The organism is Nonomuraea mangrovi (assembly GCF_042681425.1).
Lineage (GTDB): Bacteria > Actinomycetota > Actinomycetes > Streptosporangiales > Streptosporangiaceae > Nonomuraea > Nonomuraea mangrovi.
This window is the reverse complement of sequence record NZ_JBHUFV010000003.1, coordinates 305,773-417,326: the sequence shown is the minus strand read 5'-3', so window position 1 is coordinate 417,326 and position 111,554 is coordinate 305,773. Positions and strand designations below refer to the sequence as shown.

The following is a 111,554-nucleotide window of genomic DNA, read 5'->3' as shown; positions in this document are numbered from 1 at the left end:
CCGGTGGGCGGCCATCGAGCGAGGCGAGGGCCAGCGCGGCACTGGCCAGCGCGCGTCCCGCATCGCAGATCATCAGGACGGTGCCCCGGTCGAAGCGGTCCACGATCGGACCGGCCGGCACACATGCGAGGCCGAGCGACGCCGCCCAGACGGCCTCGACCGCGCCGACCCACAGCGTCGAGCCGGTCGAGTGCAGGACTGTCAGCGGCAGCACCATGCCCGCCGCAGCCGTGCCCACCTGCGACAGGCCGTTCCCGCTCGACATGATCAGGAAGTCGCGGTTGCCGGACAGCCGCCCGTCCGCGCCACCTGCCGGGCGCCTCGACGTCAGCCGCCGGGTCAACGGCCGGGTCAACGGGCCGGGCTCGCCGTCAGAGGGGCCGTACCGGCCCAGGCCGGCGGGACGCCGCCCAGTCCGAGCGCGCCGTGGACGGCAAGGAGCACACCCGCCGTCCCGGTGCCCAGGTCCATGGACAGCCGGGTGAGATCGCCCGATGGGAAGGCGAGGTGCCGGTGGAAGCGGACCGCGTGCCAGCCGAGGTGACGAAGGTGCGTGTCGACCGCGGGATCGACGTCGGCGCCGGACAGATGCGCCAGGACGGCCAGGACTCCCGAACGCCCCTCGAGAAGCCCGGCAGACAGCATCAGATCCGTCCCCAGCCCGGCGCGGACGGCGTCGAGGACGTGGCGGTAGTGATCGTCATCCGCCCGGTAGGCGAGGTACTCCCGTAGCGCGACCGCGATGCCGGCGCTTCCCCTCGCGAGGCTCAGATGCCACTCGGTCCCCTCTCGTACGTGGAGGCATCCGTCGGCCGGGACGCCGCAGTGGGCGATGTCCCTGGCCAACGCGGTCGAGGCGGCGTCGAGATAGCGCACCTGCCCGGTCACCCCGTACAGGCGGGTGAGCAGCAGCGCGACGCCCGACCAGCCGTGCATGAGGCCGGGGCGGGTGATGGTGGCGACGTCGCTCACGTCTCCGTCGATCATGCGAGTCAGCCGGTCTGCGATCCGGGCCGCCTCCTCGTCCGGGCCGTCGCCGGCGAACTGGTCGCGGAGGTGCAGGAGGCCGAGGCCGATTCCGGCGAGACCGCCGAACAGGCCGGCCGCGCTCCCGCGAAGGTCGATGCCACGCAGACGGCTCAGCGTGTCGAGGGCTTCCTCGTGCCGGCCCAGCTCGGCGAGGACGTAGGCGACTCCGGTCAGCCCGTCGCAGAGCCCCGCACGCGGCGTCTTGATGCGCCTGTTCGCGCGGATCAGCCAGTCGACGTGCTCCTCGAAACCGGGGTAGCCGGTACGTGCCGTGGCGTGCAGCGCGTAGAGGACACCCGCGGCGCCGAAGGCGAGGGTGGCTCCCTGCCCCTCGAACTGGCGGGGATCTCCGGGGAAGAGCCGGTCCTCGCGCCCTGGTGTCGCGCTGCAGACGATCGCGTCGCGCATCGCGTCCAGTATCGCCGGCCACGCCGGGGCGTCCCGGGTGGCCGGCCAGGACGGGGCGGGGAGATGCGAACGGCGGGCGCAGCCACCATGCCGGGACGCGGGCCGCACGCGCGCCGTGAACTCCGGAGGCGGGGCGAGACGTTCCCGCAGTCGGCGTCCGAAGCCTTCAGGCACGGGAAACAGCTCCTCGGCGGCGTCCACCAGGATGCCGATCTTGGCTGGATCCAACCGGATGAGCTGGGTGACGGGCAGGAACAGGGCCAGGCGCAGGCATTGCAGAGCGTAGTCGTCGGGATCGAATCCTGACCGTGCCCACGAGGCGGCGAAGCCCGCGGTGGCCAGGCCCGACGCGGGGTCGTCCGAGAGCTCGTGCGCCGTCTCGAAGTCGACCAGGCACACCCGGCCGTCGGGACGGACGATCACGTTGCCGGGCTGGAGGTCGCCGAAGACGATCCCCCTTTCGTGCAGGTCGGCCAGGGCCGACTCGACGCGCTCCAGGATGGTCAGCGCCCAGCACGCGTACTCGGCCCGGCTCGCCGCGGTGTGACCTGGGCGGCGCAGCGGGTGCCGCCGGGCGACGGCCTCCAGCAGGCTCTCGCCCTCGACGAACTCCTCCACGAGGAAGTGGTGTTCCCAGTGCACGCGGTGAGCGAGGACCTTGGGGACCACATCGACGTCGGGCAGCCGTTGCAGGACGGCCCGCGCGCGCAGCAGGCGGGTGACCGCGTCGTCGCCCGCGTCGTCCAGCCCGGCGTGCGGCCGAGCCTCACGGAGCACCACGGTACGGCCGGATTCCGGCTGTGTCGCGCGGTAGACGCCGCCGGCGTTCGACAGGCGCAGGGCCTTCTCGACCCGGTAGGGGAACGGCTCCGAAGCGTCCCCGCGCCTCGCCTCGATCCTTGTCTCGATGAAACGGGGAACCGGTGCCCAGGACGGCAGCCGGAACGTGGGGCCGCGAAGGTCGGGCGTCAGGCGTCCGGCCGGGTCCCGGATGGCGGGCACGTGCTCGCCCTCGGCGGAAAGGCAGGTCTGGGGTTTGAACGCGCCATAGCGGACGTACAGCGGTCCGGCATCCCACCGCAGGTCGCTCAGCACGTACGGCCCCTCGGTGCCGGCGAGCAGCTCGGAAAGGTCGTTCAGGGCCCGTTCGAGGAGGTGTTCGGGCGGGTAGACGGTGATCAGCTTCCCGCTGGACCCGCGCGCGGCCACCTTGCTGTTGACGATCTGCATGATCTGCCTGCTGCGCAGGAACTTCAGACTCAATTCGTGCTCGAAGCAGTAGTCGCAGACCGCGTCGATCACGTGCGCCGCGTCGGTCGCGGTGGCCGAGACGTGGATCTTCCATCCCTGGTCCGGCAGGGTCGTACCCCGCTTGGCCAGTTGCACCCAGCCGCCGCTTTCCACGCGTGTCCATCCGGCTCGTATGAGTGGCTGGAACCTGGTTCCGTCATCGTCGACGTTCTCCACGGTGTCGGCGAACAACGGGTCCGCCGCCAGAAACAGTTCGGCAAGCATTTCCCCTCCGAAGGCGATGGGCCGGTGCCGGCCGGCCGCGGTGAAAGGACCGGCCGGCACCGGAGACGCTTCCGACGTCAGGCGTCAGAAGGCGGTGTTGCTCGACGTCCAGCTCACGCAGTTGGACGGCACGGAGACGGTGTCCTCCTCCATCTCCTGCAGGGCAAGGATCTGCTCCACGGTTCTCACCTCCCTCCCTCCGTGGTGTCGGTTGTGGCCGTCCGCGAATCGAGGTGGGGGAGGAACCCCGTACGCTCCCCGAACGCGGCGTTGAGGGCGAGCAGAACGCCCGCGGATCCGGTTGCCAGATCCATGGCCAACCGGCGCATGCGGAAGCCGGGGAAGACCAGGTGTCCGCGGTGCAGCCGGGCGTGCCAGGCGAGCCGGCGGGCCTGGTCGGCGATGGCCGGGCCGTCCTCGGCGAAGCCGAGCTCGGCCAGCGTCGCGATCATGCCGGCGCGGCCGCGGAACAGTCCCGCGTTGTGGACGCAGGCCGGCTGGCACGCGCGCCTGATGCCCTCGAGCGCCGCTCGCAGATCGGGGGCCGGGCGGTGCCGGAGTTGGTTGCGCAGGACGAAGGCCAGACCGTTGCTCCCGCCGTGCAGGTATGTCAGGTAGCGGATGCCGTCGAACAGGTGCACCGTGCCGTCGGGACGGGTCACGCACCGGTCGAGGTCGTGCCGTAGGGCCAGGTCGGCCAGGTCCAGGTAGCGGGGCTCGCCGGTCTGTGCGTGCAGGTGCTGGAAGAGCAGGGCCGGCCCGGTCGGGCCGTGCAGCAGGCCGAACGGCTCCGGCCCGCCGGGGGTCGCAGGGAACCCGTCCCGCAGGCGTTCGGCGAGGTCGTCGCCCAGGCGTATGGCGCGGGCCCGCATCTCCTCGTCGCCGGTCACCCTGGCGAAATGCAGGAGGTTCAGCGCGATGCCCGCCAGGCCGCTGTTGAGGTTCGCCGAGCGCGCCGCCTCGTCCAGCGGCCGGGAACGGTCGATCACGGTGAGTGCCGTCTCGCGGTGACCGAGGTGGTCAAGGACGAACGCCACCCCGTGTAGCCCGTCGTAGAGGCCCGGCAGGGGAGCGGGATCGTCGAGGGCCGCCTTCGCCAGCCACTCGACGTACTCCTGCGGAATCTCGGCACCCGCCTGGCCAAGGGCGTAGAGCACCCCCGCCGCCCCGTACCCGAGCGGGTAGCCGCCGATCGTCGTGGGAGTCGTGGGCGTCCCAGGAAAGAGCCGGTCCCGCCGATGCGGGCTCGCGACCGCATGGATGCCGCGGACGAGAGAGTCGCGGATCCTCGGCCAGTTCGCCTCTGGCCGGTCCAGCGCATGCCCGGCGGAGTCGGGGTCGGAGCACCCCAGTACGTGCACCAGGTTCGCGCCGAAATCGGGCGGCACCGGGTAGTGCCGGGTGACGGCCTCGGCCAGCGTCCGCACCTTGGCCCGCTCGTGATACGGCAGTGGGAGGAACAGCCACAGCCGCATCCTGCTGATCAGATGGTCGTGCGCCGCTGCTCCGCGGACGCCTGCGGGGACGCAGAACTGCGGGTCGTCGGCCGCCGGAGGACGGTCATCGCCGAGCGATGTCGCCGACTCGAGATCAACCAGTGCTATGCGCCCGTCCGGGCGGATCACGACGTTCTCGGGGTCGACTTCGCCCAGCCGAATCCCGCGACCGAGCAGTCCGTCCACCGCGTCGCGCAGCTTGTCCAGGATCTCCGTCGCCCATTTCGTGTACGTGGCGACGGCCCCGGACTCGCGTACGGCCTCCTGGTGAGTGAGCAACGGCAGGGTGGCGAGCACCGAAAGGTTCAGCCGCACGCCTTCGACGAATTCCTCGATCAGGAACCGGTGTTCGCCGAAGGTGCGGTAGTCGAGCAGTTCCGGCACGCATTCCAGGCCCGCGGCCTGCTCCAGCGCCGCGCGATGCCGGTCGAGCCGGGTCACCGCGTCCTCGCCGTGCTCGTCGAGACCCGCGTGCGGCCGGGCCTCCCGCAGGACGACCTGTGCGCCGGTCAGGCGATCCGCGCCCACATACGTGCCGCCGGCGTTGGTGATCGCCAGGACGCGCTCGATGCGGTACGGGAGAGCGCCTCGGACGGTTTCGCGCATCGCTCGCAGATCCGCCTCCAGCACCTCCGGGACGGAGATCCACTCAGGTGGACGGAACACCGGAGCGCTGTCCTCCACGACCGACCGGCCGTCCGGGCGGCGAAGTCCGCTCACCGGTTCGCCGTGCTCGTCGGTCTCGACGGCCGGGACGAATGAGCCGTACCGGCAATAGAGCGGGCCGGAGCCGTGCCGCAGCGCGCCCAGCACATAGGGGCCCGGCTGTCCTTTCACCAGGGCGTCCAGGTCGAGCAGCGCGGTCGTGAACCGCGCTTCGTCCACGGGGAACAGCGTGATCAGCCGGCCGCTTCGCCTGCGGTCGGCGCGCTTGGCGTTCAGCGCGCGGGCGGCCAGGCGGCTGCGGATGCCCTCGAATCCGATCGAGTGATGCAGGCAGTACCCGCCCACAATCTCGAGCGTGCGCTCGACGAGATGCTCGGCGACCGAGACATGGATCATCCACCCCTGTTCGGGCTCTGCCTCGGCGGACGGATTCAGGCGAACCCACCACCCGTTCTCTTCACGCCGCCAGCCCGCGGGCACATCCGCCGAGAAGAAGGAGAGACGGCTGTCCCCGTCGGGAATCCTGTCCGGAGCCTCGAAGAAATCCGGATCGGCGACATAGAACCGGTCGTAGTCGTTGACGTGCTTCACAGCAATCTCCCGCCCTCGCCGCGGTGCCTCTCGGCCGCTCCCTGAGAATGGCGAAGACGGCAGGCGCCGAGGTATCCCCAAGCTTCGGGGTTGACATCGTCCGGCGCGGGCGCGCCACCGTCCCGGCACGGCGCTCGCCGGGACCCGGGCGCGGCGGCTTCCGGTCGCCGGAGGGCGGCGCCGAGTAGCGCGACCAGCGGGGACACCCTGAACGTGCCGACCGAGGGGAAGGCCGCTGGAGGCCGGGGCCGGCACGGGAGCTCCCGCACGGAGTTCGTCGTCGCCGCCCCGGCCACGGGGAGCCGGGAGCCCGGGCCCCGCTTTGTCAACGGCTTGCGACATGATGGCGGGCCCGCGACCGTGACTTCGCGCCCCTTGCCGTCACCCTGGTGGGTAGGAGTTCGCTCGCTGAGCTTCTGAGCGTGGACTTCACTCGCCGAGTGCGCTCGGTGCCGTTGAGGGGATTCTCCATGGAACGCGTCATCGTCGGATTCGATGGCTCTCGCGGGGCGGCCCTGGCCTTGGCATGGGCGGCACACGAGGCCGAGTTGCATGGCGCGGAACTCCTCGCGTGGACTGTCCTGCCGCAACGACCGGTGGTCGAGGAGGCCGTCCTGAAGGCGATACGGCGCGCCGTACATGAGACCGGTGACATCCGCCGTGTCACCTGCCGGCTGGGATACGGCGCGGTCGCGGCCGAGCTGACGGGAGCGTGCACCGGCGACGACCTGCTGGTCGTCGGGTGTCGTGGTCGCAGCCAGTTCACCGGCATGCTGCTGGGATCGGTCAGCAGGGCGTGCCTGCATCACGCCCCCTGCTCGGTCACCGTCGTCCCCGACCGCCCGAAGGCGCAGCGCGCTCACGGTCGCGTCATCGCCGCCGTCGACGGATCGCTCCACGCCCGATTCGGGCTGCGCCAGGCGGGCCGAGAGGCCGCTCTGCGCGGCGCCGTCCTCCTCGTGGTCCACGCCGTGTACTGGGACCCTCTGGGCGTCGAGCTGATGACCCCTGGCGGCGAGCAGCTTCACGCGTGGGGTGAGAAGCTCGTGGCGGACGAGCTGAGCTCCGCCGGCCTGAGCGCGGAGGCCGTCGTCGTCGACGGTCACCCTGCCGAGGTCCTGACGCGCCTGAGCGCCGACGCCGACCTGCTCGTCCTCGGCTCACGGGGGCACAACCCGCTGTCCGGTTCGCTTCTGGGTTCCACCAGCGACTACTGCGCCCAGCACGCCGCCTGCCCTGTCATGATCGCCCGGCCGCCACGGACGGATACGTGACCGGCCCGGCAGCGGCAGCGCCGACCGCCTGCCGCCCGAGGGCGGCCGTGGCGTGAGTGGTCGACATCAGCCGGCGGCGGTGGCCGCGTGGCCGCGAAGCCAGATGGCGGTCTGCATGAGCCGATCGGCTCCGCGCCCGGTGTGACCTTCGCCCTTGCCCTCAGGGCCTTTCGCCCCTGTCCTAGCAGCTCGCCGGACGGATGGATGGGAGGTGAGGCATCCGTCGTGAAGAGTCGACGCCTGTGCAAGGAAGGTCGTCATGGAAGCCAAGCAGTGGACCGTACAGATCTACATCGATGAGGACGGAGACGACACCTCGGCCAAGGCCGTACTCATCACGAGGGACGGCATGAGCCTGTCAGGAACCGGGCGGGCACATCGCAACCCGGCTGATCAGGCGATCGCGGAGATAGGCGACGAGCTGGCCGCCTCACGCGCACTCGCCGATCTCGCCGACAAGCTCGCCGTCGTCACGCAGCACGACATCGACCGCTTCGTCGAGGCCCCGACGCCCAAGTGGTCTTGGTGAGCGGAGGCGTTCCGCGCCCGAAGGGGCGGCGTCATGGCCCGGCCGGAGCGCTGCTTCCCCTGCTCTCGGCAGGCGACCGGCTCGGGCCCATCGACGCCCGATCCGGGACCAAAGCCTCCTGCGCCGGGTGATCCCGGCTCCGATGCTGGAGCCATGACAGTGACGGATCGCGGGACGTTCCCGCTCACGATGGGGGTGGAGGAGGAGTTCATCCTTCTCGACTCGGACACCGGTGCGCTCGCGCCCGTGGCGTCGCAGCTGCCGGCCGACCTTGAGGGTCACGCCGGCATCAAACCCGAGGCGATGCGCTACCAGCTCGAGACCGTCACCGGCGTCTGCGCGTCGCTGGAGCAGGTGGCGCGTGAGGTCGCCCAGCGCCGGGAGATCGCGGCGGAGGCCGCGGAGCGGCTCGGCTGCCACCTGGTGGCCTCAGGGGTCGCACCCGGATGTCTTCCGGGACTGGCGCCGCTCACCGACCATCCGCGCTATCGGGAGCTGGCAAGGCGTTTTCCGAGGCTGGTGGCCACGACCGGCACCTGCGGATGCCACGTCCACATCGGCATCCCCTCGAGAGAGATGGGCCTGCAGGTGATCGGACGGCTGCGACCATGGCTGGCGACCTTGCTCGCCATCAGCGCCAACTCTCCCATCGCCGACCACCGGGACACCTCCTGGGCCAGCTGGCGATATCGCCGCTGGTCGCGGTGGCCGTCGGCGACTGCGCCCCGGGCCTGGCCCAGTGTCGAGGACTACGACGCGGAGGTGCGCGCGCTGATCAGGTCAGGCAAGATCCTGGACGAACGCTCGGTCTACTTCTACGCCCGGCTGTCGCCGCGCTACCCGACCGTCGAGGTACGCGTCATGGACACCTGCCTCAGCGCCGATGACACCGTTCTCGTCGCCGCGCTGGTGCGAGCGATGGTGGCCACCGCCATGGAGGACGTCCGGGCCGGCACGCCTGTCACGCCGCTTCCTGACCACCCGTCGCGGCTGCTCTGCGCGCCGCCGCGCGGTATGGACCGGGTGGGCTGACCGTGGCGCCTCCGGACCGCATCGCCCTGGCCGAGCCGGTCTCCACACGTCTGGCCGAGTTCGTCCAGCGCGGCACCGGCGCCGAGCGGCAGCGGGTGCTGTGGAACCGCTCCAGCAGCCTGCAGGAGTTCGCGAAGCTCATGGCCGACGCCACTCTCGGCTCGGCCGTTCCCGCCCCGTCCAGAAGCGAATACGTGGTCTGAGACGGGTCACGATCCGTCGACGCCGTTGACCCGATCCCCTGCGGGCCGGCAGGAGGTGTGTCATGAAAGCCGCGATCGCCTGGATCATGTGTCGTGTCCGCCGGTACCGGCCGGACGACAACGCGCTGAGGCGGCCTTCCGACCGGCTGGAGGCGGCCGCCCTGGCCGTGACGGCCATCCTGCTCGTCCTGAGCGTCTGGCCTGCCGTCCTCGTGGCCGAGCACGTCTCCGAACAGGAGCGCAAGGACGCGGCCGAACGGCACCATGTCTTGGCGACGCTGCTGGAGGACGCGCTCGCCATACCGCTGTCGCTCGGGCGCGGAGCCTCGCCAGGCAAGCGGGTCGCCGTGCGATGGGTGACGCCCGAGGGGGAGCAGCGCACCGGAACGGTTGCGCTCCAGAAGGCCGCCGGCAAGGGTTCCACGGTGAGGGTGTGGATCGACGGCGCCGGTGAACTGACCACGCCCCCGCCCACACCCGGCACGATCGGCTTCACATCCATCAGCACGGCCGTCCTCGTCGTGATGGGCGCGGCATGGGTGCTGTACGGGTGCCTTCTGGGGTTCAGGCGGGCGCTGGACCGGCGACGGTACGCCGACTGGGACCGCGCCTGGGCGCAGGCGAACGCCCGCTGGCGCCGTCCACATCAGTCATAGGCTGGACGATCTCCGTGAGGGCACGGGTCGCTCGGGCCGAAGGTCCTTCGAATTCGGGACCTCCGACTCGTACCACCCTGTGGCCAGATCGAGAAGCTGGAGGAAGGAGAAGAGGAGGCTGCCATGCCTGACCTGAGTTCGATCGTCGTGGGGACAGACGGATCCGAGCCGGCGACGAAGGCGGTCGAATGGGCCGCGGCCGATGCCGCCCGTAGGGGGCTGGCACTGAGAATCGTCCACGTATGCGAGCGCTGGGGCGTTCCGGAGGAGAGGGGGTACTGCGAGGGAGCGCTGGCGGCGGCCGCCGACCATGCCCGCCTCTCCGGTCCCGGTGTGGAGATGACGACAGAGCTGCTGCCCGGGCACGTCGTCGAGACGCTCGTGCGGGAGTCCGCCACCGCCGACTCCGTCGTGCTGGGCAGTCGAGGGCTCGGTGGGTTCGGCGCTCTGCTGCTGGGCTCGGTCGGGCTGGCGGTCGCCGGGCACGCGGAGGCGCCGGTCGTCATCGTGCGCGAGCCGGAGAGGCCGGAGCGCGGGGAGGTCGTGGCGGGCTTCGACGGGTCGGAGCACTCCGAGGCGGCTCTGGACTACGCGCTTGAGCAGGCGTTGGCGCGAGGTGTTCGGCTGCACACCGTCTATGCGTGGCAGATGCCGGTGGCCGGGCCGCATGCGGCCGGCTCCGGCGAGATCATGGCTCGGGCGGCCGACGACGCGTCGGGCATCGCGCGTGAGCGGCTGGCCCGGTGGCGTGACGAGCACGGTCACATCGAGGTCAAGGAGTCGTTCGTGTGCGAGCACCCGGTCGCCGCGTTGGTCGACGCCTCCAAGACCGCCGCCCTGCTCGTGGTCGGATCCCGGGGAATGGGCGGGTTCGCCTCCGCCGTGCTCGGCTCCGTCAGCCACGGGGTGCTGCACCACGCCCACTGTCCCGTCGCGGTGGTCCGCCCGCGCAAGGAGGCGTCATGACCGTCGGGATGTCGCGGGGACGATGGACGCGTCAGGCGCCGCCCCAGATCGGCAGGTCGGCTGCGACGTCGTTGCGCCTCCACGTCAGCTGATCGTTGACGGCGACGACGCCGTCAACGCTCTCGGCGGCGCGCACGGTTCAGGCGTGGTGACGACCGCGGGCGAGGTCATCAGTTCGCGTGCGGTCTCCTCACCTGTCGCCTTTCGCGGGCTGCCCGTTCGATGCCGCAGTGACCCGGACGATGCCGGGGACTGTTCTGGTGATCACGTCGGCGACGTCATCGGCGGGTCCGGTCAGCTCGGCGATCCCGTCGTGGACGGTCACCTCGAGGCCGGGGTACTGCTCGCGCAACGCCGCGAGCACGTCGTCGCGCAGGCTGGAGTCGGGACGGGCGAGCATCGCCGTCAGGTCGCGCCTGCTGACGATTCCGACCAGCGCGTCCCCTCGGATCACCGGCAGGCTCTTGACCCGCAGGCCGACCATGAGCTCGATGGCGGTGGTGACGTCGGTGGTCTCCGTCAAGGTGATCACCTTGCCGCTCATCACCTCGCCGACGGTCGGCGGCGGCGGCTCGTCCAGCCCGTTCACCGGACGCAGTCGTGCGCGGGGGTCGGGCTCGAACTCGCCGCGCAGCAGGTCCAGCTCGCTCACGATGCCGATCACCCGGCCGGTGTCGTCGACCACGGGAGCCGCGGTGACGTCGTGGTGGTGGAGCAGGCGGACGGCCTGCCGTACCGGGTCGGTCCTGCGGACCGTGACCACGGGGCTGGTCATCACTTCTCGGACGAGCATGACTAGCGCCCGTCCCAGACGGGTGTGTCGTCCTCGTCCCAGGTCAGGTTGTCGACCACGTCGACGACGCCGTTGACACGCTGGGTCATCCTGGCCGCGATCGCGGCCGAGCTGCGCCGGTCCATGTGCCCGTTCAGCGTGACGATCCCGTGGTCGACGGTGACCGTGACCTGTGAAGGATCGTTCCACAGGGCGCGTTCGAAGACGTCCTCCCGTACGTCCTTGGCGATCTCCTCATCATCCCTGACGAAGGTTCTCAGCAGGTCGCGTCTGCTGACGATGCCGACCAGGCAGCCGTCGTCGTCACGGACGACCAGCCGCTTCAGGTCGTGCTCATCCATCAGCCGTGCGGCCGCGACGACCGTGGCCTCTCTGGAGATCGACACGGCGGGCGCGCTCATCAGCTCGTAGGCGGTGTCTCCCGTCGCCTTGCGCTCGGCGTCGCGATGGCGCCGTCTGACCCGCAGCGGGGGACGGTAGCCCTCGCGGTAGAACAGCTCGCGGAACTCCTCCTTGCGGAGCAGGTCCGCCTCGGAGATCACCCCGGCGACCCGGCCGTCGGCGTCCACGACGGGCACGGCGCTGATGCCGTGCTGGATGAGGGTCTCGGCGACGTCCTTGAACGGGGTGTCGAAGTCGACGGAGATGACCTGGCGGGTCATGACATCTTCCACTCTGGTGCGCATGATGTGTGTCCTCCTTCGGTTCTCGCAGGTAGGCCGAGCGCTCGGAGCACCTGTCGACCAGCTCGTGCAGCGCCTGCCGGTCGGTGGGCGCGAGAGGCCGCACATGGGCGATGTCGCCGTCACGCAGCAGCACGTCACAGCCGTCAGTCATGCTGAACCTCTCCTGTCGCGGGGCGCGGCACACGGGGCCGTCCGAGCGGAGCGAACATGGCACACCTCCCGCTTCCCACGCTCCCCAGAACGGAGGTGGATGGGGAGTGCCGTAGGACCCCCGAGCAGAGGGCGAAGGTCCCTATCCCTCGGGCTGGGCGGCAGCGAGCCTGGCAGGTATGACGCGGGTGTCCACGACCAGGCCGGGGCTCAGCGCCGGCGAGGCCGCCGAGAGGTTGGCCGTCGAGGGGCCGAACGTCCTGCCCAAGGCCTCGCACACATCGGCAGCGGTCCTGCTGTCGCGCCTGCTGGCCACGGCCTCCGGCACGGCCTTCGCCGCCGTGGTGCTCGGCCAGTTCGCCAACGCGTGGGCCTGCCGCAGCGAGTCCCGCCGGATCGGCCGGATAGGCCTGCTCGGCAACCCGCTGCTGATCGCCGCTGTCGCCTTCGAGGTCGGTGTGCTCCTGCTGTTCGTCGGCCTGGCCCCGCTCGCCGGGCTGCTCGGCGGCTCCTTCCCCACCCCGGCCGGCTGGGCGCTGGCGAGCCTCGCCATACCCGCCGTGATCCTCGCGGACACCACTCACAAGACCTGGAGGCACCGCCATGAACGTCATCGTGGGATATGACGGCTCCGACTATTCGATGCAGGCTCTGGACTGGGCCATGGACGAGGCTGAGCTTCGCAAGCTGCCACTCACCGTCGTGCACGCCTGGCAGTGGCCGTACGGAGAGGCCGACGAGGAAGCCAAGTCTCACCTGCGCAAGGCCGCTGACCACGTGCTGTGGCACGGTGCCGAATGTGCCCGGCACGCCGGCTCGGTCGGCAAGGTCGAGACCGACCTGTACGAGGGTTCGGCCGTCGAGCGGCTCGTGACCTTGTCAGAGCAGGCCGAGCTGGTCGTCGTCGGCTCGCGCGGCATGGGTGGGCTTCCGCTCGCCGTGCTCGGCTCGGTGGCGACGCAGGTCGCGACGCTCGCGAGCTGCCCCGTCGTCGTCGTCCGCGGAGCGGGACCGCTGCCCTCACCGGCACATCCCGGCCCTGTCGTCGTGACCGAGATGGAGGAGGCCGTGCTGGAGTTCGCCTTCAAGGAGGCGTCTCAGCAGCGGCTGCCCCTTCTCACGCTCGCGCCGCTTCCCGAGAACTGGAGTGGCCGATACCCGGACGTCCCGGCGAAGGCCGGAACCGAGGTACCGCAGAATGCCAGCCTGCTGGTGGCGGGCCGTCCCCGGCACGGCCACCTCGGTCGCCTCGCCGACGCGCTGCTGCGCGAGGCCCGCTGCCCCGTCGCCGTCGTCCCGCTGTCACGGGAGGTCACGCCATGAGCCGCGGATCCACGCTCAAGGACCGCGAATCGCTCCCGGCCACCGACGACGCCGGCACCAGGTGTGTCGTGGTCGGCGTGGACGGCTCCGCTGCGGCACGGGATGCGCTGACCTGGGCCGCGGAGGAGGCCGCGCGGCGGCAGGCGGCCTTGGTGATCGTGCACGCATGGGAGAGCCCGTCGCCGTATCGGGCGCCCTACGCGCCCGCGTCCGTGTGGGTCGGGCCGGAGTGGGCGCGAGACGAAGGGAGAGCTCTTCTCGACCGGATGGCGGCCATCGCGTCCCGCGTGTGCCCGTGGTCGGCAGTGGAGAGGCGTCTGGTCGAAGGCCGCCCTGCGGAGGCGCTGCTGGCGGCTGCCGAGGGCGCGGACCTGCTGGTCCTGGGGGCTCGGGCGCAGATGGCGGGCGACGGCAGGCTCGGCGCGACGGTGCTCGCCTGCCTGCGATGGCCGCCATGTCCGGTGGTCATGGTGCCCGTCGTGCCGCTGGAGACGGCAGCACGCTCCGAGCCCGCTGCTTCGAGGCTCCACGGCACGTGCCTGTGATACGGCGACGGTCCAACGCCTCCGGCAGGAAGGGTCTTGTGGCTCTGCCGTCCACGCGACGGGGCTTGGAACGCTTGTCGTGGACAAGGAGGTGGGCAGGATGAGACTGACCTGGAAGGACGCCGTGGCCACGACGCTGGTGTGCGCGATCGTGGTGGTCTACGCCCTGTTCGTCGCCGGAGCCGACCTGCCTGTCATCCACCATGTGGGCGGAACCACCAGCGTGATCGTGATGCTCGGGACGGTCGCGGGGTGCGAGATGAGCAGAGGAGACCTCTACACGAGGCCACGCTCGCCCGCCACGCTCCTCTACATCGTCCTGGCGTGCACGTTGGGAATCGCGGCTCTGCTGTCCAGCGTGATCGCACTCGTCACGGCCAGCGAAACCGCGCTGCTGGTGCTCTTCGCCGCCACGGTCGCGCTGTGGCTGATCTCAACGGTGCGGCATGCGGTGACTCGTGTTCCTGCTGTTGATCGGCCCGTCCGCCGCTTGGCCAGGTAGGCGGGCACTCGGCTCGGCCTACCTGGGCCGAAACCCGACGCGTCACAGTGGACCGCTGACCAGGGGCGGGTGAAACCTGAGGGTATGAGGCAGTTGAGCGCCCTGGACGCGCAGTTCCTCAACTTCGAGACCGACACCAACGTCGCCAACATCGGAGGGCTGGCGATCCTCGAGACGAGCCTGTCCAGAGAGGCGATCCTGGCCCGGCTGAAGGACCGCCTGGCCGGGACGCCGCAGTTGAGGCAGCGGCTGGCACCCGTCCCGCTCGGCCTGGATCACCCTTACTGGGCCGACGACGCCGCACTCGACCTCGACTACCACGTGCGTGAGCTCGCCCTCCCGTCACCCGGCGACGACAGGCGGCTGGGTGAACAGGTGGCGCGGCTGCACGAGCGGCGGCTGGACCGCGGGCGCCCGTTGTGGGAGATGTACCTGATCCACGGGCTGGCCCAGGGCCGCTCCGCGATCTACACCAAGCTGCACCACGCCGCCGCCGACGGGCTGACCGGCGCCCGGGTCCTGGCCGCTGTCATGGACCCCGCACCTGCCCCCGTCACCTACGATCCCGAGACCGCGCCGGATCTCCTGCACATGCTCGCCAGGAGTGCGCGACACGCCGCCGCCAATCCCGTGCACCTGCTGAAGTTCCTGGCCGAGGTGGCGCCTGCGCTCGACCAGCTCCCCATCGTCTCCCGGCTTCCTGCCGCCGGATGGCTGGCCAGGCTGGTCCGTCCCGGATCGCTGCCTGACCTGCCGGACTTCGCGGCTCCGCACACACCGCTGAACGGCGCGGTGTCGGCCCATCGGAGCTACGCCTTCGTCGAGCTGCCGCTGGAGGAGATCAAGCGGATCAAGGACGCTCGGGGGGTGAAGGTGAACGATGTCGTGCTCGCGCTGTCGGCTTCAGCGCTGCGGCGCTGGCTGCTCGCGCATGAGGCGCTTCCAGACGTGCCGTTGGTCGCCGGCGTGCCGTTCTCCCTCCGGGGGAGGGACGGCGAGCGGCTCGCCAACCAGGTGACGCTCATGATGATCCGGTTGCCGACGCATGTGGCCGACGCTACTGAGAGGTTGAGACTGGTCGCCGAGGCGATGCGGCAGATCAAGGATCGGTTCGACCTGGTGTCGGCGAGCTGGTTGAGGGAGTTGAGCGAAAGCGTGCCCGCCCCCCTCAACGCACTGGCGGACCGAGCGGCGTTCGAGGTGGTCGGCAGGACGATCCCGCCTGTCAATGTGATCGTTTCCAACGTCCCAGGGCCGCAGTTTCCGCTGTACATCGCGGGGGTCAGGCTGCTGGCACACCATCCGGTGTCGGTGGTCACGGATGTGAGCGGAGCCGTGAACATCACGGTCTTCTCCTACGACGGTCGCCTCGGCATAGGGGTCACCGCCTGCGGGAGGCTGGTGCCCGACGTGTGGGCCTATGCCGACTACCTGCGCGAAGCGTTGGACGAGCTCACGATCTGTCAGGGCAGGGGCACGGCGCCGGAAGCCCACTCGCCATGACCGCCTCCTGCCTGCGCGGCGCGATTACGTCCCAGGTAATCGTGATGATTCCCTTTTGCCGCTAGCGTTCGCTGCATGGGAGCGCTTGCCGTACATGACGAGACATTTGGTGACCTGCTGCGGTCCTGGCGCCAGCGGCGTCGGGTCAGCCAGCTCGACCTGGGCATCGAGGCCGAGGTGTCGGCCCGGCACATCAGCTTTCTGGAGACGGGCAGGGCCAAGCCCAGCAGGGACATGGTGATGAGGCTGGCGGAGGAGCTGGACGTGCCGCTGCGCCACCGCAACAGGCTGCTCGTGGCGGCCGGGTTCGCCCCCGTCTTCCCCGAGCGGGAGGTGCGGGCGCCGGAGATGCAGGTGGTACGGCAGGCGCTGGACAAGATCCTGGCCGGGCACGAGCCGTACCCCGCGCTGGTCGTGGACGCGGCGTGGGACCTGGTGGCGGCCAACGCGGCGGCGGCGATGTTCATGGAGGGCGCACCGGCCGAACTGCTGAAGGAGCCGATCAACGTGATGCGGCTGTCGCTGCACCCGGAGGCGATGGGCGGGCGGCTGGTCAACCTCGCCGAGGTGCGGGCCCACCTGCTGCACCGGCTGAGGCGGCAGGCCGAGGCCTCGGGTGACGGGCGGCTGGCCGAGCTGCACGACGAGGTGGCGGCCTACACCTATCCGGGCGTGGACCTGAACGTGGCGCACGCCCCAGGGATCGCCGACATCATGGTGCCGTTGCGGATCAGGCACGGTGACAGGATCCTGTCGATGTTCACGACCATCGCGACCTTCGGGACGCCGGTGGACGTGACGGTGTCGGAGCTGGCGATCGAGACGTTCTGGCCGAACGACGAGGAGACGGCCGCCGTCTTCCGCTGACGCCCGCGACCCACCGGTCGTCCGGGACGACGCCCGGGGTCAGTGCTCGCCCTGGGCGATGTCGCGGTGGATGCGGGTCGCCGGGACGCCGGCCGTCTGCAGTCTGAGCACCGTCTCGTGCACCATCGCGGGGGGCCCGCACACGTACACCTCGTGCTCGGCCCACGAGTGGAAGCGCTGCATCACCTCGGGCAGGTGCCCGCGCATCCCGTCGTAGGACGGCTGGTCCGACACCACCGGCAGCACCCGCAGCCAGGGGAAGCCCGACTCCATGCGGATCAGGTCGGGCAGGTCGTACAGCTCGGCGGCGGTCCGAGCGCCGTACAGCAGGTGGATGTTGGGCCGCCTGCCCGAGGTGATGATGTGGTCGATGATCGCCTTGATCGGTGCGAGCCCGGTCCCGCCGGCCACGCACAGCACGTCCCTTCCGCCCGCCTCGTGCGGGATCATCGTGCCGATCGGCGGCCCGAGCATGATGGTGTCACCGATCCGCGTGTGCCGTACCAGCGTGGTCGAGACCCAGCCGCCCGCCACCCCGCGCACGTGCAGCCTGATCGTGTTGTCCTCGCGCGGCGCGTTGGCGATGGAGAAGGTGCGCCAGACCCGCGGCCAGCGCGCGGTCTGCACATTGATGTACTGGCCCGCGACGTACGGCAGGCGCTGCGTGGGCTTGAGCGTGAGGACCGCGATGTCTTCCGTGCGCTGCTCGTGGTCGATGACGTCGGCCAGCCACCAGGCGGGCGAGACGCCCGAGTCGGCGTCGGCGGAGTCGATCATGAGGTTGGCCGCGGCCGTGTACGCGGCCACCCAGGCGGCCTCGATCTCGGCGGTCCAGATGTCGGCGGCGAAGCGTCTGACGGTGGCCAGCAGGGCGTTGCCCACCGCGGTGTAGTGTTCGGCGATCACGCCGTACTTGCGGTGGTCGCGGCCGAGCTGGCCCAGATAGGAGGCGAGGCTGTCCGGACTGTCCAGGCTCCACACGATCCGGGTCAGCGCGCTGAAGAGCCGGTCGCGCTGGACGTCCATGGCTGGCGGGAACATCCCTCGCAGGTGCGGGTTCTCCGCGAACAGCCGGCCGTAGAAATAGGCCGCCGCCTTGTCGGCGACGGGTTCGATGACGGAGAAACTCTCCTTGACGAGGCGCGGATTCAACGACATGCCTTTTGACCCACCCTTTGACCAGAATGCTATTCCAGTCTGTCGTTCCACCTCCCTGACGGCTCCGGGTTGCGAGCGTCTGGACAGCCCCGGCTCCTCCATACGCTCATTTCGGAGTGTTACACCGGCTCCCTGGAGTCACAACCGTTTCACCTCAATACGGTGCGAATCTGAACTATCCGTAACGGTACCGTTATTTTCTGCAACCAGGAGTCGATACATTGGGGGCGAGAAAAGTGAATGCGTATCGCATTCACGCTTCGTGAAAAGTCGGCGCGTTCGCGGAGTCGTCTTTCCGCGCCGCCGGGCCTCCCGCCCCGGCCAGGCGGTAGCGGACGCTCGTGCCTGGCGAACCGGCTGGGCGGACCGGGCGCCGTGATCGGGTGCGCCGGAAGTGACAGCACTGATACCCGGGATAGGTGACATAACCGAAATCGCGTGCGCCATGATGGACCAGGAACCTGGTCGCCATCTTCGACGTGGGTCGCCCGTCCTCCTGCTTGCCCTCTGGAGCGCGCATGTCTCGACCGCTGATCGGCATCACCGCCTACTTCGAGGCCGCCCGCTGGGGCGACTGGGTGAGGGAGGCCGTCCTCGGGCCGCCCTCCTACGCGAAGGCGGTCGAAAGGGCGGGAGGCGCGCCCGTCCTGCTGCCCCCGCTCAACCTGCACGCCATCGACGCCTACGTGAGGGGCCTGAACGGCATCGTCCTGGCCGGAGGCGCCGAAGTGGCCGGCTCCGTCTACGGGGCCGACCAGGACGACAGGGTGGCCGAGCCGCAGCCGCACCGCGACAGGTTCGAGCTGGCGCTGGCCCGCGCAGCCGTCCAGGCCGACGTGCCGATCCTCGCGGTGGCGCGCGGCATGCACGTGCTGAACGTCGCCCAGGGCGGCACGCTGATCCCCTGGCTGCCCGACGTCCTCGACCACGAACGGCACGCCGCGCACGGCCGGCCGCACGTCATCCAGGTGAGCGTCTCCAGCAAACTGGGCAAGGCGCTCGGCGACCGGATCGAGGTGACCGCGCCGCACCACCAGTCGGTCAAGCGGCTCGGCAACGGCCTGCTGGCGGTCGCGTGGGCCGACGACCAGATCGTCGAGGGCATCGAGTTGCAGGGGCACAGGTTCGGCGTCGGCGTCCAGTGGCACCCCGAGCGGGGCGAGGATATGCGACTGTTCGAGGCACTCGTGGAGGCCGCCCGATACTGATGAGAAATGGGGTGGCTCATGAGTAAGCTCGGATCATGAGCTTGCATCCCCAGGCCAGGGCTTATCTGGAGCTCTACCCCTCCGACCTCGGCCTCGACCCTGCGAGCCTGGGCCAGGCGGAGATCGAGCGGATGCGCGCCGCCGACGGCCTGGCCGACAGGCGCGGCCCGCTGACGCGCCTGCCGTTCGTGCGTGACGCGCTGGCCGACGACGTGCCGATCAGGGTCTACCGGGCCGATCCTGGCGACCACACCCTGCCTGTCATCGTCTACTTCCACGGCGGCGGCTGGGTGTTCGGCAGCGTCAGGCGCAACGACGCGCTCGGCAGGGACCTTGCCGTCAGGACCGGCGCGGTGGTGGTCTCGGTCGACTACCGGCTCGCGCCCGAGCACGCCTTTCCCGCCGCCGCCGACGACGCGTGGACCGTGGTGCGCGACATCTTCGCCCGCCCCGCCTTCTACCAGAGCAACGGCCGCGTCGCCGTGATCGGCGACAGCGCGGGCGGCAACCTGGCCGCGGTGGCCGCGTGGCAGGCGCGCGACGCCGGGCTCACCCTGGCCCACCAGGTGCTCGTCTACCCGATCACCGACGTGGCCATGGACACCGCCAGCTACCGCGACCACGCCAAGGGCTACGGGCTCGACGCCGAGGAGATGGCCTGGTTCGTGGAGCGGTACGCCGCCGCGGCCGACCCTCTCGACCCGCGGCTGTCCCCGCTGCGCCTGCAATCCTGCGCGGGCCTGGCGCCGGCGACCGTGGTGACCGCCGAGCACGACGTGCTGCGCGACGAGAGCGAGGCGTACGGCGCGCGCATGGCGGCCGAGGGCGTGAGCGTCGAGGTGCGCCGCTATCCCGGCATGGTGCACGGCTTCTTCGGCCTGCCCGGCTGGTTCGACCAGGCGGAGGAGGCCCGCGCGTTCGTCGCGGACAGGCTCAGGGCGGCGCTGGCGTCGTGAGCGGATTCGACGGCTACGACAAGCTCAAGGTCGACTGGGCGGCCGACGGCGTCCTGCGGATCACGATCAGCGAGCCGAGCAGGCTGAACGCGGTCGACATGACCGGCCACCGCGAGCTGGCCGAGATCTGGCGCGACCTCGACCGTGACGAGGGGGTGCGCGCCGTCCTGGTCAGGGGCGAGGGCGCGGCCTTCTCCGCCGGAGGGGACCTGTCGATGATCGAGGAGATGACCCGCGACCACGCCACCAGGCTGCGCGTGTTCACCGAGGCCCGCGACATCGTCTACAACGTGCTCAACTGCTCCAAGCCGGTGGTCAGCGCCATCCAGGGCCCGGCGGTGGGCGCGGGCCTGGCCGTCGCGCTGCTGGCCGACATCTCCGTCGCCGGCCGTACTGCCCGCATCATCGACGGGCACACCAGGCTCGGCGTCGCGGCGGGCGACCACGCGGCGATCATCTGGCCGCTGCTGTGCGGCATGGCCAAGGCCAAGTACCACCTGCTGCTGTGCGAGCCCGTCACCGGCGAGCAGGCCGAGCGGATGGGCCTGGTGAGCGTCTGCGTCGACGACGCCGAGGTCCACGACAAGGCCATGGAGATCGCCGTACGGCTGGCCGAGGGCTCGCAAGAGGCCATCAGGCTGACCAAGTACTCGCTCAACAACTGGCTGCGCATGGCGGGGCCGACGTTCGACGCCTCCCTCGCCATGGAGTTCCTCGGCTTCTCCGGGCCCGACGTGCAGGAGGGCGTCAGGGCGCTCCGCGAGAAGCGCCCCCCTTCCTTCTCCTGACCCGCACGGGTCAGAAGCTTCTGGGCAGCCCCAGCACCTGCGTGGCCAGGTAGTTCAGCAGCAGTTCCTCCGTCACCGGCGCCACCTTGCCGATCCGCGCGTCCGTCAGCAGCCGCGCCACCGGGTACTCCAGCGAGTAGGCCATCCCCCCGTGCGTCTGGAACGCCGCGTCGGCCGCCTCCCATGCCGCCTGCGACGCGGTCAGCTTGGCGATGTTGGCCTCGGTGCCGCACGGCAGCTGCCGGTCGAAGGACCACGCCGCCTTGTACAGCATCAGCCTGGCCAGCTCGATCTTCGCCTTCACCTGGGCGAGAGGGAAGGCGATCGCCTGGTTCGAGCCGATCGGCCGCCCGAACACCTCCCGCTCCTTGGCGTAGCTCACCGCCACCCGCAACGCCACCTCCGCACCGCCCAGCGCGGAGGCCGCCAGCAGGATCCGCTCGGGGTTGAGGATGTCCCACAGCACGATGGCGCCCTGGTCGATCTGGCCGACCGCGCTGGAGGCCGGGACCCGCAGGTCGTCGAAGAAGACCATGTTCGACGGCGTGGTGTTGGCGCCCATCTTGGGGATCGGCCGGAACGACAGCTGCCCGGCGGCCACCGCCTCCGGCACGTTCACCAGGAACACCGTCATGCCGTTGGTGCGCGGCCTGGCCTCGGCCGCCGGGATCGTCCTGGTGACCAGCATCATCCAGGTGGCCCGCTGGACGCCGGTGATCCAGATCTTCTGCCCGTTGATCACGTAGTCGCCGCCGTCGCGCCTGGCCGAGGTCGTGATCGCCAGCGAGTTGGAGCCCGCGTCGGGCTCGGTCAGCGCGAAACACGTCTCGATCTCGCCCGTGGCCAGCTTGGGCAGCAGTTCGGCGCGCTGCTGCTCGTTGCCGTGCCTGGCCAGGGTCAGCGCCCCGAAGCCGGGCGTGAGCACGTAGGTGAAGGCCGATCCGCCCGCCGCTCCGGAGGCCGCCAGCGTCTCGGTCGCGACCGCCAGCTCCAGCAGCCCCTGCCCGCCGCCCCCGAACTCCTCGGGTACGGCCAGGCCGAGCCACCCGCCTTTGGCCAGCTCCGCCCACACCTCCTCGGGCCACCGTTTGTCGGCCTCGCAGCGCTGCCAGTAGTCCATGTCGTAGCGTGCGCAGATGTCCCCGACGCCCTTCTGGACGGCAAGCGCGCTCTCGGGAAGCGTGAAGTCCACGTGATCACTCCATTCTCGTTGCGTGCGCAATCGTAGAACGAAGTTCTGTACCTTCGACAGAGCGAAACGGCCGAGATCACTGACGTGACGGCGACCGGCCGGAGTCCCGCTGGAGCACGCGTGATGGACGGGCGGTCACCGGTGACCACGGTGGCCTCGGCCGTGCGAAGCCGTAGGAAGAGAGAACGCCGTACGGCGGAGAGAGCCGTACGGCGGAGAAAAAGGACGGTCAGCGCGGCCGGCGCGCGTGCAGCACAAACGCCGGCGGGGTGTTGCGCCAGACCGTGCGACCCAGGACGACCTCCTCGAACCGCTCGCCGAGCAGCGTCCGGAAGCGGCGCGCCGAGGCCAGCGGCATCGCGTGCACGTAGGAGAACGTCGTGAAAGCCCCGGAGGGGCACAAGATGGAAGTGACCGCGCCGAGCAGCTGCCGCTGCAGCTCCTCGGGGAAGGCCGCCCACGGCAACCCGCTGACCACCACGTCGGCCCTGACCAGATTGCGCTCGCGCAGCAGGTCGGGCAGGCGCGCCGCGTCGTCCTGCGCCACGTCCACCCGGGGGAAACGGTCGGCGAGCAAGGTGGCGAGCTTCGGGTTCAGCTCGACCGCCAGATGGTGGCCGCGCCCGTTCAACCTGCGCTGGATCTCCGCCGTGAAAGGGCCGGTGCCAGGACCCAACTCGACCACGGTCGGCTCGCCGCGCTCGGGCACGGGCGTGCAGACGGTCTCGGCCAGCCGCCGGGAGCTCGGCGCCAGGGCGCCGATCGTGCCGGGCGAGCGCATGAACTGGCCGAGGAACAACGTGGTGTCGTTGGGCATGTGACAACGTTACGGTGCGGGGTCAAGACTCATCCTCCATCTTACGGGCGGATGTCCGGCCACTTGGAGGATGCGAACTCCTCCGTCGGGAGGATCGAGCAGGTCGCGCCCGTCGATACGGTTGTGCCATGCGATGGCGTGGTCTGGCACCGGACGTGCTGCTCGCCGTCTCCGGAATCGCCCTCGACCTGCTGATGTCGGGCAAGGCAGGCGGTCCGCAGTCCGAGTGGCGCGTCCCCCTGTTCGCGGTGCTGGTCGGCGCCCCCATGGGGCTGGTACGCCACCGGCCCGTCCACGTCAGCCTCTACCTGGTCGGCTTCCTCGTCTTCACCGACCAGATCGGCTCCTTCACCTCCAACACCGCGCAGATCCTGCTGTGCGTGGCGATCGGCGCCACCGGCTACCACCGCGGCTGGCTCGCCACCCTGGGGGTCGTGGCCGCGGGCGCGCTGGCCACCGGGCTCAACATCGCCGACCCCGGCATCGCCTTCACCCGCAACGCCTGGTTCTACTCCGTCGGCATCGCCCTGCTGCCCGCCCTCGTCGGCCGCTACCTGCGCGGCCCCGCAGGACGGCTCGAAGCACCCGAGATCACCCCGGACGTGCTGCTGGCGGGCGCGGGGGTGGCGGTGGCCGTCCTCGGGACCTGGCCCTCCTGGCACACCGGCAGCCAGCCCGCATGGGTGATCGGCTCCTTCGTCGTGGCGGCGGGCCTCGCGCTGGGGGTGGCCAGGCGGCTGCCGGCCGCCGTGTTCGCGGTGGAAGGGGCGCTGCTGCTGAGCGCGCACCAGTTCATCCCCGCGACCACCGGCACCATCCAGGTCGCGATGCTGACCGCGGTCGGCGTGTTCGCGATGCGGGTCGCCTCCTGGTTCTGGAACCTCGTGGTCTACGTCACCGCCAGCTCGCTGGCCGCGATGGTGGTGGTCAACGGCGAGGGCAACGTCACCGCGCTCAGGGTGGTCCTGCTGCTGGTGGTCGTCGCCACTCCCATCGCGATCGGCAGGTACGCCGGGGCCAGGCAGTCGGCCGCCGAGGCCGAGCGGCTGCGGGTGCGCGAGTCCGAACGGCTGGCCATCGCGCAGCTGCGCGCCGACCAGCTGGCCGAGCGCGAGCGCCTCGCCCGCGAGGTGCACGACATCGTCGCCCACCACGTCGGCGCCATGGTGCTGCGGGCCTCCGCCGCCCGCTACGCCGCGCCCGACGGCCCCGTCGCCGACGCGCTCGCCGACATCAAGGAGACGGGTCACCAGGTGCTCGAGGACCTGCGCGGCCTGCTCGACGTGCTGCGCGACCCGGCCGGCGACGCCGTACTGCTGGCCGACCCCGCCGACGTGGTCGCCGAGTCGGCCGAGCGGATGAGCGCCGCCGGGCTGATCGTCGACCTCGACCTCGACCCCGCGCTCGGTGAGGCGCCGCTGGTGGCGAGGGCCTCGGCCGCGCGCATCGTCCAGGAGGGCCTGACCAACGTGCTCAAGCACGCGGGCCCCGGCACCGCCGTCAGGGTCGGGCTGGCCGCAGGCGACGGCGAGCTGGTCGTCGAGGTCGCCAACGGCCGTCCACCCACCATCCGCGAGCCGCTGCCGTCCTCGGGCCAGGGTCTGGCCGGCATGCGCGAACGGGCCAAGGCCCTGGGCGGCACGCTGACCGCGGGTCCCGACGGCGGCGGCTGGCGCCTGGCCGTGACCCTTCCCTACCCCCAGGCCACGATGGCGACGACCAAGGTGACGACGTGATTCGAGTGGTGGTGGCCGACGACCAGGCCCTGGTGAGGGCGGGCGTCCGCATGTTGCTGCAGGCGACGGGCGACATGGAGGTCGTCGGTGAGGCCGACGACGGCGCGGAGGCGGTCCGTCTGGCCGAGCACCACAGGCCCGACGTCGTGCTCATGGATCTGCGCATGCCACGGGTCGACGGGCTCGAGGCGATCAAACGGATCCTGGCCGCCCAACCGGCCGCGAAGATCGTCGTGCTGACCACCTTCGCCGACGACTCCAACGTCTACGCCGCGCTGCGCGTCGGCGCGCTCGGGTTCCTGGTCAAGGACGACGAACCCGAACGCATGGTCGACGCCGTGCGCAGGGCCGCCTCAGGCGAGCAACTGCTCGCGCCCTCCGTCCTGCGCAGGGTCGTCGAGCGGGCGCTGGCCGCCGAGCAGCAGACCACGCCCACCCCCGCCGGGCTCACCGAGCGCGAGCTCGAGGTGCTCGCCCTGGTCGGCACCGGCCTGTCGAACGCCGAGATCGCCGACCGCCTCCACGTCGGCGTCACCACGGTCAAGACTCATGTCGGCTCGGCCATGGAGAAGCTCGGCCTGCGCAACCGCATCCAGGCCGCGGTCGTCGCCCACCGCATCGGCCTGGTCGACGCCGCCTTCCGCCCGGTGCGCCATCCGCCCAGGGGCTGATCGGGGGGTCACCCGGCAGGCTGACGACCCCGCCGGGCCCGCCCGGCCACGATGTGGTCCTCACCTCAGAAGGAAGGACCACCCTCATGCACGACGTGACCTCAGCCACGTCCGTCCCCGTCTCGTCCGGGCTGCTCTACACCCTGCGCGTGCTGGTGCTCGCCCACGCCGTCTCGCTGCTGGTGGCGGCCTCGTTCGCCGGGCAGGCGCTGGTCTACGGCGACACCTCGCTCGTGGCCGACCTCGCGACGGCCGAGACCCATGTCATGATCGGCATGGTCGCTCACCTGGTCGGCCTGCTCCAGGTGATCGCCGCCGTCCTCTACTGGCGTCCCGGCAGGGGCGCGGGCTGGCCCGCCCTCGCGAGCCTCGCCCTGTTCCTGCTCGGCATCGCCCAGCACTTCCTGCTGATCTTCGTCGGCCTCGGCGCGCACGTTCCCAACGGCGTGCTCATGTTCGGCCTGCTGGCCCTCACCACGGTGTGGGCGTGGTCGCCCTCGGCCGCGCGGCGCCGATAGGCTTTGGCCATGTTCGTGAAGATCTGCGGGTTGAGCGAGCCCGAGCACGTCGAGGCGGCCGTCGAGGCCGGCGCCGACGCGATCGGGTTCGTGATGACCCGGAGCCCGCGCAGGGTGAGTCCCGCGCGGGCCGCCGAGCTGGCCGCGCAGGTCCCGGCCCACGTGCTGACCGTCGGCGTCTTCATGGGCGAGCCCGTCGAAGAGGTACGGCAGGCCGCCACGGCCGCAGGGGTGCGGGCCGTCCAGCTGCACGGCCGTCACCCGCACGCGGACTTCACCGCGCTGAAGGACCTCGGTCTCACGCTCGTGCGCGCCGTCCCGGCCGACGCCGACCTGCGGACAGGGGCGTTCGACGAGGACCTGCTGATCGTGGACGCGCCCAGGGCCGGCGCCGGCGAGCCCTGGGACTGGGCGGCCGTCCGCGGCGGCCCCTCGGGCCACTGGCTGCTGGCCGGCGGCCTCGATCCCGGCAACGTACGGCAGGCGATCGCCGCGGCGCAGCCGTGGGGCGTCGACGTCTCCAGCGGCGTGGAGGTCTCCAGGGGCGTGAAGGACTCCGCCCTCATCCGCGCCTTCCTCCAGGCCGCCCGCGCCTGAGACTTCGGTCGCCTCCCCTCCTTTCAGGGGATGAGCGGAGAAGTCCTCCTTCCCGCCGAGGTTTCCATGATCACTGGCATGCCATAGTGAGCCCGTCCGGAAACTTCGCGAGAAGGGCGACAGGATGGCGTGGAAGAGGATGGCCGCACTGGGCCTCGGGGCGCTGCTCGTCTTGGCCGGCGTCGCTCCGGCCGCGCACGCCGCAGGACCGGGGCTCGACAGGAAGGAGCTGCGGCGCACGCTCGAGGAGGTGCCCAAGGGCGGCGTCGCCGGGGCCTACTCCGCCGTCCGGGACGGATGGCGGCACTGGCGCGGCGCGGCGGGCCTGGCCGACCTGGAGGCAGGGCGTCCCACGCGGCCCGCCATGTACCACCGGATCGGCAGCATCACCAAGACCTTCGTCGCCACCGCCGTCCTGCAGCAGGTCGAGCAGGGCAAGGTACGGCTGGACGCCCCCGTCGAGGAGTACCTGCCCGGGCTGCTGCCCGACCGGCGCGTCACCGTCAGGATGCTGCTCAACCACACCAGCCACCTCGGCGACTACGACACCGCGCTGATCACCGGCCCCGACAGCCTCGAAGAGATGCGCGTGCGGCAGTTCAGCGACGAGGAGCTCATCCGCCTCGGCCTCGGCGTCGGCCCGTCGGGGGAGCCGGGCGACTCGCCGGGCAGCTACTCCAACACCAACTACATCGTGCTCGGCCTGCTGCTCGACAAGGTCACGGGGATGTCCGCCGAGCGCTACATCACCCGCCACGTGATCCAGCGGGCGGGACTGTCGCACACGTTCTTCCCGAACACGCCGGAGCTGCCCCGCCCGCACGCGAAGGCGTACACGTCCTTCTTCGGCTCCTTCCCGCTCAGGGACTTCAGCACGTTCAACATGTCGTGGGGCGGCACGGCGGGCGCGATGGTCTCGACGATGGAGGATCTCAACCGCTTCTTCCGCGCGCTGCTCACCGGCGGGTTGATCGGCCAGGACCAGCTCGCGGAGATGCGGAGGACGGGTCCGATCACGCCGGGGCCGGGGGTCCCCGTCACCTTCGACTACGGCCTCGGCCTCATCGCCTACGACACGCCCTGCGGGAAGCTGTGGGGGCATGACGGCGGCGTCATCGGCATGGCGACGCTGTCGCTCAGCACCGAGGAGGGCGGCAGGCAGGCCTCGTCCGGCATCAACACGACCTGGCACCCGGGGACCGAGGCGGGCACGCAGGCCTGGGCCGCGCACACCGTGGGCGCCGTGTGCGGGACCACCGGCAGGTTCACGGCCACCGACGCCAAGAATCTGCTGCTCGACGCGAGCGCGCCCGTGAAGCGCTGACCTCAGGCGTACCCCGGTCTCGCGGTCCCGGTCTCGCGGTCCCGGCCTCCCGGTCCCGGGACCGCGACGACGGCCGGCCCGCGCCGCCCGGCCCCTGCGGCAGGCGGCGCGGGCGTTCCGCGGCAGGTCGGGCCTCAGCGCCGCTCGGGAAGCGGCAGGTAGATCTCGCCGCCGCCGCGCACGAACTCCTCCGCCTTCTCCCGCATCCCCGCCTGCGCCCGCAGGTCGTGGGAGATCCGCATCGAGCAGAACTTCGGCCCGCACATCGAGCAGAAGTGCGCCGTCTTGGCCGGGGTCGCGGGCAGCGTCTCGTCGTGGAAGGCCCGTGCGGTGTCAGGGTCCAGTGAAAGGTCGAACTGGTCCTCCCACCGGAACTCGAACCGCGCATCCGACAGCGCGTCGTCCCACGCCTGCGCCCCCGGGTGCCCCTTGGCCAGGTCCGCGGCGTGCGCGGCGATCTTGTAGGTGATGACGCCGGTCTTGACGTCGTCCTTGTCGGGCAGGCCGAGGTGCTCCTTCGGGGTGACATAGCAGAGCATCGCCGTGCCGTACCAGCCGATCATGGCCGCGCCGATGCCCGAGGTGATGTGGTCGTAGCCGGGCGCGATGTCGGTGACCAGGGGACCGAGGGTGTAGAAGGGGGCGTCGTCGCAGAGCTCGCGCTGCAGCTCCACGTTCTCCTTGATCTTGTGCATCGGCACGTGGCCCGGACCCTCGATCATGACCTGCACGTCGTGCGCGTGAGCGATCGTGGTGAGCTCGCCCAGCGTGCGCAGCTCGGCGAACTGCGCCTCGTCGTTGGCGTCGGCGATCGAGCCCGGCCGCAGCCCGTCGCCCAGCGAGAAGGCGACGTCGTAGGAGGCGAGGATGTCGCACATCTCCTCGAAGTGCTCGTACAGGAAGCTCTCGCGGTGGTGTGCCAGGCACCATGCCGCCATGATCGAGCCGCCGCGGGAGACGATGCCCGTCTTGCGGCCGACGGTGAGCGGCACGTACGCCAGCCGCACCCCCGCGTGGACGGTGACGTAGTCGACGCCCTGCTCGCACTGCTCGATGAGCGTGTCGCGGTAGACCTCCCACGACAGGTGCGCGGCGACCCCGTTGACCTTCTCCAGGGCCTGGTAGAGGGGGACGGTGCCGATCGGGACGGGCGAGTTGCGGATGATCCACTCGCGGGTGGTGTGGATGTCGCGGCCCGTCGACAGGTCCATGACGGTGTCGGCGCCCCAGCGGATGGCCCAGGTCATCTTCTCCACCTCCTCCTCGACGGAGGAGGTGATGGCGGAGTTGCCGATGTTGGCATTGATCTTGACGAGGAAGTTCCTGCCGATGATCATCGGCTCGGTCTCGGGGTGGTTGACGTTGGCGGGGATGATCGCCCTGCCCGCGGCCACCTCCGCGCGGACGAATTCGGGGTCCACGCCCTCCCTGACGGCGACGAACTCCATCTCCCTGGTCACCACGCCCCTGCGGGCGTAGGCGAGCTGGGTGACGGGCGCGCCCGCGGCCCTGAGGGGGTCGCGGCGCTCGCCGGCGAACAGGTTCGCGCCCGCCCGCTTCCAGGCCGCCTGGTCGCGGTAGCCGTCGTCGATGGGCTTGACGTGGCGGCCGCCGTACCTGGCGACGTCGCCGCGGTCGAGGATCCACTGTTCGCGAAGGGGGCGCAGGCCGCGGGTGACGTCGGTCTCCACGCTGGGGTCGGTGTAGGGGCCGGAGGTGTCGTAGACGGTGAAGGATCCGCCGTCGCTCAGCTCGATCCGGCGTGCCGGGACCCTGAGATCGCCCTGGTAGATCTTGGAAAAGCGCGCGCCACTCATCGCGCAAACTCCCTTCGCCGGCATTACCCGGAGCAGGTTCTGGCGGTCGGCGGCTGTAGCCGTCCTCTCAGCCCGGTCACACCGGGCTCCCGCGTTGGTCGGCGCAACCGTAACCCGATCACCGGGGGGCCGCGCAACCCCCGGCTTCTTCGGATGCCCGAAATGCCGCGGCGGTCCGCGAGCGGATCCATCGGGCCACGGCGCGGCAGCGTGCGCTGGTCGGCGACGCAGTAGGGTCGCAAGCGTGAGCGAAACTTCCGCCCCTTCGTCAGCGGAGGACCGGATCTGGACGGTTCCTAACCTGCTGAGCTTCCTGCGTCTCCTCGGTGTGCCCGTGTTCCTTTGGCTGGTTCTCGGACCCAAGGCGGACGGCTGGGCGATCGGGCTGCTCATGGTGGCGGGGTTCACCGACTGGCTCGACGGCAAGATCGCCCGCGCCTGGAACCAGACCAGCAGGCTGGGCCGCCTCATCGACCCGGCCGCCGACAAGCTCTATGTCTTCGCCACCCTCCTCGGCCTGGTGCTCAGGGAGGTGATCCCGTGGTGGCTGGTCGCGATCATCCTGGCACGGGAAATCTTCGTCGGATGTTTCTTCCCCGTGCTCCGCAAATACGGCTACAAGGCACTGCCTGTGCATTTTCTTGGCAAAGCGGCCATGGCCAATCTGATGTACGCCTTCCCGCTGCTCTTCCTGGCCTCGCACACCGGCTCCTGGTATGCCGATATTGCGAGGATTATCGGATGGGCGTTCGCCATTTGGGGAACGGGTCTGTACTGGTGGGCAGGCGTGTTGTATGTGGTACAGGTGCGCCAGCTCGTCACCGCTGCCAAGGGGGAGCTGCGCGAACCCGGGCAAACTGCGACGAAGGAGTGATCGGGTGAAGGCGGTCGTCATGGCAGGCGGGGAGGGCACGAGGTTGCGGCCGATGACCGCGAACCAGCCCAAACCCCTGCTTCCTGTGGTCAACCGCCCGATCATGGAACACGTGCTCCGGTTGCTGCGGAAACACGGCCTGACCGAGACCGTGGTCACGGTCCAGTTCCTTGCCGCGCTGGTGCGCAGCTACTTCGGCGACGGCGACGAACTGGGCATGCGCCTGCACTACGCCACGGAAGACCTTCCCCTCGGTACGGCGGGCAGCGTCAAGAACGCCGCCGACAAACTCCGCGACGACCGCTTCCTCGTCATTTCTGGCGACGCTCTGACCGATATCGATTTATCGGACATGATCCGGTTTCATCGGGAGAATTCGGCCCTCGTCACTATCGGTCTGACGCGCGTCCCCAACCCGCTCGAGTTCGGGATCATCATCGTCGACGATCAGGGCAGGGTGCAGCGTTTCCTCGAAAAGCCCACCTGGGGCCAGGTCTTCTCCGACACGGTGAACACCGGCATCTACGTCATGGAGCCCGAAGTCCTCGACGACGTCCCCGCGGGAGAGGCCGTCGACTGGTCCTCTGACGTCTTTCCCCGCCTGCTCGAACGCGGCGCGCCCATCTACGGCTACGTCTCCGACTGCTACTGGGAGGACGTCGGCACCCACGAGAGCTACCTGAAGGCCCAGGCGGACGCGCTGTCAGGGCGGGTCAAGCTCGACGTCGGCGGCTTCGAGATGTCGCCGGGCGTCTGGGTGGGCGAGGGCGCCGAGGTGGACCCCGAGGCCGTGCTCAAGGGCCCGCTGCTCATCGGCGACTACGTCAAGATCGAGGCGGGCGCCGAGCTGCGCGAGTACACCGTGCTCGGCAGCAACGCCGTCGTGCGCGAGGGCGCCTTCCTGCACCGCGCCGTGGTCCACGACAACGTCTACATCGGTCCGGGCGCCCACCTGCGCGGCTGCGTCATCGGCAAGAACACCGACCTGATGACCGGCGCCCGTATCGAGGAGAACGCCGTCGTCGGTGACGAGTGCGTCATCGAGGCCGAGGCGTACGTCTCCAGCGGCGTCAAGGTCTACCCCTTCAAGACCGTCGAGGCGGGCGCGGTCGTCAACACCAGCGTCATCTGGGAGTCGCGCGGCCAGCGCAGCCTGTTCGGCCCCCGCGGCGTCAGCGGCCTGGTCAACGTCGAGATCACCCCCGAGCTCTGCGTACGGCTGGCCAGCGCCTACGCCACCACCCTGAAGAAGGGCGACCAGGTCATCACCTCGCGCGACTCCTCCCGCGCGGCGAGGGCGCTCAAACGCGCCGTGATCAGCGCGCTGACCGCGGGCGCCATCGACGTGCTCGACCTGGAGGCCATGCCGCTGCCCGTGGCCCGCTTCCACACCTCCCGCAGGCCCGCCAGCGGCGGCATCGCGCTGCGCACCACCTCCGGCGACCCGCAGAGCGTCGACATCGTCTTCATGGACTCCCACGGCGCCGATCTCAGCCCCACCGCACAGCGCAAGCTGGAACGCGTCTTCTCCCGCCAGGAGTTCCGCAGAGCCTTCCCCGGCGAGATCGCCGAGCTGAGCTTCCCCGCCAGAGCGGTCGAGGACTACGCGCAGGAGCTGCTGCGCTGCGTCGACATGACGGGCGTCAACGACATGAAGGTCGTCGTGGACTGCGCGGGCGGCACCGCCTCGGTGGTGCTGCCCACCCTGCTCGGCCGTCTCGGCGTCGAGGTGCTGACCGTCAACGCCAGACTCGACTCCGCCTCGCCCACCGAGACGCTCGCCGAGCGCCGCCGCGACCTGCAGCGCCTTTCCGAACTCGTCGGCTCCTCACGCGCCTCCTTCGGCGTCCGCTTCGACCCCGTCGGCGAGCGCATCGCCCTGGTCGACGAGATGGGCCAGCTCATCAGCGAGGAGCGGGCGCTGCTGGTGGTGCTCGACCTGGTCGCCGCCGAACGCCGCCGCGGCAGGGTGGCGCTACCGGTGACCACGACCAGGGTGGCCGAGCAGGTGTGCCGCTTCCACGGCGTCCAGGTCGAGTGGACCTCCACCTCGCTCGACGCGCTCACCTCCGCGGCCGCCAAGCCGTACATGATCTTCGCGGGTGACGGCAGGGGCGGCTTCATCGTGCCGGAGTTCGGGCCCACGGTGGACGGCCTGGCCGCCTTCCTGCGCCTGCTCGGCCTCGTGGCCCGCACCCGTCTGACGCTCAGCCAGATCGACGCGCGGATCCCGGAGGCCAAGCTGCTCAAGCGGACGGTCCCGACGCCGTGGGCCACCAAGGGGGCGGTGATGCGCTCGGTGATCGAGGCCGCCGAGGGCTTCCGCGTCGACACCACCGACGGCGTGCGGGTCGTCGGGGACGACGGGCGCTGGGCTCTCATCCTGCCCGCCGCCTCAGAACCCGCCACCGACCTGTGGGCCGAAGCGCACGATTTCGACACAGCAGAGGCATTCCTTGACAGATGGGCGCGCGTCGTGGAGCAGGCCGCAGGAACGTGACAACACAAGTGGCGCGGCGGCATGGACCTTGGGGGCGGCTCGGCGGTAACTTTGTCACCGTCCGAACCGCCGTGCGGCGTCCCGCCTTGACCTTTGCCAGTGATCAGCGTAAGTTGCGGCATTCGCAATCGTGAACGAGCGAGAGGCGTGGGGCGTCCTGATCAACCGTCGCCGCGTTCTCGCGGTAGGAGGCCGAGCCGATAGATGCCGTACGTCTACTGTACGCAGTGCGGTCATGCCAACCCCGAGGATGCCCGTTTCTGCTCCCGGTGTGGGTCGCCGCTGACCAGACATGAGGTCTCGGGAGACACCACCTCGACGATCTCCGTCGCGGGAATCGAGGCGTATGAGGCGGAGACGGCCGACGCCCTCCTTGCCGAGCGGGCCGCCGTCGAGCAACTCCCGCCCGGCGCGGCGCTGCTCGTCGTGACACGCGGCCCCAACGCGGGCAGCCGCTTCCGCCTCGACCGTGACCTGACGACGACGGGCAGGCACCCCGAGAGCGACATCTTCCTCGACGACATCACGGTCTCGCGGCGGCACGTGGAGTTCTACCGGCATCCCGGTGGCGCCTTCACCGTCCGCGACGTCGGCAGCCTCAACGGCACCTACGTCAACAGGGAGCGCATCGAGGAGGTTCCCCTCCACAGCGGCGACGAGGTGCAGATCGGCAAGTTCCGCCTCGTCTTCCTCACGCGGGGCGCATGAGCTCCCAGGCGGCGCGGTCGCACATGAGCATCGGGGAGGTGCTCGCCCTGCTGCAGGGCGACTTCCCCGATGTCACCATCTCCAAGATCCGTTTCCTCGAGAGCGAGGGGCTGATCGAGCCAGAGCGCAGCCCCTCCGGGTTTCGCAAGTTCACCTACATGCACGTGGAGCAGCTGCGCTTCATCCTCACCGAGCAGCGCGACCACTACCTGCCGCTGCGCGTCATCAAGGACAAGATGGCCGAGGAGCTCGGCCGCCCGCGCGCCCTGCCCGAGGCCAAGGAGGTCAGGTTCAGCCGCGCCGAGCTGCTGGAGGCCAGCGGGCTCGACGACGAGACGCTCACCGAGCTCGAGGACTACGGCCTGCTCGCGCCGGTCGCCAGGCGCTATGACGAGGACGCGCTGAACGTGGCCCGCAGCGTCGGCTCCCTGGCCAAGTACGGCCTGCACGCCAGGCACCTGCGCGCGGTCAAGGCCGCGGCCGAGCGCGAGGCCGGTCTGGTCGAGCAGACCGTCGCCCCCATTCTCAAACGGCGCGCCCCCGGCGCCATCGGCGAGGCCGGCGAGACGGCCAGACAGCTGTCGGGGCAGCTCCTCGACCTGCACGCCGCCCTTCTGCGGGCCGCCGTCCGCTCTGTTCTCGGCGGCTGAGTCCCGGCCGCCATACCCGTTCGGGACACGTCCGGCGCGCTCCCGCGCGGCCGCTGCGAGAGTTTCGAACGCCCGCTCCGCCGACGCCGTAGGGGGTGGAGGCGGTGAGCGAAGGGATCACGGAGGCGGGTAGGTTGGCTGGGAGCCTCAGGGGCAGGGATATTACTTACCCAGTGGGTGTTACGTTGAAGTGCGGAAGATTGCGGCCCATGGATCGTGAATTCGGAGCAGCCCGTGTTGCAGATGGAGGTAGTGGGCGTTCGCGTTGAAATGCCCACAAATCAGCCGATCGTTCTGCTCAAGGAGGCGCAGGGTGAGAGGTTTCTCCCGATCTGGATAGGAATGACCGAAGCCACGGCCATCGCCCTTGCCCAAGCGGAGGAGCCGCCGCCCAGGCCATTGACCCACGACCTGTTCAGGGATGTGCTGAGCGCGCTGGGCGTCGGCCTGCGCGCGGTCAACATCGTCGCTCTGCGTGACGGGATCTTCTTCGCCGATCTGGTGTTCTCCAACGGCGTCGAGGTCAGCGCGCGCCCGTCCGACTCCATCGCCCTGGCACTGCGCACCGGTGCGCGGATCTTCGCCAGCGAGGAGGTCGTGCAGGAGGCCGGGGTGATCATCCCTGATGACCAGGAGGATGAGGTGGAGAAGTTCAGGGAGTTCCTTGACACCATCACGCCCGAGGACTTCGGACGCGCTGGGTAGGACTCCCTTCGTGAAGGCTCGTACCCTTGGCCGACACCTGGGGTACGCATTTCACTGCATTTACGCTTCACGACGCGCCGAGCCGGATCGTTGACTGCGGATGGTCACGGTCCTACGGTGCAAGTGAAACCTGTGGTTGTCCTTTGCGAACCCCCAGATCAGACCACGGGATGAGAGAAAGCCGGAGGTCCGCGTGGCGGTCAGCAGCGGCGAGGGAAAGACGGCCGGCCAGGAAGACCCGGTGCGGCGCGAGAGTGCGCGCCAGCGTGCGGGTGAGCAGGGCCTGCTCTTCGACGAGCAGCCTACGACTCTGCCTGGCGACATCGGCTATCGCGGCCCCACGGCCTGCGCGGCGGCCGGCATCACCTACAGGCAACTGGACTACTGGGCGCGCACGGGCCTGGTCGAACCCACGATAAGAGCCGCTCAGGGCTCGGGTTCCCAGCGCCTCTACAGCTTCCGCGACATCCTGGTGCTCAAGGTCGTCAAGCGGCTGCTCGACACCGGCGTGTCGCTCCAGCAGATCCGCACCGCCGTCCAGCACCTGAGAGACAGGGGCGTCGGCGACCTCAGCAGGATCACGCTCATGAGCGACGGAGTGAGCGTCTACGAGTGCACCTCGGCCGACGAGGTCATCGACCTGCTGCAAGGCGGTCAGGGAGTGTTCGGTATCGCGCTGGGCAGGGTCTGGCGCGAAGTTGAGGGATCGCTCGCGGAGCTGCCGGGGGAACGGGCGGCGGTCGAGGACACCGTCCCGGCCGACCATCCCGCTGACGAACTGGCCCAGCGCCGCAAGGCTCGCCGACTGGGCTGATCCCCGAACGCTGGTAGCCTAGGCCTGTAGCTGACGACCCCGTGCGGGAGAGTCCCCGGGCATCCGGGGCGCCGAAGGAGCAACCCTCCCCGGAATCTCTCAGGCATCCAGTACCGCTCGGGTGAGGCAACTCTGGAAAGCAGGCACGCCAGCCAGGCGCGTCTCACCGACGGTGCAAGCCCGCGGAATCGCGGGCGAACCTCTCAGGTTGATGACAGAGGGGGAGACCCGGCATAAGCCCGTGCGCTCTCCATCAGCCTTGGGAGGCAGATCCATGACCGAGCCCCTCAGCGACCTCGCTGCCCCGCCTTTCGCGACCCGTCATATCGGTCCCTCGGACGCCGAGCAGGCCAAGATGCTGGAGGCGGTCGGTTTCGAGTCGGTCGCCGACCTCGTGGCTGTCGCCGTGCCCGAGGCCATCAGGGCCAAGGACCAGTTGAGGCTGCCCGCCGCGGCCGGCGAGACCGAAGTGATCGCCGAGCTGCGGGCGCTGGCCGACCGCAACAAGGTGCTCACCTCGATGATCGGCCTGGGTTACTACGACACGATCACCCCGGCCGTGATCAGGCGTAACCTGCTGGAGAACCCCGGCTGGTACACCGCCTACACGCCCTACCAGCCCGAGATCTCCCAGGGCAGGCTCGAGGCGCTGCTCAACTTCCAGACCGTCGTCTCCGACCTGACCGGCCTCGACGTGGCGGGCGCCTCCCTGCTGGACGAGGCCACGGCCGCCGCCGAGGCGATGACGCTGGCGCGCAGGGCCGGCAAGTCCAAGAGCAACGTCTTCGTCGTTGACGCGGACGCGCTGCCCCAGACCAAGGCCGTCCTGGCCACCAGGGCCGAGCCGCTGGGCATCGAGCTGGTCGTCGACTCCCTCGACGGCGAGCTGCCCGAGTGTTTCGGCGTGCTCGTGCAGTACCCGGGCGCCTCCGGCCGCCTGCGTGACTTCCGCGCCCTGGCCGAGGCGGCCCACGCGCACAACGCGCTGGTGGTGGCCGCCGCCGACCTGCTGTCGCTGACGCTGGTCGCCGCCCCCGGCGACCTGGGCGCCGACATCGCGATCGGCTCCTCGCAGCGCTTCGGCGTGCCGTTCGGCTTCGGCGGGCCGCACGCCGCCTACATGTCGGTCCGCGAGGGCCTGCAGCGGCAGATGCCGGGACGGCTCGTCGGCGTGTCGGTGGACGTCGACGGCGACCCCGCCTACCGCCTGGCCCTGCAGACCCGCGAGCAGCACATCCGCAGGGAGAAGGCCACCAGCAACATCTGCACCGCCCAGGTGCTGCTGGCCGTCATCGCCGGCATGTACGCCGTCTACCACGGCCCCGAGGGGCTGCGCCGCATCGCCCAGCGCACCCACCGCATGGCCGTCACGCTCGCCGCCGCCCTGCGCGGGGGACGGGTCGAGGTCGTCCACGACGTCTTCTTCGACACCGTGCTGGCCCGCGTGCCCGGCAGGGCCCCCCAGGTCGTCGCCTCCGCCGCCGAGCGCGGGATCAACGTGTGGGCGGCCGACGCCGACCACGTCTCGATCGCCTGCGACGAGAAGACGACCCTGGCCCACCTGGAGCAGGTCGCCGCCGCGTTCGGCGTGAGCGTCTCGCTGACCGACCTGGCCGGTGAGGACGCGCTGCCCGGGGAACTGGTCAGGGAAGGCGACTACCTCACCCACCCGGTCTTCCACAGCCACCACTCCGAGACCTCGATGCTGCGCTACCTGCGCAGGCTCCAGGACAAGGACATCGCGCTCGACAGGTCGATGATCCCGCTCGGCTCCTGCACGATGAAGCTCAACGCCACCACCGAGATGGAGCCCATCACCTGGCCCGAGTTCGCGGGCATCCACCCCTACGCGCCCGTCGAGCAGGCCGGCGGCTACGTCGAGCTGGTCGAGACGCTGGAGGGCTGGCTGGCCGAGGTGACCGGCTACGACGCCGTCTCCATCCAGCCGAACGCGGGCTCGCAGGGCGAGTTCGCCGGGCTGCTGGCCATCCGCGCCTACCACCGCGCCAACGGCGACACCCACCGCGACGTCTGCCTCATCCCCTCCTCCGCGCACGGCACCAACGCCGCCAGCGCCGTCATGGCGGGCATGCGCGTCGTGGTCGTGGCCTGCGACGACGACGGCAACGTCGACCTGGCCGACCTCGACGCCAAGATCGCCAAGCACGCGGACACGCTGGCCGCGATCATGGTGACGTACCCGTCCACGCACGGCGTCTACGAGGAGACGATCACCGAGGTCTGCGCCAAGGTCCACGAGGCGGGCGGCCAGGTCTACGTCGACGGGGCCAACCTCAACGCCCTGGTCGGTCTCGCCAAGCCGGGCGAGTTCGGCGCCGACGTCTCCCACCTCAACCTGCACAAGACCTTCTGCATCCCGCACGGCGGTGGCGGGCCCGGCGTGGGTCCCGTGGCCGTCCGCGGTCACCTGGCCGCCTACCTGCCGGGACACCCGCTGCACAACGGCTCGCCCGTCGGCCCCGTCTCGGCCGCGCCGTACGGCTCGGCCGGGATCCTGCCGATCTCGTGGGCCTACGTCAGGATGATGGGCGGTGAGGGCCTCAAGGCCGCCACCGAGCAGGCCATCCTGTCGGCCAACTACCTCGCCAGGCGCCTGGCCCCGCACTACCCCGTGCTCTACACCGGGCGTGGCGGCCTGGTCGCCCACGAGTGCATCATCGACCTGCGCCAGATCACCAAGGAGACCGGCGTCACGGTCGACGACGTGGCCAAGCGCCTGATCGACTACGGCTTCCACGCGCCGACCATGTCCTTCCCCGTCGCGGGCACGCTCATGATCGAGCCGACCGAGAGCGAGGACCTGGCCGAGATCGACAGGTTCGTCGAGGCGATGGTCGCCATCCGCGGCGAGATCGCCAAGGTGGCCGACGGCTCCTACGACAAGACCGACAACCCGCTGCGCAACGCCCCGCACACCGCGGAGTCGCTGGTGGCCGACGAGTGGACGCACCCGTACACGCGGACCGAGGCCGCCTACCCCGTCCAGGGGTTGCGCGACGGGAAGTACTTCTCGCCCGTGCGCAGGATCGACCAGGCCTACGGCGACCGCAACCTGGTCTGCGCCTGCCCGCCCCTGTCGGCGTACGAGGACTGACCGATCGAGCGACCGAGGACGGGCGGCCTTCCCACGGAAGGCCGCCCGTCCGGCTTCGTCGGGCCGGAGCCAACACCGGTGCACAGGATGGTCATGTCGGGCGACGCGGCGGCCCGAAATCGTTAGGCTCGACGTTGATCGCCATCGGTTGGTCGCCGTCGAAGGAGCCTTGTTGACGTCCCCCGAGCTCGACACCCCGCTGACCACCGGCCCGCTCGAGCGGGCCCGCCGTCTCGCAGAGAGCGGCGATCTGGAAGGCGCGGCCGCGATCTTCGCGGAGCTGTCCGCCGACCCCGAGGGTCACGACAGGGCGCAGGCCGCCGTCGGGCTCGCCGTGGTGCTGGAGGAGCGGGGCGACCTGGCGGGCGCCAGGACCGCCGCCCGGGCCGCGCTGGCCACGGGACACCCCGAGTACGCCGCGCAGGCCGCCTGCCACCTCGCGCGCGGCTTCGAGCGGGAGGGCAACGCCGAGCAGGCCAGGGGCGCGTGGCAGGCCGTCATCGGCGTCGGGACGGCCGCCTATCTTCCCCTGGCGCATCTCGCGCTGGCTCACCTGGCCACCGGAGAGGAGGAGGCCGAGCGCGAGCTGCGGGCGGCGATCGCGGTCGGCGACCCCGACCTGAGCTCCCGCGCCGCCCAGGAGCTGGCCGAGCTGCTGCTGGACGGCGGCGAGCCTGGAGAGGCGGCCGCGGTGCTCGTCGAGGCGCTGCCACTGGCTGAAGGCGCGCACGAGGGGCGGCTGCGGGTCCTGCTCGGCATCGCCCACCTCGAACTGGCGTGCGCCGAGTTCGCCGGCGCGGTGGAGTTCAGCCAGGAGGCGGAGACCAGCGCGTTGGCCATCGAGCTGCTCGCTCGCACGCTGCCGCTACGGGGGCGCGCCGACGACGCCGAGCGCGTCTGGGACTACGGCCTCACCCACCCCGACGAGGAACTGGCCGCGCAGGTGCGCCTGCGACTCCACCGCGACCTCGACGGGGAGTCCCTCAGTCCCGGCGCATGAGGGCGCCGGCGGCGGCCACGTTGATGATGACGATGCAGATCCACACCAGGGCCAGGCCGGCGAAGCCCGCCTGACCCCCGGCGATGGCCGACAGGGGGATGGCCATGCCCATGGAGCCGAGCGCGATGGGCGCGATCGGGGCGGCGCCCTTGTCGCCCTTCTTCTTCTTGGACGGGCGCTGGGCGCTCACCTCCGCCCTGACCCGCTCGGCGATGGTGGCGTCGAGCTTGGCGACGAAGGACTCGACGAGGGCGGCCTCATAGTCGGGACCCAGGTCCTTGCGGGTCTCAAGGGTGGCTCGCAGCTCGTCACGGATCTCAGACATGCGGCCAATGTCCCACGGCGTCCGACGCGCTGCCATCCTTCCCCGGAAGGATCCCTCCCGCCCCGCCATGAGGGTCGACCCTGACTCCCGCGCCGCGCCCGGGACTCCCGGGCGCCCCTGCCGAGGACGCCGACGTCCAAGCCCGAGGGTGTGGGTCGGTGCGGAGCGGGAAAGGCCCGGGCGGCTACCGTGGGAGGGTGGAGATCATGACGCCGCGGGGGGCGGCACTGGTCGACGTCGACGAGGTCGAGCGGCCCAGGTTCCTGCTGGTCCTCACTCACGGCTCGGCCGGCGGCGTGGACGCGCCCGACCTGCTGGCCGTACGAGAAGCGGCCACGGCCATGGGGGCCACGGTGGCCAGGGTGACCCAGCCGTTCAGGCGGGCCGGGGCCAGGGCGCCGGGCTCGCCCGTGCGCCAGGACGAGGCGTGGCTGGCCGTCATCAAGGAGCTGACCGGGCGCTGGCCGGGGATCCCGCTCGTCCAGGGCGGCAGGAGCAACGGGGCCAGGGTCGCGTGCCGTACGGCCGAGGCGGCGGGCGCGGACGCGGTCGTGGCGCTGGCCTTCCCCCTGCACCCACCGGGAAAGCCGGAAAAGTCGCGAGCGGACGAGCTGCGGGGCGCTGGGGTGGACGTGTTGGTCGTGAACGGGGACAGGGATCCCTTCGGGGTGCCCGACGCCGCCGACGCGGCACGCCTGGTTGTGCTGCGAGGGGAGGGGCACGACCTCAAGAAGGACCCCGCGAAGGTCGGTGAGGTGGTCGCCGACTGGCTCGCGGGGCGGTACTGACGGTCAGGCGGCGCCGACCAGCGGCAACGGCCTGTGGGGGGCGATGACGTCGCCGCTGGGCAGCAGCTCCCCGGTGTCCTCGAACAGGACCACACCGTTGCACAGCAGGCTCCATCCCTGCTCGGGGTGCGACGCGAGCGTGCGTGCGGCCTCGCGGTCGGGCGCCTCAGCAGACGGACAGGCCGGGTCGTGCGGGCACATCGGCGTGCCTCCGATATCTCTTGGGTGGCTCCCTCGCTGGAAGCGGCGGGGGAGCGGCTCTGGGCTGTTTCGTATTCTGCGCCAAGTGTGCGGCGTGCGTCACAGTTTCCGACATAGCCCGTTCGGACGATTCAAGGAGGATCCCCGGGGGTGGTTCAGACCATGTGACCCACGACACAGGGTGCCTTACACAAGATAACGGACCAACGTCGACACGCCGACGGGCTGGTAAACCCTGGGTTATGAGGCCAGTCCTCGCAGCATCGCCTCCAGGCCGCGCTCGAAGTCGGCGTCGGCGCGCTCGTCGCGGCGGGTCCATGTGTCGCGCTCCGGGTCGGCCCAGCCCGACTGCTGGACCTCCACCGCGACGCTGCCGAAGACGAACGCGCGCATCGTGCGCACGGCTTCGGCGGCCTCGGTCAGCCCCGCGTCCGTCAACTGCTCGACCTGCTCCATGATGGCGATCGCCGTAGCCCCTTTGGGGGGTTTGGTCAGGGCCAGCGCGAGCACTCCCGGGTGCTCCCTGAGAGCCTCTCTCTGCGCTCTGCACCACTGTCTGGCCGTCTCCTGCCAGCTCGTGGCGGGATCGACCTGGATGGCGGTCACGTGCTCGGCCAGCGCGTCCATCAGCGCCTCCTTGCCGCGGGGCAGATGGTGGTAGATGGCCATGGCCTCCACCTGGAGCGCGTCGCCGAGCCTGCGCATGGTCAGCCTGCGCAGGCCCTGGCCGTCGGCGATGTGGAGGGCGGCGTCGATGATGCGCTCGCGGGACAGCGGGACGGGCGGTCGCTTGGCCAGCATGGAGATCACCATGCCATACTTTGTAAAGGCGGTCACCTGTTTCCCCATGGGCGTGTCGAAGCCATGGGATGCCGTACGGCCCGGGTGTGGTCACCCGAGTGGGTGTTCGGGCGCCGGACCGCGTACGCTACCGGTCGTAACGAGTGAAAGGGAGCTGTCCGATGGCGTTTTTCCGTCCGCGTGTGAGCCGTGAGGCCGAGGTGCGCTTCCACGCCGACCAGGAGATCTCCAAGAGCTTCCCCGAACTGATCGAGAAGGCCAGGCAGGCCGAGTCCGTGGTGCACGACCTGCGCGAGGCCGACGCTCCGGAGTTCGAGCTGCGCGCGGCGGGCCTGCTGTTCGACAAGGCGCTCACCGACGCCCTGAGGGCGGCCGAGGCGGGTCAGCGCTCCACGTTCGGCGTGAAGGCCTACGACGACCGCATCGCCCGCCGCAAGGCCAAGGCCACGCCCGACGGCGCGCGCTGGACCGCCGAGGTCGACAAGCTGCGCACGCTCCGCGAGGAGAACAGGCTCACCGGCATCCCGACCCTGCCCCGCCTGGTGCCCTCCGCCCGCTGACCGGGCGCTCCTGGCACGTCTGGTTCCGCTGCCGGAACCGGGCGCACCCGGTTCCGCCGCCGTACGAGTGCGCACGCTGTCCCCGCGGCGGCGTGCGCTTCGCGTGTCAGGACGTGATGAGGTCGATCGTGCGGGCGATCGGCAGCGCGGGGGAGCGGTGCCCGTTCCTGCCGGTCATCTCCTCCGCCCCGGTGAGGGCGTTGAGCACGGACTCCTCCACCGCCTCCACCACGGCGGCGAAGAAGGGGTCCAGCCGTCCCCACGGCACGAACCGCAGGCTCTGGTAGTCCTCCTCGGTGACGAAGCCGCTCGTCAGCGCGCCCGCGTTGGCCGTGGACAAGGCCAGGAAGATGTCCCCGGAGAAGTGGCTGCCCGTCGTGCCGGTCCTGGCCAGGCCCAGAGGCACCCTGCGGGCCAGCGCCTTGCACTGCCCGGGGAGCAGCGGCGCGTCGGTCGCGATCACCGCGATCACCGAGCCGGCGCCCGAGGGGGCGTACCAGTTCGTGGTGCCCATCGGGTCGTCGTCGAGCAGCAGGGGCCCGACCCTGTGCCCCGCGATGGTCAGCTCGTGGCGGCTGCCGAAGTTCGCCTGCACGAACACGCCCACCGTGTAGGTGTCGGAGCCGTGCTCGACCAGCCGCGAGGCCGTACCGGAACCGCCCTTGAACGAGTAGCAGTTCATTCCGGTGCCGCCGCCGACGTTGCCCTCGGCGGCAGGGCCCGACGCGGCGGCCTCGATGGCCTGGGCGGCGTGCTCCGGCCGGACGTGCGGGGCGTTGATCTCGTTGAGGTAGCCGTCCCACGTCTCGGTGACCACCGGCAGCAGCCACTCGGCGGCCAGGCGCGGGTGCGCGCCCGCCACCCAGTCGATCACTCCCCGGTGGACGGTGCCGACCGCGTGGGTGTTGGTGATCGTGACGGGGAGGGTCAGCGCGCCGATCTCCTCGATCCACGCGGTGCCGGTCATCTCGCCGTTGCCGTTGAGGGAGTGGGTGGCCGCCGCGCACGGCACGCCGACGCCGTCCCTGCCCCTCGGCAGGATCGCGGTCACGCCCGTGCGGGCCCCTCCCTCGGTCAGGGTGACGTAGCCGACCTCGACGCCGGGCACGTCGGTGATCGCGTTCCAGCGGCCTGGGCGACCGTCAAGGGTGATCGGCAGGTCGCGGGCTCTCATAGGGCTCTCCTCGGTCTCCGGGATGGCCGCCGTCGTCATCCTCGTGGTGGAGAAGCGGTCGCCCCGGGGCAGCTCGTCGAGGCCGGCCGGGCCACATCCGCATTCTTCGGCACGCCTGCCGATCACGGCAAGGCCCCTGCCTCGCCTCGGCCCGTACCCGCTGCCCGGCGCGTCCCCCTGTGGCCGGCGCCGAGGACGCCCGTGGCGGGCGCGTGGGCCTGCCGCGCGCACGAAGAACGCCCGGCACCTCACGGGTGGTGCCGGGCGTTCGGTTCGGTGGCTAGCTCGCCCAGTCGAGCAGGGGGCGAGTGTTGCTCGGATGGCGCAGCTTGGACAGGGATTCCTTCTCCAGCTGGCGGATCCGTTCGCGGGTCAGGCCCAGGTGCTTGCCGATCTCGTCCAGGGTGTGCGGCTTGCCGTCCACCAGGCCGAACCGCAGCGCCATGATGCGCGCCTCGCGGGGCGACAGGTTGTCCAGGACGCCGCGCAGCTGGTCACCCAGGAGCTGGCGGTCGACGATCTCCGACGCTTCGGGGGAGTCGACGTCCTCGATCAGGTCGCCGATCGTCGTCTCGCCGTCCTCGCCGATCGTGGCGTTGAGCGAGATGGGCTGGCGGCTGGTGCGCAGCAGCTCCTCGATCTGGTCGGGCGTCTTGTCCAGCTCGACGGCCAGCTCCTCCGGCGTGGGTTCGCGGCCGAGACGCTGGTGCATGTCGCGCTCCACACGCGACAGCTTCGACAGCATCTCCAGGACGTGGACGGGCAGCCTGATGGTGCGGGCCGAGTCGGCGAAGCCGCGCTGGATCGCCTGCCTGATCCACCACATCGCATACGTCGAGAACTTGAAGCCCTTGGTGTAGTCGAACTTCTCCACCGCGCGGATCAGGCCGAGGTTGCCCTCCTGCACGACGTCCAGCAGGGCCATGCCGCGGTCGGTGTACTTCTTGGCCACCGACACGACCAGACGGAGGTTGGCCTCCAGCATGTGGTCCTTGGCGCGCTTGCCGTCCTCGATCACCATCTCCAGGTCGTCGCGGTAGGCGGGGGAGATGCTCGGGTCGCTGTCAAGCTTGTACTCGGCGTACAGGCCGGCCTCGATCCGCCTGGCCAGGTCGACCTCCTGGGCCGCGGTCAGCAGCGTGCGGCGGCCGATCGACTTGAGGTAGGTGTGGACGGAGTCGCCCATCACCGACTGGTTGTCGTCGAGGTCGAGCGTCTCCTGCTCGATGTCCGCGTCCTCCGCGGCCATCTCCAGGTCCTCGGGCGCCTCGACATCCTCCGCGGGCCGGTCGGCCTGCTCGGGTACGGTGTCGGCGGCCACCGTCTTCGCCTGCTTCGGCGCCTTGGCGGTGGTCGTCTTGGTGGTCGTGCTCTTCTTGCGCGTGGTGGTCGCCTTCTTCGCGCTGGTGGCCTTCCCGAGCGCGGGCTCGTTCTCGGCGGCCAGGCTCACCCCGGCCTCCGTGAGCTCACGCAGGATGGAACGGCCCTCGGTCGGGCTGATCCCCGCTACGGCAAATGCTTCCCGCAGCTCCGCCAGGGAAAGGTGACCCTGAGCTCGCCCTCGGTCAAGGAGCTGGTCGAGGGTCGCGGGCGAGGTCGCCACGGCGGTTCGGGGCATGAGGACACCTCCTCCATACGGAGTCGCAGTCAGTAGAAAGTTTGTGGTGGGGCGGCTCTGGCCGCTCGTCGCACCAGTATCAATAACGCCGTCCGCGGCCATTTGTTCCCGGGCACGATGAAAAAACGGGCGCCCGCCGAAGCCGGCGGCCGCCCGTCGGACGTGAAACGCCTAGTCGTCCACGTCGTTCAGCTTGCCTGTGGCCTCCGGCATGGGCATCGGCTCCGCGCCTTCCATGCGTGCGTCGGTCCAGTAGTCGACGGCCGCCTGCGGGTCCTGGTTGACCTCGTGGGAGACCACCGTGTCGTCGTCGGTAGTGGTGTTCGTCTCAGCGGGCTGGTCGGACGGCGCGGGTGTGTTCACCACGGCCCTCGTCTCCTGACTCACCTTCTCGAGCCTGCCCGCCGAGGCGGCCGCCGCGACATAGACGCCACCGACGACGATCACGCCGACGGCCGCCGCGGACACCCACGTCCTGCGGGTTGGGTTCATGAAGGTCTCCTCCTTCTTCCAGCTGCTCCTATAAGACGCATCCGGCGGCCGTCAGGTTCCGGTCCGAAGTGCCGCGAGATCGGTTTTACCATTGGGCAGCAGGGGAAGTGCGGACAGAAGCCGCAGCTCACGCGGGGCGGCATAGGCCGGGAGCCGATCACGGGAGTAGGCGCGCAACTGGTCCAGAGTGGGCGGGCTGGCGGGGTCGGCGGGCACGACGACGGCCAGGACCGCCTCGCCCCATTCCGGGTGCGGACGACCGACCACCGCCACGTCCGCGACCAAGGGATGCAGGGCAAGGACACCCGCGACCGCGGCGGCGACGACCTTCTCGCCACCGGTGTTGATCACGTCGTCGGCGCGGCCGAGGACGCGCAGCCTGCCGTTCTCGATGGCGCCGAGGTCGGAGGTGGCGAACCAGCTGCCCTCCCACGGGCCGTCGCCGTCCCGGAAGCCGTCGCCGCCTCGGAAACCGTCGCCGTCGCGGTCCTGGGAGCCGTCGCCGGAGCCCTGGCCGTCGCGGGAGCCGCCGCCGCCGGGGGAGCCGTGTTCGGCGGGTGGGCCATCGGCGCGCCGGTAGCCGGAGAAGAGGACGGGCCCCGCGATGAGGATCCTGCCGTCCTGCCTGATCCTCAGGTCCACACCCTCAAGGGGCCGGCCGTCGTAGACGCAGCCGCCGCTGGTCTCGCTGCTGCCGTAGGTCGTCACGACCCTGGCGCCCGACGCGCGCACGGCCTCCACCAGGCCCGGTCTCGGTGCGGCGCCGCCCAGCAGGATGGTCGCGAAGGCGCGCAGGTCGGCGCCCCGCTCCACCAGGCGGTGGAGCTGCGTGGGCACCAGCGAGACGTGCTCGGCCCCGCACGCGGCGACGGCCTCGGGGTCGAAGCGGTCGTGGATGATCGGCTCGGTGCCGCCGAGCAACGACCTGACGAGCACCTGCAGGCCGGAGACGTGGGAGGGCGGCAGGCAGCATAGCCATCGCTGGCCCGGCGAGGCCTCCAGACGGCGCAGGGAGGCGGTGGCGGAGGCCGTGAGCGCGGCGGCGGTCAGCATGACGCCCTTGGGGGCGCCGGTGCTGCCCGAGGTGGCGATGACGACAGCCACGTCCGCAGGCACGCCGGGGCCCGCGGCCTGCCGTACCCCGTCGACCGTCTCGATCTCCGTCGGGCGCAGCGAGCGCAGGGCCGCGCCCGCGTGGTCGGGGGACAGGGGGAGGACGGCGGGACCCTCGCCGGCCAGCGCCGCGGCGACCGCCTCGAACAGCCGGGGGCCCGGCGGGAGAACGAGCGCCCGCAGGGGCCGGTCCGGATGCGACGGGTTCCTCCACATGCTCGTAAGGTTAGTGGCGACAGACGAGGTGTCAGCTGGGAAGGTGCGTTGATGGGTTCTGGGCCGCGGGTCTTCCGGATCCCGATGCGCACCCGTTTCCGCGGCCAGACGGCGCGCGAGGGCGTGCTGATCGAGGGGCCCGCGGGGTGGGGGGAGTTCTCGCCCTTCCCGGAGTACGGCCCGCGCGAGTGCGCGCGCTGGCTGGCGTGCGCCCGTGAGGCCGCCTTCGAGGGCTGGCCCGCCCCGGTACGCTCGCGGATCCCGGTCAACGCGACGGTCCCCGCGGTCTCGGCCGAGCGGGCCCACGAGCTGGTACGGCAGGCGGGCTGCGGCACCGCGAAGGTCAAGGTGGCCGAGCAGGGGCAGACCTTCGCCGACGACCTGGCGAGGGTCGAGGCGGTCCGTGACGCTCTGGGGCCTTCGGGCAAGGTGCGGGTCGACGCCAACGGCGCCTGGGACGTGCCGACCGCCATACGCCACCTGAAGGCGTTGGACGCCTTCGACCTGGAGTACGCCGAGCAGCCCTGCGCCACGCTGGACGAGCTGGCCGCGGTGCGACGGGCGGTCGACGTGCCGATCGCGGCGGACGAGTCGATCAGGCGGGCCGAGGATCCGCTGAAGGTACGGGCCGCGGAGGCCGCCGACATCGCGGTGGTGAAGGTGCAGCCGCTGGGCGGGGTCCGCGCGGCGTTGCGGGTGGTGGAGGCGTGCGGGCTGCCCGCGGTGGTGTCGAGCGCGGTGGAGACCTCGGTGGGGCTGGCCGCGGGGGTCGCGCTGGCGGCGGCGCTGCCCAGCCTGCCGTACGCGTGCGGCCTCGGCACCATGTCGCTGCTGTCGGGCGACGTGGTGGGCGACTCGCTGGCGCCTGTCGACGGATTCTTGCCGGTGTCCCGTCCAGCAGTGGATTATTCGCTTTTGTCGGAGTTTGAGATCGAGTCGCCGTCGTGGCTGCGGCGGATGCAGGAGGCGGACCTGTGAACCCGGCTACCGCGCTCGCCACCGTGCTGGTGGACGAGCTCGTGCGTTGCGGCCTCACCGACGTCGTGATGGCTCCCGGGTCCCGCTCGGCTCCGCTCGCGCTGGCCCTCCACTCCGAGTCCCGGGTGCGGCTGCACGTGCGGATCGACGAGCGCTCGGCCTCCTACCTGGCAGTGGGACTGGCCCGCAGATCCGAGCGGCCCGTGGCGCTGATCTGCTCCTCCGGCACGGCGGTCGCCAACTTCCACCCCGCGGTGATCGAGGCGAGCGAGTCGGGGGTGCCGCTGCTGGTGCTGACCGCCGACCGGCCGCCCGAGCTGCGCGGCACCGGCGCCAACCAGACCATCGACCAGCTGAAGATCTTCGGTAACGCCACCAGATGGTTCGCCGAGGTCGGAGCGCCCGAGGAACGGCCCGGCCAGGTGGCCTACTGGCGGTCGCTGGCGGCCCGCGCCTACCAGCGCGCGCTCGGGCCCTCCGACCCCGGCCCGGTCCACCTGAACCTGGCCTTCAGGGAGCCTCTGATCCCCGACGGCGACACCTCGTGGGTCGAGTCCCTCGACGGCGACACGGCCGGATCGTGGGTGCGGGCCCGCGTCGCGCCGCCGCCCGTGGCGCTGCACCTGCCGCCGACCAGGCGCGGCGTGCTCGTCGTCGGCGACGGCGCGGCGAACGTGCGCCGCTACATCGCCGCGGCCGGCATGGCGGGCTGGCCCGTGCTGTCGGAGCCCAACGGCGGCGGCCGGTACGGCGACCACGCCATCTCCACCTACCACTTCCTGCTGGGGACGCAGTCCTTCGCCGACGCCCACCAGCCCGACGTGGTCGTCACGCTCGGACGCCCAGGACTGTCCAGGCCGCTGCTGTCATGGCTGCGGCGAGCCGAAGAGCACATCGTGGTGGCCACCGACCTGGCCCGCTGGCCCGACCCGACACGGTCGGCGACCCAGGTGGCGCAGGCGGTCGAGATCCCCGTCGCCGCCGGCGACGACGCCTGGCTGCACTCCTGGCGGCGGGCCGACGCCGCGGCCAGGACGGCCGTCGACTCCCTCCTGGACTCGTCGGGGATGACCGAGCCGCGCATCGCCAGGGACCTGGCCGACTCGCTGCCGAACGGGGCGCTGCTGTTCTGCGGATCGTCCATGCCGATCAGAGACCTCGACCAGGCGATGCGGCCCCGGCGCGGGCTGCGGCTGCTGGCCAACCGGGGCGTCTCGGGGATCGACGGGCTCGTGTCGACGGCCATCGGAGCGGCGCTGGCGCACAACGGGCCGTCATACGCGCTGCTGGGGGACCTGACCTTCCTGCACGACCAGAACGGGTTGATCCTGGGTCCCAGGGAACCGCGTCCCGACCTGTGCCTGGTCGTGGTGAACAACGACGGGGGCGGGATCTTCTCGTTGCTGCCGCAGGCGGGAGTCAGAGATCCGTTCGAGCGGGTGTTCGGCACGCCGCACGGGGTGGACCTGGGGTACGTGGCGGCCGCCACCGGGACGCCGTACCAACTGGTGGAGGAGATCTCCGACCTGCCCAAGGCGATTCGCGGCGAGGGACTGCGCCTGGTGGAGGTCCGCACCGACCGGGAGTCGAACGCGGTCCTGCACGCGCACTTGAGAGAGGTCGCACAGGCGGCGGTCCGCGACGTCTTCGGCTGACGGCCGGCCGGCCGCTGGAGCGAGCCCACGGGTCCCCTGGCGAACCTGGTGCCGCGGCTGTCGCCGAAGTCCGGGGGCCGGCAGGTTCGGGTGGGCGGCGGATGGTCGGGCGATCGGGCTGCTGGTCAGCGTTTGGCGAGGCCTGCGTGGATGAGGTCCCAGACGGCGTCGAACGCGCGCTCGATGCCCGGCTTGCCCCAGTCCGGCGCGAAGACGGGATCATGGAAGCGCACTGTCGAGTCGAACACGGCACGCGCCGTCGCACGCACGTCCACCGGTGTGAACTCACCTCTGGCCACGCCGTCCCCGATGATCCGTTCCAGCTGGCCGACCAGGTCCGCCAGGTGCCGCTCGATGACCTCACTCGACTCCGCGACCAGGACCATGTAGGTCGCGAACAGCTCGGGATCGTCGAGGGCCTTCTTCCTCTTGGCGGCGAACAGGACGGCCAGCCAGTTGTGCAGCCGGGCGCCCGCGGGCCCTGGAGTCCTGACCGCCGCCATCAGCGGGGCGTGCGACTCGTCGAGCCAGCGCTGGGTGACGGCCTCCCGTAGCGCGGCCTTGCTGGGGAAGTGCCGGTAGACACTCCCGTGACTGACCCCGAGCGCCCGCGCCACGTCGACCACCGTCGTCTTGGCAGGCCCGTACCTGCGCAGGACGTCCTGGGCGGCGGTGATGATCTGCTCGGCGGTCAGGGTGCCATCTGTCATGTGACCAAGTCTGTCAGTTGTCGACGACAGGCTGCTCGCTGTCGAGGTGGGCCAGTTGCGCGGCGGCGTAGCGGCCTCCGGCGGCCGAGCCTGCCGGGATGATCGACTGGATGCGGTCGAGGTCGTCGCGGGTCAGGCTTACGTCGAGGGCGCCGAGCGCCTCCGCGAGCCGGTCACGGCGGCGGGCGCCGACCAGCGGGACGATGTCCTCGCCCTGGGCGAGGACCCAGGCGATCGCGAGCTGTGCGACGGTCGCGTCCTTGGCGGCGGCGAGGTCGCGCAGGCCCTCGACCAGGGCCAGGTTGTGCGCGAGGTTGTCACCGCCGAACCTGGGGCTGACCGAGCGGAAGTCGCCCGCGGCGAGCCGGCGGTCCTTCGACCAGTGGCCGCTGAGCAGACCGCGCGACAGCACACCGTACGCGGTGACGCCGATGCCGAGCTCCCTGCAGGTCGGCAGGATGGCGGCCTCGATGTCCCGGGACAGCAGGGAGTACTCGATCTGGAGGTCCGCGATCGGGTGGACGGCGTGCGCGCGCCTGATGGTGTCGGCGCCGACCTCTGACAGGCCGATGTGCCGGACGTGGCCCTTCTCGACCTCCTCGGCGATGGCGCCCACGGTCTCCTCGATGGGTACGGCGGGGTCGACGCGGGAGAGCCGGTAGATGTCGACGTGATCGGTGCGCAGGCGGCGAAGGGTGTAGGCGAGTGACGTCTTGACCGCGGCGGGGCGGCCGTCGAAGCCGAGCCAGTTGCCGTCGTAGTCGCGCTGGGCGCCGAACTTCACGCTGATCTGCACGCCATCGCGGTCGCGATCCTTGAGCGCGTCATGGATGAGCAGCTCGTTGTGGCCCATGCCGTAGAAGTCGCCGGTGTCGAGAAGGGTGATGCCGGCGTCGAGGGCGGCGTGGATGGTGGCGATGGACTCGGCCCCGTCGGCGGGGCCGTACAGGTCGGACATGCCCATGGTGCCCAGGCCGAGGTCGGAGACGCGGGGGCCGGTGGTTCCGAGAGTTCTCATGGTGACGACTATGGCATATGGGCTGACAGATTTCAAAATCTGTCAGCCCATGATTGTGCAACGTTCGGCCAAAGTGCTCGGCAAGTCGGCGAGCAGAGGCCGACGCGGGTGAGCGATCGAGCCGCACGGCGCAGCGAGCGGGGCGAGAGCGGTGGGGATGGGCGAGGTGCCAGCGGGTGGGGAGGTGGCCGGGACCGGTGGAGCGCTGGCGGGTGGCGGGGCGGCTGGGATTGCTGGCGGGTGGAGAGGGTGGCGGGGCTGGTGGGGTACCGCTGGATGGAGAGGGTGGCCGGGGGTGTGGCGGTTTCGGGCTCGTCAGGTGTGGAGGGCCCGGTCACTGGTCCGGGACGGCGACGCGGCAGGCCAGGTGGAGGGCCAGGCGGGTGTCGGCATCGGTGAGATCGACACCGAGCAGCCGCTCGATCTTGGCGATCCTGCGGGCCACCGTGTTCCGGTGGACGCCGAGCACGGCCGCCGTCTCGATCAGGGACGACTCCGTGTCCAGGTACACGGTGAGCGTCCTGGTGAGGTCACCGGGGTCGGCCGCCAGCGCGGCGAGCAGCGACCTGGCCGCGGGGACGAAGGTGTCCGTCCTGGTCCAGGCCAGCAGCAGCTGGGCGAGCCCGAGCCGGTCGACGTGGACGAACCTGCCGGTCTCCGCGCGGGCGGCGGCCAGCCGGGCGGCGTCACGGGCCTCCGACAGGCTGCGCGCGATGCCGCCGGGGCCGTGGTGCGGGCGGGCCATGCCGACGAGCGGGTCCAGGTCGGCCATGCGGCGCTGGGCCTGCCGTACCAGGAGGGCGAGCCGGTTCACCGCGTCGGCGCCCGGCTCGATGTCGGTGGTCACCCAGGCGACCCAGCCGCCGTCCTCGGCGACGACGACCGCGTCGACGGACTCCGCCGACAGGGTGGCGATGATGTCGCCGGTCAGGGTCACCACGTCGACGGGACGGCTCACGTCGATGCGGATGCCCGTGTGCCAGCCGTCCAGCCGCCAGCCCGCCTCCGCCGCCCGCCTGCGCAGGGAGGGTCCGGGGTCATCGCCTGCCTGCAGCAGCTCGCCGAGCAGGGCCGAGCTGCGCCTGGCGTCGCGTTCCAGCTCCAGCCTGCGCAGCGCCAGCGACCGCTGAGCCGCGGCCGCGGCGACCGCGAGCACCTCCTCGCCACCGGCGGTACCGGCCACGACGAGCCACAACTCCGCGCTGCGGCCTTCGAGCGCGAGCACCGGTACGGCGACGCCGCCGCCCGCCAGCCGCTGGCGGACCGGCAGCGACACCTTGACCCGCTCGTCGATCGGCGGGCCGAGCAACAGGGCGCCGTCCCTGGCCAGCACCGTGACCTCCGCCCGCACCACCGCGCTGGCCAGGTCGCGCATCTCCTCCAGGGTGGGGGTGGCGGTGTCGAGCGCCTGGTGCGCGGCCAGCACCCGCCTGGCCACGTCCACGTCGGGGGAGGCGATCAGCACCGCCAGCCGTACGGCCGTGTCCAGCGGGTCGGCGGGGCAGCCGAGCACCGGTGTCGCCAGCCGCTCGGCCAGCAGCACGGTGCTGCGCAGCAGCGGCTCGGTCCCCGGCACCATCAGCGCCGCCGCGCCCGCCTCGACCGCCTTGCTCAGCTCGGCGTCCAGCCGCCAGCTGGTCCTGTCGGGATCGAGCAGGACGACCAGGTCACCGGCACCGGCCGCGCCCATCGCCATGCGGATGCCGGTCACCTGCCGTCCGGGCGCGGCAGGGCCGCCGAGCACGGTCAGGTCGGCCCTGTCCAGGAGGTCGGCGACGTTCATGGCCGGCCGTCGATGAGGCGGGGCGGCACGTCGATGCCGAAGGCGGCGGGCCAGACCTGCGGCAGGCGGTCGGGCCGCCGCCAGAAGGAGGGACCGGGCAGCTGCAGCACCTCCACGCGCGGGCCCTGCCGTACCTCGTCGCAGGCCAGGGGCCGGCCCGTCCTCGCTTCGAGCAGGCAGATCACATCGGGTGTGGTCGCGACGGGCACACCGTCGGCGAACACGACCTGGTACTCGTTCTCCATCTCCACGCGCAGCACCGCGCCGCCGTCGTCGAGGATGGTCACCCTGCCGTCGCCGCCCGCCGATCTGACCACCTCGACGACGCGCCCCGCTCCGTGCAGGCGCCCGCCGAGCGCGGGAGCGCGAGGCGCCCGCTCGGGCAGGGCCAGCATCGTACGGCCGAGCGCCAGCGCCCGGGAGAGGCTGCCGACGACTGCCTGCTCCGGCAGGTCGGCCGCGCGGATCGGCCAGTGCGCGAACGCGGCCCACCCGCCGCAGGCCCGCAGCGCGCCGCGCATGAGCCGCTCGCCCGCCTCGGGGTCGAAACTGTCCATGATCGTGGTACGGCCCGCCGCGTCCACCAGCGCGTACGGCCCGGCCTGCACGCCCTTGCGCGAGGTCGACGACTGCCCCAACCTGGGGAAGGCCCGCCCCATCAGGTCGGCGTCGACCACGGGACGCTCGCAGGCGAAGACCATCAGCCCGTTGATGCCGGCGGCCTCGATCGACATGATCGCGTCGACCTCGCTGCCGCTCCAGCGGGCCACGGCCGCGATGGCCGCGACCATCTCGGTGCCCGATGGCGGTTTCTCCTCCAGCATCCCGGTCGCTCCAGCCAGCCCCACAGGGACGACCATGGCGCCGGGCGGCAGCTCGGACACGGCAACGAGCGGCACGGGCGCCGCTCGCAGCTTGACCCGCAGCAGCCGTGCGGCCGTCGCCGTGCGGCCGCCGCCGCCGGAGCCGAGCAGGACGCAGCCGCGCTCGAGGGCGGCGACGTCCTGCTCTTCGATCACCCTTCTAGAGTGTCACGGGGTCGAGGTCGTAGCCGAAGTACCTGGGCCCGGCCAGCGCCAGGCCCTCGGGGGTCAGCCAGCGCGGGTCGCACGGCGCGGCCAGCACGGTGACGCGGTGGCCGTACCTCAGCGCCTCGGTCGTCACCGGGTCACCGGTCTGCTGGTCGAGGACGCAGATCAGGTTGGGCGTGGTGGCCACGGGGACGCCGTCCAGCTCCGCCAGCAGGTGCTCGTTCTGGAACGACAGCCGCAGCTCGCCCGCGCCGCCGTGGAGCCTGGCCGTACCGCGGGCGAAGCCACCCTGGGTGCGGCGCTCGACGTCGAGGACCTTGCCGGTGAACAGGACCCGGCCGCCCAGCCGCTCGGCGACCGCGGCCGCGGCCTCGCCGCGTCTGGCCGCCACCAGCGCGCCGAGCTCGGCGCTGAGCGAGAGCGTCGCGGGCACCATGGACTCGCGGGCCTTGGCTCCGTCCATGGCGTACAGGACGGTGGTGGCCGAGCCGCCCATCTCCACGGTGGCGGCCCTGGCCAGCCGCTCCGTCCAGTGGTTGCCGACGGTGTCGAGGACCGACCTGTTGCCCTTGTCGTCGGCCAGCGCCATCGGGGAGGCGCGCACGCCGTACAGGGCGGGGATGAACATCTGCAGCTCGGGAAAGGCCCGGCCCATGCCGTCGGCGTCTATCAGCGGCAGGCCGAGCCTGGCGGCCGCGGCCACCGGGATCAGCGAGTTGACCCCGCCCACCTCGGCGCAGGCGATGTGGGTGGGGCGGCGGCCCAGGTAGCCGCACAGGGCCTCGACGGCGTTGGACATCTCCGCGCTCGACGGCAGCTTCTCCACCATCACCGTGGGCGCGCCCATCCCGGCGACCGGCAGCACCATCGCGCCGTCGGGAACCTCCGCCAGCGGGACCAGTTCGACGGGCCCGTGCTCGCGCAGCGCGGCGCGGGCCATCAGCCGCCCGATGTAGGGGTCCCCGCCTCCGCCGGTGCCCAGGATCGCCGCTCCTCTGGCGATGTCGGCCAGGTGGTCGAGCCCGATCTCACGCATGCGCGGCCTCCTCGACGGACAGCTCTCCTACCGCCTTGACCTTGATCCTTATGGCGTCTCCCGGCAGGTAGGGCAGGGGGATCTCGTCGAGCTCGACGATGTCGACGCTGCGGGGCCTGGCGCCGCCCGCGATCGCCCGGTCCACCGCCTCCTGCCGGGCCTCGTCGAGGATCTTCTCCCTCCGCCCTGGCGCGACCGTGTAGATGCGGTCCACCTCGCCGCCGACCTGCGCGATGGCGGCGCCGATCGCGTTGGCCACCGCGTAGTGCTCGGGCCTGCGGACCTCGCCGCACCCCGCCAGTTCGTCGGGCAGGAGGATGGATCCGCCGCCCACGGCCACGACGGGCAACGGCTCGGGGCTGGTCCGCATGCGCTCCACCGCCTCGGCCACGTCGTCGGCGATGCGCTCGAGCACCGCGCCGACCAGTTCCTTGTCCAGGTGCGAGACCAGCGAGGGATCGCCGATGTCGGCGCGCCCCGCGGCGACGGCGATGTCGGTCGCGGTCAGCGTCGAGCCGCCGAAGACCAGCGCGTGCTCGGCGAGCCGGTACCCGACGGAGTCGGGACCGACCCGGTGGCCCGGGTGCACGCGGCTGCCGCCGCCGATGCCGATCGACAGCACGTCGGGCATGCGGAAGTTCGTCCTGATGCCGGCGACCGTGACCTCGGCGGTCGCCTCCCGGGGGAAGCCGGCGTTGAGCACGCCCACATCGCTCGTCGTCCCGCCGATGTCGACGACGGCGCAGGTGCCGAGCCCGGACAGTACGGCGGCGCCGCGCATGGAGTTCGTCGGGCCGGAGGCGAACGTGGCCACCGGATAGCGCCTGGCGAACTCGAGGTCCATCAGCGTGCCGTCGTTCTGGCTGAGGTAGAGGGGCGCGGCGATCCCGAGCCCCGCCATCGCCTGGCCCAGCCCGTCCACGATGTCGTCGGCCAGCTCCCGCAGCGCCGCGTTGACGATCGTGGCGTTCTCCCGTTCCAGCAGCCCGATCCTGCCGATCTCGTGCGAGAGCGAGATGGGCACGCCGGGCAGTTCCTCGGCCAGGATCTGCGCGGCCCGCTCCTCGAACTCGATGTTCACCGGGGAGAAGATGGAGGAGATCGCCACCGAGCGGATGCCGCGGGCTCTGATGTCCTCGGCGGTACGGCGCAGCTCGTCCTGATCCAGTTCGGAGATGGTCCGCCCGTCGAACTCGTGACCGCCGTGGCACAGGTAGCCGCGTCCCGAGACGGCCTCGACCAGCGGATCGGGCCAGTCGACGAAGGGCGGCAGCGCCGTGGTGGCGGGCAGGCCGAGCCGTACGGCGGCGGTGGGCGCGAGACGGTCGGCCTCCACCAGCGCGTTGATGAAGTGCGTGGTGCCGATCATCACGGCGTGCACCGGGCCCTGGAGCTCCAGTCCCGCGATGGCGGAGACGATGCCGCTGGTGACGTCCTTGCTGGTGTTCCGCTTGACCGCGGCGACCACCCGGTCGCCGTCCATCAGGACGGCGTCGGTGTTCGTGCCGCCGACGTCGATGCCGATCCTCACGCTCTCGCCCTTTCCACGGTCTCGGTCGTGCTGGCTCCGATTTCGGTGATCAGGCCGAGCCGTCCGCACGCCGCGTAGAGCACGAAGGCGGCCACCAGCGAGTTGACGCTGCCCAGTCCGGCCGTGACGAACACGCCGATCAGCGTGGCGACCACCCAGATGACCAGCGTCACAGGCACCCACATGGGGGCGCTGGCCGGGGCGGCGCCGGTGTCGCGGCCCTCGGCGAGCCGGCCGCGCCAGCGGCGGACGACGAAGTACTCGGCGATCATGATTCCGGCGATCGGCGGGAAGACCACGCCCAGCAGGATCAGGAAGTCGGTGAACCGGTCGAGGATGCCCGCGGCCCCCAGCAGCGTTCCCGCGACGCCGACGAGCGCGGTGATCGCGACGCGGCTCGGACGGCGGCCGCTGACCACGCCGATGAAGGTGAGCAGTCCGAGGCCCGCCGAGTAGAGGTTCCAGTCGTTGATCTTCAGCGTGCCCGCGACGATCACCAGGGTCCCGACGAGGCCGACGGAGGAGACGACGATCGCGATGATGTCGGAGCTCCCGACGGCGTGCGCCAGCAGGACTCCGGCCAGCCCGATGACGTACTCGCCCAGCGTGACCCCGATGACCGTCTGCTTGATGACATCGCCCGCGGTGCGGTTGAACCGCGTCATGTCCGAGGTGATCACGGCGCCGACCATGAGGCTGCCCGCCACCAGCGCCGTGCCCTGCAACACCGTCATGGGCGGGCCGGGCGGCGGGGAGGAGACGAGCGCGCCGAGGGAGTGCCCGCTCAGTTCCGAGATGATCGACCAGGCCACCAGGGCGAGGAACAGCGGGACCGTGACGTACGCGGTCCAGGCCATCGAACGGAACCCGGCGATCACGATGGCGGTGACGGCCAGACCGAAGCCGATCGCCCACACCCACTCCGGCGGGCCGCCGATCAGGGCGTGCAGGCCGCGGGCGGAGATCCCGGACTGGATGCCGAACCAGCCGACCAGGCTGATCCCGATGGCCAGGCCGATCACCGCGGAGCCGCCGCGACCGAAGCCGGTCCATCTGGCCAGCATGGAGGTGGACAGGCCCTCCCGCATGCCGATGATCCCGACGAGGATCATCGCGAACTCCAGGATGAGCGCGCCGAACGTCAGGGCCCAGAACGCGTCCCAGAAGCTCAGGCCGAAGCCGAGCGCGGCGCCCAGCATGAACTGGGTCAGCGCGGAGACCTGCCCGAACCGCTGAACGGCGACCGACCACCAGGGGTAGCGGGCGCTCGCGGGTACTCGGCTGAGTGAGTGGTCGTCGACTGCAGGGGCCATGGTGCCCTCCCAAGAGACAAGCTTGGGAGAACGCTAAGGACGACACGTTTACCTGCATAGATGCAGATCGCACCATATATCCGGATACGTGGGGCACCTTGCACCGCGGCGACCCGACCCCGCGGACGGCGGGGCGGGGTCTCCTCGGCCGAGCTACAAGGGTGCGGGGGTCACGACCGTCGGCGGTCCCATTCGGCCATCAGGCCGAACAGCGCGAACCGGTCGAGTGCCGGCTGGTCGGGGTGGATCTCGCGGTAACGCTGGTAGATGTTGACCACGACCCTTTCGGCGTCCAGCCAGTCGGCGTACTCGCCCAGGTCGACTCCGAACGCCGCCTCCTGGAGGTCCAGCCCCTTGGCGTGGGCGGCGTCGGCCTGCTCGACGACGTGGCCGAGGTAGCCGCGGACCGCGTGGATGCCGGAGGCGTCGGTCACCGGGCCGTGTCCCGGCACCACGGTGTGCGCGCCGAGGCCGATCATCGTGTCGCAGGCGGCGATCCAGTTGGCGATGGGCCCGTGCCACACGATCGGCGTGCAGCCGATGAACAGCAGGTCGCCCGCGAACAGCACGCCGGCGTCGGGGACGTGCACGACCGTGTCGGCCTCGGTGTGGGCGGGCCCCAGGTTGAGCACGTGGACCTCGCGCCCGCCCACGTCGATCGTGCACCGCCGGTCGAAGGTCTCGTCGGGGGTGCGCAGGCGGATGCCGCCGAAGTCGAACGGCTCGAACCGGTCACGCAGGTACGGCGAGAGCGTCGGCCCGAGGTCCATGACCTGCAGGGCGGCGGTCAGCTCCGGCGGCATCTCGGTGCGCATCTCGTGCGCGGTCCCCTCGGCGGCGATGACGCGTACCGCGTCCGGCAGGAGCTGTCCGCCGTGCGTGTGGTCGCCGTTGGCGTGGGTGAGCACGGCGTGGCCGAGCGGATGCCGATCGGTGATCGGCCGCATGCCTGCGAGCATCTCGGCGGTGAGCGGCAGGTCGTAGAGCGTGTCGACCAGCAGGGAGCCGCCGTCGCCGGCGACGAGCCCGGCGTTGCTCCAGCCGTACCCGCCGTCGGGCAGCAGCCACGCCCAGACGCCGTCACCGACCTGGTGCAGCCCCTTGGTGTACGGCAGGGCGGAGGCGGCCGGGTTCACCCGCGGCCGGCGGACCGTGGCGGCCGGGTCCTGCCTGGCCGGGAGAGGGTGAGGGGCCACGCCGGCCCGGACGGTCTGCCGCACCTCGCCCAGTCCCTCGGCGCGCAGGGACACCACGTCGCCGTCCTTGAGCCAGCCGCGGAACGCGCCGAGATCGCCGAAGTCGAGGTGCTCCAGCAGGCAGCATCCGGGGACGGTGCCGGAGCCGAAGACGTCTCCCGGCTGGAGCTCCACTCCGCGGGAGGCGTAGGAGATCACCTCGCCGAAGGACCAGTCCATGGCGTCGGTGCCGCCCTCGCCGATCGGCACGCCGTTGACCTCGGCCCGCACCTGGACGGCGAGCCTGCCGTTCTCGAGGAACGGCAGCTCGTCGGGCGTGACCAGCCATGGTCCGAGCGTGGTCGCGCCGTCCTTGCCCTTGGCCTGGCCGATCCTGAGCTGGGTTTCGAGGACCTGCAGGTCGCGGGCGCTCCAGTCGCAGTAGAGGGTGTAGCCGGCGATGTGCCGTTCCGCCTGCTCCGGGGTCAGGTCGCGGCCGGCCGCGCCGATCACCGCGCCGATCTCCAGCTCGAAGTCGAACCAGGCGCTGCCGGGGGAGATGGGCACGTCGTCGTGGGGTCCGATGACGGTGGCGGGGTTGGCGAAGTAGAAGGCGGGGATCTGGTACCAGACCCGATCCAGCGTTCCCGCGCCGCCGGCGGCCTTGAGGCAGCCACGCATGTGGTCGAGGAAGCAGAGACAGTCGCGCAGGGACGGCGGCCTGGGAACGGGCGCTTTCAGCCTGACGTCGGCGAGCGCGACGCTCTCGTCGGGTTCGGCGAGCGCCCGCTCGCCCGCCTCGTGGAGCGAGGGGAGCAGCTCGATCAGAGCCGTGCCCCGGGGCAGGGCGCGGATCAGGTCCCCGTCGATGACACCGACCCTGTCGCCGTCAGCCGAGGCGTAGGTGACGAAGCGCAAAACGACCTCCTGTGTTGGCCAGCATAGAATATGATTGCTAGCACAGGAGGAGGTGGCGTGACAACGCGACGAGAGCAGACCAGTCAGGAGAGCCGCGAGCTGATCCTTGCCGCGGCGGCCGAGCTGTTCGCGCAGAAGGGCTACCGGCAGACGACGTTCGCCGACGTGGCCGAGCGGTCGGGGATCAGCAGGGGATCCATCCCGTGGCACTTCGGCAGCAAGGAGGGCCTGCTGCTGGCCGTGCTCGAACGCTCGGTGGACCTGATCAGGTCCGGTTACGCCGGGCACCTCGAGCGGGGCGCGGCGGAGCTCGACCACCTGATGGAAGGGGTCGAGGCCCTGCTCAGGCAACCCACCTCCAAGCTCTTCGTCACGCTCCTGGTGGAGGCACTGGAGCCTGACTCGCCCATCCGCGGCCGGTACGTCCAGATCCACGACACGCTGCGCGAGCAGTGCAGGAGATGGCTGGAGCACCTCCCGCTGCCTCCCGGCGTGTGCGCCGAGGCGGTCGCCGTCACGATCGTGGGCGCCGTCATCGGCATCCACCAGCAGTGGCTTCTGGCGCCCGACCGCATCGACCCCGAGGAGGTGCTCGGCACGCTGGGCATGCTGATCTCGGGCGCGCTGCTGACGGTCAGGGGATGAGCAGCCCCTGGGTGTGCAGGGTGTCGAGGACGAGGCGGTTGGCGGCGGAGACGCGGTCGCGGTCGGCGTGGGTGAGCCAGGCGATCTCCGCGATCTCGGCGCTGGGCCGGAGCGTGCCCTTGTAGTCGGCGGTGTAGCAGGTCATGCGCACCGTGACGCCGGCCCTGTCGTGGGCGGGCGCCTCATACGTGCCCACGTTGTGGAACGTGCCCGGCACGAGCTCGACGGTCAGCTCCTCGGCGATCTCGCGCAGGAGGGCGTCGGTGTCGCTCTCGCCCGGCTCGCGCTTGCCACCGGGAAGGTAGAAGGCTTCCTTGCCGTGGGAACGGGTGCCCAGCAGCTTGCCGTCCTCCAGGAGCACCCATGCGACCTTGTCGATCATCAGCTTCTCCCTTCTCGACGATTGCCGCAGGTCGTCAGCCCGAAACAGGCCCTTTCACAGGGTAGCTCCTCCTGTTCGGCGGCCATCCGTGAACGCTCACGGCCTCGAACCGGTCGTGCCGACTGACTAAGGTGGCCGGATGCATATCGACGAGTGGCTGCAGGCGATCCCGCCGCTGTGGATCTGTGCGCTGGTCGGCCTCGTGATCGGCGTGGAGAGCCTGGGCATCCCGCTCCCCGGCGAGATCGTTCTGGTCAGCTCCGCCCTGCTCTCGGCCAAGGGAGTGGTCAGCCCCGTCTGGGTGGGCGTGTGCGCGAGCGTGGGCGCGATCGTCGGCGACTCGATCGGGTACGGCATCGGCCGCCGGGGCGGCAAACCGCTCTTCGACCGGCTCGGCAGGCGTTTCCCCAAGCATTTCGGCCCGAGCCACATCGCCAAGGCCGAGCACTACTTCCACCGCTACGGGATGTGGACGGTGTTCTTCGGGCGGTTCATCGCCCTCCTGCGGATCCTGGCAGGGCCGCTGGCGGGGGCCCTGCGCATGCCGTACTGGAAGTTCCTGGTCGCGAACGTGCTGGGCGGCGTCGTCTGGGCGGGCGGCACCACGGCGGTGATCTACTACCTGGGGATCGTCGCCGAGAAGTGGCTGAAGGGGTTCTCGTGGGTGGGCCTGGCCGCCGCCGTGCTGTTCGGGATCGGCACCACCTGGTACGTCAAGAGGAAGGCCGGCCGGGCCTCAGCGCTCGATGAGCGTGACCTCGAGGGAGTAGTGGGAAGCCCGGTAGACGTGTGAGCCGTGCTCGACGGCCTTGCCCTGGTCGTCGTAGGTGGTGCGGATCATGGTCAGCAGCGGCGCGCCCCTGCGCTCGTCGAGCAGCTTGGCCTCGGTGGCGGAGGCGGCCCGGGCGCCGATGCGCTGGTTGGCGACGCGCATGCGGACCCCCGCGGCGCGCAGCAGCTCGTACAGGCCGCGCCCCTGCAGGCCTTCGGAGGTGAGCGGGGCCAGGCCGACGGGCAGCCAGTTGTGCAGCAACGCCAGCGGCTCGCCGGAGGCGAAGCGGAGCCGTTCGAGATAGAGGGCCTCCTCGCCGGGGGACAGGCCGAGAACCTGGGCGACCTGCTCGTCCACGGGCCGCGGTTCGAGGGCGAGGACCTGGGTGGCGGGCTCCTGGCCGGCCCGGCGCAGATCGTCGTAGAGGCTGGTCAGCTCGACCGAGCGCTTGACCTGGCCGTGGACGACCTGGGTGCCGACACCGCGCTTGCGGACCAGCAGGCCCTTGTCGACGAGGTACTGGATGGCCTGGCGGATCGTCGGCCTGGACAGGCCCAGCCGGTCGGCGAGGAGGATCTCGTTGTCGAGCCGGGAGCCGGGGGCGAGGTCGCCACGCCTGATGGCCTCGGCGATCTGCTCGGCTACCTGGAAGTACAGGGGGACGGGACTGGAGCGGTCCAGGTCGATCGCCAGGTTCGCGGTCATGTGATCAGGTTAGCGAGGTCAGAATGTCCTGACAAATATTTCATCGACGTTGCACAGGTGCGGGTGAGGGGCCTGCCGGTCCGAGGAGCGGGCCGGGGTCGCGTGGCGAAGGGGATCGCACACGGCCCCGGCCTCGGGGAGGGCCCCGGGTCGCGGTCCCGGAGCCGGAGGCGGGCTCCGGGTGGCAGCCAGGAGCCGGGGGTCAGGCGGCAGGAAGAGGCCGGTGGTCGCAGTCGTAGCCGAAGTAGCGGGGCCCGGCCAGCTCGAGCCCTGCAGGCGTCACCCACCGCGGGTCGCAGGGCGCGCCGATCACGGTGACGCGAAGGCCGTACCGCATCGCCTCGGTGGTCACCGGCTCGCCGGTGTCGGTGTCGAGCACGCAGATCAGGTCGGGCGTGGTCGCCACGATCGCGCCGTCCCTGCGGGCGAGCAGGTGCTCGTTCTGGAAGCTCAGCTCGAAGCTCCCCTCGCCGGCCAGCAGCGCCTTGCCGCGGGCGAACCCGCCGGTGGTGCGCCGCTCGACGTCCACGACCTTTCCGGTGAACAGGGTGACGCCGCCGAGCACGGACGTCGCCGCGGCGACCGGGTCGGCGTGGGCGGCGCGTGCCCGCCGTACGGCCCGCCCGAGATCCTCCGCCAGCGTCAGCGTGGCGGGGACCAGACCGTCGGCGAGCTGGTCGCCGCGCAGCACGGTGTCCGCGCAGGAGACCTGGCAGCCCATCTGGACGCAGGCGGCGCGCGCGATGCGTTCGGCCCAGTGGTTGGAGACGGCGTCGAGCACCAGCGTGTTGCCCTTGTCGTCGGCGATGGCCATGGGCGTGTTCGACACGCCGATCAGGGTGGGCAGCACCATCTGGGCCTCAGGGAAGGCGCGGCCCATGGCGTCGCCGTCGACCAGCGGCAGCCCCGCCTGCGCGGCGGCGGCGATGGGGATCATCGAGTTCACGCCGCCGACCTCGATCGGCACGATGTGGGTGGCGCGGCGGCCGATGACGGCCTCGAGGGCGCGCAGCGCGGCCAGCTCCTCGGTGCCCGCCGGCAGCTTCTCCAGCAGCACGGTGGGCGCGCCCATGCCGGAGACGGGGACGACGGTCGCGTCGGCGGGGACCTCGGCGATGTCGTAGAGCTTCACCGGGCCGTGACGCCTGATCGCCTCCCTCGCCAGCAGCTTGCCGACGTAGGGGTCGCCGCCGCCGCCGGTGCCGAGGATGCCCGCGCCCCTGGCCATGTCGTCCAGCTGCTCGACGCCGATCTCACGCATTGATCTTCTCCAAGTCCAGGTCGCCGACCGCCTTCACCCTGATGCGGGTCGCGTCGCCGGGCAGGTAGGCCAGCGGGACCTCCTCCACCTCGGCGATGCGCACGCTGCCGGCGCGGGCGCCGGCCCGCTCGGCGCGGGTCACGGCCTCGGTCTTCGCCTCCCGCAGGACGGTCTCGCGCGGGCCGGAGTAGACCTTGTCCACCTCTCCGCCGACCTGGGCGATGGCGGCGCCGACGGCGTTGGCCACGGCGAAGTGGTCGGGTCTGCGCACGTCGTCGAAGCCCGGCAGGTCGGAGACCAGGACGCTGCCGCCGCCCACCAGCACCACCGGCAGCGGGTCGGGCGTGGTGCGCATCCTGTCGACGGCGTCGGCCACCCGGTCGGCGATGAGCTTCAGCGACCGGGACGGATCGACGCCCGCGACGAGCGCGGGGTCGCCGATGGCGGCGTATCCTGCGGCCACGGCCAGGTCGGTGGCGGTCAGCGTGCCGCCGCCGAACACCAGCGCCTCCTCCGGCAACCGGTAGCCGACGCTGCGCGGCCCGACGGAGCCGTCGTCCGCCACGAGGGAGCCGCCGCCGATGCCGATCGACAGCACGTCGGGGATGCGGAAGTTCGTCCGCACCTCGCCGACCATCGCCTCACCTGAGGCTTCGCGGGGGAAGCCGCCGACCAGGATGCCCACGTCGGTGGTGGTCCCGCCGATGTCGACGACCGCGCAGTCGGTCAGCCCCGACAGGTAGGCGGCGCCGCGCATCGAGTTCGTGGGACCCGAGGCGAAGGTCGCCACCGGGTAGCGCAGCGCCCTGGAGACGTCCATGAGCGTGCCGTCGTTCTGCGACAGGAACAGCGGCGCGTCGATGCCCGCCACCTCCAGCGCCTGGCCGAAGGCGGCCACGGTGCGCTCGGCGAGGGGGCGCAGCGCGGCGTTGACGATCGTGGCGTTCTCCCTGGCCAGCATGCCCACGCGGCCGATCTCGCTGGACAGCGAGATGTGCACCTCGGGGCCCAGCTCGGCGGCCAGGATGTCGGCGGCGCGCCTCTCGGAGGAGTCGCTGACGGGGGAGAAGACCGACGAGATCGCGACCGTGCGCAGGCCCTTGCGCCTGATGTCGGCGGCGACCTGCCGCAGCTCGCCGGGGTCGAGGTCGGCGATGGGGGTGCCGTCGTACTCGTGGCCGCCGTGGCACAGGTGGACGGCGCCCTCGACGACCTTGCGCAGGCGCTGCGGCCAGTCGACCATGGGCGGCAGCGCCGCCGTGGCGGGCAGGCCGAGCCGTACGGCGGCCACCGGCTCCAGGCGGGCCGCCTCGACGAGCGCGTTGACGAAGTGGGTCGTGCCGATCATGACCGCGGACACCCGGGTGGCGCCGAGGCCCGCGAGGGCCGCGGCGACGCCGCTGGTCACGTCCTCCGTGGTGGGGGACTTGACGGTGGCCAGCACGTCGCCGCCGTCTCCGATGAGGGCTGCGTCGGTGTTGGTGCCGCCGACGTCGATGCCGATGCGCATGTAGGTGGGTTCCTTCAGACGGTGAGGAGTTCGCGGGTCCCTCGGACCAGGCCGAGCTTGCCCGCGACGATGTAGGCCAGGCCGGCCAGCAGGAGGGAGTTGAGCGCGGGGATGCCGATCCACTGGTGATGCTCGCTCAGCCAGCCGACCAGCGCCGCCGCCGCCCAGATGACCAGCGTCGCCGGCACCCAGGTCGGCTCGGTCTCCGGCAGCCTGCCCTCTTCGCGTGAGGACTCGAGGGCGGGCCGCCAGCGCTTGACCACGAAGTACTCGGCCACCATGATCCCCGCGATCGGCGGGGTGATGACGCCGAGGATGAGCAGGAAGTCGGTGAAGCGCTCCAGGATGCCCATCGCGGCCAGGACGCTGCCGAGCACGCCGATGCCGACGGTCACGGCGACCCTGTTCAGCTTCAGGCCGATCGTGGACTCGACGGCGTTGAGCAGGCCGAGCGCCGAGGAGTACAGGTTCCAGTTGTTGATCTTCACGGTGGCGGAGATCAGCACGATGACGCCGATCACGCCGGAGGAGGCGGTGATGATGGCGATGACGTCGGAGGACTTCACCGCGTAGGCCAGCAGCACGCCGGCCAGGCCGAGCACGTACTCCCCGAGCGAGATGCCCACCAGCGTCTGCTTGATCACATCGCCAGTATTGCGGTTGAAGCGCGTCATGTCGGGCGTGGTGACCGCGCCCACGATGTAGGAGCCGGCCACGATCGTGGCGCCGGTGGCGATCGAGATGGGCTCCCCGAACGGCGGCGACGCGACGAGGGCGCCCAGGTCATGGCGGGAGATCTCCACCCACATCGCCCATCCGGCCAGGCCGAGGAAGGCGGGCACGGTGATGAAGGCGGTCATGCCCATGGCCTTGAATCCGCGGATGACCAGCGCGGTCACGCCGAGGCCCGCGATCAGCGACCAGGCCCACAGCGGGAGCCAGCTCATGATCGAGTGCAGGCCGGCCGCGAAGACCGCGGTCTGCACGCCGAACCAGCCGAACAGGCTGAGGGTGATGATGACGCCGATCAGCGTCGAGCCGTAGCGGCCGAAACCGGTCCACCTGGCCAGCACCGAGGTCGACAGGCCCTCGCGCATGCCGGCGATGCCCACGAAGATGCAGACGATCTCCAGGATCACCGAGCCGAGCGTGAACGCCCAGAACGCGCCCCAGAACGACAGGCCCGCGCCGAGCGTGGCGCCGAGCAGGAACTGGGTCAGGTCCGACAGCTGGCCGAAACGCTGCACCGCCACGTTGAACCAGGGGTAGCGGGCGCTCGGCGGCACCCGCTCCAGCGGGTAGTCCTCATCCGTTGTCGTTGTCGCCATGGAGACATGCCTTTCACGGGGGCTTTCACAGGGGGGTGGTCACAGCCGCGCGGGCGGGCCCGCGGCCCTGGCGCGCAGCCGTACGAAGGGGCCGGGCAGGTATCCCAGCGGGGTGTCGGCGGCCTCGAGGATCCGCACGTGCAGGGGGTCGGCTCCGGCGCGGACGGCGCTGGCCCTGGCCTGCTCGACCACCGCCTCCATCGCCGCGGGCAGATCCGCGCGGTCGGGCAGGCGCACGACGCGCTCGTACTGCCCGCCGACGGGGCTGGTGGCCGCGCCGATCGCGCCGGCCGTGGTCGCGTGCTCGGGGTGCAGCCCATCCGGTACGGCATGCGCCCCGCCGCCCACGACCACCAGGGGCAGCCGTCCGGCGCCCGGCTGCATCCGGTCGACGGCCTCGGCCAGCTCGGCCGGCTCGAAGGGCCTGGCCACCCTGATCAGCTCGGGGATGCGCAGGCCGACGGGCACGCCGCCGATGCGGGCGCCGCTGACGGCCTCCTCGGGGAAGCCGCCCGCCAGCACCCCGACCCTGATCCTGCGGGCCCCGACGTCGGCGACGACGGCGTCCCCGAGCCCGGTCAGCACGCCCGCGCCGCGCAGCATGCTGGCGGGGCCGCTGCCGAGGCTCAGGCCGGGGTGCCTGGCCAGGTGCTCCAGGCTCATGAGGGTGCCGTCGCCGCGCGTGACGTGGACGGCGGTCACCGGGGCCAGCGCGGCCGCCAGGCGTTCGGCCACGCCGGTGGCGAACCCGGACAGAGCGGCGTCGAGGACGGTGGCGTTCTCGCGTTCGAGCAGTCCGAGCGTGCCGAGATCGGCCGACAGCGCGATCGGCAGGTCGCCGAGCTCCGCGCGGACGATCTCGGCCGCCTCCTGCTCCTGCTCGCCGTCAAGGGGCGAGAACAGGCCGGTGATGGCGACCGCCTGCGCGGTGGAGGCGACGGAAGCGGCGAAGCGGGCGACGGCGTCCCTGTCGAGCGGGGTCCAGTCCTCGCGGTCGAGCCCGCCGCCGCCGTCCACGATGGCGCTGCCGGCGTCGACGGCGCGCCGCAGGTCGTCGGGCCAGCCGAACAGCGGCCTGACCGCCTCCGCCTCGTGACCGCCGACGCGCAACACCGCGACCCTGCACAGGCCGCGCCTGCCGTCGACCGCCGCGGCCGCCCCGTGCAGGCCGACGGCCACCTGGGCCGGTGGAGGGGCGGCGAGACGGGCCAGGGCGGCGGTGACGCTGGCCACCGGGTCGCCGGGGACGGAGGCGACCTTGACGGTGGACAGCACCGCGCCCGCGTCGTCGAGCAGGGCGGCGTCGGTGTTGGTGGGCCCGACGTCGACCCCGGCCTTCACGACCTCACCTCGGTGGGCGCGGGCAGACCGTTGAGGCCGAAGGCCTCCGGGCCGGCCATGCGCAGGCCCTCCTCGGTGTGCCAGACCGGGTCGCAGGGCACGCGGACCACGTCAACCCGCAGGCCGTACCTGACGTGCTCGGCGTCGACGACCTCACCGGTGCGGGCGTCGAGCAGCGCGATCACGTCGGGCACCACGGCCAGCGGCGCGCCGTCCTCCAGGACGGCCAGGAACTCGGTGCCCGCCTCGATCCGGACCAGACGGCCCAGGTCGGGTCCGAGGCCCTCGATGACGATCGAGCCGGTCTCGGCGACCTTCCCCGAGACGAGGGGCGCGGGCGGCTCGGAGCCGAGCCGCAGCGCGCGTGTGACCGAGCCGAGCGCGGTGGCGGCGGCGACCTGGCGGCCGCGCATGACGTACTCGGTGGTCGCCACCTGGCCGCCGAACGGTTCGAGCGCGGCGCGCACCAGCCGTTCCAGCCAGCGTCCGTCCACGTGGTCGATGACCACGGTCCTGCCGCGGCCGTCGCAGAGCACGGCGGGGGTGGGGGAGATGCCGCGCAACTGCATGACGGTCTGGTCCATGCGGGGGAAGGCGCGGCTCATGCCGTCGGCGTCGACGAGGGGCAGGCCGAGGCGGGCGGCCCAGGCCACCGCCAGGCAGCCGTTCGCGCCGCCGATCTCGCTGGCGAGTACCGCGCCGACGGGCGTGCCGTACAGCTGCTCGACCTTCCGGCGCAGGTAAAGGGGCTCGTCGGCGCCGCCGACGCGTTCGGCCATCACCGCGGACGAGCCCGCGCTGCCGACCGGCATCACCAGCAGGTCGGGGTCGAGGTCGCGGGGCTGGACGACGCGGACGGGCCCGTGGTCGGACAGCGCCTGGAGGGCGGCGGACCTGGTGATCGTCACGGGGCCGCCGCCGCCGGAGCCGAGGACGGCGCATCCCCTGGCGTAGGCGGGCAGGGACCCGGTGTCGATGTCCATGCCTCCCACAGTAGGAAGTCGCAGGTCAGTGTTGATGTGCCGAGAGACCCTCTTTGGGGGATCAGTGTGCCCGTGGCACACTTCGTGGATGTACTGGGTGGATGACCTGCGGCATCTGGCGGGCCCGCTGACGCCGCGCCCCGCGACCGGGGTGCGGCTGGTGGAGGACCTGCGGCGGGTCGTGTCACAGCCGCGCGGCTCGGTGCTGGTGCTGACCGCGGCCGCCTCCCTCGAGGCCGCCGGTTACCGCCTGGAGGTGGCGCTGCGGGACGCGGGCGCCGCGGAGGCGGCGGCGCTGGTGCTGACGGCGGAGGCCGAGGTGGGGCGCGGCGCCGCCGCGCTGGCCGAACGCGCCGGGGTCGCGCTGCTCGCGGCGGACGGCGATCTGGCCGAACTCGTGGTGGCGATCAACGGGGCGATCGCGGGGGACGCCTCGGACGCGCTGGTCAGGGCCGAGAAGGCGGTGCGCGGCGTGCTCGGCGCCGGCGGCGTGCCCTCGCGGATGGCCCAGGAGGCGGGGGCCGCGCTCGGCGTCGAGGTGGGCGCAGACTTCTCCGCGCCCGACAGGGACGACCATCTCGGGCGGGCGACCAGGATCGTGCTGCGGCTGGCCGAGCTCGCGGCCGCGGCGGGTCCCACGGAGGAGGCGCCCGCCCGCTCGCGCGCGCAGGTGCTGACCGAGCTGCTGATCGCCCCTGAGAAGCAGGCGCAGGAGCTCGCACCCCGAGCGAGGACGCTCGGCCTGCCCGTCGACGGCTGGCACGTGGTGCTGCGCGTGGAGGGGCCCGAGCCGTACGCGCTGCTGGACACCGTCGCGGCGCGGGCGGGCAGGGTGGTGCGGGAGCTGGTGGGGCCCGAGTGGAGCGTCGCGATGGCCGACGGAGCGCTGATCGTGGTCCGCACCTCGCCCCGCGACCAGGGACGGGCGGGCCTGCGCGCGGCCGTCGCCGACGCCGCGCGGCTCCTCGAGCGGGTACGGCCGGCCGGCGTCGAGCTGCGCTGCGGCGTCAGCACCGCCCACCAGGGCGTGCTCGGGCTGCGCACCTCGGCGTCTGAGGCCCGTACGGCGCTGCGCCGCGGCTCCACCGCGCTGGCCACCTACGACCTGGCGGGCCTGGACCGCATGCTGGAGGAGTGGTACTCCTCCGACGCCGCCCAGCAGGCGGTGCGGGAGCTGCTGCAGCCGATACTGCGACAGAAGAGGGCGGGTTTGCTGCTGGACATCCTGCGGGCATATCTCGACCATCACGGCTCGCCTGCGAAGGCCGCCGAGGAGGTGCGCATGCACCGCAATGCCGTGAGCAGGAACATCAAGCGCATCGAGACGCTCCTGCAGGCCGACCTGGACGACCCCCAACAGCGCCTGGCGCTGCAGTTGGCGTGCAGAGCGGCAAGGATATGAGACATGACGGAACTACTGGACATCGCCTCGGAAGCCGCAAGAGCGGTGGGAGGGCCGCTGCGCAAGGCGTTCCGCTCCCGCCCGCCCGTCGACACCAAGCGTGACTTCCACGACCCGGTGACCGAGCACGATCGCGCCGCCGAGGAGACGATCCGCGAGGTGATCCTCTCGCACCGCCCCGAGAGCGTGATCGTGGGGGAGGAGGGCGGCACCACCGGATCCGGCGAGGTGACCTGGTACGTCGACCCGATCGACGGCACCGCCAACTTCGCCGCAGGCATCCCGTTCTTCTGCGTGTCGATCGCCGCGGCGGTGGACGGTGAGCTGGTCGCAGGCGTCGTCTACGACCCGGTGCGGGAGGACGAGTTCACCGCCTCCACCGAGGGCGCCTGGTGCAACGGGACCCCGCTGCGCTCCAGGGGCGCCGCGCGCGACCGTGAGGCGATGCTGCTGAGCAGCTATCCCACCCCCCGTGACCTGGACCAGCACGGGCAGGCGGCGCTGGACCGCTATGCCAGGGTGATCGGCTCCTTCGCCGCGGTGAGACGCTTGGGCAGCGCGGCGCTCAAACTGGCGCACGTCTCGGGCGGCTGGGCGGACGTGGCCTACGGGCGGCTGTCGCACCCGTGGGACGTGGCCGCCGGCGCGCTGCTGGTACGGCAGGCGGGCGGCGTCTATCTCGGCGATCCGCTGGTCCCCGGCGACTACCTGGCCCATGTGGGCGGCTTCGACCTGGCCGCCTCGGCCCTGGCCGACGTGGCCCGCTGACCGGTCCCTGAGCCTCCGGCGGGTGCGGCCCCGGATCCAGGGGTCAGCCCCTGCGGTGGGCGGCGCCTGCCCGGACGTGCTCGATCATGATCTGTTCCGCCGTCTCGCCGTCGCCGGTCTCCAGCGCCCGCAGGATCCGTTCGTGCGCGTCGAGTTGCCGTCCTGCCAGCTCGACGTCCAGCCACAGCGACGCCCCAGGCGGGACGGGGAAGCTGGCCCTGACCGCTCTGGCCTGCCGGCCGAGGAAGGCGGGGCCGCCGATGTCGGCGATCCGCAGGTGGAACTCCTCTGACTTGCCGCCCAACAGGTCGTGCCTTCCCTGCGCCGCGTCCGCCACCATCGACTCGTGCAGCCGCCTGAGCCCGTCGAGTTCCGCCGCGCCGATGCGGGCGGCCGCCAGCCGCGCGCCCAGGCCCTCGACGACGGCTCGCACCCCGTAGAACTCCTCCAGCGCCTCGTCGCCGAGGTCGACCACGGTCGCCCCGTGATGCGCCTCGTAGCTGATCAGCCGGTCCTTCTCGAGGCGGCGCAGTGCCTCACGGACGGGAGTGACCGACACGCCGAGCCTGGTGGCGACGGCGGCGGCGCGCAGGGGGGTGCCGCCGGGAATCTGCCCGGTGCGGATCTCCTCCAGCAGCGCCTCGTAGACGTAGTCCGCTTTGCTCAACGGCGGTCGCATAACTTATAAGATATAGGATTATGAGCAGTCTTGCCGATATCCGGGTGATCGACGCCGCGACGCTGTTCGCGGGGCCCTCCGCCGCGATGATGCTGGGCGACTTCGGCGCCGACGTCATCAAGATCGAGCATCCGCGCCGCGGCGACCCCTCCCGAGGGCACGGCGCGGCCAAGGACGGCGTCGGCCTGTGGTGGAAGTCGCTGTCGCGCAACAAGCGCGCCGCGGCCGTGGACCTGTCGAGGCGGGAGGGGCAGGAGATCCTGCGCCGCCTCGTACGCCGTTCCGACGTGCTGGTGGAGAACTTCCGCCCCGGCACACTCGAACGCTGGGGGCTGGCGCCCGAAGACCTCATGGAGCTCAACCCGCGCCTGATCGTGGCGCGGATGACGGGGTTCGGGCAGTTCGGGCCGATGGCGGCACAGCCGGGGTTCGGCACGCTGGCCGAGGCGATGAGCGGGTTCGCCGCGATGACCGGCCAGCCCGACGGGCCGCCGACACTGCCCCCGCTCGCACTCGCCGACGGCATCGCGGGCCTGGCCATGTCCTACGCCGTGATGGTCGCCCTGCACGCCCGCGAGCGGACGGGGCGCGGCCAGGTCGTCGACATGGCGATCATCGAGCCGATCCTGGGGCTGCTCGGCCCGCAGATGACCGCCTACAAGGCGCTCGGCGTGGTCCCCCGGCGCACGGGCAACCGCTCCAGCAGCAACGCGCCGCGCAACACCTACCGCACCAGGGACGGCCGCTGGCTGGCCGTCTCCACCAGCGCGCAGACCATCGCCGAGCGCGTGGTCACCCTCGTGGGACGGGCCGACCTGGTCGCCCAGCCGTGGTTCGCCAGCGGGGCGGGCCGGGTCGAGCACGTCGAGGAGCTGGACGAGGCGGTCGGCGCCTGGATCGCCGAACGCGACGCCAAGGAGGTCGTCGCCCGTTTCGAGGAGGCGCAGGCCGCGATCGCCCCGATCTACGACGTGCGCGACATCGCCGAGGACCCGCAGTACGCGGCGCTGGACACCTTCGTCGAGCTGCCCGACGAGGAACTCGGCCCGATCACCGTCCAGAACGTGCTGTTCCGGCTGTCGGAGACCCCCGGCGAGGTGCGCTGGACGGGCCGCAGCCTCGGCAGCGACACCGACGAGGTGCTCGGCGAGCTCGCCTACACGCAGGAGGAGATCGACGAACTGCGCGGGAACGGGGTGGTCGCATGACACTGACCTGGCTGTACGTGCCCGGAGACAGGCCCGAGCGGTTCGACAAGGCCGTGGCGTCGGGCGCCGACGTGGTCATCGTCGATCTGGAGGACGCGGTCGCGCCGGCCCGCAAGGACGAGGCCAGGCGGAACGTCGTCGACTACCTGGGCGCGGGACGGGCCGCCGTGCACGTGCGCGTCAACGACCCCGCCACGGAGGCGGGCCGCCGCGACCTGCGGGCGCTGGCCGGCTCGCCGCCGGCCGCGCTGCGGGTGCCCAAGGTCGAGTCGGTCGCGACGCTGGACCTGGTGGACCTCGACGTGCCGATCCACGCGCTGCTGGAATCGGCGGCGGGGGTGGTGAACGCGGCCGCCATCGCCGCCCATCCCAGGGTGGCCGGGGTGGCGCTGGGGGAGCAGGACCTGACGGCCGAGCTGTCCATCACCGACGAGGCGGCCCTCGACCACCTGCGGCTGCAGGTGGTGCTGGCCGCGGCCGCCGCGGGGCTGCCGCCCGTGCCGATGTCGGTGTACGCCGACATCGGCGACGAGGCAGGGCTGCTGGCCTCCACCAGGCGGGGCAGGGGGCTCGGGCTGTTCGGAAGGGCGGCCATCCATCCCAGGCAGCTGCCGGTGATCCGCGAGGCGTTCACACCCACGCCCGAGGAGGTGGCCAGGGCCAGGGAGATCGCCGAGGCCGCCGAGCGGGCCGGTGACGTGGGCGCGGTGGCGCTGCCCGACGGCAGGTTCGTGGACGCGCCGGTGCTCGCCCGCGCACGCCGTACCCTGGCCCTCGCCGATCGGCTCGCGCCCTGAGCGCATTCGGCGCTCGCGGTAGCGCGCCGGCGGCCGGTCGGCTCGCTGCGGGCACCCGCCGCCGTGTTCAGGAGGGGGGAGCCCAGCGCTGCTCCAGCTCCGCCTCCGAAGGGGGCGGGCCTGGCAGCGGGCGGTGGGCGGGCGGCATCCGCATGGAGTCGAGCATCAGCGCGAGGTAGCGGTGACGCAGCTCCACCGTGCGCGGCTCGTCGCCCAGCTTGATCGAGGCGAGCTGCTCGAACAGCAGCGAGATGTCCGCCACGGTGATGTCCGGCCGCAGCACCTCCGCCTCGATCGCCCGGCGGTGGACCTCGACGGCCAGCTCCGCGGCGCGGGTCGAGTCGCGGTAGAGCTCCTCGGTGGGATGGAAGGTGCCGGCCAGCGCGATGGTCAGCGAGCTGCTGTCGGCCTCGACGATCTCGACCATGTACGTCGCGAACGCCTCCCACGGGTCGCCGTCCATGGCCAGCGACTTCTCGCAGGCGGCGATGTACAGCTTGAGCCCGTCGCCGCAGAGCTTCTGCAGCAGCGCCTCCTTGCTGCCGTAGCGCCGGTAGAGCGCGCTGATCCCGACGCCCGCGCGCTCGGCCACGGCCGAGATCGGGGCGCCGGGGTCGGCGGTGAAGACGGCTCTGGCCGCCTCGAGGATCAGTTCGTCGTTGCGTGCGGCCTGGGCGCGGCGGCCGCTCAAGGGTGCAGCTGTCATGTCCCCAGCATATAACGGAACATACAATTCCGTTCTGTATTGGCGTCTCAGGTCGTGCCGGTGAGACGCTCGTGCAGGAAGCGGGCCTGCCGGACGAGTTCGCTGCCGCGCGTCCGGCCCGCGAACTCCGCGACCACCGCCAGCTCGCCACGGGCGTCCGCCCACGAGGCCACCTCGGCCGCGAAGGTCATCAGCCGGGTGTGCGCGGTCGTGGCCCGCTCGCCCGGGCCCGGCAGGCAGGCGGGCAGCAGGCCCCTCATCACCTGCCACACCTCGCGGTGCGCGCCCCGTTCGGCGGCCGTCCTGAGGGCGGCGACCGCGTCGGCCGGGCCGCTCTCGCTCCGCCTGAGCAGGTCGGCCAGTTGCCTGCCGAGCTCCTCGCCCGGAAGGGCCCCGGTGGCGGCCAGGCGCAGCAGCGGCGGTACGGCCCCGCCGTCGGGCCCCTCCATCAGATGGTGGGCCAGCAGCAGCGCCAGGCCGGGCCCGGCCGGCCCGTCTGCGGTGACCAGCAGGTCGAGATCCTGGAGCGAGGGCTTGTTCAGCGGCCAGTACGATCTCAGCGTCCAGGCCGCTCTGGCGGCGGCCAGATCCCTGTGCCCGGCGAGAACGGCGAGCAGCCGTTCGCACGACTCGTCGTGGAAGCGCGGGATGAGGAGGTCGCCCAGCACCTCCTGGTACTCGGCCCCCGAGACGAACTCGGAGGTGATGCGGGTGTCGCCCTGGTGGGTCGTCCAGCGCAGCACGACCCGCGGCTCGGCGGGCCGGTCGGTGAGCCAGCGGGCGACCTTGCGCCCCGCCGTCCCCGTCAGGCCCGCCGCCCGCGAGGCGACCTCCTCGGTGACGGTACGGCCGAGCCGCAGCAGCGCCTGCCGCAGGTCCAGCGGCAGGGCCTCCACGCCGTCACGCTCGTAGCCTTCCAGTCGCTCCACCAGCACGTCCGGGTCGAGCAGGCCGTTGAGGCGCGTCGGAGTGCTCAGCAGGTACGGCGGCAGCCGGCCCTCCACCTGCGCCTGGTACACCTCGGCGTACCGGGCGAGGGGCATGATCTTCTCCGCGGGACCGTGCGCCATGTCAGGAACCCGCTCCGCGACGGTCGCACGGCCGCCCACGCCGGCGCTGCGCTCCGCGCCGGGCTCGGCCAGTTCCCTGGCCATCGCCGCCGCCCAGTCGGCCGTGTGCCACCACGGCCGCCATCCGTACCTGTCGTCCCCGCAGCCCGCGGCGAGCGGAGCCAGCGCGGTGACCAGCCGGGCTCGCTCCTGCCCGGCTCGACGGTGGTCCGCCAGCCGGACGAAACCGTCCAGCCAGAGCTCGGAGCTCAACCAGTCGAACTCGGAGAGTCTGAGCCGGGCCAGCGTGCCGGGGTCGCGCACCGGCGGCGGCATCCGCGGCGGCTCGGGCACGCTCCCGAGCTGCGACGGAACGAACCGCACCGGCTCGGGCCCGGCCGCCGCCGCACCGCCGAAGACCGCAGCCAGCTCCGCGCCCTGGCGGGCGGGCAGCAGCGCGACGGCGTCCCTGATCGTCTCTGCGCCCAGCGGGCCGAACCGTGCCGCGTGCCTGACCGCCAGCTTCACCGCGCGCTCCCGGGCCTCGCCCGACGCGCACAGCATCGCGGCGGCCAGCGCGGGCGCGTAGGCGTCCAGGTCGCCCGCTGGATCCTTCATGAGCCGGTCGAGCCAGGCGAGTCCGGCCCGCACCAGCTTGCCCTCGGCGCGGAACAGCAGCCCCTCGACCGCCTCGCCCGCTCGCGCGGGCGGCATCGGGCCCAGCCGGTGTACCTGTCTCAACGCCAGCTCGCCGACGTTCGCCGGGGCGGAGGGCAATAAGGCCAGGTAGTCGTCGGCGTGCGGGGCGACCTCCTCGGCGGCCGGTTCGAGCATGTCGTGCAGGCGTACGAAGAATCTCTGGTCGGCGGCCTGACCACCGCACAGGAACCGGGTACGGCAGCCGCCCAGCAGCGCCTCGCGGCCGATCCGGCCTTCGCCGGCCAGCGTGACGAGGGCGGCGGGCCATGCGCGGTCGTCGCGCAGGAGCCTGCCCACGCCTTCGGCCTCGAACAGCCTCGGCACCATCGCGTCCAGCAGCGGGTCTCCTGCCAGGTCCTCGGTGCTGGTCGCGGCGATCCAGGCGAGAGTGAGCGGGTCGTGCTTCGGCGGCTCGGCACCCGTACGGCGCAGCAGCTCCAGGGCCAGCCTTACCCGCCGGTCGGCCAGAGGACGCGTGTCGCGCAGCCGCAGCGACAGCCGTACCGCGAACTCCTGCTGCCAGGCGGCCGGCCTGGTCGCCACGGCCCTGACGACCAGCGCGACGTCGTCGGCCTCGGGCGGCTCCCAGTCGCGCTCGAAGTCGCGCCTGTTGAGCCAGGTGGCGGCGGCCGCGGCGCCCGAGATGACGCCCGCCCCCGCGACGCGCATGGGCTCGATCCAGCGACCGCGGACCCTCACGGTGCCGAGAACGTTCTGCGCCTCGTCCAGGGAATAGACCGAACGGCCCATCCTCTCCGCACGGTCGTGGAGCTCGGCCCACCGGGCCTGGCGCTCCTGGTCCCGCTCCCGGTCCCTGTCCTGTCCGGCCTGGCGCGCGATCGGCAGGAAGCCGGGCAGCTCGCGCGCCACCTGTCGGCGCTGCTCCGTGTCGAACCCCGCCACCAGCGTGGCGACGGCGTCGCCGTCCTCGGCGTCGATCGCCGCGCGGACCTCATCCCAGGCGTTCATCATGATCGGGACCATAGGACAGCCCGCCGACAATCCTGAGCAGGCCGGCGCGGGTGCCGGATGCCCGTTCCTTCCTCGTCGCACCGTCGGCGCTGATTGCGGAAAGAACCTTTCCGCAACCGCGCCTAGCGTTGGGGGCATGACGAACACCGGCGAGATCCGTCCCTTCCGCATCGAGATTCCGCAGGCCGACCTCGACGACCTCCGAGCGCGACTGGCCGGCACCCGCTGGCCGGTCCGTCCACCGGTCGACGACTGGAGCCGCGGCGTCCCGCTCGACTACCTCAAGCGGCTCGCCACGTACTGGGCCACCGGGTTCGACTGGCGAGCGCAGGAAGCGGCGCTGAACGAGATCCCGCAGTTCACCACGGAGATCGGCGGGCAGACGATCCACTTCTTCCACGTGCGGTCGCCCGAGCCGGACGCGCTGCCGCTGATCCTCACGCACGGCTGGCCCAGCTCGCCTGTCGAGTTCGTCAAACTCCTCGGTCCGGTGACCGATCCGCGCGCCCACGGCGGCGATCCCGCCGACGCCTTCCACGTCGTCGTGCCGTCGCTGCCCGGCTACGGCTTCTCCAACCCGATGGGCGAGGCGGGCTTCAGCCTGTTCGGCGTCGCGCAGGCCTGGGCCGAGCTGATGAGCCGCCTCGGCTACGAGCGGTACGCGGCACAGGGCACCGACGTCGGCTCGGGAGTCGCGGGGATGCTGCCGATGGCCGACCCGGGGCGCGTGGTCGGCGTCCATCTCACCGGAACCGCCGCCTCGACCCCGTTCGGGCCCGCCCTCGAGCTCGACGGCCTGCCACCTGCCGACCGGGCCCGCGCCGAGCGGTTCAACACCTTCCGCAGCGAGGGCCTCGGCTACCTGACGCTGCAGTCGACCCGACCGCAGACCCTGGCCTACTCGCTGAACGACTCGCCGGTCGGGCAGCTCGCCTGGATCACCGAGAAGTTCCACGAGTGGACCGACCCGGCCGCCGCGCTTCCCGACGAGGCGGTCGACAGGGACCAGTTGCTCACCGCGATCAGCATCTACTGGTTCACCGGGTCGGGGGCGTCCTCCGCGCACGCCGTGTACGAAGGCATGCAGGCCTGGAGGGCGTTCGCCGCGCACCAGGAGTCGGGCGCGGCCGAGCAGTGGCAGCAGGAGCAGGCCGGCCCGCCGACCGGTGTCGCCGTCTTCGCCGCCGACACCACGATCCGCAGCCTCATGGACCCGCGGGGCACGATCACGCACTGGTCGGAGTACGGCACGGGCGGCCACTTCCCCGCGATGGAGGTCCCCGGCCTCCTCGCCGACGACATCCGGACCTTCTGCCGCTCCCTGCGCTGACCCTTCGGAGCCGCCCGTCGCCCTCGTCCGCCCCTCGCCCTCCACCGCGCGCGAAGAGCGGCGTGGAGGACGTCGACGAAGCCTGCGTCGGGCGGCCGTGGTGGGCGGGTGGCTCCCGTCCACGCGCGCCAGTGCGCGGCAGGTCAGGGGCGGGAGAACGGCGGGGGCCACGAGGACGCGAGGCGCCCCGCTTCAGGTGGCCGGCCCGCGCATTTCTGTGCGGTCAATGGGCATTTGTGGCACATGCGATCCGATCGGTCGCGGCCGACGGTGGTAACAAGAACATCTATAAGTCCTAATGTCACGACAAACTGTTGACGCAGGGGGTAATGCGGCGGTTACATCGACAACGAGCCGATGGTCATGGAGGTGTCGCATGAACCGAACTCCGATCGTGCTGGCCCTGCTGGGGGCGTTGACCCTCACAGGATGCTCGGCAGGCGGCGGCCAGGAGGCCGCGGCCACCGCACCCGCACCGGCGAGCGCCGCGCCGCCCAGCGCGCCCGCACCCACAGGCGGAGGGAACTTCGCCGTCATCACTCACGCCGCACCCGGTGACGCGTTCTGGGACGTGGTCAAGAACGGCGCGGAGGCCGCGGGCAAGCAGTACGGCGCCACCGTCACCTATCAGGGCGACGGCGACGCGGGCAAGCAGTCGCAGCTCATCGACCAGGCGGTCTCGCAGAAGGTCGACGGGATCGTGGTCTCCATGGCCAACCCCGACGCGCTGAAGGAGTCGATCGGCAAGGCCGTCGCCGCCAAGATCCCGGTGATCACCATCAACTCGGGGCTCGACCGCTCCAAGGAGTTCGGCGCGCTCACCCACGTCGGCCAGTCGGAGGACGTCGCGGGACGCGGCGCAGGCGAGCAGTTGAAGGCGGCGGGCGTCACCAAGCTGCTGTGCGTGATCCACGAGGCCGGTAACGTCGGCCTCGACCAGCGGTGCAAGGGCGCCGAGGCGACGCTCGGCGGGTCGGTGGAGCGGCTGCAGGTCGACGGCAGCAACCAGGCCGACGTCAGCTCCAAGGTCACCGCGCGCGTCCAGGCCGACCAGTCGATCAACGGCGTGCTCGCCCTGAACCCGGGCGTGGCCGTCGCGGCGCGCGACGCGCTGAAGGACGCGGGCTCGAAGGCCAAGCTGGCCACCTTCGACCTGTCAGGCGACGTGGTGACGGCGATCAAGGACGGCGAGATCCTGTTCGCCGTCGACCAGCAGCAGTACCTGCAGGGCTACCTGCCGATCACGTTCCTGTACCTGTACAAGACCAACCTCAACACCGTCGGCGGCGGGCTGCCCGTCAACACCGGACCGGGGTTCGTCACCAAGGACAACGCCGAGCAGGTCGCCAAGCTGGCCGAGAGCGGCACCAGATGAGTTCACTCGCCGCCGACGAGCGACTGGGCGATGTCGGCCGGATGCGCCGCCTGCTCGTCAGGCCGGAGCTCGGCGCGGTGGTCGGCGCGATCGCGGTCTTCGTCTTCTTCGCGAGCCAGTCGGCGGTGTTCCGCTCGGTCAGCGGCATCGCCAACTGGCTAGACCCCGCCGCCACGCTCGGCATCATGGCGGTGGCGATCGCGCTGCTCATGATCGGCGGCGAGTTCGACCTGTCGGCGGGCGTGCTGACCGGCACCACGGGGCTGGTGCTGGTCACGCTGTCCACCCGCTTCGGGCTCAACGTGTGGTCGGCGATGCTGGTGGGCCTGGTGGTCGCGCTGGCCGTCGGCTTCGCCAACGGGCTCATCGTGACCAGGACCAGGCTGCCCAGCTTCATCGTCACGCTCGGCACGTTCCTGATGCTGCAGGGCATCAACCTCGGCGTCACCAAGATGATCACCGGCACCGTGCAGGTGTCGGGGCTGCGCAAGGCTCCCGGCTTCGAGTCGGCGCGGGTGGTGTTCGGCGGCACGATCGGCGACAGCGGGTTCAGAGTGGCGATCATCTGGTGGATCCTGGTCACGGCTGTGGCCACCTGGGTGCTGATGCGCTCGCGCGCGGGCAACTGGATCTTCGCGGTGGGCGGCAACGAGCAGGCCGCCCGCGCGGTCGGCGTACCCGCCGCCCGCACCAAGATCGCACTGTTCATGACGACCGCGTTCGCGGCGTGGCTGGTCGGCTCGATCATGGCGCTGCGCTTCACCTCGGTGCAGGCCAACGCGGGCATCGGCCAGGAGTTCATCTACATCATCGCCGCCGTCATCGGCGGCTGCCTGCTCACCGGCGGGTACGGCTCGGCGATCGGCGCCTCCATCGGCGCGGTCATCTTCGGCATGGCCGACAAGGGCATCGTCTTCCTCGGCTGGGACGCCGACTGGTTCATGTTCTTCCTCGGGGCGATGCTGCTGCTGGCCACCCTCGCCAACCGCATGGTCCGCCGCTACGCCGAAGAGGTGAAACATTGATCCTTCAGACCCAGGGCATCGGCAAGTCCTTCGGCAGCGTGCTGGCGCTGCGAGAGGTGTCGATGAGCGTGACGGCGGGGCAGGTCACGTGCGTGCTCGGCGACAACGGCGCGGGCAAGTCCACGCTCATCAAGATCCTTTCGGGCGTCCACCAGCACGACTCGGGGTCGCTCCTCGTCGACGGCCAGGAGACGCGGCTCACCAGCCCGCGCGACGCCCTCGACAGGGGTATCGCCACCGTCTACCAGGACCTGGCGATGATCCCGCTGATGTCGGTGTGGCGGAACTTCTTCCTCGGCTCCGAACCGGTCAAGTCGCTGGGCAGGTTCGACGTGGCCACGGCCAGGCGCGTCGCCAGGGACGAGCTGCGCGCGATGGGCATCGACATCCGCGACGTCGACCAGCCGGTCGGCACCCTGTCGGGCGGCGAGCGCCAGTCGGTGGCCATCGCCAGGGCCGTCCACTTCGGCGCAAGGGTGCTCATCCTCGACGAGCCCACCTCCGCCCTCGGCGTCAAGCAGGCGGGGGTGGTGCTGCGCTACATCGCCAGAGCCCGTGACCGGGGTCTCGGCGTGGTGTTCATCACCCACAACCCCCATCACGCCTACCCGGTCGGCGACCGGTTCCTGCTGCTCAACAGGGGCACCAGCCTCGGCGAGTACGGCAAGGCCGACATCTCCCGGCAGGAGCTCACCGCGCTCATGGCGGGAGGGGCGGAGCTGGAGCAGTTGGAGCACGAGCTCACCCGGGAGTGACAGACCTAATGCCGCAATAGAGATCATTAACCCCCTTTATGTGCGAGAGGATGGATAAGCCGGAAAAGGACGTGGGGGCAAGGGGGAGCGATGGTGGGCTGGCGTGCGCTGGGTCCGGGCATGGCCACGGCGATGGTGGCCACGGCGATGGCGGTCACGGTGATGGTGGCGGGTCCGGGCGCGGTACCGTCCGCGCACGCCGAACCGAAGGCCGCGGGGCCGGAGCCGAAGGTGGTCTACCTCACCTTCGACGACGGGCCGTCGGAGTACACCGGCCAGGTGCTGGACATCCTGCGCGCGCACGGCGTGCACGCCACGTTCTTCCAGCTCGGCGCCAACATCAGGCAGCACAGGGCGCTGACCAGGAGGGTGTTCGAGCAGGGCCACAGCGTCCAGAACCACTCCTGGTCGCACCCCGACATGCGCGGGCTGTCGTGGCCCGCCTTCAAGCGGCAGGTGCTCAACACCGACGCCGAGATCAGGAAGCAGACCGGCTACGCGCCGCAGTGCCTGCGCCCGCCGTACGGGGCGGTGGACAAGAGCGTCCGCAAGCGGGCGGCGGCGCTGGGCAAGCGGGTGCGGCTGTGGACGGTGGACCCGCGCGACTGGGCGAGGCCGGGCGCGAAGGCGATCGCCAAGCGAACGCTGAAGCAGGTCGAGCCGGGCGGCATCGTGCTGCTGCACGACGGAGGCGGAGACAGGAGGCAGACCGTGGCCGCCCTCCCGAAGATCATCAAGACGCTGAAGGAGCGTGGCTACGTCTTCCACCGCCTCTGGTGCGGCTGATCCCTGCCGACCGGGGTCACGCATGTGATCACCCGTGTCATGTGCGCCACGTCACACCCTCCTGATGTCACAGGGGCCGGCCGTTGTCCCGTCCCTGTTGCGAGAATCGGGAGAGAGGACAGGCGCGCGTGCGTACCCAACCCCTTGTCAAGGCCGCCGTCGTACTGGCGGCGCTACCCATGCTGGCCGCGGGCGGATGGGCCAGGCTCGACCCGGCGAGCTTCGCCCGCTTCACCAACTGGCCCAACCACGAGCACTTCCTGCACGACGCGGGCGTGTTCCAGCTCGGCATCGGCGTGATGATGCTCTGCGCGCTGTGGTGGCGTGACGTCGTCGCGCTGGTGCTGGCCGGGTTCGTGTTCACCAACACCTTCCACGCCGTCAACCACGCCCTCGACCTGGCCATGGGCGGCAACGCGTCCGACCCGTGGACGCTGCTGGCCATCTCGGTGGTGGCGGCCGCGGGTCTGTGGCTGCGGCTGCGCCGCACCGGCGGGACGAGGGCGGAGGAGGCTGCGTGAGGGTGCTGCTGGCCGGCGCCGCCGGCACGGTCGGGAGCGCGCTGGTGCCGCTCCTTCGACAGGCGGGCCACGAGGTGCTCGGGCTGACCAGGTCGGAGCGCGGCGCCGCGCGGCTGAGCGCGGAGGGCGCCGAGCCGGTGAGGGCCGACATGATGGACGCCGGCGGGCTGCTGGCCGCGCTCGAAGGGCGCACGGCCGACGCGGTGATCCACCAGGCGACCGCGATCACCGGCCCGCCGCTGTTCCACCGCGACCTGTACGCGACCGACGCGCTGCGCGAGCGTGGCACGGCCAACCTGCTGCGCGCCGCCGCCCTCCTGGGCGCCCGCCGCTTCGTCACCCAGTCGTTCTTCCTCGGGTACGGCTACCGCGACCACGGAAGCCTGCCGCTGACCGAGGACCGGCCGTTCGCCTGCCCGACCGGGCACCGGGCGTTCGACCGGCACATGCGCTCGATGCGCGCCAACGAGGAGCAGGCGTTCGGCACTCCCGGCATCGAGGGCGTCGCGCTGCGCTACGGCATGTTCTACGGACCCGAGCCGTCGACGCTGAAGCTGGCCGCCCTCACCCGGCGGCGGGCCCTGCCGGTGCCGCGACCGTCGGGCACCGTCGCGCTCGTCCACATCCACGACGCCGCCGCGGCGGCCGTCGCCGCGCTCGACAGGGGGCGGCCCGGCCAGGCGTACAACATCGTCGACGACCAGCCGGTGACCTTCGCCGACTACGTCGGGGCCGTCGCGGCGGCGGTGGGCGCGCCCTCGCCGCTCACGGTGCCCGCCCGCCTGCTGGCCGCCCTGCCCTACCTGTACGCGCTCATGGTGTCGACGCGCATCAGGCTGTCCAACGACAAGGCCAAGAGGGAGCTCGGCTGGCATCCCGCCTTCCCCTCGCATCACGAGGGGCTGAAGGGCCTGCGCGAAGCGCTCACCTGAACAGCGGCGTGCCCGCCCGCTCGACCGTGCGGACGATCGGGGCGGTGCCCGTCATGGCCCCGGTCATCAGGCCCGCGCGGTCGGCGGTACCGACAGAGCGTTCTAAAGTGACTGGGTCGACCGGACATTGAGCACGAATGAGAGGGCAACGATGACACGCCAGGCAGTGTGGGCGGTTGTGACCGGCATGTACGACGCCTACGCCAGAGGCGACAGGGCGGGCATCGACCGCCTACTGCACCCCGAGGCCACGATCTTCGACTCCGGGGCGCCCGACCTGATCACCAGCAGGGCCCAGCTGGACAAGGTGCGCGACGCCAGGCCGACCGACGGCCCGCAGGAGACGGGCGTGACGGCCTACGACGAGGTCGTGGACGTATGGGGCGACGCCGCGCTGGCCCGCTACCTTCTGCGCGTCGACTACGTCACGGGCGAGCCCGAGATCGTGCGGACCACGACCGTGCTGCGGCGCTTCGACGGTGAATGGCTCATCGTGCACGTCCATGAGAACGGCCTCTGACCTGGGCGTATCCTGAAATATCAGGGCAAGGTGCACAGGCGGTCCCGCCCCACATGGGCGTCGTGCACACGAGGTGAGAGAGGGGGCGGTCCTAGGGTGCGCCATATCCCAGCAGCGCCCCCCTCCTCCGAGGAGTACCCATGACCGCCACCGACTCCAGAACCCTGCCCATCGGGGCGGCGTTCGACCGCATGCCGTTCACCCGCCGGCACGTGCTCATCGCCCTGGCCCTGTTCATCGCCTTCGTCATCGAGTCGTGGGAGCAGCTGTCGCTCATCTACGTCTCCGGCGACCTGGGTGAGGACCTCGGCATCGGCCAGGCGGGCGTCGGCGTGGTCCTCTCGGCGGTGGCCTTCGGCATGATCCCCGGCGCGCTCGTCTGGGGGCCCGTCGCCGACCGCATCGGCCGCAAACCCGCCTGCTTCTGGTCGCTGCTGGCCTACGGAGTGATCGCCCTCGGCTCGGCCTTCGCACCGGACATGGCCACGCTCGTCACCCTCCGCGTCGCCTCGGGGCTGGCCCTGGCGGGCGTCTACACCATCACCTTCCCCTACTTCCTCGAGCTGCTGCCCACCAGGAGCCGAGGCAGGGCGGCGGTCTACCTGTCGATCGGGTGGCCCATCGGCATGCTCGCCGCCATCGGCGCCTCCGTGGCGTTCGGCGACCTCGGCTGGCATGTCGTCGTCATCGCCAGCGCGGCGGCGGGGCTGTGGGCGTTCGCCATCAGGGCGTGGGTGCCGGAGTCGCCGTACTGGCTGGCCGCCCGCGGCCGCCAGGACGAGGCCCGCCAGGTGCTGCGCACGCTGGGCAGCCCCGACGCCGACGCCACCTTCACCGTCGCGACCCGGCGCGTGGGCAACCCGCTCGACCTGCTGCGCGGCAGGCTGACGAAGATCACCGTGGTGATGCTCCTGCTGAACTTCGCCTTCAACTGGGGCTACTGGGGCCTGCAGACCTGGCTGCCGTCGCTGCTGCAGGAGAAGGGTCTCACGCTCGACGCCTCCCTCGGGTTCGCCGCGCTGAGCGCGCTGATGATGATCCCGGGCTACGTCAGCGCGTCGCTGCTGACCGGCCGGTTCGGGCGCAAGAAGGTCTTCCTCGTGTACGTCGTGGCGGCGGCGCTCGGCGGCCTGTGGTTCGCGCTCGCCGACTCCACCTTCGAGCTGTACGCGGGCAACTTCGTCCTGTCGTTCTTCAGCCTGGGCGCGTGGGGCGTCTGGAACACCTGGAACGGCGAGTTCTACCCGACCGCGCTGCGCGGCACCGGCTACTCGTGGGCGACGGCCTCGCAGCTGGTGGCCACGACGCTGGCGCCCTCGGCCGTGGGCGCGCTGCTGGCCAACGCGACGGGGTTCACCGCGACGATGCTGGTGATCAACGCGTTCATGGTGGTCACGGCCCTGCTCGCGGTGCCGCTTCCGGAGACCGAGGGGCGCGAGCTGGAATGATCCTCGGCGTCGCTCCCGGACGGCTCGCGACCACCGTCGTGGCCGTCCGCGACGGCGTCCCGACGTCCTCGTGGTCCGTGCCCGCCGTGCCTGCCATGCCCGCACTTCCCGCCGTGCCCGCCGTGCCCCCCGCGCCCGCACTTCCCGCCATGCCCGCCGCGGCGGGCACGGCGCTTCCCCGGGCTCAGGACACGCTCGAGTGCGCCCTGCCGGACGGCCTCGGGCTCGGCGCGGCCGGAGGGCCAGGGGAGATCCGCGCGGCCTGCGTGGCGATGGACCTGGACTCCCTGCCGACCGCGCCGGTGGCCGCGATCAGGGTGGGAGCGCCGTGCCCGCCTGTGCTCGCCCCCCACGTCGCCCATCCCCGGGGAGCGGCCGTGATCGTGCGCGGCGGGCACAGCCTCACCGGCCGCCCCCTGGCCGCTCTCGACGCCGACGCCGTCCGGACCTTCGCCGCCGCCTGCGGCCTGGTGGACTTCGCGGTGACCGCGACAGGCTCGCCCGTGCTGGCCGACCACGAGCTGGCGGTCGCCGACCTCGTGGCCGCCGAGGTGCCAGGAGCGCGCATCACCCTGTCCTACGAGTTCGGCAGGCCGGGACTGCGCGAGCGGGAGGGCGAGGCGATACTCAACGCGTCGCTGCGGCCCGAGGCGGAGCGGGTGGCCGACGCCCTGGCCGCGTGGCTTCCCTGCATCCCCGTGTACTTCGCGCGGACCGGCGAGGGACTCGTGTCGGCTCACTACTTCCGCCGGTACCCGCTGGTGTGCGCAGCCGGCGCCACCGCCGCCGCCGTCCGAGGCGGGGCCGGCCCCGGGACCCCGCACCAGGACGCGGATCGCCTCCGCGCCGCGGTGGCCTTCGGCGCGACGCTGGCGGACCCGATGGCCGGGGTCGAACGCATCGTGCAGGCGAGAGGCAGGGCCGAGCTGGACAGGGAACTGGGCGACGCGCGCGACGAGGCGCTGACGCGGGTGGTGAGCGCGGGGGCCGTCCCGGGCTCGGCCCGCGTCGGGGAGATGACGGTCAACCCCCTGTCCTACCTGCCCGACGGCCTGTACCGGGTACGCGTCACCGCCACGGGAACCACCCCATGACCACCCCGCCCGGAGTCCGCGTCCCGGTGGCGCCGCCCCGCCGCCTTCCGGCAGGCCTCGCCCCGCGCGGCCCGGCGGCAGATCTCCCGCTGCGGAGGCGGGCGTGATCGGGCGGGAGGGCATGATCGGGCGCGTGATCGGGCGGGACGAACTGCCGGCGCTCGCCGCAGGATCGAGGCTGTTCGCCACCGGGGCGGCCGAGTCCTCCTTCCACCTGGCGGCCGACTGGGCCGAGGCCGTCCTCGACACACCGGTGCTGCTCCCGGCGGCCACCGATCTCCCGCCGGACAGTCTGTGCGTCGCGGTCACCCTGGTCGGCTCCACGACGGCCCTGGGCGAGCAGCTTCCGGGCGGCGGCGAGCCCGCCAGAGCCGTCCAGGCGCTGGAACGCAGGCTCGGCACGCGCGCGGGCGCGATCGTCGCGCTGAACCTGGCCGCCGAGAACGCGCTCCTCTCGCTGATCACCGCGGCCACGCTCGGCCTGCCGCTGGTCGACGGCGACGGGACGGGCAGGGTGTTCCCGCTCGTGGAGCAGACCACCTACACCCTCGGCGGCATCAGCTCCACCCCGCTGGCGCTGGCGGGGCCAGGGGGAGAGCTGGTGCTGATCGAGACGGCGCCCGACAGGGTGGAGGAGACCCTGCGGCCCGTGGCGCTGTCGTTCGGCGGGTGGGGCCTGGCCGCCTGCTACCCGATGCGGGCCGCCGACCTCGCGCGGGTCCTGGTGCCGGGCACCGTGTCGATGCTGATGGCGGCGGGACGGCCGGGCGCGCCGCGGTCGGCCGCCGCGCCGTACGGCGTGCGGCGGTTGTGCGAGGGGCGGATCGTCGCCGTCGAGAGCAGCAGCGGGCACGGCGCCGACCTGGCGATGCCGTCGGTGCCGTCGAGCATCGTGGTGGAGGAGAGCGGGGGGCTCGGCAGGCGGGTACGGCTGGAGGCGCACAACGAGATCGTGCTCGCGCTGGCCGACGGGGCCGCGGTCGCCATGGCGCCCGACCAGATCTGCATGATCTCTTCCGACGACGGGGTGGTGGTCGACGTGGACAAGGCACGGCCGGGGATGAGGGTCGAGGTGCTGGTGCTGCCCGCCGCCCCTGCCTGGCACACCGACGAGGGCCGCGCGCTGGGCGGCCTGCACGCGTTCGGGGTCCCGCTGTGACCCGGGGGAGCGGCGCACCAGGAGGCGGCGCCCAGGGGAGCGGCGCACCAGGAGGCGGCGCACGCGGGAGCGGCACACCGGGGAGCGGCGCACGCGGTAGCGGGGCCCAGACGAGCGGCGCACGGGGGAGCGGGGCGCAGGGCTGGGAGGCGCCGGTGACGGTGGCCGAACTGGTCAACGGGGGGCCGCTGGCCGGCGCGCGGATGTACGGCACCGGCGAGCTCCCCGTCCACCACGTGCGCATCGTCGACGACCTGTCGGTGTTCTCCGCGGTGGCCCCGCACACGGCCGTGGTGCTGATCGGCCAGGCCGCCGGTGGCGGCTGGGCGGTGGAGATGGCGATGCGGCGGGCGTGGGAGCAGGCGGCGGCGTGCGTGATCGCGCCCGCGGCGGGGGCGGGCACGGGGGGCGGCATGGGCTCAAGCGCGGTGCTGGCCGAGCGCCTGCGCGTCACCTTGATCTTCGTGGACGCCGATCCGCTGGTGACGGCCGTGGAGGTGGCGTCGGCCGCGGCCCGTCCCTCGGCCGCGCGCACCCAGCTCGTCGCGCGCTGCGCGAGCAGGCTCGTCGAGGCCGGGGCCTCGGCGCGGCGGGTGCTGGGAGTGCTCAACGCCGAGCTGCCAGGCACGTCGGCGGCCTTCGTCGACCAGTACGGCGTGCGGCTGGCAGGGCGGGCGGCCGCACTGTCGCCCGGCGCTTCGCCGCCGTGGCCCGTCGAAGTGGAGGTTCCTGGGCCTGACGGGATGGCGCTGGGCAGGCTGGTGGCGAGCGGTCCAGCGAGGTCGGCCGGATGGCCCGCGGTGGTGCGGACGGTGCTCGGCCTGGCCGTCGCCCCGCTGGTGGCGTGGGCGGCGGCCGAACGGCTCGCGGCGTCCTGCGACTTCGCCCTCCAGTCCGCCCTGGCCGACCGCCTGCTCGCCGAGGCCGCGACCGAGGCCGAGGCCGAGGGACAGAGCCTGGGCGCAGAGCTGGACCTGGGAGCAGAGCGGGACCTGGGCTCAGGGCAGGACCTGGGCGAGGGCCGTCCCCCCACGGCGCCCGCCACGCTGGGCCGAGCCGTCACGGCCAGTGGCCGCGAGGCCGGAGGAGAGGGGGAGGGGCCGTCCGGCGGTGCGGCCCGTGCCGGCGCGCCGGCCGTTCGGGCGGGCGCGGAAGAGGACATGGGCACGGAGGGACGCCGCCCCGCTTCTGAGGGACCCGCCTCACAGGGACGCCTCGCCTCGGAGGGACGCCTCACTTCCGAGGGGCGCCCCGCTTCCGAAGGGCGCCCTGCTTCCGAAGGGCGTCCCGCCTCTGCGGGACGGCTCGGCTCCGGGAGCGGATCCGTGGACGCGGGCGGCGCCTCACAGGAGGGAGCGCGGGCACGGGCGGCGGCGCTGGGCTGGGCGGTGCGCGGGCCTGTGTCGGCGTTCATGGTCAGGCCCCAGGGACGGACACCGGATCCGGGCGACGCGGAACGGGTACGGGCGGTGATCGTCGCGACCCTCGGACAGGTGCCGGTCATGAGGAGGGCGGAAGGCTGGGCGGGCTGGTCGCCGCTGCCACCCGACCGGCTGGCCGAACGGCTCCACGCCACCGTACGAGCGCTGCCGTGGCCGTGCGCGGCGGGCGTCGGCGCGCCCGTCGCCCACCTGCGGGCGATGGGGGACTCGTCGCTCGGCGCCGAGGCGGCGGCCTTCCTCGCGGCGCCGGGAGACGTCGCGCGCTCCGACCGGATGGGCCCGGCCGAACTGCTGGCCGCCATCCCCGCAACCGCGCTCAGGGCTCCCGCCGGCGTGGTGCTCCGGCCGCTGCTGGCCGTCGACAGGGACGGGACGCTGCTGGAGACGCTCGGCGCGGTCCTCGGCGAGGGCGGCGCGGTCAAGGCGGCCGAACGACTGGGCGTGCACCGCAACACCGTGACCGCGCGCCTCGACCGGATCAGGGAGGCGGGCTACGACCTGGACGACCGGGCCACCCGGTTGGCGCTGCAGCTGGCCTGCCACGTGATCAAGGAAGGCTAGACCTCTTCGGCGAGGGCGAACGCCTCGTCGAGCGGCGGCGCCTCCACCCGCCTCTCGCCCAGCGCCTGCCGTATCCGGGACTCGATCCTGTCGACGTCGCCGCGCTCGGCGGCGGGCAGCGGCGCGCCGACGGCCTGGCGGGTGGCGGCGGCGGAGGCGAGCAGGCGCGCGGCCAGCTCGTGCCGCCCGGCCAGCGAGTGCGCGCCCGCCAGGCCTTCGAGGGCGAGCGCGACGGCGCGCGGGTCACCGCTGGCGCGGGCCGCGGCGAGCCCCTGCAGGTGGAGGTCGAGGGCGGCGGCGGCCTCCCCGCGCTGCTCGGCGACGAATCCGAGCTCGGCCATGACGAGGGCGGTGCCGGGCCTGGCGTCGAGCAGGCGCATCCAGTCGAGCCAGGTGCGCAGGTGGGCCTCGGCCTCGTCGAGGTGCCCCTGGCGGCGGGCGGTGAGCGCGAGGCCGGTCTGGGCGAACTCCTCAGCGGGCCTGTTGGCCTGCTCGGCGGCCAGCCGCTTGGCGCGGGTGTGGAGGGCGCGGGAGCGTTCGTGGTCGCCGGTCAGCAGGGCGAGCCGGCCCAGCCCCGACAGGCGCCAGGACATCTCGCTGGTGAGGCCGAGCTCCTCGACCAGCCGCAGGCCCTCGGTGCGCAGCGCGGTCGCGCGGGCGTAGTCGCCGGTGATCTCGGCATGGGTGGCCAGATGGTCGGCCGCACGGGTCCTGCCCCAGCGGTCGCCGAGCGTACGGAAGGTGTCGAGACTGGTCAGGGCGTCGTCATGGAGGCTGGTGAGGTCTCCGGCCAGCAGCGCCTTCGCGGCACGGGTGCTGAGCGCGGCCGCGGCGCCCCACCGGTCGCCGAGCTCGTGGAAGGTCGCGAGCGCGGTGTCGGTGAGATGGGTGGTGTCGCCGATCCCGCGCTGGGCGAAGGCGAGGAACCACTGGGCGCGGGCCAGACCGGCGGGGTCGTCGTGGAAGAGGGCGAGCGCGGCGCCGGGGTCGGCGGGTTCCCCTGACAGCAGGGTGAAGGCGGCCTGCCACGCGGCGGCGCGCGCGCCCTGGCCCTGACCGAGGACGTGGGAGAGGTGGCGGCGGGCCTCGGTGAGGCGGCCGCGCAGGAACCAGTACCAGGCGAGCGCGTCGACGAGCCGGTGGGCGAGGGCGGCGGGCGCGTGCTCGAGCGCGGCGCGCAGGTTGGCCGCCTCGGCGTCGAGGGTGGCCAGCCACGCTCGCTGGTCGGGGCCGCGCAGGTGAGGGTCGGCCGTTTCGGCGAGCGCGGTGTAGTAGGCCGCGTGACGCCCCCTGGTGGCGGCGAGCTCGCCCGCCTCGTCCAGGCGTTCGAGACAGTAGGTCTTGACCGTCCCCAGGAGCCGGTGGCGCGGGCCCGGCGTCAGCAGCGAGCGGTCCACGAGCCGGGCCAGCGTGTCGGCCAGGTCGATGTCCGGCGCTGCGCAGGTGTGCGCGGCCGCGTCGAACGTGCACCCGTCGGCGTGTACGGCGATGCGGCGCAGCACGGTGCGTTCCGGCCCGGTGAGCAGGTCCCAGCTCCAGTCGATGACAGCGCGGAGGGTGCGCTGCCGCGAGGGGGTGCCGCGCTGCTCGGCCGAGAGCAGGTGCTGGTCGAGGCGTTCGGCCAGAGCGTGGATCCCGAGGGTCCGCGCCCGGGTGGCCGCCAGCTCGATGGCCAGCGGGATGCCGTCGAGCCTGGGGACGAGGGCGGCGGCCTCGTCCGCCGCCAGGCCGGGGGCGAGCGTGGTCAGGAGCAGGGTGGCCGCCCCGTCGTCGAGCGGCGGGACGGCGTAGGCGTGCTCGCCGGGGATGGCGAGCGGCTCCCTGCTGGTGGCCAGGACGCGCAGGCCCGGCACGCCGCGCAGCAACGCGGCCGTGAGGGCGGCGGTCGGCTCGATGAGGTGCTCGCAGTTGTCCAGGACGAGCAGCGAGGTTCGCCGGGCGCGGAGCGCGGCGGCCAGATCGCTCTCGTCGCGCAGGCCGAGCGCCTCGATGACGGCTTGGGCGGGGTCGTCGCTGTCGGCGAGCTCGACCAGGTGGGCGCCAGGGTGGCCGCGCGCCGCCTCGACGGCCAGACGGGTCTTGCCGACGCCGCCGGGCCCCGTGAGCGTGACGAGCCTGACCTTCTCCAGGCTCGCGCGGACATGACGGAGGGCCGCCTCCCGGCCGACCAGCCCGGTCAGCGCCTCGGGCAGATGCGGGCGCGGCGGGTCGAGCGAGGGATCCTGGCGCAGGATGGCCTCGTGGAGCGCGGTCAGCTCCCGGCCTGGATCGAGGCCGAGCTCGTCTGCCAGCAGGGCGCGGCCATGGGCGTAGACGTCCAGGGCCTCGCTCTGACGGCCCGCGCCGTACAGGGCCCGCATGTGGAGGGCGCGCAGCCGCTCGCGCAGCGGATGGCCGGCGACGAGGGCGGCCAGGTCCACGTGCCCGCCGAGGGCGAGGCGCTGCTCGGCCTGGTCCTCGATCGCGGTGAGGCGCAGCTCCTCCAGGTGGGCGACGGCGGCCGCGGCGAAGGGCGCGTCGGCGAAGTCGGCGAGCGCAGGCCCCCGCCACAGGGCGAGGGCCTCGTCGAGACGGCCTTCGGCGACCAGCGCGCGGAACCTGGAGGCGTCGAGGCCGGCGGCGTGCAGCACGTAGCCGGGCGCCTGGGAGACGACGAGGTCGCGGGCGCCTGGCTCGGCGCCGTCGAGGGCTCGGCGCAGGTGCCACACCTTGGTCTGCAGCGCGGCGTGGGCGTCGGCGGGCGGCCCTTCGCCCCACAGGTCGTCGATGAGGCGGTCGGCGGGCACGACCCTGCCCTCGTGGACCAGCAGGACGGCCAGAAGGGTGCGGACCTTGCGCTCGCGGACACGGACGGGCGTGCCGTCGTCGGTGTGGACCTCCACGGGGCCGAGGATCGCGAAGCGCATGGTCGACACCGTATCGAGAGCGGATCGAGAGGGCGTCGCCGCAGGGTGGTGGGCATGACTTCAGTGACGGTGATCGGGCTCGGCCTGATGGGGAAGGCGCTCGCGGGCGCCTTCGTGCGCGCGGGACACCTGACGACGGTGTGGAACCGTACGGCGGGCAAGAAGGTGGAGGGCGCGCGGCACGCGGCGGACGTCGCGGCGGCGGTCGCGGCCTCCCCCCTCGTGGTGGTGTGCGTGGTGAACAACGACGCGGTACGCCAGGTGGTGGAGCAGGCGGGCTCCCTGGAGGGGAAGGTGCTGGTGAACCTGACCAACGGCACGCCCTCCCAGGCGCGCGAGGTGGCGGCCCTGGTGGCCGAGCTGGGCGGCGGGTACGTCGACGGCGGGATCATGGCGGTGCCGCAGATGATCGCGGGCCCCGGCGCGCTGGTGCTCTACAGCGGCTCGGAGAAGGCGTTCACCGAGCACAGGGCGACGCTTGAGGTGCTGGCCGAGGCGCGGTTCATGGGCGAGGACGCGGGCGCCGCCGCGCTGTACGACCTGGCGCTGCTCAGCGGCATGTACGGCATGTTCGGCGGCATGTACCACGCGTTCGCGATGGTGCGCGCGGCGGGAGGTGACGTGCGGGAGTTCGCGCCGATGCTGACGGCGTGGCTGTCGGCCATGATGGCGGGCGCACCGGAGGCGGCCGGTGAGGTCGTGTCAGGCGACTACGCGACCGAGGTGTCCTCGCTGGCGATGAACCAGGTCGCCTTCCCCAACTTCGTCGAGGCCAGCGAGGAGCTGGGACTGCGGCCCGACGTGCTGCTGCCGATCCAGCGGCTGATCGACAGGGCGGTGGCGGCGGGGCACGGCGGCGACAGCCTCACCAGGCTGGTAGAGATGATCAAGGAGTAGGGGGTGACCCCCGCCGCGCCGGTATCCGCGCGGCGGGGTGCCCCGCGCTACCGGGTGACCATGCCCTGCGCGAGATCGCCGGCGACGGCCTCGGGGGTGCGCAGATCGGCCGGGCCGTACCCGCCGCCGCCGCCCGACTCGCAGCGCAGGACGTCTCCCGCCTTGACCGGCAGGGCGTTGACCTTGAGCATCTCCCGCCGCTCCGGAGTGCCGGGATTGAGCGTGACGCGGGGCGGTGCGCCCGCCGCGCCGCCCGCCAGACCCCACGCGGGGGTGACGGAGCGCTCGAACCACAGCGACAGCGAGGTGTCGCCGATGAACTCGTACTCGCGGACGACACCGTTGCCGCCACGCCACTGCCCCTGGCCGCCGGTGTCGGGGCGGACCTCGTAACGGGTGACGCGGACGGGGAAGAGCGTTTCCAGCACCTCGATCGGCATGTCGCGCAGCGACCCGTTCACGTTGTTGATCAGGCAGGTCTCGCCGTCGCCGCCCTCCCACGCGCCCCAGCCGCCGACGGTCGCCTCCTGCGAGACGTACAGCTTGCCGGTGCGCGGGTCGGTGCCGGTGAATTGGACGATCAGGGAGTCGCCGTAGGAGGCGGCCGCGGCCCTGCCGGGCACGGCCGGGGCCAGCGCCTTGACGACGAGGTCGATGAGCAGGCCGAGGTGGGAGTAGTAGTACTGGCAGGCGGCCGGTGACTGGGCGGCGAGCATGGAGCCGGGCCTGGTGGCCACGTCGAGCGGGCGGAACGAGCCGCCGTTGAGCGGCACGTCGGCGCTGACGAGCAGCTTGTAGGCCACGCGGACCGCGGCGACCGCCTGGGCGGCCCCGCAGTTGACCGGCCCCGTCGCCTGGTCGGCGCAGTCGGTGAGGTCGACGTGGACGTGCTCGCCCGCGACTGTCACGGTTACGTTGACCGGCAGGGGGGTGTTCAGGTCGATGCCGTCGTTGTCGAGGAAGCCGCCCGCGGTGTAGGTGCCGTCGGGGATGGCGGCGATGGCCTGGCGCTCGAGGCGCTCGGTCTGCGCGAAGATCTCGTCTCGGGCCGCCATGACGGTCTCGACGCCCCACCGCCCGACGATCTCGGCCAGGCGGCGCTGTCCTGTCATCGCGCAGGCGACCTGGGCGCGCATGTCGCCGAGCGTGGCGTGGGGGAAGCGCACGTTGCGGGCGATGACCTCGTGCAGGTCACGGCAGGGCGCGCCGTTCTCGTAGATCTTCATCGGACCCATCCGCAGGCCCTCCTGGAAGATCGAGGTGGAGTCCATGGAGCCGCCCGGATCCTTGGAGCCCATGTCCAGCCAGTGGGCGCGCGACGCGGCGAAGCCCACGAGCTCGCCGTCGACGAAGATCGGGCCGTAGACCGTGACGTCGTTGAGGTGGGTGCCGCCGATGTAGGAGTCGTTGAGCACCCAGACGTCGCCCTCCCGCCAGACCTCGCGGCCGAACATCCGCTCGGTCTCGCGGGTGCACACCTCCAGGTTGCCGAGGAAGATCGGCAGACCGCTCGACTGGCCGAGGACGTTGTGGTCGCGGTCCATGAGCGCGACGGCGCAGTCCTTGGCCTCGTAGATGACCGGCGTGTAGGAGGAGCGGATGAGCGTGGTGTTCATGTCCTCCGCTGCCTGAAGGAGCGCGCAGCGGATGATCTCTGTGGTCACGGGGTCGATCATGATGTCACCTTGATGATCAGGAATCCGTTGGCGTCGAGGGTCGCCAGGCAGCCGGGCGGGATGACCGTGGTGGCCGTCTCCTCCACCACGATGGCGGGGCCCTCGAACTCGCTGTCCAGGGCGTTTCTGCGCAGCACGGGCGTGCGGTGCGTCCGGCCGTCGAAGATCACGTCGCGCACGGCGGGCGGGTGCGTCTCGCTGGTCGGCGCCGCGGTGGCGGCCTTGGGGAAGGCGCCGAAGCCGGTGCTGCGCAGCATGACGAACTCGACCGGCGCCTCGGGGGTGGCGTGGCCGTACCGGCTGGTGTGGGCCTCGGCGTAGCGCTCGGCGATCGTCTGGAGGAAGCCGGGACCCGCGGGCTCGCGGGCGTCCGCGAGCGGGATCGTGAGCGTGTAGTCCTGGCCCTCGTAGCGCATGTCCACCGCGTGCTCGACCCGCCTCCTGCCGGCCGGCACCCCCTGGCCGTCGAGCGCGGCCAGGGCGTCGCGTTCGAGCTCGGCCAGCCGCGCGGCCAGGTCCTCGCCGTCCAGGTCGTCCTGCGGTCGGAAGTACGGGTGGGTGAGGTCGCGCCGCACGTCGGCCTCCAGCATCCCCCACGCGGAGAAGGCGCCGGGGAAGCGCGGCACGACCACCTCGCCGATGCCGAGCTCGCGGGCGATGAAGACGGCGTGCATGGCGCCCGCGCCGCCGAAGGCCACCAGGGCGAACTCGCGCGGCTCCACGCCGTGCTCGACCGTGAGCGTGCGGATGGCCTGAGCCATCTTGGCGTTGGCGACGTCGCAGATGCCCTCGGCGAGCTGGAGCGGGTCCATGTCGAGCGTCTCGGCGAGCGTGGCGACGGCCGTCCCCGCCGCCTCGACGTCCAGCTCCATCAGGCCGCCGGCGAACCAGGCGGGATCGACGCGGCCCAGCACGACGTTGGCGTCGGTCACGGTCGGCTGCTCGCCGCCCCTGCCGTAGCAGGCGGGCCCCGGTACGGCTCCCGCCGACTCCGGGCCGACGCGCAGCGCCCCCGCCTCGGCGTAGGCGATGGAGCCGCCGCCCGCCCCGATGGTGTGCAGGTTCACGATCGGCATCAGCACGGGAAAGCCCTCGATGTGCGCCTCGGCGCTGACGTCAGGACGGCCGTTGACGACGAGGGAGACGTCGAAGGAGGTGCCGCCCATGTCGACGCAGATGGCGTTCCCGCGGCCGAGCAGGCGGGCCGCGGCCACCCCGCCCATCGTGCCGCCGACGGGGCCCGACAGCAGGGTCTGCAGGGGGCGGCGCATCGCGTAGCCGGCGTTGACCAGTCCGCCGGACGACTGCATCACGTGCACGGGCACGGCCAGGCCGCGCTCGGCGAAGCGCTGCTCGATCCGCGACAGATAGCCGCGCACGACCGGTCCCGTGTAGGCCTCGAGAACGGCCGAGGAGGTCCGCTCGTACTCGCGCCACTCCCTGGCCACCTCGTGGCTGAGCACGACCAGGACGTCGTCGCCGAGCTCCTGCCTGAGGATCTCGCCGGCGCGGATCTCGTGGGCCGGATCGGCGTAGGAGAACAGCAGCGTGACCGCGATGGCGTCGAAGCCCTCGGCCTTCGCGCGGTGGGCGGCCCGCCGTACGGCCTGCTCGTCGAGCGGCTGGAGCTCCTCGCCGCGCCAGTCGAGCCTGCCGGCCGCCTCCATGACGTCGTGGCGGGGCACCAGCGGGGTCGGTTTGCGATAGCGCAGGTCGAACATCCGGTCGCGGTTGCCGCGGGCGATCTGGTAGATGTCACGCGCGCCGCCGCTGGTCAGCAGCAGCACCTTGGCGCCCTTGCGTTCGAGGAGGGCGTTGAGGCCCTGGGTGGTGCCGTGCACGAAGAAGGAGATCAGGGACGGGTCGTCGACCACGCGGCCGAGAGCGGCGAAGACGCCTTCGGCGAGGTCTCCAGGGGTGGTCGGCGCCTTCGAGGCCAGCACGGCACCGGTCTGTTCGTCGTAGCAGACCACGTCGGTGAAGGTGCCGCCGATGTCCATGGCGACGCGAAAAGTCATGGTGGCACCGTATGCGGTCCGGGCCTCCTGCGGGTGTGCGGGGTGCACGGCCGTCCCGCCGTTTCCGTGCGTTCCGCACCCCCCGCCGGTTAAATGAGTGGCGGCCAGGAAATGTCCCGCCTAATCTCAGTCCTAGTAAGAAGCCGGATGTTTCAGGAAAGGACGAGCCGTGATTCACGCCAAGCTGATCGCAGGCGGCCTCGCCCACCTGTTCTGGCGGCATATCGGGTGACCCGCGAGGGTTGAGCGAACCCGACGGCCGCCAGGGAAGAACCCCGGCGGCTTTTCTTTTGCGTCGACGAGAACTTCATAGAGGCTTTCGGCGAACCCCCGTGCCCGGTGAGTGGGCGCGCGGGGTTTCGGGGCCGGGCGGTGGCGGCATCTGCCGTTTCCTGAGCCGTCCGATGGCTGCCAGCGCTCGCCGGCCACGCGGCGGCATCGGCAGAGCCCGTGGGCCGCCCCGCTGTCGAGCGGGCGCCGCGACGGGCATTTCACGGGCTGATGGTGAAAAGGCATCACACCTGCCTTGCAAGCAGGAATTCGGGTTTCGAGATCCCGTCGGTCCACGACGAACCGAGTAAGGGGCGACCCGCTCGGGAGCCGCTCTAGCCCAACGGTAGGAGGCACCGCGTTCAGGGCGCGGACAGTCAGGGTTCGAATCCCTGGGGCGGTACGGTGATCGTGGTGTAGCGGCAGCACTCCAGACTGTGACTCTGGGCGGGGCCGGTTCGAATCCGGCCGATCACCCTTTCCCCGTACGGCGGGCGGCGGCGCCGCCCCCGGTCGGGTCGACGGGCACGATGACCGGCGCGTCCCTGTGGCCGTGTGCGGAGGATGTCGCGACGTGCCGGGCCGTCAGGCGGTCGTCAGGAGCTTGACGAGGATGTCGACGTACTGCTGCGACTCCCCCCGATGACGCCGAGAGGTGGCGATGCCGATGAAGCGGGACGGGCTGGGAGCCTCCAGGGGGATGGCGACCAGGTCGGGCGAGCGCAGCAGCGCGATCTGGGGGATCAGGGCGACGCCGACCCCCGCCGTGACCAGCGACTGGGCGAAGAAGTAGTCGGTGGCGCTGCAGGAGACCCGCAGCTCGAAGCCGGCCAGCTCCGTGTAGTGCCGGAGCAGGTCCACGGTCTTCAGGCAGCCGAGCACCCAGCGCTCGCCCGCCAGCTCGGCCAGGTGCACGGCGGCACGGTCCGCCAGCCGGTGGGCGCGCGGGACGACGACGCGGAACGGATCGTCCCTGAGCGGCCTCCAGTCCATGCCCGAACGGTCGCCGGGCCTGGCGGGGGCAGGCCCGTCGAAGTGGTAGGCGAGGGCCAGGTCGGCGCGGCCCTGCCGGAGCAGGGGCAGGCTGTCCTCCGGCTCCCGCTCGAGGATGGTCAGCTCGACGGAGGGGTGGTCGGCGACGAAGCGCTCCAGCGCGGGCGGCAGCAACGGGCGTCCGCCGCTGGCGAAGGAGGCGATCGTCAGCTGGGCGCGGCCCGCGGCCAGCCGGTCGATGCGCTCCTGGGCGTCGCTCAGCTCGGCGGCGATCGCCTCCGCCGCCTCCACCAGCAGGCGGCCCGGCTCGGTGAGGGTGACGCCGCGGGTGCTCCGCTCGACCACCGGGGTGCCGAGGGTGCGTTCGAGCGCGGCGATCTGCTGGGAGACGGCCGAGGGCGTCAGACGCAGGGCGGTCGCGGCACGGTTGAAACTGCCATGGCCCGCCACCTCGCGCAGGATGCCGAGCCGATGCACGTCGATCAACAGCCCTCCTTATGACTGGTTAAGTAGGTCACCACTACCGCTGATGACTATAGGGCGGCACGCTGGCCTGCATGAGCGAGTTGTGCGTCATCGGCGGCAGCAGGTACTTCGGCAGACGGATGGTCGAGAACCTCAGGGACCAGGGGACGGCCGTCACAGTGATCAACAGAGGGTCGGCGCCCGCGCCCGAGGGTGTGACCCACCTGGTGGCCGACAGGGACGACGAGGAGGCGCTGCGCCGCGCGGTGGCGGGCAGGAGCTTCGACGCGGTCGTCGACCAGATCTGCTACACGCCGCGGCAGGCGGCGATCGCCGCGCGGGTCTTCGCGGGAAGGACGGCGCGGTACGTGATGACCTCCACGATCGAGGTCTACGCGGGTCTCGACGGCGCGCCGTTCACCGAGGGCGTGGTCGACCTCACCCCGCAGGGGCCGCCGGACGAGAGCTACGGCGGTGCCAAGCGCCAGGCCGAGGCGGTGCTGGCGGCCCAGCGGGACTTCGGCTTCGCCAGCGTGCGCAGCGGTCATGTGCTCGGCGGCGCCGACTTCACCGGCCGGCTGGAGCACTACGTCAGGCGCATCGCCGAGGACCTGCCGGTGATCGTGCACGAGAATCCAGGGCCCTCGTCGTTCATCCACGAGCCGGAGATCGCCCGCTTCCTCGCCTGGGCCGCGCTGGCCGACTTCACCGGCCCCGTCAACGCCGCCTCGCACGGCGAGCTGGACGTGCGGAGCCTGTGCGCCGCCATCGGCGAGGCGCGCTACGCCACGGGCGAGGAGGTCTCGCCGTACTCCTTCGAGCGGGCCTTCACCATGGACACCAGCCGCGCCACCAGCCTGGGCTTCGCCTTCTCCCAGGTCGGCGACTGGCTGCCGGGCGTCGTCGAGGAGGTGAGGGCATGCGCCGCCGCCTGATCGGCACCGTGGAGGTCGGGGCCGTCGGCCTGGGCGCGATGCCGCTGTCCATCGAGGGGCGACCCGACGAGGCCCGCGCGATCGCCACCGTCCACGCCGCCATCGACGCGGGGGTCACGCTCATCGACACAGCCGACTCCTACCACTGGCACGCCGACGAGGTCGGCCACAACGAGCGCCTGCTGGCCCGTGCCACCCGCGGGCGCGACGTGCTGATCGCCACCAAGGGCGGACGCGGCCGGCCCGGCGACGGCTCGTGGACCGTCGACGGCGATCCCCGCCACCTCAGGCGGGCGTGCGAGGCGTCGCTGGAGCGGCTCGGCGTGGAGGCCATCGGCCTCTACCAGCTGCACAAGCCCGATCCCCGGGTGCCCTTCGCCGATTCCGTGGGCGCGCTGCGCGATCTGCTGGACGAGGGCAAGATCCGGATGGCCGGGATCTCCAACGTCGACGCGGACCAGATCCTGCTGGCGCGCCGCGAGCTCGGAGCGGGCCTGGTCTCCGTCCAGAACCGGTTCTCGCCCGCCGTACGGCAGAGCGCGCGCGAGCTGCGCCTGTGCGCCGAGCTCGGCATCGCCTTCCTGCCGTGGAGCCCGCTGGGCGGCATCTCGCGCAGCGCGCTGGACGAGGAGGGGCCCGCGGGCGAGACGCCCTTCCACACCATCGCGAAGGAGCGCGGGGTCAGCCCCCAGCAGGTGTGCCTGGCCTGGCACCTTTCCCTGTCGCCGCTGGTCGTCCCGATTCCCGGGGCCAGCCGTCCCGGCTCCATCCGCGACTCGGCGGCGGCCGCCGGTCTGGAGCTCGAAGCCGACGAGCTCGCCATGCTGCCGGGGCTCAGCTGACGTACTGCTCGACGTACTCGCCCACGGGCGGGATGTTGGTGATCACGTCGATGAGCACGCCGTTGGGGTCGGCGACGATGAAGTGGCGCTGGCCGAAGTCCTCGGTGCGCAGCTCCAGCTCGGCGCGCAGCCCGCCCCGCACCACGAGGCGCTCCCACTCGGCGTCGACGTCGTCGACCTCGATGTTGAGCAGCAGGCCCTGCGCGACCCTGTCGCGGAAGCCGGCCGGGATGGTCGGGTGGGCCGGGTCGAGCAGGGCCAGCTCGTGCGCCTCGCGGCGCAGGCTGATGTACCAGTCGGCCTCGAAGGTGATTTCGAAGCCGAACAGGCCGGTGTAGAAGTCACGCGAGTCCTGCAGGCGGTCGGTGCAGATGACCGGGTAGAAGCTGCTGACCTTCACGGTGCCGTCCTTTCGCATACCGTCAGTATGTGAAGTACCCTAGTTCGCGTACCGGCGGTATGTCAAAGGGGCTCCAGACGATGACGACGCAGAACATCAGGGCGGCGCAGCGCGAGCAGACCAGGCGGACCCTGCTCCACGAGAGCCGGCGGCTGTTCGCCTCCCGCGGCTACGCCGACGTCGGCCTGTCGGAGATCGTGCGTGCCGCGGGCGTCACCAAGGGCGCCCTCTACCATCACTTCGACAGCAAGACCGAGCTGTTCCGCGCCGTGCTCGAGCAGGTGCAGCACGAGGTGGGCGAGCGCGTGGCCGCCACCGCCGACGCCGAGGACGACCCGTGGAGGCAGCTCGTGGCCGGCTGTCAGGCCTTCCTCGCCGCCAGCGCCGACCCCGACGTGCAGCAGATCATGCTCATCGACGGGCCCGCCGTCCTCGGCTGGACCGAATGGCGGGCGCTGGACGAGGCCGCCTCGGCCCGCCACCTGGCCGAGGCGCTGACCGAGCTGATGGCGGCGGGGGTGATCGTCGAGCAGCCGGTCGCGCCGCTGACCAGGCTGCTGTCGGGGGCGATGAACGAGGCGGCGCTCTGGCTGGCCTCCACCGCCGACCCGGGCGACCTCGCCGACACCCAGGCCGCGCTGTCGCGGCTGCTGGACTCGCTGCGCCGCACCTCCGGCTCGACCTGATCGCGCACGGCCGCGCCGTGGTCACCTCGGTCGGCGGAGCAGCTGTGCCAGCGGCGTCAGCACCGCGAACGCCAGGATGGCCAGCACCCCGGGATAGAGCATGTCCAGCCGGGTGCCCGGCACGATCGCCGCGGTGACGACCGCGAGGCCGAAGGCGCCGCCTACCTGCAGCGAGCTGTTGAGCAGCCCGGCTGCGAGCCCCTGCTCGTGGTCGGCCACCCCGCTGGTGCCCGCGACCATCAACGCCGAGATGCTGAGCGCGAAGCCCAGCCCCCAGAGGAAGGACATGGGCAGCAGGATCCACAGGTCAGGCTCCGGGCCGATGCCCAGCATCAGCAGGTACGACGGGATGAACGCGAGAAGCCCGGCCATCAGCACCCTGGTGACGCCGAAACGGTTCATCAGCGCCCCGAGCTTCGGCCCCATGACGACCACCATGAGCCCCGCGGGCAGCAGCACCAGCGCCATCTGCCACGGCTGCCACCCGTGCAGGTTCTGCAGGTACAGGGCGAGCAGGAACTGGAATCCCATGGCGCCGCCGTACAGCAGGGCCGCGCTGAGGTTCGCGGCGACCAGGCCGCGGTCACGGAAGATGCCCAGGCGGATCAGCGGCTCCCTCACTCCGCGCTCGATCACCACGAACGCGGCGAGCAGCAGAGCCGAGAGCGCGAACCCGCCCATCGTCCGCGGCGACGTCCAACCGGCGTCCGTCGCGGCCGACACCGTGAAGACCAGCAGCAGCATCGCGGCCGGCAGCGTCACGGCGCCGCCGACGTCGAGCCGTGACCGCTCGGTGCGCGGCGGATCCGCCGGGAGGTACCGCAGCGCGGCCACCAGGATCAGCACGGCGATCGGGATCGGCAGCAGGAAGATGGCCCGCCAGTTCAGCGCCGCGAGCAGACCGCCCACCAGCAGGCCGGACGAGTACCCCGACGCCTCGAAGACGTTGAAGATGCCGAAAGCCCTGTTCCGGTGCGGGCCCTCGGGAAAGGTCGTGGTCAGCACCGACATGGCCGCCGGCGCGGTGAACGCCGCGGCCATGCCCTTGACGAAGCGGGAGACGATCAGGAGAACGCCGTCCTCGGCGAGCGCCCCGAACAGCGACACGATCGCGAACACGGCCATCGCGGCCACCAGCACCCGCCGCCGGCCGAACAGGTCAGCGCACCGCCCGCCCAGCAACAGGAATCCGCCGAACGCCAGGATGTAGGCGCTCGCCAGCCACTGCGCGGCGGCCGCGCTCATCCCGAACTCCTGCTGGATCTCGGGTATGGCCACAGCGATCATCGAGATGTCGAGACCGTCCAAGAGGATCACTCCGCTGCTGATGAGCAGCGCGATCCACCATCTGGCCGGCCAGCGCGGAGAGTCCTTCCCCGCAGCCGGCGTCGCGACGGCACCGCCGTCTGAGGTCAAGCCGGTTGACATGTCCTACCACCCTCCGGGACGGTGTACGGCTTCCGCGCACGGGCCACCGGCTGGGAGCTCGCTGCCTGGCCTGACGTGCGCGAAATGTTTGCTCAGGGCGCGACGTTAAGGCTTGACATCGGTTGGAAGGTCAACGCCAGGCAGGGTGGTCGCATGTTGATCGGGGAGTTGTCCCGTCGTACGGGGGTCAGCTCGAGGCTGTTGCGGTATTACGAGGCGCAGGGACTGATCACCGCCCGGCGCGACTTCAACGGCTACCGCAGCTTCGACGAGGACTCGGTGATCACCGTGCGGAAGGTGCGCGCGCTGCTGAACGCGGGCCTGTCCACCGAGGTGATCCGCGTCGTCCTGCCGTGCACCCGGGGCGGCGAACCGGAGTTCGACTGGTGCGCGGACCTGCGGGCGATCATGGACAGGGAACTGGCGGCCATGGACGAGCGCATCGACGACCTCCAGCGCAGCCGGGGCGCCCTGGCCGGCTACCTGTCCCAGCCCTGACCGCGCGGGTCGTCCCGTTCCTGACGTATGCGGGCCGTGGGCGTCCGGGCATTCGCGGGCACCCTCGACACGACTGCATCGGCGTGCGATCGCCCGGGCGGCCCGCGTCGGGCCGCAGGGCCTGGGTAGGTGGCGGGGGGAGAGGAGGCGGCATGCCGCGACCTGACCGTCCTGTGATCATCCACGTGCGGACCAACCTCGGCCTGGTCCCGGGCGTCGAGCGGCTCGGCGGCGCGCTGCTCGACGCGGGGCTCGCCGAGGCGCTCGGCGCGAGCCTCGGCCCCGTCGTGGAGGCGCCGCCGTACTCGCCCGACCGCACCCACCCGAGCCGGCTGCTCAACGCCGACGCCATCGCCGACGTGGCGCTGCGCCAGGCCGGGGCCGTGGCCGGCGTGCTCGACGCGGGCGCTTTCCCCGTCGTGCTCGGCGGGGACGACAGCGTCATCTTCGGCAGCCTGCTCGCGCTGCGCCGCAGAGGCGCCTACGGCCTGGTGTTCCTCGACGCGCACACCGACTTCTACCCGCCCGAGGACTCGCCGACCGGTGAGGCGTCGGACTCCGAGCTGTACCTCGCGTTCGGGCTCGGCACGGACCTGATCGCCGGCCTGGACGGCTCCCGGCCGCTCGTGCCGAGCCGCGCCGCCGCCGTCATCGGCCACCGCGACCTGGACGAGCAGCGGGAGACCGGAGCCGCGCTGCGCGCCACCGACGCTCTCGTCATCTCCCTCGCCGAGATGCGGGAGGCGGGAGCGGAGGACACGGCGAGGCGGGCGCTCGCCCATCTGGACGGCGCGGGCGTCGAGGGCTTCCTCCTCCACATCGACGCGGACGTGCTCGACGACGTCCTGATGCCGGCGGTCGACTACCGCCTGCCGGGCGGGTTCAGCCGGCGGGAGTTCGCCGTCGTGGCAGGGACGCTGCTGGCCGACGAGCGGATCAGGGGTCTCGACGTGACGATCTACAACCCCGCGCTCGACCCCGGCCGTGTCGCGCAGCGCAACCTCACCGGCTGCCTGCTCGACGCGTTCGCGCACGCCGACGCCCTGCCACCCCGCTAGCCGGGGCGCAGCGCGGTGACGAAGGCGGTGAGCAGGCGGGCGAACTCGCGGCGGTCCCGCTCCGGCCACGCGCTCATCGCGTCGCCGAACACCTGGCGGCGCAGCCTGTGCACGTGTTCGGCCTGCTCCACACCCCGCTCGGTGAGCTCCAGCGTGCTACGCCTGCCGTCGGACGGGTCGGCGACCCTGCGCAGCAACCCCTCCTCGACGGCCCTGGCGACCAGGCGGCTGGCCCGCGGCTGATCGACGCCCAGCCGGTCGGCGATCGAGGTGACGGTGGCGCCGGGCTCCTCCTCCACCGCGTCGACCACCCCGAACAGCGCGGGATCGAGGCCGCCGCCGCCGAGTCTGTGCAGGCTGCGACGGCTCTGACGGCGGCGGATCTCCACCATGGCCCGCTCGACGGCGGCGACCGGTTCATCCATGCTTGCCATTCTACATGTAGTTATACATATAGTTGTCATAAGACATGCACCTATGGAGGACACATGGAGAACATGGACAAGCCCATCGGCTACTGGATCAAGCACCTGCACGCGCTGGTCGAGGGCTCGCTCGACGACCTGCTCGCGGGGCAGGGGGTGACGCGCCGCCACTGGCAGGTGATGAACGTCCTGTTCAAGCGGCCGCGCAGCGTGGCCGACCTCGACGCCGAACTCGGTCCCTTCCTCAGCGAGGAGGAGCCGTCGCTGAGGCCGTACGTCGAGGCGCTGCGCGGGAAGGGCTGGCTGACGCCGGCCGAGCCGGTCGACCTCACCGAGGAGGGACGGCGGGCGCACGCGGCCCTGCTGGAGCAGGTCTCGGCCACCCGCGCGAAGGTGACGGACGGGATCAGCCCCGAGGAGTACCGGTCCACCATCGACGTCCTGACCAGGATGTCGGCCAACCTGGGCGGCTGAGGCCGGTCACAGGCCGAGGACGACCCGCCCGCCGGTCTCGGGCCGCCCGCGCCCGTCCCTGCTCCGCGCGGGCGGCGCCGGAGCTCAGCGCGCGACGCCTTCCAGCGCGGACCTGATGCGGTCGACGTCGCCGCGCTCGGCGGGCGGCAGCGGCGCGCCGACCGACGCCCGCAGCGCACTCGCCTCCTCCAGCAGGCGCAGCCCCTCCTCCGCCGCTCCTTCGAGGGCCGCGACGCCCGCCAGCCCCTCCTGGGCCAGCGCGACGGATCGCGGATCGCCGATCTCGTGCGCGGCGGCGAGCCCCTCCAGGTGCAGCGCCCTGGCCTGTACGGCGTCGCCGCGCCGCTCGGCCACGAAACCGAGCTCGGCCAGGATCAGCGTCACCCCGTAGAACGGCACGCCGTAGTCGGCCTCCAGCCGCCTGTTCCACTCCAGCGACTCGCGGAAGAGCCGCTCGGCGGTGTCGAGGTCGCCCGAGCGGCGAGCCACGAGGCCCAGCCCCACGCGGGCGAACTCCTCGGCGAACCGGTTCGACTGCTCGGCGGCCAGCCGCATGCCGCGTTCGTGGAACTCCCGGGACGCGGCCAGGTCACCGGTCAACAGCGCGATCCTGCCGAGGCTGGACAGCCGGTACGACACGTCGGTCCACAACCGCAGGTCCTCGGCCACGCGCAGCCCCTCGCGGTGCAGGCGGCCGGCCCGCTCGTAGTCGCCGGCGATCTCGGCCAGGTAGCCGAGCTGGTCGGCGGCCTGCGACTGCCCCCACCTGTCACCGAGCTCTCCGAAGAGCGCCATGCTCTCCGTGCCGCTCCGCTCCGCGGCCGCGAAGTCGCCCTGGAACGTCGCCAGCTTGGCCAGGCCGGCAAGCGCGGCCGCGGCGCCCCACCGGTCGTCGAGGGCGCGGAAGCCGGCCAGCGCCTCGCCGAGCAGCGGCCCGGCCGCGGCCACGTCGCCGAGATGCAGGTAGGCGTGCGCGACGAACCAGCGGGACCTGGCGTCGGGATACTCCTTCACCTCGGCCCTGCCTGCGCCCACCAGCATGGCGAACCCGACCTCGAGAGCCGACCCCGCGTCCGTCGCGGCCAGATGGCGGTGCGCCTCACCGTGCCTGCCGCGCAGGTACCGGTACCAGGCCAGAGCGTGTGCCAGCCGCCTGGAGCCGGTGACGGCCAGCAGGTTGAGCACCTCGTCGTCGAGCCGCCGCAGCCACTCGCGCTGGGTGGGTCCCTGCAGGTGCGGCCGCGCCCGCTCGGCCAGCTCGACGTAGTAGGCGTCCCTGCGCGCGAACACGGGATCGTCCTCGTCGAGGAGGGCGAGGCAGTAGGCGGCGATGCTCTCCATGAGGCGGTACCTCGGCGGGTCGGCGACCACCATGGACCTGTTGACCAGTTGGTCCAGCAGATCCAGGTCCACGCCGGAGGCCTCGGCCGCCTCCGCCGTGCAGCCGCCGGGGTGTGCCGCCAGCGCGCACAGCGCCGCCCGCTGAGGTTCGGTGAGCTGATCCCAGCTCCAGTCGATCACCGCCCGCAGGGTCTGCTGCCGGGCGGGACGCCCCCTGCCTCCGGCGGCCAGCAGGCGGAAGCGGTCGTCGAGCCGCTCGGCCACCCCGCGGACGCCCAGCGCGCGCACCCGGGCGGCGGCCAGCTCCAGCGCCAGCGGCAGGCCGTCCAGCCGCGCGCAGATCGCCTCGACCCACGGCGCGCTCTCGGCGTCCATGGTGAAGCCGGGCGCCGCGCGGGCGGCGAACAGCTCGACCGCGTCGGCAAGGCCGAGCGGGGCCACCGTGTACAGCGACTCGCCGGGAACGGCCAGCGACTCCTGGCTGGTGGCCAGCACGCGCAGCCCCGGCGCGGTCCTCAGCAGCAGGGTCGTCAGCTCGGCGACCTGCTCCACCAGGTGCTCGCAGTTGTCCAGCACCAGCAGCAGCTCCTGCCCGCGCAGGGCGTCGGCCAGCCGGTGCGCCAGGGCCGCGGGGGGCATCCCCGGCCGGGAGCCCGACGCGGTCTCGTCCCTGATGCCCAGCTCGGCGGCCACCCTCTCGGCCAGCTCGCCCGCGGCGCCCGCGAGCTCGACCAGCCACACGCCGCCGGGGTACGTGGGGTCGGCGGCGGCGGCCAAGGCCAGCCTGGTCTTGCCGACCCCGCCGGGTCCCGTCAGCGTGACCAGCCTGGAGGAGTCGAGCAGGGCCCGTACCCGGGCGACCGCCTCCTGCCTTCCGATCAGGCCGGTCAGCTGGGCGGGCAGGTTCGTGCGGGGACGCGCGGCCGAGGTGGCGGGCGTGGGCACGGGGGCGAGCCCCTGATCCTGCCGCAGGATCGCCTGGTACAGCGCGGCCAGTTCGGGGCCGGGATCGAGGCCGAGCTCGTCGGCCAGCCGCTCGCGCAGCTCGGTGTAGCCGGCCAGCGCTTCGCTCTGCCGTCCCGACCGGTAAAGCGCGCGCAGGTGGGTCGCGCGCAGGCGTTCGCGCAGCGGGTGCTCGGCCACCACCTCCCCGAGCTCGTCGGCCAGCCTGCTGTGCTCGCCGAGCGCCAGCCGTACCTCGGCCTGCTCCTCCACCGCGGTCAGCCGCTGCTCCTCCAGGCGGGTGGCGGCGGCGCGGGTGAACTCCTCGTCGCGGAACTCGGCGAAGGCGGGCCCGCGCCACAGCGCGAGCGCGTCGGACAGCAGGTCCGCCTTCGCGCGGGGGTCGGCGGTCGCGCGGGCGCGGTCGAGCAGGCCCGCGAACGTCAGCGCGTCCACCTCGGCGGCGCGCAGCACGTAGCCCGCCGGCTGGAAGACCACCAGGTCGCGGCCGTCCCGCCCCAGGGCGCGGCGCAGCTGGGAGACCTTGGTCTGCAGGGTGTTGGCCGGGTTGCCGGGCAGTTCCTCGCCCCACAGGTCGTCCAGGAGCCGGTCGGCCGGCACCGGCCTGCCCTCGTGGACCAGCAGGTCGGCCAGCAGCGCGCGGACCTTCACCTCGGGGACCCGCACCGGCCGCCCGTCGTCGGCCCACACGGCAAGGGGACCAAGCACTCCAAATCGCACCAGGTCACGCTACCCCCAGCCGGCACCGCCGATTCGACGCTCCCGTGGCCGCGGCCGAGAGCAGGCGGCCGATCGCGTCGTCCTCCGCCTCGACGCGGGCACCGGGAGTCCGTGCCGGGCCCGACCTCGCGTGAGAGGCCGGGCCCTGCACGGGGAGTCGGTGGAGGCTCGGCGAGGGAGCTGTGCGAAAGGCCGGCGAGGTCAGAGCCGGTGGAAGAAGGCGAGGACGTCCTCGGCGAAGAGGTCCGGCTGCTCCAGGGCGGCGAACGTGCCGCCCCGCTCGTGCTCCACCCAGCTCACCACGTTGTTGTCCCGCTCGGCGAAGCGGCGGATCGGGCGCAGGATGTCCTTCGGGAACACCGAGACGCCCGTGGGCACCGTGGCCGGCTTGAGCTCCCACTCCACCGAGGTGTCCTCCGAGGTGTCGGGTGTCTCCACGAACGAGCGGGCCGCCGAGCCCGCCGTGTTCGTCAGCCAGTACAGCATCACGGTCGTCAGCAGCCGGTCGCGCGGGATCCCGCCGTCGCTCCACTCGTGGAAGACGCCGGCGAACCAGGCCAGCAGGGCGACGGGGGAGTCGGCCATGCCGTACGCGAAGGTCTGCGGGCGGGCGGACTGGATCAGCTTGTAGCCGTACTGCTCGGTCATGTACCGCTCGCGGAAGGCCATCCGCTCCTGCTCGACCTCGGTGAGCCCGTCGAGCTCGCCCGGCAGGCCCAGGGGGAAGCAGATGATGCCGTTGCCGTGCATGCCGACCACGCGTTCGGGGGCCAGCACGCCGACCTCGCGGGAGATCCAGGTGCCCCAGTCGCCGCCCTGCACGCCGAAGCGGTCGTATCCGAGCCTGGTCATCAGCTCGAGCCATGCGCGGGCGATGCGGGTGGAGCCCCAGCCGATCTCGCTGGTCCGGCCGGAGAGGCCGTAGCCGGGCAGCGACGGGATCACCAGCGTGAAGTCGGCCGACAGGCGCTCGATCACGTCCAGGTACTCCACGGGGGAGCTCGGCCAGCCATGCGTGATCAGGAGGGGCAGCGCGTCGGGATTGGCGGATCGGAGGTGCAGGAAATGGACGTTCTGCCCATCGATCTCGGTGGTGAACTGGGGGTGCGCGTTCAGCTCCGCCTCGGCGGCGCGCCAGGAGTAGCCGGTGCGCCAGTGCTCGACGAGGTCGCGCAGATGGTCGAGGGGCACGCCGTACTGCCAGCCGAGCCCGGGGACCTCGTCGGGCCAGCGGACCCTGTCGAGCCGCTCGCGCAGGTCGTCCAATGCGGTCTGGGCGATGTCGAGACGGAAGGGCCGGATGTCGTTCTGTCGCAAGACGTTCTCCTCCGATGTTCGGTACGCTGTACCGTACACCATACGGTTGGATGGCACAACCGGCCGGTACCCCCGCGTAGGGTGAACGCCATGATCCATGTCATCCCCGTCGGCACGGTGTCGGCCGAGCAGCCGGCCGCCCGGTACGCCGTCGTCACCGCCTCCACCGGCGAGGACTCCCTCGTGCGGCCCGGCTTCGCCAGGGCGGGGGAGAGCCGCAGGGCGCACATGCTCGCGGTCAACGAGCGCCTGGGATGCGTCGCCCACCGGCGCACCCACGCGTACCAGCTCACGATGGAGAAGCAGTGAACACCACCGCCGACAACGTCCACGTGCCCACCACGACGGAGAGCACGCGAACCGTCCTCTACGTCCACGGCCACGACGAGCGGGAAGCGGCCGGTCTCGGCTGCCGCGTGGTGGAGGTCCGCCCCGCCGCGCCGAAGGACGTGGCCGCCGCCTACCAGGCGCTGCTCGACGAGGGCACGCCCGCCTCGCGGATCACGCTGGCGGGTGAGGGCTCGGGGGCCGCGCTCGCGCTGGAGGCCCTTTCACTGCTCGGCCCGCCGCCTGCGGGCGTGATCCTGCTCGCACCCGCCGAGGTCACCCCGCCGCCCGTCCTGCCGCCGCTGCTGATCCTCACGGATGACGCCGCCGCGGATGTCGCCGCCGAGGATGCCGGGGCCGTCGACAGACTGGTGGCGGCGGTCAGGAGAGCGGGGGGAAGCGTCCGCGTGGAGTCTCACCCGGACCGGGCGTCCCGTACGGC

At 71.9% G+C, this 111,554-nt stretch carries 102 protein-coding genes, 3 tRNA genes and 2 riboswitches (2 of these 107 only partly in view); of the genes, 62 read left to right on the top strand and 43 right to left on the bottom strand.

Annotated features, from left to right (window positions below; translation table 11 throughout):
* From ACFSKW_RS02145 to lanKC (ACFSKW_RS02135), 3 genes are all read right to left on the bottom strand, one after another.
* Positions 1–355, bottom strand: partial view of an MFS transporter gene (locus ACFSKW_RS02145; protein WP_379568515.1) — the 5' portion only. It extends 935 nt beyond the left edge of the window; the window shows 355 of its 1,290 coding nt (coding positions 1–355); it begins with the start codon at positions 353–355; its stop codon lies beyond the left edge, outside the window.
* Positions 352–2,952, bottom strand: a complete 2,601-nt coding sequence (gene lanKC / locus ACFSKW_RS02140) for a class III lanthionine synthetase LanKC (protein ID WP_379568513.1) — start codon at positions 2,950–2,952, stop codon at positions 352–354. The genes ACFSKW_RS02145 and lanKC (ACFSKW_RS02140) overlap by 4 nt, the downstream gene beginning before the upstream one ends.
* Before the next feature lie 185 nt (positions 2,953–3,137).
* Positions 3,138–5,705, bottom strand: a complete 2,568-nt coding sequence (gene lanKC, locus ACFSKW_RS02135) for a class III lanthionine synthetase LanKC (RefSeq protein ID WP_379568511.1) — start codon at positions 5,703–5,705, stop codon at positions 3,138–3,140.
* 470 nt (positions 5,706–6,175) lie between these two features.
* On the opposite strand from lanKC (ACFSKW_RS02135), the gene ACFSKW_RS02130 reads away from it, so the two are divergent.
* From ACFSKW_RS02130 to ACFSKW_RS02105, 6 genes are all read left to right on the top strand, one after another.
* Positions 6,176–6,979, top strand: a complete 804-nt coding sequence (locus tag ACFSKW_RS02130; protein WP_379568509.1) for a universal stress protein — start codon at positions 6,176–6,178, stop codon at positions 6,977–6,979.
* A 259-nt stretch (positions 6,980–7,238) separates the two neighbouring features.
* A complete protein-coding gene (locus ACFSKW_RS02125) occupies positions 7,239–7,508 on the top strand; it encodes a DUF1876 domain-containing protein (protein ID WP_379568507.1) in 270 nt (89 codons plus the stop codon).
* A gap of 153 nt (positions 7,509–7,661) precedes the next feature.
* Positions 7,662–8,540, top strand: coding sequence for a carboxylate-amine ligase (locus ACFSKW_RS02120; RefSeq protein ID WP_379568505.1), 879 nt, complete (start codon positions 7,662–7,664; stop codon positions 8,538–8,540).
* 2 nt (positions 8,541–8,542) lie between these two features.
* Complete coding sequence (locus ACFSKW_RS02115) at positions 8,543–8,743, top strand: hypothetical protein (RefSeq protein WP_379568503.1); 201 nt, start codon at positions 8,543–8,545, stop codon at positions 8,741–8,743.
* 62 nt (positions 8,744–8,805) lie between these two features.
* Complete coding sequence (locus ACFSKW_RS02110; protein WP_379568501.1) at positions 8,806–9,399, top strand: Rv1733c family protein; 594 nt, start codon at positions 8,806–8,808, stop codon at positions 9,397–9,399.
* Positions 9,400–9,522: 123 nt separating this feature from the next.
* The gene (locus ACFSKW_RS02105) at positions 9,523–10,365 is read left to right on the top strand and encodes a universal stress protein (protein ID WP_379568499.1); all 843 of its coding nucleotides are present in this window, start codon (positions 9,523–9,525) and stop codon (positions 10,363–10,365) included.
* A 190-nt stretch (positions 10,366–10,555) separates the two neighbouring features.
* Here the strand turns inward: ACFSKW_RS02105 and ACFSKW_RS02100 are convergent, their stop codons facing one another.
* Positions 10,556–11,158, bottom strand: a complete 603-nt coding sequence (locus tag ACFSKW_RS02100; RefSeq protein WP_379568497.1) for a CBS domain-containing protein — start codon at positions 11,156–11,158, stop codon at positions 10,556–10,558.
* A gap of 2 nt (positions 11,159–11,160) precedes the next feature.
* Positions 11,161–11,844: a CBS domain-containing protein gene (locus ACFSKW_RS02095; RefSeq protein ID WP_379568495.1), complete on the bottom strand. Its 684-nt coding sequence runs from the start codon at positions 11,842–11,844 to the stop codon at positions 11,161–11,163.
* A 329-nt stretch (positions 11,845–12,173) separates the two neighbouring features.
* Here ACFSKW_RS02095 and ACFSKW_RS02090 point away from each other — a divergent pair, with 329 nt between their 5' ends.
* The 6 genes from ACFSKW_RS02090 to ACFSKW_RS02065 all read left to right on the top strand — a co-directional run bounded on the left by ACFSKW_RS02090 (position 12,174) and on the right by ACFSKW_RS02065 (position 16,734).
* Entirely contained in the window at positions 12,174–12,620 is a 447-nt protein-coding gene (locus tag ACFSKW_RS02090; RefSeq protein WP_379568493.1) for a cation transporting ATPase C-terminal domain-containing protein, read from the top strand.
* The gene (locus ACFSKW_RS02085; protein ID WP_379568491.1) at positions 12,598–13,317 is read left to right on the top strand and encodes a universal stress protein; all 720 of its coding nucleotides are present in this window, start codon (positions 12,598–12,600) and stop codon (positions 13,315–13,317) included. Before ACFSKW_RS02090 ends, ACFSKW_RS02085 begins: the two co-directional genes overlap by 23 nt.
* A complete protein-coding gene (locus ACFSKW_RS02080) occupies positions 13,314–13,862 on the top strand; it encodes a universal stress protein (RefSeq protein ID WP_379568489.1) in 549 nt (182 codons plus the stop codon). The genes ACFSKW_RS02085 and ACFSKW_RS02080 overlap by 4 nt, the downstream gene beginning before the upstream one ends.
* A 100-nt stretch (positions 13,863–13,962) precedes the next feature.
* Positions 13,963–14,364: a hypothetical protein gene (locus tag ACFSKW_RS02075; RefSeq protein WP_379568487.1), complete on the top strand. Its 402-nt coding sequence runs from the start codon at positions 13,963–13,965 to the stop codon at positions 14,362–14,364.
* 84 nt (positions 14,365–14,448) lie between these two features.
* The gene (locus ACFSKW_RS02070) at positions 14,449–15,867 is read left to right on the top strand and encodes a WS/DGAT/MGAT family O-acyltransferase (protein WP_379568485.1); all 1,419 of its coding nucleotides are present in this window, start codon (positions 14,449–14,451) and stop codon (positions 15,865–15,867) included.
* Positions 15,868–15,942: 75 nt separating this feature from the next.
* Positions 15,943–16,734 (top strand): helix-turn-helix domain-containing protein, encoded by a 792-nt coding sequence (locus tag ACFSKW_RS02065; protein ID WP_379568483.1) that lies wholly within the window; start codon positions 15,943–15,945, stop codon positions 16,732–16,734.
* A gap of 39 nt (positions 16,735–16,773) precedes the next feature.
* On the opposite strand, the gene ACFSKW_RS02060 is transcribed toward ACFSKW_RS02065, so the two are convergent.
* Positions 16,774–17,892, bottom strand: coding sequence for a globin domain-containing protein (locus tag ACFSKW_RS02060; RefSeq protein ID WP_379568481.1), 1,119 nt, complete (start codon positions 17,890–17,892; stop codon positions 16,774–16,776).
* A 518-nt stretch (positions 17,893–18,410) separates the two neighbouring features.
* Here ACFSKW_RS02060 and ACFSKW_RS02055 point away from each other — a divergent pair.
* From ACFSKW_RS02055 to ACFSKW_RS02045, 3 genes are read left to right on the top strand one after another with little or no spacing between them, the layout of a single operon-like run.
* Positions 18,411–19,100, top strand: coding sequence for a gamma-glutamyl-gamma-aminobutyrate hydrolase family protein (locus ACFSKW_RS02055; RefSeq protein WP_379568479.1), 690 nt, complete (start codon positions 18,411–18,413; stop codon positions 19,098–19,100).
* 35 nt (positions 19,101–19,135) lie between these two features.
* A complete protein-coding gene (locus tag ACFSKW_RS02050; RefSeq protein WP_379568477.1) occupies positions 19,136–20,056 on the top strand; it encodes an alpha/beta hydrolase in 921 nt (306 codons plus the stop codon).
* A complete protein-coding gene (locus ACFSKW_RS02045) occupies positions 20,053–20,844 on the top strand; it encodes an enoyl-CoA hydratase/isomerase family protein (RefSeq protein WP_379568475.1) in 792 nt (263 codons plus the stop codon). The genes ACFSKW_RS02050 and ACFSKW_RS02045 overlap by 4 nt, the downstream gene beginning before the upstream one ends.
* 10 nt (positions 20,845–20,854) lie before the next feature.
* On the opposite strand, the gene ACFSKW_RS02040 is transcribed toward ACFSKW_RS02045, so the two are convergent.
* Positions 20,855–22,036: an acyl-CoA dehydrogenase family protein gene (locus tag ACFSKW_RS02040; RefSeq protein ID WP_379568473.1), complete on the bottom strand. Its 1,182-nt coding sequence runs from the start codon at positions 22,034–22,036 to the stop codon at positions 20,855–20,857.
* Positions 22,037–22,265: 229 nt separating this feature from the next.
* Positions 22,266–22,853, bottom strand: a complete 588-nt coding sequence (locus ACFSKW_RS02035; RefSeq protein ID WP_379568471.1) for a class I SAM-dependent methyltransferase — start codon at positions 22,851–22,853, stop codon at positions 22,266–22,268.
* 128 nt (positions 22,854–22,981) lie between these two features.
* Here ACFSKW_RS02035 and ACFSKW_RS02030 point away from each other — a divergent pair, with 128 nt between their 5' ends.
* From ACFSKW_RS02030 to ACFSKW_RS02010, 5 genes are all read left to right on the top strand, one after another.
* Positions 22,982–24,589 (top strand): sensor histidine kinase, encoded by a 1,608-nt coding sequence (locus ACFSKW_RS02030; protein WP_379568469.1) that lies wholly within the window; start codon positions 22,982–22,984, stop codon positions 24,587–24,589.
* Positions 24,586–25,260, top strand: coding sequence for a response regulator (locus tag ACFSKW_RS02025; protein ID WP_379568467.1), 675 nt, complete (start codon positions 24,586–24,588; stop codon positions 25,258–25,260). Before ACFSKW_RS02030 ends, ACFSKW_RS02025 begins: the two co-directional genes overlap by 4 nt.
* 86 nt (positions 25,261–25,346) lie before the next feature.
* A complete protein-coding gene (locus tag ACFSKW_RS02020) occupies positions 25,347–25,778 on the top strand; it encodes a hypothetical protein (protein WP_379568465.1) in 432 nt (143 codons plus the stop codon).
* A 9-nt stretch (positions 25,779–25,787) separates the two neighbouring features.
* Complete coding sequence (locus ACFSKW_RS02015; RefSeq protein ID WP_379568463.1) at positions 25,788–26,375, top strand: phosphoribosylanthranilate isomerase; 588 nt, start codon at positions 25,788–25,790, stop codon at positions 26,373–26,375.
* A 124-nt stretch (positions 26,376–26,499) separates the two neighbouring features.
* Positions 26,500–27,699 carry a serine hydrolase domain-containing protein gene (locus ACFSKW_RS02010; protein WP_379568461.1) on the top strand — a complete coding sequence of 400 codons (1,200 nt, stop codon included), beginning with the start codon at positions 26,500–26,502 and terminating at the stop codon, positions 27,697–27,699.
* A 134-nt stretch (positions 27,700–27,833) separates the two neighbouring features.
* Here the strand turns inward: ACFSKW_RS02010 and thiC are convergent, their stop codons facing one another.
* On the bottom strand, positions 27,834–29,516 hold the full coding sequence (thiC, locus tag ACFSKW_RS02005; protein WP_379568459.1) for a phosphomethylpyrimidine synthase ThiC: 1,683 nt from the start codon (positions 29,514–29,516) through the stop codon (positions 27,834–27,836).
* Positions 29,509–29,619, bottom strand: a riboswitch (TPP riboswitch). (Overlaps the previous gene by 8 nt.)
* A gap of 141 nt (positions 29,620–29,760) precedes the next feature.
* Between thiC and ACFSKW_RS02000 the strand changes: the two genes are divergently transcribed.
* From ACFSKW_RS02000 to ACFSKW_RS01965, 8 genes are all read left to right on the top strand, one after another.
* Positions 29,761–30,390, top strand: coding sequence for a CDP-alcohol phosphatidyltransferase family protein (locus ACFSKW_RS02000; protein ID WP_379568457.1), 630 nt, complete (start codon positions 29,761–29,763; stop codon positions 30,388–30,390).
* A 4-nt stretch (positions 30,391–30,394) separates the two neighbouring features.
* On the top strand, positions 30,395–32,890 hold the full coding sequence (locus ACFSKW_RS01995; RefSeq protein WP_379568455.1) for a sugar phosphate nucleotidyltransferase: 2,496 nt from the start codon (positions 30,395–30,397) through the stop codon (positions 32,888–32,890).
* A 204-nt stretch (positions 32,891–33,094) separates the two neighbouring features.
* Complete coding sequence (locus ACFSKW_RS01990) at positions 33,095–33,598, top strand: FHA domain-containing protein (RefSeq protein WP_354906861.1); 504 nt, start codon at positions 33,095–33,097, stop codon at positions 33,596–33,598.
* A 23-nt stretch (positions 33,599–33,621) separates the two neighbouring features.
* Positions 33,622–34,248 carry a transcriptional regulator FtsR gene (ftsR, locus tag ACFSKW_RS01985; RefSeq protein ID WP_379568453.1) on the top strand — a complete coding sequence of 209 codons (627 nt, stop codon included), beginning with the start codon at positions 33,622–33,624 and terminating at the stop codon, positions 34,246–34,248.
* 234 nt (positions 34,249–34,482) lie between these two features.
* A complete protein-coding gene (locus ACFSKW_RS01980; protein WP_183661379.1) occupies positions 34,483–34,953 on the top strand; it encodes a bifunctional nuclease family protein in 471 nt (156 codons plus the stop codon).
* A 193-nt stretch (positions 34,954–35,146) separates the two neighbouring features.
* Complete coding sequence (locus ACFSKW_RS01975) at positions 35,147–35,767, top strand: MerR family transcriptional regulator (protein WP_379568451.1); 621 nt, start codon at positions 35,147–35,149, stop codon at positions 35,765–35,767.
* Positions 35,768–35,801: 34 nt separating this feature from the next.
* Positions 35,802–35,893, top strand: a riboswitch (glycine riboswitch).
* Between the two features lie 148 nt (positions 35,894–36,041).
* Positions 36,042–38,882, top strand: a complete 2,841-nt coding sequence (gene gcvP, locus ACFSKW_RS01970; protein WP_379568449.1) for an aminomethyl-transferring glycine dehydrogenase — start codon at positions 36,042–36,044, stop codon at positions 38,880–38,882.
* A 172-nt stretch (positions 38,883–39,054) separates the two neighbouring features.
* Positions 39,055–39,882 carry a hypothetical protein gene (locus tag ACFSKW_RS01965; RefSeq protein WP_379568447.1) on the top strand — a complete coding sequence of 276 codons (828 nt, stop codon included), beginning with the start codon at positions 39,055–39,057 and terminating at the stop codon, positions 39,880–39,882.
* Here ACFSKW_RS01965 and ACFSKW_RS01960 read toward each other — a convergent pair.
* Positions 39,866–40,207 carry a hypothetical protein gene (locus ACFSKW_RS01960; protein WP_379568445.1) on the bottom strand — a complete coding sequence of 114 codons (342 nt, stop codon included), beginning with the start codon at positions 40,205–40,207 and terminating at the stop codon, positions 39,866–39,868. The two genes, ACFSKW_RS01965 and ACFSKW_RS01960, sit on opposite strands and share 17 nt — an antisense overlap.
* Before the next feature lie 206 nt (positions 40,208–40,413).
* Between ACFSKW_RS01960 and ACFSKW_RS01955 the strand changes: the two genes are divergently transcribed.
* Positions 40,414–40,995 (top strand): alpha/beta hydrolase family protein, encoded by a 582-nt coding sequence (locus ACFSKW_RS01955; protein WP_379568443.1) that lies wholly within the window; start codon positions 40,414–40,416, stop codon positions 40,993–40,995.
* Between the two features lie 3 nt (positions 40,996–40,998).
* Here the strand turns inward: ACFSKW_RS01955 and ACFSKW_RS01950 are convergent, their stop codons facing one another.
* Both ACFSKW_RS01950 and ACFSKW_RS01945 read right to left on the bottom strand, forming a co-directional pair.
* Complete coding sequence (locus ACFSKW_RS01950; protein WP_354906855.1) at positions 40,999–41,196, bottom strand: DUF5999 family protein; 198 nt, start codon at positions 41,194–41,196, stop codon at positions 40,999–41,001.
* Between the two features lie 240 nt (positions 41,197–41,436).
* Positions 41,437–42,009: a TetR/AcrR family transcriptional regulator C-terminal domain-containing protein gene (locus tag ACFSKW_RS01945; RefSeq protein WP_379568441.1), complete on the bottom strand. Its 573-nt coding sequence runs from the start codon at positions 42,007–42,009 to the stop codon at positions 41,437–41,439.
* Between the two features lie 170 nt (positions 42,010–42,179).
* Between ACFSKW_RS01945 and ACFSKW_RS01940 the strand changes: the two genes are divergently transcribed.
* Complete coding sequence (locus tag ACFSKW_RS01940; RefSeq protein ID WP_379568439.1) at positions 42,180–42,557, top strand: hypothetical protein; 378 nt, start codon at positions 42,180–42,182, stop codon at positions 42,555–42,557.
* A 106-nt stretch (positions 42,558–42,663) separates the two neighbouring features.
* Here ACFSKW_RS01940 and ACFSKW_RS01935 read toward each other — a convergent pair whose 3' ends face one another.
* The 4 genes from ACFSKW_RS01935 to ACFSKW_RS01920 all read right to left on the bottom strand — a co-directional run bounded on the left by ACFSKW_RS01935 (position 42,664) and on the right by ACFSKW_RS01920 (position 47,170).
* On the bottom strand, positions 42,664–43,731 hold the full coding sequence (locus tag ACFSKW_RS01935) for a DmpA family aminopeptidase (RefSeq protein ID WP_379568437.1): 1,068 nt from the start codon (positions 43,729–43,731) through the stop codon (positions 42,664–42,666).
* Between the two features lie 280 nt (positions 43,732–44,011).
* Complete coding sequence (locus tag ACFSKW_RS01930; RefSeq protein ID WP_379568435.1) at positions 44,012–45,349, bottom strand: RNA polymerase sigma factor; 1,338 nt, start codon at positions 45,347–45,349, stop codon at positions 44,012–44,014.
* A gap of 171 nt (positions 45,350–45,520) precedes the next feature.
* Positions 45,521–45,841 (bottom strand): hypothetical protein, encoded by a 321-nt coding sequence (locus tag ACFSKW_RS01925; protein ID WP_379568433.1) that lies wholly within the window; start codon positions 45,839–45,841, stop codon positions 45,521–45,523.
* A 51-nt stretch (positions 45,842–45,892) separates the two neighbouring features.
* A complete protein-coding gene (locus ACFSKW_RS01920) occupies positions 45,893–47,170 on the bottom strand; it encodes an AMP-binding protein (RefSeq protein WP_379568431.1) in 1,278 nt (425 codons plus the stop codon).
* A 51-nt stretch (positions 47,171–47,221) separates the two neighbouring features.
* On the opposite strand from ACFSKW_RS01920, the gene ACFSKW_RS01915 reads away from it, so the two are divergent.
* Both ACFSKW_RS01915 and menD read left to right on the top strand, forming a co-directional pair.
* The gene (locus ACFSKW_RS01915) at positions 47,222–48,148 is read left to right on the top strand and encodes an o-succinylbenzoate synthase (RefSeq protein WP_379568429.1); all 927 of its coding nucleotides are present in this window, start codon (positions 47,222–47,224) and stop codon (positions 48,146–48,148) included.
* On the top strand, positions 48,145–49,803 hold the full coding sequence (menD, locus tag ACFSKW_RS01910) for a 2-succinyl-5-enolpyruvyl-6-hydroxy-3-cyclohexene-1-carboxylic-acid synthase (protein WP_379568427.1): 1,659 nt from the start codon (positions 48,145–48,147) through the stop codon (positions 49,801–49,803). The genes ACFSKW_RS01915 and menD overlap by 4 nt, the downstream gene beginning before the upstream one ends.
* Before the next feature lie 125 nt (positions 49,804–49,928).
* Here menD and ACFSKW_RS01905 read toward each other — a convergent pair whose 3' ends face one another.
* The 8 genes from ACFSKW_RS01905 to ACFSKW_RS01870 form a co-directional block, all read right to left on the bottom strand.
* Positions 49,929–50,513 (bottom strand): TetR/AcrR family transcriptional regulator, encoded by a 585-nt coding sequence (locus tag ACFSKW_RS01905; RefSeq protein WP_379568425.1) that lies wholly within the window; start codon positions 50,511–50,513, stop codon positions 49,929–49,931.
* 13 nt (positions 50,514–50,526) lie between these two features.
* Positions 50,527–51,531 (bottom strand): aldo/keto reductase, encoded by a 1,005-nt coding sequence (locus ACFSKW_RS01900; protein ID WP_379568423.1) that lies wholly within the window; start codon positions 51,529–51,531, stop codon positions 50,527–50,529.
* A 334-nt stretch (positions 51,532–51,865) separates the two neighbouring features.
* A complete protein-coding gene (locus ACFSKW_RS01895) occupies positions 51,866–53,314 on the bottom strand; it encodes a PucR family transcriptional regulator (protein WP_379568421.1) in 1,449 nt (482 codons plus the stop codon).
* Positions 53,311–54,333 (bottom strand): DUF917 domain-containing protein, encoded by a 1,023-nt coding sequence (locus ACFSKW_RS01890; protein ID WP_379568419.1) that lies wholly within the window; start codon positions 54,331–54,333, stop codon positions 53,311–53,313. Before ACFSKW_RS01890 ends, ACFSKW_RS01895 begins: the two co-directional genes overlap by 4 nt.
* A 4-nt stretch (positions 54,334–54,337) precedes the next feature.
* The gene (locus tag ACFSKW_RS01885; RefSeq protein WP_379568417.1) at positions 54,338–55,381 is read right to left on the bottom strand and encodes a DUF917 domain-containing protein; all 1,044 of its coding nucleotides are present in this window, start codon (positions 55,379–55,381) and stop codon (positions 54,338–54,340) included.
* Complete coding sequence (locus ACFSKW_RS01880) at positions 55,374–56,912, bottom strand: hydantoinase/oxoprolinase N-terminal domain-containing protein (RefSeq protein WP_379568415.1); 1,539 nt, start codon at positions 56,910–56,912, stop codon at positions 55,374–55,376. The genes ACFSKW_RS01885 and ACFSKW_RS01880 overlap by 8 nt, the downstream gene beginning before the upstream one ends.
* Positions 56,909–58,225, bottom strand: coding sequence for a purine-cytosine permease family protein (locus tag ACFSKW_RS01875; RefSeq protein ID WP_379568413.1), 1,317 nt, complete (start codon positions 58,223–58,225; stop codon positions 56,909–56,911). The genes ACFSKW_RS01880 and ACFSKW_RS01875 overlap by 4 nt, the downstream gene beginning before the upstream one ends.
* Positions 58,226–58,395: 170 nt before the next feature.
* Entirely contained in the window at positions 58,396–60,318 is a 1,923-nt protein-coding gene (locus tag ACFSKW_RS01870) for a fumarylacetoacetate hydrolase family protein (RefSeq protein WP_379568411.1), read from the bottom strand.
* A 57-nt stretch (positions 60,319–60,375) separates the two neighbouring features.
* On the opposite strand from ACFSKW_RS01870, the gene ACFSKW_RS01865 reads away from it, so the two are divergent.
* The gene (locus ACFSKW_RS01865; RefSeq protein ID WP_379568409.1) at positions 60,376–60,963 is read left to right on the top strand and encodes a TetR/AcrR family transcriptional regulator; all 588 of its coding nucleotides are present in this window, start codon (positions 60,376–60,378) and stop codon (positions 60,961–60,963) included.
* Here ACFSKW_RS01865 and ACFSKW_RS01860 read toward each other — a convergent pair.
* A complete protein-coding gene (locus ACFSKW_RS01860; RefSeq protein WP_379568407.1) occupies positions 60,953–61,345 on the bottom strand; it encodes an NUDIX hydrolase in 393 nt (130 codons plus the stop codon). The two genes, ACFSKW_RS01865 and ACFSKW_RS01860, sit on opposite strands and share 11 nt — an antisense overlap.
* A gap of 139 nt (positions 61,346–61,484) precedes the next feature.
* On the opposite strand from ACFSKW_RS01860, the gene ACFSKW_RS01855 reads away from it, so the two are divergent.
* On the top strand, positions 61,485–62,138 hold the full coding sequence (locus ACFSKW_RS01855; RefSeq protein WP_379568405.1) for a DedA family protein: 654 nt from the start codon (positions 61,485–61,487) through the stop codon (positions 62,136–62,138).
* On the opposite strand, the gene ACFSKW_RS01850 is transcribed toward ACFSKW_RS01855, so the two are convergent.
* The 6 genes from ACFSKW_RS01850 to ACFSKW_RS01825 all read right to left on the bottom strand — a co-directional run bounded on the left by ACFSKW_RS01850 (position 62,082) and on the right by ACFSKW_RS01825 (position 69,245).
* Positions 62,082–62,822: a GntR family transcriptional regulator gene (locus ACFSKW_RS01850; protein WP_379568403.1), complete on the bottom strand. Its 741-nt coding sequence runs from the start codon at positions 62,820–62,822 to the stop codon at positions 62,082–62,084. The genes ACFSKW_RS01855 and ACFSKW_RS01850 overlap by 57 nt on opposite strands.
* 202 nt (positions 62,823–63,024) lie before the next feature.
* On the bottom strand, positions 63,025–64,083 hold the full coding sequence (locus ACFSKW_RS01845) for a DUF917 domain-containing protein (RefSeq protein ID WP_379568401.1): 1,059 nt from the start codon (positions 64,081–64,083) through the stop codon (positions 63,025–63,027).
* Entirely contained in the window at positions 64,076–65,593 is a 1,518-nt protein-coding gene (locus tag ACFSKW_RS01840) for a hydantoinase/oxoprolinase N-terminal domain-containing protein (protein WP_379568399.1), read from the bottom strand. Before ACFSKW_RS01840 ends, ACFSKW_RS01845 begins: the two co-directional genes overlap by 8 nt.
* Positions 65,594–65,607: 14 nt before the next feature.
* Positions 65,608–66,921, bottom strand: coding sequence for a purine-cytosine permease family protein (locus ACFSKW_RS01835; protein ID WP_379568397.1), 1,314 nt, complete (start codon positions 66,919–66,921; stop codon positions 65,608–65,610).
* Positions 66,922–66,960: 39 nt separating this feature from the next.
* Entirely contained in the window at positions 66,961–68,262 is a 1,302-nt protein-coding gene (locus ACFSKW_RS01830; protein WP_379568395.1) for a hydantoinase/oxoprolinase N-terminal domain-containing protein, read from the bottom strand.
* Positions 68,259–69,245, bottom strand: a complete 987-nt coding sequence (locus tag ACFSKW_RS01825) for a DUF917 domain-containing protein (RefSeq protein WP_379568393.1) — start codon at positions 69,243–69,245, stop codon at positions 68,259–68,261. The genes ACFSKW_RS01830 and ACFSKW_RS01825 overlap by 4 nt, the downstream gene beginning before the upstream one ends.
* A gap of 88 nt (positions 69,246–69,333) precedes the next feature.
* Between ACFSKW_RS01825 and ACFSKW_RS01820 the strand changes: the two genes are divergently transcribed.
* Positions 69,334–70,647: a PucR family transcriptional regulator gene (locus ACFSKW_RS01820; RefSeq protein WP_379568391.1), complete on the top strand. Its 1,314-nt coding sequence runs from the start codon at positions 69,334–69,336 to the stop codon at positions 70,645–70,647.
* Positions 70,648–70,650: 3 nt separating this feature from the next.
* On the top strand, positions 70,651–71,415 hold the full coding sequence (locus tag ACFSKW_RS01815) for an inositol monophosphatase family protein (protein ID WP_379568389.1): 765 nt from the start codon (positions 70,651–70,653) through the stop codon (positions 71,413–71,415).
* Between the two features lie 43 nt (positions 71,416–71,458).
* On the opposite strand, the gene ACFSKW_RS01810 is transcribed toward ACFSKW_RS01815, so the two are convergent.
* A complete protein-coding gene (locus ACFSKW_RS01810; RefSeq protein WP_379568387.1) occupies positions 71,459–72,094 on the bottom strand; it encodes a GntR family transcriptional regulator in 636 nt (211 codons plus the stop codon).
* Between the two features lie 20 nt (positions 72,095–72,114).
* On the opposite strand from ACFSKW_RS01810, the gene ACFSKW_RS01805 reads away from it, so the two are divergent.
* On the top strand, positions 72,115–73,302 hold the full coding sequence (locus ACFSKW_RS01805; RefSeq protein WP_379568385.1) for a CaiB/BaiF CoA transferase family protein: 1,188 nt from the start codon (positions 72,115–72,117) through the stop codon (positions 73,300–73,302).
* The gene (locus ACFSKW_RS01800) at positions 73,299–74,099 is read left to right on the top strand and encodes an HpcH/HpaI aldolase/citrate lyase family protein (protein WP_379568383.1); all 801 of its coding nucleotides are present in this window, start codon (positions 73,299–73,301) and stop codon (positions 74,097–74,099) included. Before ACFSKW_RS01805 ends, ACFSKW_RS01800 begins: the two co-directional genes overlap by 4 nt.
* Before the next feature lie 67 nt (positions 74,100–74,166).
* Here ACFSKW_RS01800 and ACFSKW_RS01795 read toward each other — a convergent pair whose 3' ends face one another.
* Both ACFSKW_RS01795 and ACFSKW_RS01790 read right to left on the bottom strand, forming a co-directional pair.
* Positions 74,167–74,805, bottom strand: coding sequence for a TetR/AcrR family transcriptional regulator (locus tag ACFSKW_RS01795; protein WP_379568381.1), 639 nt, complete (start codon positions 74,803–74,805; stop codon positions 74,167–74,169).
* A 47-nt stretch (positions 74,806–74,852) separates the two neighbouring features.
* Positions 74,853–77,525, bottom strand: a complete 2,673-nt coding sequence (locus tag ACFSKW_RS01790) for a DUF7824 domain-containing protein (protein ID WP_379568379.1) — start codon at positions 77,523–77,525, stop codon at positions 74,853–74,855.
* A gap of 136 nt (positions 77,526–77,661) precedes the next feature.
* On the opposite strand from ACFSKW_RS01790, the gene ACFSKW_RS01785 reads away from it, so the two are divergent.
* The 12 genes from ACFSKW_RS01785 (at position 77,662) to ACFSKW_RS01730 (ending at position 90,473) form a co-directional block, all read left to right on the top strand.
* Positions 77,662–78,855 (top strand): epoxide hydrolase family protein, encoded by a 1,194-nt coding sequence (locus ACFSKW_RS01785; RefSeq protein ID WP_379568377.1) that lies wholly within the window; start codon positions 77,662–77,664, stop codon positions 78,853–78,855.
* 376 nt (positions 78,856–79,231) lie between these two features.
* Positions 79,232–80,230, top strand: coding sequence for a sugar ABC transporter substrate-binding protein (locus tag ACFSKW_RS01780; RefSeq protein ID WP_379568375.1), 999 nt, complete (start codon positions 79,232–79,234; stop codon positions 80,228–80,230).
* Complete coding sequence (locus ACFSKW_RS01775) at positions 80,227–81,255, top strand: ABC transporter permease (protein ID WP_379568373.1); 1,029 nt, start codon at positions 80,227–80,229, stop codon at positions 81,253–81,255. Before ACFSKW_RS01780 ends, ACFSKW_RS01775 begins: the two co-directional genes overlap by 4 nt.
* Positions 81,252–82,010 carry an ATP-binding cassette domain-containing protein gene (locus ACFSKW_RS01770; RefSeq protein WP_379568371.1) on the top strand — a complete coding sequence of 253 codons (759 nt, stop codon included), beginning with the start codon at positions 81,252–81,254 and terminating at the stop codon, positions 82,008–82,010. Before ACFSKW_RS01775 ends, ACFSKW_RS01770 begins: the two co-directional genes overlap by 4 nt.
* A gap of 90 nt (positions 82,011–82,100) precedes the next feature.
* Positions 82,101–82,796 (top strand): polysaccharide deacetylase family protein, encoded by a 696-nt coding sequence (locus tag ACFSKW_RS01765; protein WP_379568369.1) that lies wholly within the window; start codon positions 82,101–82,103, stop codon positions 82,794–82,796.
* Between the two features lie 128 nt (positions 82,797–82,924).
* A complete protein-coding gene (locus ACFSKW_RS01760; RefSeq protein ID WP_379568367.1) occupies positions 82,925–83,317 on the top strand; it encodes a hypothetical protein in 393 nt (130 codons plus the stop codon).
* Positions 83,314–84,249, top strand: coding sequence for an NAD-dependent epimerase/dehydratase family protein (locus tag ACFSKW_RS01755; RefSeq protein ID WP_379568365.1), 936 nt, complete (start codon positions 83,314–83,316; stop codon positions 84,247–84,249). The genes ACFSKW_RS01760 and ACFSKW_RS01755 overlap by 4 nt, the downstream gene beginning before the upstream one ends.
* Before the next feature lie 151 nt (positions 84,250–84,400).
* Positions 84,401–84,769 (top strand): nuclear transport factor 2 family protein, encoded by a 369-nt coding sequence (locus ACFSKW_RS01750; RefSeq protein ID WP_379568363.1) that lies wholly within the window; start codon positions 84,401–84,403, stop codon positions 84,767–84,769.
* Between the two features lie 140 nt (positions 84,770–84,909).
* Positions 84,910–86,217: an MFS transporter gene (locus ACFSKW_RS01745; protein ID WP_379568361.1), complete on the top strand. Its 1,308-nt coding sequence runs from the start codon at positions 84,910–84,912 to the stop codon at positions 86,215–86,217.
* On the top strand, positions 86,214–87,311 hold the full coding sequence (locus ACFSKW_RS01740) for a hypothetical protein (protein ID WP_379568359.1): 1,098 nt from the start codon (positions 86,214–86,216) through the stop codon (positions 87,309–87,311). The genes ACFSKW_RS01745 and ACFSKW_RS01740 overlap by 4 nt, the downstream gene beginning before the upstream one ends.
* A 103-nt stretch (positions 87,312–87,414) precedes the next feature.
* Entirely contained in the window at positions 87,415–88,470 is a 1,056-nt protein-coding gene (locus ACFSKW_RS01735; protein ID WP_379568357.1) for a DUF917 domain-containing protein, read from the top strand.
* 155 nt (positions 88,471–88,625) lie between these two features.
* Entirely contained in the window at positions 88,626–90,473 is a 1,848-nt protein-coding gene (locus ACFSKW_RS01730; RefSeq protein WP_379568355.1) for a PucR family transcriptional regulator, read from the top strand.
* Here ACFSKW_RS01730 and ACFSKW_RS01725 read toward each other — a convergent pair.
* Entirely contained in the window at positions 90,470–93,379 is a 2,910-nt protein-coding gene (locus ACFSKW_RS01725) for an AfsR/SARP family transcriptional regulator (RefSeq protein WP_379568353.1), read from the bottom strand. The two genes, ACFSKW_RS01730 and ACFSKW_RS01725, sit on opposite strands and share 4 nt — an antisense overlap.
* A 54-nt stretch (positions 93,380–93,433) precedes the next feature.
* Here ACFSKW_RS01725 and ACFSKW_RS01720 point away from each other — a divergent pair, with 54 nt between their 5' ends.
* The gene (locus ACFSKW_RS01720; RefSeq protein WP_379568351.1) at positions 93,434–94,276 is read left to right on the top strand and encodes an NAD(P)-dependent oxidoreductase; all 843 of its coding nucleotides are present in this window, start codon (positions 93,434–93,436) and stop codon (positions 94,274–94,276) included.
* A gap of 47 nt (positions 94,277–94,323) precedes the next feature.
* Here ACFSKW_RS01720 and ACFSKW_RS01715 read toward each other — a convergent pair whose 3' ends face one another.
* Positions 94,324–95,952, bottom strand: a complete 1,629-nt coding sequence (locus ACFSKW_RS01715; RefSeq protein WP_379568349.1) for a hydantoinase B/oxoprolinase family protein — start codon at positions 95,950–95,952, stop codon at positions 94,324–94,326.
* Positions 95,949–97,970 (bottom strand): hydantoinase/oxoprolinase family protein, encoded by a 2,022-nt coding sequence (locus ACFSKW_RS01710; protein WP_379568347.1) that lies wholly within the window; start codon positions 97,968–97,970, stop codon positions 95,949–95,951. The genes ACFSKW_RS01715 and ACFSKW_RS01710 overlap by 4 nt, the downstream gene beginning before the upstream one ends.
* Before the next feature lie 495 nt (positions 97,971–98,465).
* Between ACFSKW_RS01710 and ACFSKW_RS01705 the strand changes: the two genes are divergently transcribed.
* From ACFSKW_RS01705 to ACFSKW_RS01695, 3 genes are all read left to right on the top strand, one after another.
* Positions 98,466–98,536 (top strand) — tRNA-Ala (locus ACFSKW_RS01705).
* 33 nt (positions 98,537–98,569) lie between these two features.
* Positions 98,570–98,643 (top strand) — tRNA-Leu (locus tag ACFSKW_RS01700).
* 2 nt (positions 98,644–98,645) lie between these two features.
* Positions 98,646–98,717 (top strand) — tRNA-His (locus ACFSKW_RS01695).
* A gap of 108 nt (positions 98,718–98,825) precedes the next feature.
* Here ACFSKW_RS01695 and ACFSKW_RS01690 read toward each other — a convergent pair.
* Entirely contained in the window at positions 98,826–99,710 is an 885-nt protein-coding gene (locus ACFSKW_RS01690; RefSeq protein WP_379569172.1) for a LysR family transcriptional regulator, read from the bottom strand.
* An 80-nt stretch (positions 99,711–99,790) separates the two neighbouring features.
* Between ACFSKW_RS01690 and ACFSKW_RS01685 the strand changes: the two genes are divergently transcribed.
* Complete coding sequence (locus tag ACFSKW_RS01685; RefSeq protein ID WP_379568345.1) at positions 99,791–100,633, top strand: NAD-dependent epimerase/dehydratase family protein; 843 nt, start codon at positions 99,791–99,793, stop codon at positions 100,631–100,633.
* Positions 100,618–101,475 (top strand): aldo/keto reductase, encoded by an 858-nt coding sequence (locus ACFSKW_RS01680; protein ID WP_379568343.1) that lies wholly within the window; start codon positions 100,618–100,620, stop codon positions 101,473–101,475. The genes ACFSKW_RS01685 and ACFSKW_RS01680 overlap by 16 nt, the downstream gene beginning before the upstream one ends.
* Here the strand turns inward: ACFSKW_RS01680 and ACFSKW_RS01675 are convergent.
* Positions 101,468–101,875 (bottom strand): VOC family protein, encoded by a 408-nt coding sequence (locus ACFSKW_RS01675; protein ID WP_379569170.1) that lies wholly within the window; start codon positions 101,873–101,875, stop codon positions 101,468–101,470. The genes ACFSKW_RS01680 and ACFSKW_RS01675 overlap by 8 nt on opposite strands.
* 80 nt (positions 101,876–101,955) lie before the next feature.
* On the opposite strand from ACFSKW_RS01675, the gene ACFSKW_RS01670 reads away from it, so the two are divergent.
* Positions 101,956–102,561 (top strand): TetR/AcrR family transcriptional regulator, encoded by a 606-nt coding sequence (locus tag ACFSKW_RS01670; RefSeq protein ID WP_379568341.1) that lies wholly within the window; start codon positions 101,956–101,958, stop codon positions 102,559–102,561.
* 21 nt (positions 102,562–102,582) lie between these two features.
* On the opposite strand, the gene ACFSKW_RS01665 is transcribed toward ACFSKW_RS01670, so the two are convergent.
* Complete coding sequence (locus ACFSKW_RS01665; protein ID WP_379568339.1) at positions 102,583–103,989, bottom strand: MFS transporter; 1,407 nt, start codon at positions 103,987–103,989, stop codon at positions 102,583–102,585.
* Positions 103,990–104,142: 153 nt separating this feature from the next.
* Between ACFSKW_RS01665 and ACFSKW_RS01660 the strand changes: the two genes are divergently transcribed.
* Positions 104,143–104,487, top strand: a complete 345-nt coding sequence (locus tag ACFSKW_RS01660) for a MerR family transcriptional regulator (RefSeq protein WP_379568337.1) — start codon at positions 104,143–104,145, stop codon at positions 104,485–104,487.
* A 152-nt stretch (positions 104,488–104,639) separates the two neighbouring features.
* Positions 104,640–105,545 (top strand): arginase family protein, encoded by a 906-nt coding sequence (locus ACFSKW_RS01655; protein WP_379568335.1) that lies wholly within the window; start codon positions 104,640–104,642, stop codon positions 105,543–105,545.
* On the opposite strand, the gene ACFSKW_RS01650 is transcribed toward ACFSKW_RS01655, so the two are convergent.
* Complete coding sequence (locus ACFSKW_RS01650) at positions 105,542–105,970, bottom strand: MarR family winged helix-turn-helix transcriptional regulator (RefSeq protein ID WP_379568333.1); 429 nt, start codon at positions 105,968–105,970, stop codon at positions 105,542–105,544. The genes ACFSKW_RS01655 and ACFSKW_RS01650 overlap by 4 nt on opposite strands.
* Positions 105,971–106,033: 63 nt before the next feature.
* Between ACFSKW_RS01650 and ACFSKW_RS01645 the strand changes: the two genes are divergently transcribed.
* Positions 106,034–106,444 carry a MarR family winged helix-turn-helix transcriptional regulator gene (locus ACFSKW_RS01645; protein ID WP_379568331.1) on the top strand — a complete coding sequence of 137 codons (411 nt, stop codon included), beginning with the start codon at positions 106,034–106,036 and terminating at the stop codon, positions 106,442–106,444.
* An 84-nt stretch (positions 106,445–106,528) separates the two neighbouring features.
* Here ACFSKW_RS01645 and ACFSKW_RS01640 read toward each other — a convergent pair whose 3' ends face one another.
* On the bottom strand, positions 106,529–109,468 hold the full coding sequence (locus tag ACFSKW_RS01640; RefSeq protein WP_379568329.1) for an AfsR/SARP family transcriptional regulator: 2,940 nt from the start codon (positions 109,466–109,468) through the stop codon (positions 106,529–106,531).
* Positions 109,469–109,669: 201 nt separating this feature from the next.
* Positions 109,670–110,785, bottom strand: a complete 1,116-nt coding sequence (locus ACFSKW_RS01635; protein WP_379568327.1) for an epoxide hydrolase family protein — start codon at positions 110,783–110,785, stop codon at positions 109,670–109,672.
* A 90-nt stretch (positions 110,786–110,875) separates the two neighbouring features.
* On the opposite strand from ACFSKW_RS01635, the gene ACFSKW_RS01630 reads away from it, so the two are divergent.
* Both ACFSKW_RS01630 and ACFSKW_RS01625 read left to right on the top strand, forming a co-directional pair.
* Positions 110,876–111,094, top strand: coding sequence for a hypothetical protein (locus ACFSKW_RS01630; protein ID WP_379568325.1), 219 nt, complete (start codon positions 110,876–110,878; stop codon positions 111,092–111,094).
* Positions 111,091–111,554: the 5' end (the start) of a virginiamycin B lyase family protein gene (locus ACFSKW_RS01625; protein ID WP_379568323.1), read on the top strand. It continues 898 nt past the right edge of the window; only the first 464 of its 1,362 coding nucleotides appear in the window; its start codon is at positions 111,091–111,093; the stop codon falls past the right edge of the window. Before ACFSKW_RS01630 ends, ACFSKW_RS01625 begins: the two co-directional genes overlap by 4 nt.

What these genes read in the sequence shown, in the direction of transcription:
- ACFSKW_RS01670 (WP_379568341.1), top strand. Translation starts at nt 101,956, where the DNA reads ATGACGACGCAGAACATCAGGGCGGCGCAGCGCGAGCAGACCAGGCGG.
- ACFSKW_RS01905 (WP_379568425.1), bottom strand. Translation starts at nt 50,513, where the DNA reads ATGACAGATGGCACCCTGACCGCCGAGCAGATCATCACCGCCGCCCAG.
- ACFSKW_RS01820 (WP_379568391.1), top strand. Translation starts at nt 69,334, where the DNA reads ATGTACTGGGTGGATGACCTGCGGCATCTGGCGGGCCCGCTGACGCCG.
- ACFSKW_RS01875 (WP_379568413.1), bottom strand. Translation starts at nt 58,225, where the DNA reads ATGGCCCCTGCAGTCGACGACCACTCACTCAGCCGAGTACCCGCGAGC.
- ACFSKW_RS01920 (WP_379568431.1), bottom strand. Translation starts at nt 47,170, where the DNA reads ATGTGGAGGAACCCGTCGCATCCGGACCGGCCCCTGCGGGCGCTCGTT.
- ACFSKW_RS01935 (WP_379568437.1), bottom strand. Translation starts at nt 43,731, where the DNA reads ATGAGAGCCCGCGACCTGCCGATCACCCTTGACGGTCGCCCAGGCCGC.
- ACFSKW_RS01710 (WP_379568347.1), bottom strand. Translation starts at nt 97,970, where the DNA reads ATGACTTTTCGCGTCGCCATGGACATCGGCGGCACCTTCACCGACGTG.
- ACFSKW_RS01845 (WP_379568401.1), bottom strand. Translation starts at nt 64,083, where the DNA reads ATGCGTGAGATCGGCGTCGAGCAGCTGGACGACATGGCCAGGGGCGCG.
- ACFSKW_RS01785 (WP_379568377.1), top strand. Translation starts at nt 77,662, where the DNA reads ATGACGAACACCGGCGAGATCCGTCCCTTCCGCATCGAGATTCCGCAG.
- ACFSKW_RS01950 (WP_354906855.1), bottom strand. Translation starts at nt 41,196, where the DNA reads ATGTGCCCGCACGACCCGGCCTGTCCGTCTGCTGAGGCGCCCGACCGC.
- ACFSKW_RS01815 (WP_379568389.1), top strand. Translation starts at nt 70,651, where the DNA reads ATGACGGAACTACTGGACATCGCCTCGGAAGCCGCAAGAGCGGTGGGA.
- ACFSKW_RS02030 (WP_379568469.1), top strand. Translation starts at nt 22,982, where the DNA reads ATGCGATGGCGTGGTCTGGCACCGGACGTGCTGCTCGCCGTCTCCGGA.
- ACFSKW_RS01860 (WP_379568407.1), bottom strand. Translation starts at nt 61,345, where the DNA reads ATGATCGACAAGGTCGCATGGGTGCTCCTGGAGGACGGCAAGCTGCTG.
- ACFSKW_RS02060 (WP_379568481.1), bottom strand. Translation starts at nt 17,892, where the DNA reads ATGTCGTTGAATCCGCGCCTCGTCAAGGAGAGTTTCTCCGTCATCGAA.
- ACFSKW_RS02105 (WP_379568499.1), top strand. Translation starts at nt 9,523, where the DNA reads ATGCCTGACCTGAGTTCGATCGTCGTGGGGACAGACGGATCCGAGCCG.
- ACFSKW_RS01660 (WP_379568337.1), top strand. Translation starts at nt 104,143, where the DNA reads ATGTTGATCGGGGAGTTGTCCCGTCGTACGGGGGTCAGCTCGAGGCTG.
- ACFSKW_RS01680 (WP_379568343.1), top strand. Translation starts at nt 100,618, where the DNA reads ATGCGCCGCCGCCTGATCGGCACCGTGGAGGTCGGGGCCGTCGGCCTG.
- ACFSKW_RS02130 (WP_379568509.1), top strand. Translation starts at nt 6,176, where the DNA reads ATGGAACGCGTCATCGTCGGATTCGATGGCTCTCGCGGGGCGGCCCTG.
- thiC (WP_379568459.1), bottom strand. Translation starts at nt 29,516, where the DNA reads ATGAGTGGCGCGCGCTTTTCCAAGATCTACCAGGGCGATCTCAGGGTC.
- ACFSKW_RS01850 (WP_379568403.1), bottom strand. Translation starts at nt 62,822, where the DNA reads ATGACCGCGAACCTGGCGATCGACCTGGACCGCTCCAGTCCCGTCCCC.
- ACFSKW_RS02085 (WP_379568491.1), top strand. Translation starts at nt 12,598, where the DNA reads ATGAACGTCATCGTGGGATATGACGGCTCCGACTATTCGATGCAGGCT.
- ACFSKW_RS02050 (WP_379568477.1), top strand. Translation starts at nt 19,136, where the DNA reads ATGAGCTTGCATCCCCAGGCCAGGGCTTATCTGGAGCTCTACCCCTCC.
- ACFSKW_RS01990 (WP_354906861.1), top strand. Translation starts at nt 33,095, where the DNA reads ATGCCGTACGTCTACTGTACGCAGTGCGGTCATGCCAACCCCGAGGAT.
- ACFSKW_RS02095 (WP_379568495.1), bottom strand. Translation starts at nt 11,844, where the DNA reads ATGCGCACCAGAGTGGAAGATGTCATGACCCGCCAGGTCATCTCCGTC.
- ACFSKW_RS01885 (WP_379568417.1), bottom strand. Translation starts at nt 55,381, where the DNA reads ATGCGTGAGATCGGGCTCGACCACCTGGCCGACATCGCCAGAGGAGCG.
- ACFSKW_RS01840 (WP_379568399.1), bottom strand. Translation starts at nt 65,593, where the DNA reads ATGCGCATCGGCATCGACGTCGGCGGCACCAACACCGACGCAGCCCTC.
- ACFSKW_RS01725 (WP_379568353.1), bottom strand. Translation starts at nt 93,379, where the DNA reads ATGCGCTTCGCGATCCTCGGCCCCGTGGAGGTCCACACCGACGACGGC.
- ACFSKW_RS01805 (WP_379568385.1), top strand. Translation starts at nt 72,115, where the DNA reads ATGAGCAGTCTTGCCGATATCCGGGTGATCGACGCCGCGACGCTGTTC.
- ACFSKW_RS01825 (WP_379568393.1), bottom strand. Translation starts at nt 69,245, where the DNA reads ATGGACATCGACACCGGGTCCCTGCCCGCCTACGCCAGGGGATGCGCC.
- ACFSKW_RS01715 (WP_379568349.1), bottom strand. Translation starts at nt 95,952, where the DNA reads ATGATCGACCCCGTGACCACAGAGATCATCCGCTGCGCGCTCCTTCAG.
- ACFSKW_RS01810 (WP_379568387.1), bottom strand. Translation starts at nt 72,094, where the DNA reads ATGCGACCGCCGTTGAGCAAAGCGGACTACGTCTACGAGGCGCTGCTG.
- ACFSKW_RS01945 (WP_379568441.1), bottom strand. Translation starts at nt 42,009, where the DNA reads ATGGTGATCTCCATGCTGGCCAAGCGACCGCCCGTCCCGCTGTCCCGC.
- ACFSKW_RS02020 (WP_379568465.1), top strand. Translation starts at nt 25,347, where the DNA reads ATGCACGACGTGACCTCAGCCACGTCCGTCCCCGTCTCGTCCGGGCTG.
- ACFSKW_RS02110 (WP_379568501.1), top strand. Translation starts at nt 8,806, where the DNA reads ATGAAAGCCGCGATCGCCTGGATCATGTGTCGTGTCCGCCGGTACCGG.
- ACFSKW_RS02015 (WP_379568463.1), top strand. Translation starts at nt 25,788, where the DNA reads ATGTTCGTGAAGATCTGCGGGTTGAGCGAGCCCGAGCACGTCGAGGCG.
- gcvP (WP_379568449.1), top strand. Translation starts at nt 36,042, where the DNA reads ATGACCGAGCCCCTCAGCGACCTCGCTGCCCCGCCTTTCGCGACCCGT.
- ftsR (WP_379568453.1), top strand. Translation starts at nt 33,622, where the DNA reads ATGAGCATCGGGGAGGTGCTCGCCCTGCTGCAGGGCGACTTCCCCGAT.
- ACFSKW_RS01630 (WP_379568325.1), top strand. Translation starts at nt 110,876, where the DNA reads ATGATCCATGTCATCCCCGTCGGCACGGTGTCGGCCGAGCAGCCGGCC.
- ACFSKW_RS01795 (WP_379568381.1), bottom strand. Translation starts at nt 74,805, where the DNA reads ATGACAGCTGCACCCTTGAGCGGCCGCCGCGCCCAGGCCGCACGCAAC.
- ACFSKW_RS02070 (WP_379568485.1), top strand. Translation starts at nt 14,449, where the DNA reads ATGAGGCAGTTGAGCGCCCTGGACGCGCAGTTCCTCAACTTCGAGACC.
- ACFSKW_RS01955 (WP_379568443.1), top strand. Translation starts at nt 40,414, where the DNA reads ATGACGCCGCGGGGGGCGGCACTGGTCGACGTCGACGAGGTCGAGCGG.
- ACFSKW_RS01900 (WP_379568423.1), bottom strand. Translation starts at nt 51,531, where the DNA reads ATGAGAACTCTCGGAACCACCGGCCCCCGCGTCTCCGACCTCGGCCTG.
- ACFSKW_RS01650 (WP_379568333.1), bottom strand. Translation starts at nt 105,970, where the DNA reads ATGGATGAACCGGTCGCCGCCGTCGAGCGGGCCATGGTGGAGATCCGC.
- ACFSKW_RS02080 (WP_379568489.1), top strand. Translation starts at nt 13,314, where the DNA reads ATGAGCCGCGGATCCACGCTCAAGGACCGCGAATCGCTCCCGGCCACC.
- ACFSKW_RS01835 (WP_379568397.1), bottom strand. Translation starts at nt 66,921, where the DNA reads ATGGCGACAACGACAACGGATGAGGACTACCCGCTGGAGCGGGTGCCG.
- ACFSKW_RS02120 (WP_379568505.1), top strand. Translation starts at nt 7,662, where the DNA reads ATGACAGTGACGGATCGCGGGACGTTCCCGCTCACGATGGGGGTGGAG.
- ACFSKW_RS01790 (WP_379568379.1), bottom strand. Translation starts at nt 77,525, where the DNA reads ATGATGAACGCCTGGGATGAGGTCCGCGCGGCGATCGACGCCGAGGAC.
- ACFSKW_RS01720 (WP_379568351.1), top strand. Translation starts at nt 93,434, where the DNA reads ATGACTTCAGTGACGGTGATCGGGCTCGGCCTGATGGGGAAGGCGCTC.
- ACFSKW_RS01925 (WP_379568433.1), bottom strand. Translation starts at nt 45,841, where the DNA reads ATGAACCCAACCCGCAGGACGTGGGTGTCCGCGGCGGCCGTCGGCGTG.
- ACFSKW_RS01765 (WP_379568369.1), top strand. Translation starts at nt 82,101, where the DNA reads ATGGTGGGCTGGCGTGCGCTGGGTCCGGGCATGGCCACGGCGATGGTG.
- lanKC (WP_379568513.1), bottom strand. Translation starts at nt 2,952, where the DNA reads ATGCTTGCCGAACTGTTTCTGGCGGCGGACCCGTTGTTCGCCGACACC.
- ACFSKW_RS02100 (WP_379568497.1), bottom strand. Translation starts at nt 11,158, where the DNA reads ATGCTCGTCCGAGAAGTGATGACCAGCCCCGTGGTCACGGTCCGCAGG.
- ACFSKW_RS01775 (WP_379568373.1), top strand. Translation starts at nt 80,227, where the DNA reads ATGAGTTCACTCGCCGCCGACGAGCGACTGGGCGATGTCGGCCGGATG.
- ACFSKW_RS01855 (WP_379568405.1), top strand. Translation starts at nt 61,485, where the DNA reads ATGCATATCGACGAGTGGCTGCAGGCGATCCCGCCGCTGTGGATCTGT.
- ACFSKW_RS02055 (WP_379568479.1), top strand. Translation starts at nt 18,411, where the DNA reads ATGTCTCGACCGCTGATCGGCATCACCGCCTACTTCGAGGCCGCCCGC.
- ACFSKW_RS02065 (WP_379568483.1), top strand. Translation starts at nt 15,943, where the DNA reads ATGGGAGCGCTTGCCGTACATGACGAGACATTTGGTGACCTGCTGCGG.
- ACFSKW_RS01685 (WP_379568345.1), top strand. Translation starts at nt 99,791, where the DNA reads ATGAGCGAGTTGTGCGTCATCGGCGGCAGCAGGTACTTCGGCAGACGG.
- ACFSKW_RS02075 (WP_379568487.1), top strand. Translation starts at nt 13,963, where the DNA reads ATGAGACTGACCTGGAAGGACGCCGTGGCCACGACGCTGGTGTGCGCG.
- ACFSKW_RS01895 (WP_379568421.1), bottom strand. Translation starts at nt 53,314, where the DNA reads ATGAACGTCGCCGACCTCCTGGACAGGGCCGACCTGACCGTGCTCGGC.
- ACFSKW_RS01915 (WP_379568429.1), top strand. Translation starts at nt 47,222, where the DNA reads ATGGGTTCTGGGCCGCGGGTCTTCCGGATCCCGATGCGCACCCGTTTC.
- ACFSKW_RS02035 (WP_379568471.1), bottom strand. Translation starts at nt 22,853, where the DNA reads ATGCCCAACGACACCACGTTGTTCCTCGGCCAGTTCATGCGCTCGCCC.
- ACFSKW_RS01780 (WP_379568375.1), top strand. Translation starts at nt 79,232, where the DNA reads ATGAACCGAACTCCGATCGTGCTGGCCCTGCTGGGGGCGTTGACCCTC.
- ACFSKW_RS01665 (WP_379568339.1), bottom strand. Translation starts at nt 103,989, where the DNA reads ATGTCAACCGGCTTGACCTCAGACGGCGGTGCCGTCGCGACGCCGGCT.
- ACFSKW_RS01930 (WP_379568435.1), bottom strand. Translation starts at nt 45,349, where the DNA reads ATGCCCCGAACCGCCGTGGCGACCTCGCCCGCGACCCTCGACCAGCTC.
- ACFSKW_RS01750 (WP_379568363.1), top strand. Translation starts at nt 84,401, where the DNA reads ATGACACGCCAGGCAGTGTGGGCGGTTGTGACCGGCATGTACGACGCC.
- ACFSKW_RS01960 (WP_379568445.1), bottom strand. Translation starts at nt 40,207, where the DNA reads ATGTCTGAGATCCGTGACGAGCTGCGAGCCACCCTTGAGACCCGCAAG.
- ACFSKW_RS02125 (WP_379568507.1), top strand. Translation starts at nt 7,239, where the DNA reads ATGGAAGCCAAGCAGTGGACCGTACAGATCTACATCGATGAGGACGGA.
- ACFSKW_RS01745 (WP_379568361.1), top strand. Translation starts at nt 84,910, where the DNA reads ATGACCGCCACCGACTCCAGAACCCTGCCCATCGGGGCGGCGTTCGAC.
- ACFSKW_RS02090 (WP_379568493.1), top strand. Translation starts at nt 12,174, where the DNA reads ATGACGCGGGTGTCCACGACCAGGCCGGGGCTCAGCGCCGGCGAGGCC.
- ACFSKW_RS02010 (WP_379568461.1), top strand. Translation starts at nt 26,500, where the DNA reads ATGGCGTGGAAGAGGATGGCCGCACTGGGCCTCGGGGCGCTGCTCGTC.
- ACFSKW_RS01800 (WP_379568383.1), top strand. Translation starts at nt 73,299, where the DNA reads ATGACACTGACCTGGCTGTACGTGCCCGGAGACAGGCCCGAGCGGTTC.
- ACFSKW_RS01645 (WP_379568331.1), top strand. Translation starts at nt 106,034, where the DNA reads ATGGAGAACATGGACAAGCCCATCGGCTACTGGATCAAGCACCTGCAC.
- ACFSKW_RS01655 (WP_379568335.1), top strand. Translation starts at nt 104,640, where the DNA reads ATGCCGCGACCTGACCGTCCTGTGATCATCCACGTGCGGACCAACCTC.
- ACFSKW_RS01740 (WP_379568359.1), top strand. Translation starts at nt 86,214, where the DNA reads ATGATCCTCGGCGTCGCTCCCGGACGGCTCGCGACCACCGTCGTGGCC.